Source organism: Paraburkholderia silviterrae, assembly GCF_004353915.1.
In the GTDB taxonomy this organism is placed as follows: domain Bacteria; phylum Pseudomonadota; class Gammaproteobacteria; order Burkholderiales; family Burkholderiaceae; genus Paraburkholderia; species Paraburkholderia silviterrae.
The window spans coordinates 1-113,926 of sequence record NZ_SMRP01000021.1; the positions used below are offsets into that span (position 1 = coordinate 1).

General features: G+C 65.7%; 104 protein-coding genes, 1 tRNA gene, 3 pseudogenes and 1 riboswitch (1 of these 109 cut by a window edge). Of the genes and pseudogenes, 38 read left to right on the forward strand and 70 right to left on the reverse strand.

The window, feature by feature from the left end; translation table 11 throughout:
• Positions 1-154: 154 nt before the first annotated feature.
• Positions 155-931 carry an enoyl-CoA hydratase gene (locus EYW47_RS29715; RefSeq protein WP_028218380.1) on the reverse strand — a complete coding sequence of 259 codons (777 nt, stop codon included), beginning with the start codon at positions 929-931 and terminating at the stop codon, positions 155-157.
• 137 nt (positions 932-1,068) lie between these two features.
• On the opposite strand from EYW47_RS29715, the gene paaN reads away from it, so the two are divergent.
• The 5 genes from paaN to paaK all read left to right on the forward strand — a co-directional run bounded on the left by paaN (position 1,069) and on the right by paaK (position 6,815).
• Positions 1,069-2,769 carry a phenylacetic acid degradation protein PaaN gene (gene paaN, locus EYW47_RS29720; protein WP_133198417.1) on the forward strand — a complete coding sequence of 567 codons (1,701 nt, stop codon included), beginning with the start codon at positions 1,069-1,071 and terminating at the stop codon, positions 2,767-2,769.
• 97 nt (positions 2,770-2,866) lie between these two features.
• Positions 2,867-4,069, forward strand: a complete 1,203-nt coding sequence (pcaF, locus tag EYW47_RS29725; RefSeq protein ID WP_133198418.1) for a 3-oxoadipyl-CoA thiolase — start codon at positions 2,867-2,869, stop codon at positions 4,067-4,069.
• Positions 4,070-4,189: 120 nt separating this feature from the next.
• The gene (gene paaG, locus EYW47_RS29730) at positions 4,190-4,981 is read left to right on the forward strand and encodes a 2-(1,2-epoxy-1,2-dihydrophenyl)acetyl-CoA isomerase PaaG (RefSeq protein WP_133198419.1); all 792 of its coding nucleotides are present in this window, start codon (positions 4,190-4,192) and stop codon (positions 4,979-4,981) included.
• A gap of 13 nt (positions 4,982-4,994) precedes the next feature.
• Entirely contained in the window at positions 4,995-5,456 is a 462-nt protein-coding gene (gene paaI, locus EYW47_RS29735) for a hydroxyphenylacetyl-CoA thioesterase PaaI (protein ID WP_165976714.1), read from the forward strand.
• A gap of 60 nt (positions 5,457-5,516) precedes the next feature.
• On the forward strand, positions 5,517-6,815 hold the full coding sequence (gene paaK / locus EYW47_RS29740) for a phenylacetate--CoA ligase PaaK (protein WP_133198420.1): 1,299 nt from the start codon (positions 5,517-5,519) through the stop codon (positions 6,813-6,815).
• A 139-nt stretch (positions 6,816-6,954) separates the two neighbouring features.
• On the opposite strand, the gene mltA is transcribed toward paaK, so the two are convergent.
• Positions 6,955-8,073, reverse strand: a complete 1,119-nt coding sequence (mltA, locus tag EYW47_RS29745) for a murein transglycosylase A (RefSeq protein ID WP_133198421.1) — start codon at positions 8,071-8,073, stop codon at positions 6,955-6,957.
• Positions 8,074-8,275: 202 nt separating this feature from the next.
• Here mltA and EYW47_RS41080 point away from each other — a divergent pair, with 202 nt between their 5' ends.
• On the forward strand, positions 8,276-8,413 hold the full coding sequence (locus tag EYW47_RS41080) for a hypothetical protein (protein ID WP_165976715.1): 138 nt from the start codon (positions 8,276-8,278) through the stop codon (positions 8,411-8,413).
• Between the two features lie 60 nt (positions 8,414-8,473).
• Here EYW47_RS41080 and apaG read toward each other — a convergent pair whose 3' ends face one another.
• On the reverse strand, positions 8,474-8,848 hold the full coding sequence (gene apaG / locus EYW47_RS29750; protein ID WP_028208771.1) for a Co2+/Mg2+ efflux protein ApaG: 375 nt from the start codon (positions 8,846-8,848) through the stop codon (positions 8,474-8,476).
• A gap of 428 nt (positions 8,849-9,276) precedes the next feature.
• Here apaG and rpe point away from each other — a divergent pair, with 428 nt between their 5' ends.
• The 8 genes from rpe (at position 9,277) to EYW47_RS29790 (ending at position 16,902) form a co-directional block, all read left to right on the forward strand.
• Positions 9,277-9,978 carry a ribulose-phosphate 3-epimerase gene (gene rpe / locus EYW47_RS29755; protein ID WP_133198422.1) on the forward strand — a complete coding sequence of 234 codons (702 nt, stop codon included), beginning with the start codon at positions 9,277-9,279 and terminating at the stop codon, positions 9,976-9,978.
• Positions 9,975-10,682: a phosphoglycolate phosphatase gene (locus EYW47_RS29760; RefSeq protein ID WP_133198423.1), complete on the forward strand. Its 708-nt coding sequence runs from the start codon at positions 9,975-9,977 to the stop codon at positions 10,680-10,682. The genes rpe and EYW47_RS29760 overlap by 4 nt, the downstream gene beginning before the upstream one ends.
• 520 nt (positions 10,683-11,202) lie before the next feature.
• A complete protein-coding gene (gene trpE, locus EYW47_RS29765) occupies positions 11,203-12,696 on the forward strand; it encodes an anthranilate synthase component I (protein ID WP_133198424.1) in 1,494 nt (497 codons plus the stop codon).
• Between the two features lie 14 nt (positions 12,697-12,710).
• Positions 12,711-13,292, forward strand: a complete 582-nt coding sequence (locus EYW47_RS29770; RefSeq protein WP_133198425.1) for an aminodeoxychorismate/anthranilate synthase component II — start codon at positions 12,711-12,713, stop codon at positions 13,290-13,292.
• 22 nt (positions 13,293-13,314) lie between these two features.
• The gene (gene trpD / locus EYW47_RS29775) at positions 13,315-14,346 is read left to right on the forward strand and encodes an anthranilate phosphoribosyltransferase (RefSeq protein ID WP_133198426.1); all 1,032 of its coding nucleotides are present in this window, start codon (positions 13,315-13,317) and stop codon (positions 14,344-14,346) included.
• A 59-nt stretch (positions 14,347-14,405) separates the two neighbouring features.
• Positions 14,406-15,191, forward strand: coding sequence for an indole-3-glycerol phosphate synthase TrpC (trpC, locus tag EYW47_RS29780; protein WP_133198427.1), 786 nt, complete (start codon positions 14,406-14,408; stop codon positions 15,189-15,191).
• A 23-nt stretch (positions 15,192-15,214) separates the two neighbouring features.
• Positions 15,215-15,841, forward strand: a complete 627-nt coding sequence (locus tag EYW47_RS29785) for a CYTH domain-containing protein (RefSeq protein WP_133198428.1) — start codon at positions 15,215-15,217, stop codon at positions 15,839-15,841.
• An 80-nt stretch (positions 15,842-15,921) separates the two neighbouring features.
• Positions 15,922-16,902 carry a uracil-DNA glycosylase gene (locus EYW47_RS29790; protein WP_133198429.1) on the forward strand — a complete coding sequence of 327 codons (981 nt, stop codon included), beginning with the start codon at positions 15,922-15,924 and terminating at the stop codon, positions 16,900-16,902.
• 149 nt (positions 16,903-17,051) lie between these two features.
• On the opposite strand, the gene EYW47_RS29795 is transcribed toward EYW47_RS29790, so the two are convergent.
• The 4 genes from EYW47_RS29795 to EYW47_RS29810 form a co-directional block, all read right to left on the reverse strand.
• On the reverse strand, positions 17,052-17,648 hold the full coding sequence (locus tag EYW47_RS29795; RefSeq protein ID WP_133198430.1) for an FMN-dependent NADH-azoreductase: 597 nt from the start codon (positions 17,646-17,648) through the stop codon (positions 17,052-17,054).
• Between the two features lie 264 nt (positions 17,649-17,912).
• A complete protein-coding gene (locus tag EYW47_RS29800; protein WP_133198431.1) occupies positions 17,913-19,703 on the reverse strand; it encodes a M61 family metallopeptidase in 1,791 nt (596 codons plus the stop codon).
• A 166-nt stretch (positions 19,704-19,869) separates the two neighbouring features.
• Positions 19,870-20,601, reverse strand: coding sequence for a DsbC family protein (locus EYW47_RS29805; protein ID WP_133198432.1), 732 nt, complete (start codon positions 20,599-20,601; stop codon positions 19,870-19,872).
• Between the two features lie 315 nt (positions 20,602-20,916).
• The gene (locus EYW47_RS29810; RefSeq protein ID WP_133198433.1) at positions 20,917-22,089 is read right to left on the reverse strand and encodes a UbiH/UbiF family hydroxylase; all 1,173 of its coding nucleotides are present in this window, start codon (positions 22,087-22,089) and stop codon (positions 20,917-20,919) included.
• 388 nt (positions 22,090-22,477) lie between these two features.
• Between EYW47_RS29810 and ychF the strand changes: the two genes are divergently transcribed.
• Both ychF and ettA read left to right on the forward strand, forming a co-directional pair.
• Positions 22,478-23,572 (forward strand): redox-regulated ATPase YchF, encoded by a 1,095-nt coding sequence (ychF, locus tag EYW47_RS29815; RefSeq protein ID WP_133198434.1) that lies wholly within the window; start codon positions 22,478-22,480, stop codon positions 23,570-23,572.
• A 39-nt stretch (positions 23,573-23,611) separates the two neighbouring features.
• On the forward strand, positions 23,612-25,276 hold the full coding sequence (ettA, locus tag EYW47_RS29820; protein ID WP_133198435.1) for an energy-dependent translational throttle protein EttA: 1,665 nt from the start codon (positions 23,612-23,614) through the stop codon (positions 25,274-25,276).
• 142 nt (positions 25,277-25,418) lie between these two features.
• Here the strand turns inward: ettA and EYW47_RS29825 are convergent, their stop codons facing one another.
• From EYW47_RS29825 to EYW47_RS29835, 3 genes are all read right to left on the reverse strand, one after another.
• Positions 25,419-26,042, reverse strand: coding sequence for an HAD family hydrolase (locus tag EYW47_RS29825; RefSeq protein ID WP_133198436.1), 624 nt, complete (start codon positions 26,040-26,042; stop codon positions 25,419-25,421).
• A gap of 78 nt (positions 26,043-26,120) precedes the next feature.
• A complete protein-coding gene (locus EYW47_RS29830) occupies positions 26,121-27,935 on the reverse strand; it encodes an aminopeptidase P family protein (RefSeq protein WP_133198437.1) in 1,815 nt (604 codons plus the stop codon).
• 79 nt (positions 27,936-28,014) lie between these two features.
• Entirely contained in the window at positions 28,015-28,278 is a 264-nt protein-coding gene (locus EYW47_RS29835; protein ID WP_133198438.1) for a hypothetical protein, read from the reverse strand.
• 195 nt (positions 28,279-28,473) lie between these two features.
• Between EYW47_RS29835 and EYW47_RS29840 the strand changes: the two genes are divergently transcribed.
• From EYW47_RS29840 to EYW47_RS29870, 7 genes and pseudogenes are all read left to right on the forward strand, one after another.
• Positions 28,474-29,220 carry a response regulator transcription factor gene (locus tag EYW47_RS29840; RefSeq protein ID WP_133198439.1) on the forward strand — a complete coding sequence of 249 codons (747 nt, stop codon included), beginning with the start codon at positions 28,474-28,476 and terminating at the stop codon, positions 29,218-29,220.
• Positions 29,221-29,247: 27 nt separating this feature from the next.
• Positions 29,248-30,516, forward strand: a pseudogene (gene hemA, locus EYW47_RS29845) (glutamyl-tRNA reductase); the annotation flags it as partial.
• Between the two features lie 238 nt (positions 30,517-30,754).
• Positions 30,755-31,837 carry a peptide chain release factor 1 gene (gene prfA / locus EYW47_RS29850; RefSeq protein ID WP_133198441.1) on the forward strand — a complete coding sequence of 361 codons (1,083 nt, stop codon included), beginning with the start codon at positions 30,755-30,757 and terminating at the stop codon, positions 31,835-31,837.
• A 24-nt stretch (positions 31,838-31,861) separates the two neighbouring features.
• The gene (gene prmC / locus EYW47_RS29855) at positions 31,862-32,710 is read left to right on the forward strand and encodes a peptide chain release factor N(5)-glutamine methyltransferase (RefSeq protein ID WP_165976716.1); all 849 of its coding nucleotides are present in this window, start codon (positions 31,862-31,864) and stop codon (positions 32,708-32,710) included.
• Positions 32,711-32,854: 144 nt separating this feature from the next.
• Positions 32,855-33,166: a Grx4 family monothiol glutaredoxin gene (gene grxD / locus EYW47_RS29860; protein WP_133198442.1), complete on the forward strand. Its 312-nt coding sequence runs from the start codon at positions 32,855-32,857 to the stop codon at positions 33,164-33,166.
• Positions 33,167-33,314: 148 nt separating this feature from the next.
• Entirely contained in the window at positions 33,315-33,938 is a 624-nt protein-coding gene (locus EYW47_RS29865) for a UbiX family flavin prenyltransferase (protein ID WP_133198443.1), read from the forward strand.
• Positions 33,939-34,093: 155 nt separating this feature from the next.
• Positions 34,094-34,888, forward strand: a complete 795-nt coding sequence (locus EYW47_RS29870) for a DODA-type extradiol aromatic ring-opening family dioxygenase (protein WP_133198444.1) — start codon at positions 34,094-34,096, stop codon at positions 34,886-34,888.
• 119 nt (positions 34,889-35,007) lie between these two features.
• On the opposite strand, the gene EYW47_RS29875 is transcribed toward EYW47_RS29870, so the two are convergent.
• Entirely contained in the window at positions 35,008-36,603 is a 1,596-nt protein-coding gene (locus tag EYW47_RS29875) for an APC family permease (protein ID WP_133198445.1), read from the reverse strand.
• A gap of 431 nt (positions 36,604-37,034) precedes the next feature.
• Between EYW47_RS29875 and EYW47_RS29880 the strand changes: the two genes are divergently transcribed.
• Entirely contained in the window at positions 37,035-37,238 is a 204-nt protein-coding gene (locus tag EYW47_RS29880) for a cold-shock protein (protein ID WP_027797379.1), read from the forward strand.
• A gap of 139 nt (positions 37,239-37,377) precedes the next feature.
• Here EYW47_RS29880 and EYW47_RS29885 read toward each other — a convergent pair whose 3' ends face one another.
• The 3 genes from EYW47_RS29885 to EYW47_RS29895 form a co-directional block, all read right to left on the reverse strand.
• Positions 37,378-38,640, reverse strand: coding sequence for an Hsp70 family protein (locus EYW47_RS29885; RefSeq protein ID WP_133198446.1), 1,263 nt, complete (start codon positions 38,638-38,640; stop codon positions 37,378-37,380).
• Between the two features lie 271 nt (positions 38,641-38,911).
• Positions 38,912-39,514 (reverse strand): nitroreductase family protein, encoded by a 603-nt coding sequence (locus EYW47_RS29890; protein ID WP_133198447.1) that lies wholly within the window; start codon positions 39,512-39,514, stop codon positions 38,912-38,914.
• Positions 39,515-39,690: 176 nt separating this feature from the next.
• Positions 39,691-40,974, reverse strand: a complete 1,284-nt coding sequence (locus tag EYW47_RS29895) for an MFS transporter (protein WP_133198448.1) — start codon at positions 40,972-40,974, stop codon at positions 39,691-39,693.
• A 271-nt stretch (positions 40,975-41,245) separates the two neighbouring features.
• On the opposite strand from EYW47_RS29895, the gene EYW47_RS29900 reads away from it, so the two are divergent.
• Together EYW47_RS29900 and EYW47_RS29905 are read left to right on the forward strand one after the other, a co-directional pair.
• The gene (locus tag EYW47_RS29900) at positions 41,246-41,953 is read left to right on the forward strand and encodes a TetR/AcrR family transcriptional regulator (RefSeq protein ID WP_133198449.1); all 708 of its coding nucleotides are present in this window, start codon (positions 41,246-41,248) and stop codon (positions 41,951-41,953) included.
• An 88-nt stretch (positions 41,954-42,041) separates the two neighbouring features.
• On the forward strand, positions 42,042-42,632 hold the full coding sequence (locus EYW47_RS29905) for a DUF1415 domain-containing protein (RefSeq protein ID WP_133198450.1): 591 nt from the start codon (positions 42,042-42,044) through the stop codon (positions 42,630-42,632).
• A 36-nt stretch (positions 42,633-42,668) separates the two neighbouring features.
• Here EYW47_RS29905 and EYW47_RS29910 read toward each other — a convergent pair whose 3' ends face one another.
• Positions 42,669-43,538 (reverse strand): class I SAM-dependent methyltransferase, encoded by an 870-nt coding sequence (locus tag EYW47_RS29910; protein WP_133198451.1) that lies wholly within the window; start codon positions 43,536-43,538, stop codon positions 42,669-42,671.
• 387 nt (positions 43,539-43,925) lie between these two features.
• Between EYW47_RS29910 and EYW47_RS29915 the strand changes: the two genes are divergently transcribed.
• Complete coding sequence (locus tag EYW47_RS29915) at positions 43,926-44,246, forward strand: DNA-binding protein (protein ID WP_133198518.1); 321 nt, start codon at positions 43,926-43,928, stop codon at positions 44,244-44,246.
• Between the two features lie 181 nt (positions 44,247-44,427).
• Here EYW47_RS29915 and EYW47_RS29920 read toward each other — a convergent pair whose 3' ends face one another.
• Positions 44,428-45,582, reverse strand: a complete 1,155-nt coding sequence (locus EYW47_RS29920; protein WP_133198452.1) for a methyltransferase — start codon at positions 45,580-45,582, stop codon at positions 44,428-44,430.
• A 368-nt stretch (positions 45,583-45,950) separates the two neighbouring features.
• Between EYW47_RS29920 and EYW47_RS29925 the strand changes: the two genes are divergently transcribed.
• Positions 45,951-48,530 carry a type IIG restriction enzyme/methyltransferase gene (locus tag EYW47_RS29925; protein WP_165976717.1) on the forward strand — a complete coding sequence of 860 codons (2,580 nt, stop codon included), beginning with the start codon at positions 45,951-45,953 and terminating at the stop codon, positions 48,528-48,530.
• Between the two features lie 72 nt (positions 48,531-48,602).
• Here EYW47_RS29925 and EYW47_RS29930 read toward each other — a convergent pair.
• The 7 genes from EYW47_RS29930 to EYW47_RS29960 all read right to left on the reverse strand — a co-directional run bounded on the left by EYW47_RS29930 (position 48,603) and on the right by EYW47_RS29960 (position 53,875).
• Positions 48,603-48,678 (reverse strand) — tRNA-Thr (locus tag EYW47_RS29930).
• Positions 48,679-48,696: 18 nt separating this feature from the next.
• On the reverse strand, positions 48,697-49,197 hold the full coding sequence (locus EYW47_RS29935) for a ClpXP protease specificity-enhancing factor (RefSeq protein ID WP_133198454.1): 501 nt from the start codon (positions 49,195-49,197) through the stop codon (positions 48,697-48,699).
• A gap of 72 nt (positions 49,198-49,269) precedes the next feature.
• A complete protein-coding gene (locus EYW47_RS29940; RefSeq protein WP_027797364.1) occupies positions 49,270-49,881 on the reverse strand; it encodes a glutathione S-transferase N-terminal domain-containing protein in 612 nt (203 codons plus the stop codon).
• Between the two features lie 114 nt (positions 49,882-49,995).
• Positions 49,996-50,778, reverse strand: a complete 783-nt coding sequence (locus EYW47_RS29945) for a cytochrome c1 (RefSeq protein ID WP_133198455.1) — start codon at positions 50,776-50,778, stop codon at positions 49,996-49,998.
• 24 nt (positions 50,779-50,802) lie between these two features.
• The gene (locus tag EYW47_RS29950) at positions 50,803-52,200 is read right to left on the reverse strand and encodes a cytochrome b (protein ID WP_133198456.1); all 1,398 of its coding nucleotides are present in this window, start codon (positions 52,198-52,200) and stop codon (positions 50,803-50,805) included.
• Positions 52,200-52,820, reverse strand: coding sequence for a ubiquinol-cytochrome c reductase iron-sulfur subunit (petA, locus tag EYW47_RS29955; protein ID WP_133198519.1), 621 nt, complete (start codon positions 52,818-52,820; stop codon positions 52,200-52,202). Before petA ends, EYW47_RS29950 begins: the two co-directional genes overlap by 1 nt.
• A gap of 308 nt (positions 52,821-53,128) precedes the next feature.
• A complete protein-coding gene (locus EYW47_RS29960; protein WP_133198457.1) occupies positions 53,129-53,875 on the reverse strand; it encodes a Nif3-like dinuclear metal center hexameric protein in 747 nt (248 codons plus the stop codon).
• A gap of 19 nt (positions 53,876-53,894) precedes the next feature.
• On the opposite strand from EYW47_RS29960, the gene EYW47_RS29965 reads away from it, so the two are divergent.
• Positions 53,895-55,112 carry a Do family serine endopeptidase gene (locus EYW47_RS29965; protein WP_028218440.1) on the forward strand — a complete coding sequence of 406 codons (1,218 nt, stop codon included), beginning with the start codon at positions 53,895-53,897 and terminating at the stop codon, positions 55,110-55,112.
• Positions 55,113-55,295: 183 nt separating this feature from the next.
• Here the strand turns inward: EYW47_RS29965 and tatC are convergent, their stop codons facing one another.
• From tatC to EYW47_RS30105, 28 genes are all read right to left on the reverse strand, one after another.
• Positions 55,296-56,078 (reverse strand): twin-arginine translocase subunit TatC, encoded by a 783-nt coding sequence (gene tatC / locus EYW47_RS29970; RefSeq protein WP_028218441.1) that lies wholly within the window; start codon positions 56,076-56,078, stop codon positions 55,296-55,298.
• A 57-nt stretch (positions 56,079-56,135) separates the two neighbouring features.
• Positions 56,136-56,711 carry a Sec-independent protein translocase protein TatB gene (tatB, locus tag EYW47_RS29975; RefSeq protein WP_133198458.1) on the reverse strand — a complete coding sequence of 192 codons (576 nt, stop codon included), beginning with the start codon at positions 56,709-56,711 and terminating at the stop codon, positions 56,136-56,138.
• 49 nt (positions 56,712-56,760) lie between these two features.
• Positions 56,761-57,003 (reverse strand): Sec-independent protein translocase subunit TatA, encoded by a 243-nt coding sequence (tatA, locus tag EYW47_RS29980; protein WP_133198459.1) that lies wholly within the window; start codon positions 57,001-57,003, stop codon positions 56,761-56,763.
• A gap of 246 nt (positions 57,004-57,249) precedes the next feature.
• Positions 57,250-57,618: a histidine triad nucleotide-binding protein gene (locus EYW47_RS29985; protein ID WP_133198460.1), complete on the reverse strand. Its 369-nt coding sequence runs from the start codon at positions 57,616-57,618 to the stop codon at positions 57,250-57,252.
• Positions 57,619-57,688: 70 nt separating this feature from the next.
• Entirely contained in the window at positions 57,689-58,093 is a 405-nt protein-coding gene (locus EYW47_RS29990; RefSeq protein WP_133198461.1) for a DUF4870 family protein, read from the reverse strand.
• 126 nt (positions 58,094-58,219) lie between these two features.
• Entirely contained in the window at positions 58,220-58,588 is a 369-nt protein-coding gene (locus EYW47_RS29995) for a phosphoribosyl-ATP diphosphatase (protein ID WP_133198462.1), read from the reverse strand.
• The gene (gene hisI, locus EYW47_RS30000; RefSeq protein ID WP_133198463.1) at positions 58,585-59,022 is read right to left on the reverse strand and encodes a phosphoribosyl-AMP cyclohydrolase; all 438 of its coding nucleotides are present in this window, start codon (positions 59,020-59,022) and stop codon (positions 58,585-58,587) included. The genes EYW47_RS29995 and hisI overlap by 4 nt, the downstream gene beginning before the upstream one ends.
• 4 nt (positions 59,023-59,026) lie before the next feature.
• Entirely contained in the window at positions 59,027-59,800 is a 774-nt protein-coding gene (hisF, locus tag EYW47_RS30005; protein WP_133198464.1) for an imidazole glycerol phosphate synthase subunit HisF, read from the reverse strand.
• Between the two features lie 255 nt (positions 59,801-60,055).
• Positions 60,056-60,808: a 1-(5-phosphoribosyl)-5-[(5-phosphoribosylamino)methylideneamino]imidazole-4-carboxamide isomerase gene (gene hisA, locus EYW47_RS30010; protein WP_133198465.1), complete on the reverse strand. Its 753-nt coding sequence runs from the start codon at positions 60,806-60,808 to the stop codon at positions 60,056-60,058.
• 205 nt (positions 60,809-61,013) lie between these two features.
• Complete coding sequence (gene hisH / locus EYW47_RS30015; RefSeq protein ID WP_133198466.1) at positions 61,014-61,655, reverse strand: imidazole glycerol phosphate synthase subunit HisH; 642 nt, start codon at positions 61,653-61,655, stop codon at positions 61,014-61,016.
• A gap of 129 nt (positions 61,656-61,784) precedes the next feature.
• Entirely contained in the window at positions 61,785-62,372 is a 588-nt protein-coding gene (gene hisB / locus EYW47_RS30020; protein WP_133198467.1) for an imidazoleglycerol-phosphate dehydratase HisB, read from the reverse strand.
• 85 nt (positions 62,373-62,457) lie between these two features.
• Positions 62,458-63,534 carry a histidinol-phosphate transaminase gene (gene hisC, locus EYW47_RS30025; RefSeq protein ID WP_133198468.1) on the reverse strand — a complete coding sequence of 359 codons (1,077 nt, stop codon included), beginning with the start codon at positions 63,532-63,534 and terminating at the stop codon, positions 62,458-62,460.
• Between the two features lie 226 nt (positions 63,535-63,760).
• On the reverse strand, positions 63,761-65,080 hold the full coding sequence (gene hisD / locus EYW47_RS30030; protein ID WP_133198469.1) for a histidinol dehydrogenase: 1,320 nt from the start codon (positions 65,078-65,080) through the stop codon (positions 63,761-63,763).
• A 162-nt stretch (positions 65,081-65,242) separates the two neighbouring features.
• Positions 65,243-65,941, reverse strand: coding sequence for an ATP phosphoribosyltransferase (gene hisG, locus EYW47_RS30035; RefSeq protein ID WP_133198470.1), 699 nt, complete (start codon positions 65,939-65,941; stop codon positions 65,243-65,245).
• Positions 65,938-67,200: a UDP-N-acetylglucosamine 1-carboxyvinyltransferase gene (gene murA / locus EYW47_RS30040; RefSeq protein ID WP_133198471.1), complete on the reverse strand. Its 1,263-nt coding sequence runs from the start codon at positions 67,198-67,200 to the stop codon at positions 65,938-65,940. The genes hisG and murA overlap by 4 nt, the downstream gene beginning before the upstream one ends.
• A 108-nt stretch (positions 67,201-67,308) precedes the next feature.
• Entirely contained in the window at positions 67,309-67,548 is a 240-nt protein-coding gene (locus EYW47_RS30045) for a BolA family protein (protein ID WP_028218456.1), read from the reverse strand.
• Positions 67,549-67,575: 27 nt separating this feature from the next.
• Positions 67,576-68,331 carry an ABC transporter permease gene (locus EYW47_RS30050; protein ID WP_028218457.1) on the reverse strand — a complete coding sequence of 252 codons (756 nt, stop codon included), beginning with the start codon at positions 68,329-68,331 and terminating at the stop codon, positions 67,576-67,578.
• Entirely contained in the window at positions 68,328-69,254 is a 927-nt protein-coding gene (locus tag EYW47_RS30055; protein WP_133198472.1) for an ABC transporter ATP-binding protein, read from the reverse strand. The genes EYW47_RS30050 and EYW47_RS30055 overlap by 4 nt, the downstream gene beginning before the upstream one ends.
• A 258-nt stretch (positions 69,255-69,512) precedes the next feature.
• On the reverse strand, positions 69,513-69,785 hold the full coding sequence (locus EYW47_RS30060; protein ID WP_133198473.1) for an STAS domain-containing protein: 273 nt from the start codon (positions 69,783-69,785) through the stop codon (positions 69,513-69,515).
• Positions 69,782-70,414 (reverse strand): MlaC/ttg2D family ABC transporter substrate-binding protein, encoded by a 633-nt coding sequence (locus tag EYW47_RS30065; RefSeq protein ID WP_133198474.1) that lies wholly within the window; start codon positions 70,412-70,414, stop codon positions 69,782-69,784. Before EYW47_RS30065 ends, EYW47_RS30060 begins: the two co-directional genes overlap by 4 nt.
• 178 nt (positions 70,415-70,592) lie before the next feature.
• Positions 70,593-71,597 (reverse strand): MlaA family lipoprotein, encoded by a 1,005-nt coding sequence (locus EYW47_RS30070; protein WP_133198475.1) that lies wholly within the window; start codon positions 71,595-71,597, stop codon positions 70,593-70,595.
• 11 nt (positions 71,598-71,608) lie between these two features.
• On the reverse strand, positions 71,609-72,253 hold the full coding sequence (gene mlaD / locus EYW47_RS30075) for an outer membrane lipid asymmetry maintenance protein MlaD (RefSeq protein WP_133198476.1): 645 nt from the start codon (positions 72,251-72,253) through the stop codon (positions 71,609-71,611).
• Positions 72,254-72,347: 94 nt separating this feature from the next.
• Positions 72,348-73,124 (reverse strand): lipid asymmetry maintenance ABC transporter permease subunit MlaE, encoded by a 777-nt coding sequence (gene mlaE / locus EYW47_RS30080; protein ID WP_133198477.1) that lies wholly within the window; start codon positions 73,122-73,124, stop codon positions 72,348-72,350.
• The gene (locus EYW47_RS30085; protein WP_133198478.1) at positions 73,121-73,945 is read right to left on the reverse strand and encodes an ABC transporter ATP-binding protein; all 825 of its coding nucleotides are present in this window, start codon (positions 73,943-73,945) and stop codon (positions 73,121-73,123) included. The genes mlaE and EYW47_RS30085 overlap by 4 nt, the downstream gene beginning before the upstream one ends.
• 169 nt (positions 73,946-74,114) lie before the next feature.
• Complete coding sequence (gene thiE / locus EYW47_RS30090; protein WP_133198479.1) at positions 74,115-75,224, reverse strand: thiamine phosphate synthase; 1,110 nt, start codon at positions 75,222-75,224, stop codon at positions 74,115-74,117.
• Positions 75,221-76,036: a thiazole synthase gene (locus tag EYW47_RS30095; RefSeq protein WP_133198480.1), complete on the reverse strand. Its 816-nt coding sequence runs from the start codon at positions 76,034-76,036 to the stop codon at positions 75,221-75,223. The genes thiE and EYW47_RS30095 overlap by 4 nt, the downstream gene beginning before the upstream one ends.
• A 98-nt stretch (positions 76,037-76,134) precedes the next feature.
• On the reverse strand, positions 76,135-76,332 hold the full coding sequence (thiS, locus tag EYW47_RS30100; RefSeq protein ID WP_028218467.1) for a sulfur carrier protein ThiS: 198 nt from the start codon (positions 76,330-76,332) through the stop codon (positions 76,135-76,137).
• A 151-nt stretch (positions 76,333-76,483) separates the two neighbouring features.
• Positions 76,484-77,626: an FAD-dependent oxidoreductase gene (locus EYW47_RS30105; protein ID WP_377784967.1), complete on the reverse strand. Its 1,143-nt coding sequence runs from the start codon at positions 77,624-77,626 to the stop codon at positions 76,484-76,486.
• Positions 77,627-77,863: 237 nt separating this feature from the next.
• Positions 77,864-77,977, reverse strand: a riboswitch (TPP riboswitch).
• A gap of 291 nt (positions 77,978-78,268) precedes the next feature.
• Here EYW47_RS30105 and EYW47_RS30110 point away from each other — a divergent pair.
• The 4 genes from EYW47_RS30110 to EYW47_RS30125 all read left to right on the forward strand — a co-directional run bounded on the left by EYW47_RS30110 (position 78,269) and on the right by EYW47_RS30125 (position 83,949).
• Complete coding sequence (locus EYW47_RS30110; RefSeq protein ID WP_133198482.1) at positions 78,269-80,026, forward strand: ABC transporter ATP-binding protein/permease; 1,758 nt, start codon at positions 78,269-78,271, stop codon at positions 80,024-80,026.
• Positions 80,023-80,805 (forward strand): SDR family NAD(P)-dependent oxidoreductase, encoded by a 783-nt coding sequence (locus EYW47_RS30115; RefSeq protein WP_133198483.1) that lies wholly within the window; start codon positions 80,023-80,025, stop codon positions 80,803-80,805. Before EYW47_RS30110 ends, EYW47_RS30115 begins: the two co-directional genes overlap by 4 nt.
• Before the next feature lie 395 nt (positions 80,806-81,200).
• A complete protein-coding gene (locus EYW47_RS30120; protein ID WP_133198484.1) occupies positions 81,201-82,508 on the forward strand; it encodes an MFS transporter in 1,308 nt (435 codons plus the stop codon).
• Between the two features lie 52 nt (positions 82,509-82,560).
• The gene (locus EYW47_RS30125) at positions 82,561-83,949 is read left to right on the forward strand and encodes a D-amino acid dehydrogenase (protein ID WP_133198485.1); all 1,389 of its coding nucleotides are present in this window, start codon (positions 82,561-82,563) and stop codon (positions 83,947-83,949) included.
• 49 nt (positions 83,950-83,998) lie between these two features.
• Here EYW47_RS30125 and EYW47_RS30130 read toward each other — a convergent pair whose 3' ends face one another.
• The 6 genes and pseudogenes from EYW47_RS30130 to EYW47_RS30155 form a co-directional block, all read right to left on the reverse strand.
• A complete protein-coding gene (locus EYW47_RS30130; protein WP_133198520.1) occupies positions 83,999-84,451 on the reverse strand; it encodes a type VI secretion system amidase immunity protein Tai4 in 453 nt (150 codons plus the stop codon).
• Between the two features lie 14 nt (positions 84,452-84,465).
• Entirely contained in the window at positions 84,466-84,966 is a 501-nt protein-coding gene (locus EYW47_RS30135; RefSeq protein ID WP_133198486.1) for a type VI secretion system amidase effector protein Tae4, read from the reverse strand.
• 175 nt (positions 84,967-85,141) lie between these two features.
• Positions 85,142-85,690 carry an RNA 2',3'-cyclic phosphodiesterase gene (thpR, locus tag EYW47_RS30140; protein ID WP_133198487.1) on the reverse strand — a complete coding sequence of 183 codons (549 nt, stop codon included), beginning with the start codon at positions 85,688-85,690 and terminating at the stop codon, positions 85,142-85,144.
• A gap of 234 nt (positions 85,691-85,924) precedes the next feature.
• On the reverse strand, positions 85,925-87,391 hold the full coding sequence (locus EYW47_RS30145) for a glutamate synthase subunit beta (RefSeq protein WP_133198488.1): 1,467 nt from the start codon (positions 87,389-87,391) through the stop codon (positions 85,925-85,927).
• Between the two features lie 117 nt (positions 87,392-87,508).
• Positions 87,509-92,209 carry a glutamate synthase-related protein gene (locus EYW47_RS30150; RefSeq protein ID WP_133198489.1) on the reverse strand — a complete coding sequence of 1,567 codons (4,701 nt, stop codon included), beginning with the start codon at positions 92,207-92,209 and terminating at the stop codon, positions 87,509-87,511.
• A 638-nt stretch (positions 92,210-92,847) separates the two neighbouring features.
• A pseudogene (locus EYW47_RS30155) lies at positions 92,848-93,537 on the reverse strand (transposase); the annotation flags it as partial.
• A 188-nt stretch (positions 93,538-93,725) separates the two neighbouring features.
• Between EYW47_RS30155 and EYW47_RS30160 the strand changes: the two are divergent.
• Together EYW47_RS30160 and EYW47_RS30165 are read left to right on the forward strand one after the other, a co-directional pair.
• Entirely contained in the window at positions 93,726-94,445 is a 720-nt protein-coding gene (locus EYW47_RS30160) for an OmpW/AlkL family protein (protein WP_133198490.1), read from the forward strand.
• 438 nt (positions 94,446-94,883) lie between these two features.
• Positions 94,884-95,261, forward strand: coding sequence for an ElaB/YgaM/YqjD family protein (locus EYW47_RS30165; RefSeq protein ID WP_133198491.1), 378 nt, complete (start codon positions 94,884-94,886; stop codon positions 95,259-95,261).
• A gap of 118 nt (positions 95,262-95,379) precedes the next feature.
• Here the strand turns inward: EYW47_RS30165 and ugpQ are convergent, their stop codons facing one another.
• The 8 genes and pseudogenes from ugpQ to pilM all read right to left on the reverse strand — a co-directional run bounded on the left by ugpQ (position 95,380) and on the right by pilM (position 103,929).
• Positions 95,380-96,141 (reverse strand): glycerophosphodiester phosphodiesterase, encoded by a 762-nt coding sequence (ugpQ, locus tag EYW47_RS30170; RefSeq protein ID WP_133198492.1) that lies wholly within the window; start codon positions 96,139-96,141, stop codon positions 95,380-95,382.
• Positions 96,142-96,294: 153 nt separating this feature from the next.
• Positions 96,295-97,431 (reverse strand): annotated as a pseudogene (locus EYW47_RS30175) (deoxyguanosinetriphosphate triphosphohydrolase); the annotation flags it as partial.
• A 359-nt stretch (positions 97,432-97,790) separates the two neighbouring features.
• On the reverse strand, positions 97,791-98,882 hold the full coding sequence (gene aroB, locus EYW47_RS30180; RefSeq protein ID WP_133198493.1) for a 3-dehydroquinate synthase: 1,092 nt from the start codon (positions 98,880-98,882) through the stop codon (positions 97,791-97,793).
• 33 nt (positions 98,883-98,915) lie between these two features.
• On the reverse strand, positions 98,916-99,470 hold the full coding sequence (gene aroK / locus EYW47_RS30185) for a shikimate kinase AroK (protein ID WP_133198494.1): 555 nt from the start codon (positions 99,468-99,470) through the stop codon (positions 98,916-98,918).
• 163 nt (positions 99,471-99,633) lie between these two features.
• Positions 99,634-101,241 carry a type IV pilus secretin PilQ gene (locus EYW47_RS30190; protein ID WP_240763980.1) on the reverse strand — a complete coding sequence of 536 codons (1,608 nt, stop codon included), beginning with the start codon at positions 101,239-101,241 and terminating at the stop codon, positions 99,634-99,636.
• 95 nt (positions 101,242-101,336) lie between these two features.
• Positions 101,337-102,170 carry a hypothetical protein gene (locus EYW47_RS30195; protein WP_133198496.1) on the reverse strand — a complete coding sequence of 278 codons (834 nt, stop codon included), beginning with the start codon at positions 102,168-102,170 and terminating at the stop codon, positions 101,337-101,339.
• Between the two features lie 56 nt (positions 102,171-102,226).
• Positions 102,227-102,805 (reverse strand): PilN domain-containing protein, encoded by a 579-nt coding sequence (locus tag EYW47_RS30200; RefSeq protein ID WP_133198497.1) that lies wholly within the window; start codon positions 102,803-102,805, stop codon positions 102,227-102,229.
• 110 nt (positions 102,806-102,915) lie between these two features.
• Positions 102,916-103,929, reverse strand: coding sequence for a type IV pilus biogenesis protein PilM (gene pilM, locus EYW47_RS30205; RefSeq protein ID WP_133198498.1), 1,014 nt, complete (start codon positions 103,927-103,929; stop codon positions 102,916-102,918).
• A 305-nt stretch (positions 103,930-104,234) separates the two neighbouring features.
• On the opposite strand from pilM, the gene EYW47_RS30210 reads away from it, so the two are divergent.
• Complete coding sequence (locus EYW47_RS30210; protein WP_133198499.1) at positions 104,235-106,679, forward strand: penicillin-binding protein 1A; 2,445 nt, start codon at positions 104,235-104,237, stop codon at positions 106,677-106,679.
• 110 nt (positions 106,680-106,789) lie between these two features.
• Here EYW47_RS30210 and cyaY read toward each other — a convergent pair whose 3' ends face one another.
• Positions 106,790-107,107: an iron donor protein CyaY gene (cyaY, locus tag EYW47_RS30215; RefSeq protein WP_133198500.1), complete on the reverse strand. Its 318-nt coding sequence runs from the start codon at positions 107,105-107,107 to the stop codon at positions 106,790-106,792.
• Between the two features lie 35 nt (positions 107,108-107,142).
• Here cyaY and lptM point away from each other — a divergent pair, with 35 nt between their 5' ends.
• Positions 107,143-107,502, forward strand: coding sequence for an LPS translocon maturation chaperone LptM (gene lptM / locus EYW47_RS30220; protein WP_133198501.1), 360 nt, complete (start codon positions 107,143-107,145; stop codon positions 107,500-107,502).
• 46 nt (positions 107,503-107,548) lie between these two features.
• Complete coding sequence (gene lysA, locus EYW47_RS30225; protein ID WP_133198502.1) at positions 107,549-108,820, forward strand: diaminopimelate decarboxylase; 1,272 nt, start codon at positions 107,549-107,551, stop codon at positions 108,818-108,820.
• A 139-nt stretch (positions 108,821-108,959) separates the two neighbouring features.
• Here the strand turns inward: lysA and msrQ are convergent, their stop codons facing one another.
• The 4 genes from msrQ to EYW47_RS30245 form a co-directional block, all read right to left on the reverse strand.
• Positions 108,960-109,694 (reverse strand): protein-methionine-sulfoxide reductase heme-binding subunit MsrQ, encoded by a 735-nt coding sequence (gene msrQ / locus EYW47_RS30230; protein WP_133198503.1) that lies wholly within the window; start codon positions 109,692-109,694, stop codon positions 108,960-108,962.
• 26 nt (positions 109,695-109,720) lie between these two features.
• Positions 109,721-110,722 carry a protein-methionine-sulfoxide reductase catalytic subunit MsrP gene (msrP, locus tag EYW47_RS30235; protein ID WP_133198504.1) on the reverse strand — a complete coding sequence of 334 codons (1,002 nt, stop codon included), beginning with the start codon at positions 110,720-110,722 and terminating at the stop codon, positions 109,721-109,723.
• Positions 110,723-110,924: 202 nt separating this feature from the next.
• On the reverse strand, positions 110,925-112,160 hold the full coding sequence (ccsB, locus tag EYW47_RS30240) for a c-type cytochrome biogenesis protein CcsB (RefSeq protein WP_133198505.1): 1,236 nt from the start codon (positions 112,158-112,160) through the stop codon (positions 110,925-110,927).
• A 63-nt stretch (positions 112,161-112,223) separates the two neighbouring features.
• Positions 112,224-113,926: the 3' portion of a cytochrome c biogenesis protein ResB gene (locus tag EYW47_RS30245; protein WP_133198506.1), read on the reverse strand. 499 nt of this gene lie beyond the right edge of the window; only the last 1,703 of its 2,202 coding nucleotides appear in the window; the start codon falls outside the window, past its right edge — the gene reads right to left on this strand; it ends in the stop codon at positions 112,224-112,226.

A 113,926-nucleotide genomic window follows, 5' to 3' on the forward strand; every position in this document is an offset into this window, starting at 1 on the left:
TTCTCGCGGCGGGCCTTCGCTGCCGGTACTGCAGGAAGCGAAGGGGGCGAATCTTAGCGCCCCTGCGTCTGCGCCGCAAGGGGTAGGCGAAAAAAATCCGCCTGCGCTGAAACTGGCAGCCGCTCGCAGCCGCCAGCGCACACGGTGTCGCTACTTATTTGTTCTTGAAGACGGGTTTGCGCTTCTCCACGAAGGCCGCCATCCCTTCCTTCTGATCCTCCGTCGCAAAGAGCGAGTGGAACATCCGGCGCTCGAAGTGCACCCCCTCGGCGAGCGTCGTTTCGTACGCGCGATTTACCGCCTCCTTGGCCATCATGACGGCGGGCAGCGAGTACTCGCTAATCGTCGTGGCCGCAGCGAGCGCTTCGTTCAGGAGATCCGCCGCAGGAATCACGCGCGAGACCAAGCCCGCGCGCTCGGCTTCCGCCGCATCCATCATGCGAGCGGTCAGGCACAGATCCATGGCCTTTGCCTTCGACACCGCACGCGGCAGCCGCTGCGTGCCACCCGCGCCGGGGATCACGCCCAGCTTGATTTCAGGCTGCCCAAACTTGGCAGTGTCCGCGGCAAGGATGATGTCGCACATCATCGCCAGTTCGCAGCCACCGCCCAGAGCAAAGCCCGCGACGGCCGCAATGATCGGCTTGCGGATCGTGCGGATCGTCTCCCAGTTGCGCGTGATGTAGTCGCCCTTATAGACGTCCATGAAGCTGTAGGTCGCCATCATGCCGATGTCGGCGCCCGCCGCGAACGCTTTCTCGCTGCCTGTAATGACGATCGCGCCGATGCCCTCGTCGGCGTCGAACGCCTTCAGCGCAGCGCCCAATTCGTCCATCAACGCGTCGTTCAGCGCGTTGAGCGCCTTCGGACGGTTCAACGTGATCAGGCCGACTTTGCCGCGCGTCTCGACCAGGATGTTTTCGTACCCCATACGTCCTCCTTCCATCAAAGAAAAGTCCCCAAAAAATTTTTCACGCCGAAGTTTGACTAATGCTAACATTCACCAACCAACCGGTCGGTCAATTAATTGACACGGGCCTCCTCCAACCTCTCAATCAACGTTGAGCCATGACACATCCGTTGTTCGCCAAGCACGAAGCCATGCTGCAAAAAGCGCTTGCAGCCATCGAGACGCGCGGCTACTGGAGCCCGTTCGCCGAAATGCCGAGCCCCAAAGTGTACGGGGAATCGGCCACTGCAGACGGCGAAGCCGCGTTCAAAGCTCATCTGAATCGCACCTTCGAACTGGACCAGCCGGGCACCGGCGAAACCGTAGGCAGCGAGACCTCGCCGTTCGGCTTCGCGATCGGTGCGCGCTATCCGAAGTCGACGCCCGATCAACTCATCGAAGCCGCACAAACAGCACAACGCGACTGGCGCGCCGCCGGCCCAGAGGCGTGGGTGGGCGTGAGCCTCGAAATACTCGAGCGCCTGAACCGCGCGAGCTTCGAAATCGCCTTTAGCGTGATGCACACGACGGGGCAGGCCTTCATGATGGCCTTCCAGGCCGGCGGCCCGCACGCTCAGGACCGCGCGCTCGAAGCGCTCACCTACGCCTGGGACCAGCTGCGCCGCATTCCCGCCGACGCGCATTGGGAAAAGCCGCAAGGCAAGAACCCGCCGCTCGCGATGCAAAAGCGTTTTACCGTCGTGCCGCGCGGCACTGGTCTCGTGCTCGGCTGCTGCACGTTCCCGACCTGGAACGGCTACCCCGGCCTGTTCGCCGATCTGGCGACGGGCAACACTGTGATCGTCAAGCCGCACCCGGGCGCGATCCTGCCGCTCGCGGTCACCGTGCGCATCGCGCGCGAAGTGCTGCGCGAAGCCGGCTTCGATCCGAACGTAGTCACGCTGCTTGCCACCGATCCCAACGACGGCGCGCTCGTTCAGCAACTCGCGCTGCGCCCGGAGATCAAGCTGATCGACTTCACCGGCAGCTCGCAGAACGGCGACTGGCTCGAACAGCATGCGCACCAGGCGCAGGTCTACACCGAGAAGGCCGGTGTGAATCAGATCGTGATCGATTCCGTGGCCGACCTGAAGGCCGCCGCGCGCAACATCGCCTTCTCGCTCTCGCTCTATTCGGGCCAGATGTGCACCGCGCCGCAGAATATCTATGTGCCGCGTGACGGTATTCAGACCGCCGATGGTCACGTTAGCTTCGAGGCCGTCGCACAGGCGATCGCAGGCGCCGTGCAGAAGTTCGTGTCCGATCCCGCCCGCGCCGTGGAAGTGCTCGGCGCGATCCAGAACGAAGGCGTTACGGCGCGCATCGACGAAGCACGCAAGTTGGGCACTGTGCTCGCCGACAGCCAGTCGCTCGAACACCCGCAATTCGCCGGCGCGCGCGTGCGCACGCCGCTCGTGCTCTCGCTCGACGCCGCGCGCGACGCGACCTCGTTCACGCGCGAATGGTTCGGCCCGATCTCGTTCGTGATCGCCACCGACTCGACCGCTCAGTCGCTTGAAATGGCTGGCGCAACCGCACGCGACCATGGCGCGCTCACGCTCTCGGTCTACAGCACCGACGACGTCGTGATCGAAGCCGCCCACGAAGCCGCGATCACCGGCGGCGTGGCACTTTCGATCAACCTCACGGGCGGCGTGTTCGTGAATCAGTCCGCGGCCTTTTCGGACTTCCACGGCACCGGCGCGAACCCGGCCGCGAACGCCGCGCTGGCCGATGCCGCGTTCGTCGCGAACCGCTTCCGTGTGGTTCAGAGCCGCGTTCATGTTGAACCGAAAGCGGCTCCGGTTGCAGTCGGCTGAACGGTCTATGCCGTTTGGCCGAATGGCGCCCCACTCCCCGTCCCTCTAGCATGCAAGGCATGAGCGCACTTCCGCGCTCATGCCGCAGGAATCCGAGATGACCGAAGCCTATATCTGCGACGCGATTCGCACTCCGTTTGGCCGCTACGGCGGCGCCTTGAAAGACGTGCGCGCCGACGACCTCGCCGCCGTGCCCATTCGTGCGCTCGTCGAGCGCAACCCCGGCGTGGACTGGAGCGCGCTCGACGACGTGCTCTACGGTTGCGCCAACCAGGCCGGCGAAGACAACCGCAACGTTGCGCGCATGGCCGCGCTGCTCGCGGGGCTGCCCACGGATGCGCCCGGCGGCACGCTCAACCGCCTGTGCGGCTCGGGCCTCGACGCCATCGGCAGCGCCGCGCGCGCCATCAAGGCCGGCGAAGCACGCCTGATGATCGCGGGCGGTGTGGAAAGCATGACGCGCGCGCCGTTCGTGATGGGCAAAGCCGCATCGGCCTTTTCGCGCGACGCCGCCATCTATGACACCACCATCGGCTGGCGCTTCGTGAACAAGCTGATGAAGCAGCAATACGGCGTCGATTCGATGCCCGAAACTGCGGAAAACGTCGCGGTCGAGTTCGACATCAGCCGCGCCGATCAGGACGCGTTCGCGCTGCGCAGTCAGCAGAAGGCAGCACGGGCGCAGAAAGACGGCACGCTCGCGCAGGAAATCGTCGCGGTCGAGATTGTGCAGAAGAAAGGCGATCCGGTACGCGTGACGCTCGACGAGCATCCGCGCGAGACGTCGCTCGAAGCGCTCGGCAAGCTCAAGGGCGTCGTCAAACCGGACGGCACCGTCACGGCCGGCAACGCATCGGGTGTCAACGACGGCGCCTGCGCCCTGCTGCTCGCGAATGAGGAAGCCGCGAGCCAGTATGGCCTGCGCCGCCGCGCGCGCGTGCTTGGCATGGCAACGGCCGGTGTTGCGCCGCGCATTATGGGCTTTGGCCCCGCGCCCGCCACGCAAAAGCTGCTCAAGCAACTGGGCATGACGCTCGACCAGTTCGACGTCATCGAGCTCAATGAAGCGTTTGCGTCGCAAGGTCTCGCGGTGCTGCGCGCGCTCGGCATTGCCGACGACGACCCGCGTGTGAACCCGAATGGCGGCGCCATTGCGCTGGGCCACCCGCTTGGCGCATCGGGCGCGCGGCTCGTCACGACCGCGCTGCATCAGCTCGAGCGCACCCAGAGGCGCTACGCGCTTTGCACGATGTGTATCGGTGTCGGCCAGGGTATCGCGCTGGCGATCGAGCGCGTCTGAGCTGCAAGGAAAGGAACGGCGCGGTATCCGCTGGGCGAAGCGCCTGGTGCGGCCGACCGCGAAGCATGGGACCGCACTAAGCGCTAAAGCGCCAAGTGCGGTCGACACAGGAGACAACCGATGCCCTACGATGCGATCCGCGTCGAAATCGACACATCCACGCGCGTGGCCACGATCACGCTGAACCGCCCGGACAAGCTCAACAGCTTCACGCGCGCCATGCACCGCGAACTCGCCGCGGCGCTCGACGAGGTCACCGCCGCCGGCGCGCGCGCACTCGTGCTCACCGGCGCGGGCCGCGGCTTCTGCGCTGGCCAGGATCTCGCCGACCTCGATTTCACGCCCGGCGCGATGACTGACCTCGGCGCGCTCATCGAAGAGCATTTCAACCCGCTGATCAAGCGCCTGCAAGCGCTGCCCATGCCCGTCATCGCCGCCGTCAACGGCACTGCGGCCGGCGCGGGCGCGAATCTCGCGTTCGCCTGCGACCTCGTGCTCGCCGCGCGCTCCGCCAGCTTCATTCAGGCGTTCGTGAAGATCGGCCTCGTGCCCGACTCAGGCGGCACGTGGTTCCTGCCCAAGCGCGTTGGCATGGCGCGCGCGCTCGGCCTCGCCATGACGGGCGACAAGCTCGGCGCCGAAAAGGCCGAAAGCTGGGGCCTCGTCTGGCAGGTGACGGACGACGCCGAACTCGCCACGACGGCCGCGGCGCTCGCCCTGCAGCTCGCAAAGCAGCCCACACGCGCGATCGTCGCCACGCGCGAAGCGTTGCGCGCCTCGACAACGAACACGCTCGATCAGCAACTCGATCTCGAACGCGACCTGCAGCGCGAGTTGGGCGCGTCGCATGATTACGCCGAAGGCGTGCAGGCCTTCATCGAAAAACGCGCGCCGCGCTTCGAGGGGCGTTGAGATGAACGCATCGATGTCCACACAAGCCGCGGCGCTCGCCGACATGACGCCCGACGAACTCGCACGCGCCACGGCGCAAGCCATGTACGAGGCCGACGGCTGCAGTCGCGCGCTCGGCATGGAGCTGCTCGAGGTGCGCGCGGGCTACGCGCGCCTGCGCATGGCCGTACGCCCCGAGTTCCTCAACGGCCACCAGATCTGCCACGGCGGCCTGATCTTCACGCTCGCCGACTCGACCTTCGCATTCGCCTGCAACACGTACAACGTGAACACCGTCGCAGCGGGCTGCTCGATCGAGTTCCTGCGGCCGGTTCAGCCCGATGACGTGCTCACCGCCGAAGCTGTCGAGCAGGTGCTTTCCGGGCGCAACGGCATTTACGACATCCGCGTGACGAACCGGGCAGGCGAAACCGTCGCCATGTTCAGAGGCAAGTCCGCGCAGATTCGCGGCAACGTGATTCCCGTTGCGGACTAACGCGGCGCGCCCCGATCCGCACGACCCGCATTCCATTAAGTGAAGTTTGAGGAGACATCGATGACTACCCCGCTGCCGCTCGAGCCCATCGAAACGGCCAGCCGCGACGAACTCGCGGCGCTTCAGCTCGAACGGCTGAAATGGTCGCTCAATCATGCGTACGAGAATTCGCCCGTCTATCGCCGCAAGTTCGACGAAGCCGGCGTGCATCCGTCCGAACTGAAGTCGCTCGCCGACCTCGCGCGCTTCCCGTTCACGACCAAGAAGGACCTGCGCGACAACTATCCGTTCGGGATGTTCGCAGTGCCGCAGGACCAGATCTCGCGCATTCACGCGTCGTCGGGCACGACCGGCAAGCCGACCGTCGTGGCCTACACGGCGCGCGACATCGACACCTGGGCGAATCTCGTCGCACGCTCGGTGCGCGCGGCAGGCGCGCGGCGCGGCGACAAGGTGCACATCAGCTACGGTTACGGTCTCTTCACGGGTGGTCTTGGCGCGCACTACGGCGCGGAGCGCGCAGGTCTCACGGTAATTCCGTTCGGCGGCGGCCAGACCGAAAAGCAGGTTCAGCTGATCCAGGACTTCCGCCCCGACATCATCATGGTCACGCCGAGCTACATGCTCGCGATCGCCGACGAAATGGAGCGTCAGGGCATCGATCCGGCCACGTGCTCGCTGCGCATCGGCATCTTCGGCGCGGAGCCGTGGACCAACGACATGCGCGCGGCCATCGAACAGCGCATGGGCATCACGGCGGTCGACATCTACGGTCTGTCCGAAGTGATGGGCCCGGGTGTGGCTTCCGAGTGCGCGGAAACCAAGGACGGCCCGACGATCTGGGAAGACCACTTCTATCCCGAGATCATTAACCCGGAAACGGGCGAAGTGCTGCCCGACGGCGAGTTCGGCGAGCTGGTCTTCACCTCGCTCACGAAAGAGGCGTTGCCCATCGTCCGCTATCGCACGCGCGACCTCACGCGTCTGTTGCCCGGCACGGCGCGCACCATGCGCCGCATGGAAAAGATCACGGGCCGCTCGGACGACATGCTCATCATCCGCGGCGTGAACGTGTTCCCCACGCAGATCGAGGAACTGTTGCTCAAGCAGCATGCGCTCGCGCCGCACTATCAGATCATCCTGACCAAGGAAGGTCCGATGGACGTCATGACGCTCAACTGCGAGCCGTGCCCAGAAACCGCACCCGACTATGGCGCGCTCGACGCCGCGCGCAAGGCCCTCGCGTACGACATCAAGTCGCTGATCGGCGTGACTGCGCAGGTGAATGTGCTGGAGGTGAACGGCATCGAGCGGTCCGTCGGCAAGGCCAGGCGCGTGATCGACAAGCGGCCGAAGTAAGCTGCCCCTGCGCGCGCTGCGCACAGGAAGTCGCGCACCCATCGTGCTGATTGCCCCCGCAAGAGGTCGATTGGCGCGCTAACGAAAAAGCCGGCAACAATGTGCCGGCTTTTTCACATGCGCACTTCCTGCGCGACGCTCAGGAGTTGGGGAACAGCAGCCACATGCGGCCGCCCTGCTTCATCTTGCCAGCCAGATCGCCGGCGTCGTCGCCGAGGCCCCAGAAGTAATCGGCGCGCACGCCGCCCTTGATCGCCGAACCCGTGTCCTGCGCGAACACGAGCCGGTTCAGCGGCGTGTTCGTGAGCGGACGCGTGGTCTGAAGAAAGACCGGCGTGCCAAGCGGAATCGACGACGGATCGACCGCAATCGAACGCTCCGGCGTGAGCGGCACGCCCAGCGCGCCAATCGGGCCGTCGGCGCCGCCTTGCGGTGCGCCTTCGGCCGACGGCATCTCGCGGAAGAACACGAAGCGCGGGTTGGTGTCGAGCAGCGCGTCGACGCGCGTCGGATTCGCGCGCGCCCATGCCTTGATGCCCTGCATGGTGGCCTGCGCGGGCGTGAGCTCGCCGCGATCGAGCAGCCAGCGGCCAATCGATTTGTAGGGCTGATTGTTGGTGCCGCCGAAGCCTACGCGCATCACGCTGCCGTCTTCCATGACGACGCGCCCCGACCCCTGCACTTGCAGGAAGAACGCCTCGATCGGGTCGTCGACCCAGACGAGCTCGTTGCCGTTCAGGATGCCCGCGCGCTCGAGTTGCGCGCGCGCCGGCAGCGCGGCGCCCGCGCGATATCCGGCAGGCCAGCGATACAGCGCCGTCTGATAGACGCCATGACGCGTGCGCGAGCCGCGCAGCAGCGGCTCGTAGTAGCCGGTCACGAGGCCGTCGAGCGTGCCGTCGTTGTTGGCGAATTGATAGGGCGTGAAGTACGTCTCGAAGAATGTGCGCGTGCCGGCGGCGTCGAGATCGTCGAGTTGCAAGGCCGCCGTGCAAGCGCGCTGCCAGCGCGGCTCGCGCGCGAGGCGCGAGCAGTTCTCGCGCAGCGCCGCGGTGGCGCCAATCAGCGAGTCGTCCTGCCAGCCCGGCACCTGCTGCCACGCAACCGGCGTGAGGCGCGCGGCGGCGATCTGCCCGGGCAGCGTGGGCGTGCCCTTGGGCGCTGTGGTGTGCACGTAGCTCGGGCCGCCGCACGCGGCGAGCAGCGCGGCCAGCGAAAGCGCGCCGAACCAGCCGCCAATCCGACTACTCAGCCGCATCGCTGCGCGTCTCGCGAAAAGGCGGCGCGCACGTTCACGCGCGGCAGTTAATCCCGGGATCACGCCAAAACGGCGGGCCGATTCCGGCGCACAATCTGACGCCAACGCGCTCGCCGGTGAGGGGGTCAACGCGGCTGTCACGCCAAGACCCCATTCGAGCCTCGAATGCCGCCTACAATCCTTGTTCTCGATGGATGCCACCATGTCAGATCTGCTCGACGAATACCCGATGCTCATATTTGGGCTGGAAGCGCTGCTCGCGCTGTTCCTGTTGATTTTCATCGTTGTGTGGACCGCGTCAGGCAGGAAAAAGCGCGCCCCGCACGACCAGCGTGACTAGGGCCTGTTCCCGCTAATAACAGGCCCTCGCCCCCGAATACGGGCAACGGTTCAAAGGGGTTCAGTGCAGCGTACGCGGCATGCGCAGGACGAACTCGGGCACGGGTGCCTCGAAGCGCTCAGCGTCCTCGGCCACGCAAAAGTACTCGCCGCGCATCGTGCCCACGGGCGTGGCGATCACGGCCCAGCTCGTGTACTCGAACTGCTCGCCCGGCTTCAGAAGCGGCTGGTGCCCGACAACGCCGAGCCCCTTGACTTCCTGTACGTGATTTTCGCTGTCGGTGATGACCCAGTGCCGTGCGATGAGCTGGGCGCTCACCTGTCCGGTGTTGCGAATAGTCAGCGTGTACGCGAAGGCGTATTGCCTGCGCTCGGGGTCCGATTCTTCGGGCAGGTAGCGCACCTGCGAGGTCACGCTGAATTCGTACTGGCTCATCCTTGTTCCAATTGCCGGCCTCTCGGCCGGTATTACGGTCGGCTGGCGCGCGCACTCACCGCGCGTTGCCATCATCGTCGAGACGCCCTGTGCAAAAAGCACCGGGCTCGCATGGCACCCGCCATGCGGGGCACATTGAAGTGCATTCTCCTTGATGCCGACGGCACCCGCAACCCGGCGCAGCCCGAGCGAGGGCCCGGTGCGCGCGGTCAAGCCAGGCGCGACAGCGGGCCGCACGCCTCCCGCAACCAGGAAACCCGCCAGGAAGTACGCCAAGAAGTACGCCAGCAGCCGCGCCGCCTGCGCGACGCTCGAACGCCCTGCCCCGGCCAAACGCCCAACATCACAGGAAACTGGCGCGCGGCGCCCTGCCGGGCCTCGGCCTGACGGTAAAATACGGTTTTTCCGTCAGTTTTCCGATTGCCGCCATGACGCAATTCCGCATCGCCCCCAGCATCCTTTCCGCCGACTTCGCGCGTCTTGGCGAGGAAGTCCGTAACGTCGTAGAAGCCGGCGCCGACTGGATCCACTTCGACGTGATGGACAACCATTACGTGCCGAACCTCACCATCGGCCCGCTCGTGTGCGAGGCGATCCGCCCCCACGTGAACGTACCCATCGACGTGCATCTGATGGTGCGCCCCGTCGACCGCATCGTGCCCGACTTCGCCAAAGCCGGCGCGAACCTCATCAGCTTTCACCCCGAGGGCTCGGACCATATCGACCGCACGCTTTCGCTGATCCACGACCACGGTTGCAAGGCCGGCCTCGTGTTCAACCCGGCCACGCCGCTGAACTACCTCGACCATGTGATGGACAAGCTCGACCTCATCCTCATCATGTCGGTGAATCCGGGCTTCGGCGGCCAGTCGTTCATTCCCGAGGCGCTCAACAAGCTGCGCGAAGCGCGCGCGAAGATCGACGCCTACACCGCGCGCACGGGCCGCGAGATCCATCTCGAAGTCGACGGCGGCGTGAAGGTCGATAACATCGCCGAAATCGCGGCGGCGGGTGCGGACACCTTCGTGGCCGGCTCGGCGATCTTCGGCAAGCCCGACTACAAGGCCGTGATCGACCAGATGCGCGCCCAGCTCGCGAGCGTGAGCGCCAACGCCGGCAACGCGCAATGAGCGCGGCCGTCCAGTTCAAGGCGCCGCGCATCGAAGCAGCGCTGATCGACCTCGACGGCACCATGGTCGACACCGCCGACGACTTCGCCGCGGGCCTGAACGGCATGCTCGCGCAGCTCGACGCGGAAGAAACCACGCGCGAGGAAGTGATGGGCTACGTGGGCAAGGGCTCGGAGCATCTGATCCGCAGCGTGCTCGCGCCGCGCTTTCACGCCGACCACGTCGAGGCGCGCTTCGACGAGGCGCTCGCGCTCTACCAGGACGAGTACGCGAAGATCAACGGTCGCCACACGCGTCTGTATCCGAACGTGGAAGCGGGTCTCGCCGCGCTGCGCGACGCGGGCATCAAGCTCGCGTGCGTGACCAACAAGCCGCATCGCTTCGCCGTGGAGCTGCTGCAGCAATACGGCCTCGCGCGATACTTCGAAGTCGTGCTGGGCGGCGACAGCCTGCCGAAGAAGAAGCCCGATCCGCTGCCCATGCTCACCGCGTGCGAGCGTCTGGGCGTGCCGCCGCAAGCGGCGGTCGCCATCGGCGATTCGGAGAACGATGCGCTTGCGGGCCGCGCGGCGGGCATGGCCACGCTCACGGTGCCTTACGGCTACAATCACGGCCAGCCTGTACAAAAAATTGAGTCGGATGGTATAGTTGCCTCGCTGCTCGACGCCGCCAAGGCTGTCGCAGCGCACAATCTTCTGACCTGAGTTCTCGACTTACAGTCACCTTATCCTCATGTTTCTGAATAAAAAACGGAGTCTGAGCAGCATCGACCGGGGAGCCTGGCCCTGGCGTCGCTGGTCGCGCTAACCTCTCCCGAGGTTCGCTGAAGTCGCGCGCAAGCCCTTCTTCAGCTCCGTTTTTTACTTCGCTGCGCACTCGCGCGTGTCTCGAATCTAAACTGTTGCGGTAACCCGTCGGCTGGTCCGGCCGTGGTCTTTCGCTGTCCTTGCGTGTGGTTTCGTCGTCCGTAAGTTGTCCTCGACGCGCCCCACCTGCCAGGGCACGCTAACGCCTACGCCTCGCACCCGTCGCCGCGATGCCGCAGCCGGCCTGGCAAGCGTTTTCGTGATGCCCGGCAGAATGAGCGACAACCGAGCCACGAACGTTTCGCCAGCGCAATCAAGCACTCAAAACAGACGCCATCGCGCACACGCCGCGCCCCTTTTTGAGCCGCACTGGGCCCGCACCCGACGTCGCGACCGGCAGCACGCACAGGATCGGAACATGACCGAACTCGAATTTCAGTCCCTCGCCAACGAGGGCTACAACCGCATCCCGCTGATCGCCGAAGCGCTCGCCGATCTCGAAACGCCGCTCTCGCTGTACCTGAAGCTCGCGCAGCCCGAGCGCGGCGGCGCCAACTCGTTCCTGCTGGAGTCCGTGGTGGGCGGCGAGCGCTTCGGGCGCTACTCGTTCATCGGCCTGCCCGCACGCTCCTTGATCCGCACACGCAATGGCGTCTCGGAAGTCGTGCGCGACGGCCAGGTCACGGAAACCCACGAGGGCGATCCGCTCGAATTCATCGCGCAATACCAGGCGCGCTTCAAGGTCGCGCAGCGCCCCGGCCTGCCGCGCTTCTGCGGCGGTCTCGCCGGCTACTTCGGCTACGACGCGGTGCGCTACATCGAGAAAAAGCTCGCCGATACCTGCCCGCCCGACGATCTCGGCCTGCCCGATATCCAGCTGCTGCTGACCGAGGAAGTCGCGGTCATCGACAATCTCGCGGGCAAGCTCTACCTGATCGTCTACGCCGATCCGCAAACGCCCGAGGCCTACACGAAGGCCAGGCACCGCCTGCGCGAGCTCAAGCAGCGCCTGCGCGCGACGGTGCAGCCGCCGGTGACCTCGGCGAGCGTGCGCACCGACACCTATCGCGAGTTCAAGAAGGACGATTACCTCGCCGCCGTGCGCAAGGCGAAGGAGTACATCGCCGCCGGCGAGCTGATGCAGGTGCAGGTGGGCCAGCGCATCTCCAAGCCGTATCGCGACAATCCGCTCTCGCTCTACCGCGCGCTGCGCTCGCTGAACCCGTCGCCGTACATGTACTACTACAACTTCGGCGACTTCCACGTGGTGGGCGCCTCGCCGGAGATTCTGGTGCGCCAGGAACAGCGCGGCGAAGACCGCATCGTGACGATCCGTCCGCTCGCGGGCACGCGCCCGCGCGGCAACACGCCCGAGCGCGACGCCGAGCTCGCGACCGAGCTGCTCAACGATCCGAAGGAAATCGCCGAGCACGTCATGCTGATCGACCTCGCGCGCAACGACGTGGGCCGCATCGCCGAGATCGGCTCGGTGGCCGTGACCGACAAGATGGTCATCGAAAAGTACTCGCACGTGCAGCACATCGTGAGCTCGGTGGAAGGCAAGCTCAAGCCCGGCATGACGAACTACGACGTGCTGCGCGCGACCTTCCCGGCCGGCACGCTCTCGGGCGCGCCCAAGGTGCGCGCGATGGAGTTGATCGACGAGCTCGAGCCCGTGAAGCGCGGCCTCTACGGCGGCGCGGTCGGCTATCTCTCGTTCAACGGCGAGATGGACCTCGCGATTGCGATCCGCACCGGCCTCATCCACAACGGCAATCTGTATGTGCAGGCCGCGGCGGGCATCGTCGCGGATTCGGTGCCCGAGTCCGAATGGCTGGAAACCGAGAACAAGGCGCGCGCCGTGCTGCGCGCCGCCGAGCAGGTGCAGGACGGCCTCGACAGCGACTTCTGAGCGGAGACAAGACCATGTTGCTCATGATCGACAACTACGATTCGTTTACCTACAACATCGTCCAGTACTTCGGCGAACTCGGCGAAGACGTCCACACGTACCGCAACGACGAAATCACCCTCGACGAAATCGCAAAGCTCAACCCCGAGCGCATCTGCCTCTCGCCGGGACCGAGCAACCCGCAGCACGCGGGCATCACGCTCGACGTGCTGCGCGAATTCTCCGGCCAGATTCCGATTCTCGGCGTGTGCCTCGGCCATCAGGCCATCGGCGAGGCATTCGGCGGACGCGTCGTGCGCGCGAAGACCATCATGCACGGCAAGGTCAGCCAGATCGAGACCGACTGCAAGGGCGTGTTCTCGGACCTGCCGAAGCACTTCAACGTGACGCGCTATCACTCGCTCGCCATCGAGCGCGAGTCGCTGCCTGACTGCCTCGAAGTCTCGGCATGGACCGACGACGGCGAAATCATGGGCGTGCGTCACCGCGAACTCGAGGTGGAAGGCGTGCAGTTCCATCCGGAATCGATCCTCTCCGAGCACGGCCACGCGCTCTTCGAGAATTTCCTGAAGCAGTCGAAGGCGCGCAGCGCGTAATCGGAGCAAAGGAGACACGACCATGTCCATTACCCCGCAAGAAGCGCTGCAACGCACGATCGAGCACCGCGAGATCTTCCACGACGAGATGCTGCATCTCATGCGCATGATCATGCGCGGCGAGCTCTCGCCCGTGCTCTCGGCGGCCATCATCACCGGCCTGCGCGTGAAGAAGGAAACCATCGGCGAGATCGCGGCAGCCGCGACCGTGATGCGCGAGTTCGCGAATCACGTCGAGGTGAAGGACAACTCGAATTTCATCGACATCGTCGGCACGGGCGGCGATGGTTCGCACACCTTCAATATCTCCACGGCCTCGATGTTCGTCGTGGCGGCGGCGGGCGCGAAAGTCGCCAAGCACGGCAACCGCGGCGTGTCGAGCAAGTCGGGCAGCGCGGACGTGCTCGAAGCGCTCGGCGTGAACATCGACCTGCAACCCGACCAGGTGGCCGCATCGATCGCCGAGACGGGCATGGGCTTCATGTTCGCGCCCAACCATCATCCGGCGATGAAGAACATTGCCGCCGTGCGCCGCGAACTGGGCGTGCGCACGATCTTCAACATCCTCGGTCCGCTCACGAATCCGGCCGGCGCCCCCAATCAGTTGATGGGCGTGTTTCACCCGGACCTCGTCGGCATTCAGGTGCGCGTGATGCAACGCCTGGGCGCGAAGCACGTGCTCGTGGTGTACGGCAAGGACGGCATGGACGAAGTCTCGCTCGGCGCGGCCACGCTCGTGGGCGAGCTGAAGGACGGCGAGATTCGCGAGTACGAGATCCATCCCGAAGACTTCGGCATGCAGATGGTCTCGAACCGCTCGCTCAAGGTCGAAAACGCCGACGAATCGAAGACCATGCTGCTCGGCGCGCTCTCGAACGAGCCCGGTACGGCGCGCGAGATCGTCACGCTCAATGCGGGCACGGCGCTCTATTCGGCCAACGTCGCGAGCTCGATCGCCGACGGCATCGCGCTCGCGCGCGAGACCCTCGCGAGCGGCCGCGCGCGCGCCAAAGTCGACGAACTGGTACGCTTCACGCAACAGTTCAAACGCTGAGTCATTGCTGATCCATTGCTGATCCAGCACCGTTTTTTGCCCGATTTTTGCTGAACACCATGAGCGACATCCTCGAAAAAATCATTGCAGTGAAGCGCGAAGAAGTGCGCGCCGCCGAGCAGAGCGCCCCGCTCGAAGAACTGCGCCTGGAAGCGAGCGCGCGCGACTTGCGCGACTTCGTCGGCGCGTTGCGCGCGAAGCACGTGAACGGCCAGGCTGCCGTGATCGCCGAAGTCAAGAAGGCGAGCCCATCGAAGGGCGTGCTGCGCGAGAACTTCCAGCCCGCCGAAATCGCGCGTTCGTATGCCGAAGGTGGCGCGGCGTGCCTCTCCGTGCTCACCGATGTGCAGTTCTTCCAGGGCAGCGTCGCGTACCTCGAAGCCGCACGCGCCGCCTGCAATCTGCCGGTGCTGCGCAAGGACTTCATCGTCGACCCGTATCAGATCGTCGAGGCGCGCGCGATGGGCGCCGACGCGATCCTGCTGATCGCCGCCGCGCTGGAGCCAGGAGACATGCGCGAGCTCGAAGCGCTCGCGCATTCATTGGGGCTCGCGGTGCTCGTCGAAGTGCACGATCGCGAGGAGCTCAAGCACGCGCTCACGCTGAAGACGCCGCTCATCGGCATCAACAACCGCAATCTGCGCACCTTCGAGACCACGCTGCAAACCACGATAGACATGCTCGACGACGTGCCTGAAGACCGCATCGTCGTGACCGAGTCGGGCATCCTCTCGCGTGCCGATGTGGAAAAGATGCGCGCGCTCTCGGTGCACACGTTCCTCGTGGGCGAAGCGTTCATGCGCGCGCAGCAACCCGGCGCGGAACTCGCGCGCATGTTCTTCTGATTGCAGGTAAGTGAAAAGCGACGATGGCTATCGAACGCGAAATCAAGCTCGCGCTGCCGCGCGACCAGGTGCAGGCGGCGCTGCGTCTCTTCGAGGCGCGCGCCGGCGCGCCGGGCCGCGCAGTGCGGCTCGAGAACATCTACTTCGACACGCCATCGCTCACGCTCGCGCGCGCCAAGAGCGCGCTGCGGCTGCGCCGCGCGCCCGAGGGCTGGCTGCAGACGTTCAAGACCGTGGGCGTGGCGCAAAGCGGACTGCATGAGCGTCACGAGTGGGAAATGCCCGTCGCGGGTGCATCGCTCGAGATCGAGCGGCTGGTGCAGGCGTGTGATGAAAGCGGTGTTTCGACCGCCCTCACACAAGCCGCCGCCGCGCTGATCCCGCTCTTTCGCACCGATTTCACGCGCACGCTTTGGACGCTCGAAGTCGATGGCGCACAAGTGGAAGCCGCCGTCGATCAGGGCGAGATCACTGCGGACGTGAACGGCACGCTGCGTCGCGCGCCAATCTGCGAGATCGAGCTCGAGCTGAAAGACGGTGATGAGGCCGCACTACGCACGCTCGCCGAAACACTGACGAAGGCGCTGCCGGACCTCGCGCCCGACGATATCAGCAAGGCGCAGCGCGGCTACAAGCTGCGCGAAGGCTGAGCACGACGCGACACCCGGTGCGCCCTTCGCGAACCATGCCGGATTGAATCGCCGCGCGATTCTTGCGACACTTGCCGCCCATGACCTCCACGAAACACACGCGCGCCGCGGCGCCAGCGCAAGCGTCGCTCTTCGACGACGAACCGCCAGAAGCGGCGCTGGCCACGCTCGACGAAGCGTGCGCGCCCGAAGTCGATCCTCGCCAGATCACGATCTTCTCGCTGTTCGACGACGACGAATTCCCCGCGCCCGCAGCAGCCCCTCTATCCGCCAGCCAATGCGCAGCAGCCATGCCTGATACAGCCCAGATGTCCAAAGCGGCGTCCCACGCGAGCCCCGCGATCACGCGTCTCGAAGACCAGTTCGCCGCGCTGCCGACCGCGTGGCGCGAGTTGCTCTCGCCGTTCATCGCGAGCGACGCGTACGCGCCGCTGTGCCGTTTCGTCGACGACGAGCGCGCCACCGGCAAGACCGTCTATCCCGCCGATGTGTTCCGCGCGCTGCGCCTCACCTCGCCCGACGAAGTGAAAGTGGTGATCCTCGGCCAGGACCCGTATCACGGCGAGGACCGCGGCACGCCGCAGGCGCATGGCCTCGCGTTCTCGGTGCCGCCCGCGGTGCGCACGCCGCCCTCGCTGCGCAACATCTTCAAGGAAATCGCGGCGAGCCTCGGCATCGAGGCGCCCGCCCACGGCTGTCTCGACGCGTGGGCGCGTCAGGGCGTGCTGCTGCTCAACACAGTGCTCACCGTCGAGCGCGCGAACGCCGCGAGCCACGCGAAACGCGGCTGGGAGCGCTGCACCGACACGCTGATCCACGAGCTCGCGACGCGTCACGAGCATCTCGTCTTCATGCTGTGGGGTGCCCACGCGCAGAACAAGCGCGCGCTTCTCGGCGCGGGCAAGCATTGCGTTCTGGAGGCGCCGCATCCGTCGCCACTCTCGGCGCACCGCGGCTTCCTCGGCTGCGGACATTTCGCGCAGGCCAACGAATATCTGGCAGCGCATGGCCGCACGCTCATTGACTGGCGCCTGCCGGACACTGCCGAAGTGCTCGCCTGAAGTACTCGCCTGAAGCGCTCACCTGAGGCGAGGCACACACAAGAAAAAACGCCACGAAGCTCGCTTCGTGGCGTTTTTGTTTTGCTGCCTGCGATGCAGCGCAATGAAGCACCGCATCGCCATCGCTTCGCAGCAGTCGTTGCAGTCGCTTAGGCCGCCGCGATCGCTTCACGCGCGCTCGCGAGCGCTGCGCTGGCTGCTTCCGGACCCATGTTCAGGCCTTCGGCGTAGATGAAGCTCACGTCGGTCATGCCGAGGAAGCCAAGGAACGACTTCAGATACGGCGTCTGGCTGTCGTTCGGGGTGCCATGGTACTTGCCGCCGCGCGCCGAGACCACGAACACCTTCTTGCCCTTCACGAGGCCTTCGGGGCCGTTGGCCGTGTACTGGAAGGTGATGCCGGCACGCGCGATCCAGTCGAAGTACGTCTTCAGTTGCGACGAGACGCCGAAGTTGTACATCGGCGCACCGATCACGATGACGTCCGCGGCTTGCAGTTCGGCGATCAGCGCTTCGCTGCGCGCGGCGACGGCCTGCTGCTCCGGCGTGCGCTGCTCGGCCGGCGTGAAGAACGCGCCGAGCACGGCGTCGTCGAGGTGCGGCAGCGGATCGGCTTGCAGGTTGCGCGCGACAACCTTCGCGCCCGGGTTCGATTGTTGCAGCTTGTTCGTCAATTCGTTGACGAGCAGGGTCGACTGGGCGCCTTGCGAGCGGGCGGCGGAGTTGATTTGCAGGATCGTGGTCATCGTGGTTCCTTCGGGTCTCAGTTGCGCAACGTTGCGCGAGTGAAGCCATTGTGTTGATTTGCCACGCCACGAAAAAGTAGTCCGCCGATGACGGATTGTTGCAGCGATAGAACAATCGCGATGGCCAAAAACAAAGGCGGCGGGGCCGGATCGCCCTGCCGCCTTGCTTGCCGCCTTGCTTGCCGCCTTGCTTGCCGCCTTGCTTGCCGCCTTGCTTGCCGCCTTCCCTGCCAGAAGCGGGCCGTGCGCCCGCCTCGCGTACGATCAGGCCGCCAGCCAGCGCTCGCGCAGCGCGCGCGGCGCCGGGCGCTTGTCGGTGACGCTGAGCTTGTAGCGCGCGATCTCGGGCGCATCGAGGGTCAGACGCGCGACGCGCAACTCGTCGCGGCGGAACGCGTGGATCTCCACCTTGGCGCCGGGCTGGTAGCGCGCGAGCAGCGTATCGAGATTCGCGCCGCTCACGCGCAGGCCGTCGAGTGCGACGAGCGCATCGCCGGCCGAAAGCCCCGCCTTTTGCGCCGCGCCGCCCTCGTAGACGACTGCGAGCGTCGCCTCGGCGCCGCCACGCAGGCGCGCGCCCAGCGACGGCCTCGCGCCGCGCTCGGGCTCACCTTCGAGCTGCACGCCGAACGGCTCGAACAGCGTGGCGAGCGGCAGATCGCGCGTGCCGCGCACGGCATCGGCGAACAGGCCGCCCAATTCCACGCCTGTGCCTTCAGCGATCAACGCTTCGACATCGTCCTCGCCCACACCCACCGGGTTGCCGCGATAGAAGTCGCGGCCAAAGCGCTGCCACAAGAGGCGCATCACGTCGTCGAGCGACTTGCGGCCGTTGGTTTCGGTGCGGATGGCCAGATCGAACGCGAGCGCGACGAGCGAGCCCTTCGTGTAGTAGCTGACGATCGCGTTCGAGGCATTCTCGTCCTGGCGGTAGTACTTGACCCACGCGTCGAACGAGCTTTCGGCAACGCTCTGCTTCAGGCGCCCCGTGCCGCGCAGCACGCCACCGACGGTCTTGCCGAGGAGCCCGAAGTAGTCGTCGACGGAAATGAGGCCGCTGCGCACCAGCATCAGGTCGTCGTAGTAGGAGGTGAAGCCCTCGAACAGCCACAGCAGCGAGGTGTAGTCCTCGCGCGTGAGGTCGTACGGCGCGAACGCGGCGGGCTTGATCCGCTTCACGTTCCAGGTATGGAAGTACTCGTGGCTGCACAGGCCGAGATACGTGCGATAGCCATCCGTCATCTCGGGCTTGCCCTTCACGGGCAGATCGGTGCGGTTGCAGATGAGCGCCGTGGACGCACGGTGCTCGAGCCCGCCGTAGCCATCGCTCACGGCCTGCGTCATGAACACGTAGCGCTCCATCGGCGCGCGCTTCGTGCGCGGCTCGAAGAGGGCGATCTGCGCCTCGCAGATCTTCTTCAGGTCGGCGGCGAGACGTTCGGTGTCGAGCGCCACCACGCGGCCCGCGATCACGATGTCGTGCGGCACGCCGTGTGCCTTGAAGCTCGCGAGCGTGAATTCGCCGAGCGTGACGGGGTGGTCGATCAGCTCGTCGTAGCCCGACGCCGTGTAATCGCCGAAGCCGTAGCGCTTGGTGCCGCGCGCCTCCGCGAGCGCGGTGGCGACGCGCCAGTGGCGATACGCGTGGCCGTCGGGGCGCTGGATGTCGACCACGTGCTGCGCGCCCTCATGGCCGAGCGCCGCGAGAAACACGCTCGTGCCGTTGAAGAAGCCGACCGTATCGTCCAGATGGGCTGCCCGCACGGACATGTCCCACGCGTAGACCTCATAGCGCAGCGTGAGCGTGCCCTTCGCGGGCGCGGCCTGCCACGTGTGCTTGTCGATCTTGCTGATGCGCACCTTACGGCCCGCCTCGTTGGTGGCGCGCACCGTGACGATGTTGCGCGCGAACTCGCGCACCATGTAGCTGCCCGGAATCCACACGGGCAGCATGAAGCGCTGGCCGTCCGGCGCGGGATCCTCGACGGTGAGCGTCACTTCGAACAGGTGGGCGGCGGGGTTCTTCGGGACGATGGTGTATCGGATCGGCTTCATCGGCAGGATCGGTGACGGGTTCGGTGAGTGACTCCGGCGAGCGCTGCGCCACGGGCAGACAATGCCTGCAAGGCGCTCTCATGCGCGGCAATCGCGAGCATTCGGAAAAATCGGTGGACAAAAAAGGCACCGGCCGCAAAAGCGGCCGGCAGGGTCGGTCGGGGCTTCAGCGCACGGCGCTCAAGGCGCTTTCGAGCCGGTCGGCGCTGACCGCGCCCGGCAGCCGCGTCCCGTCTGCAAGGATCACGGTGGGCGTGCCGGTCACGTTCATCTTCGCGCCGAGCTTGAGATTGCTGTCGATCGCGGCGGTGTTGCAGCTACCCGAGGCGGTGGGCGCCTTGCGCTCGACCATCCACGACTCCCAGGCCTTCGCGCGGTCGGTAGAACACCAGATCGACTTGGCCTTCGCCGTGGAGTCGTCGGACAGCACGGGGTACAGGAAGGTGTAGACCGTCACGTTGTCGATGGACTTGAGCGTGCTTTCGAGCTGATGGCAGTACGGGCAGTTCGGATCGGAGAACACGGCCATCTGGCGCTTGCCGTTGCCCTTCACGACCTTCACCGCGTTCTCGAGCGGCAGCTTCGAGAAGTCGACCTTGTTGAGCTCGGCCAAGCGCGCTTCGGTGAGATTGCGGTGCGCCTTGGTGTCGACGAGGTCGCCCGTGAGCACGTAATCGCCGTTGGCATCGCTGTAGATGATCTGCGAGCCGAGGTTCACCTCGTAGAGGCCTGGCACCGGCGCCTTGGTGATGCTCTTGATGTCGCTGCCGTCCACCCCGAGGCGCGACTGCAGTGCGGCCTTGATCTTGTCGGTGGTCTGGTCGGCCTGTGCCGAGCAGCCGAGCACCGAGGCGAGCGCCGCGAGAACGATCGCGGCAATGCGAATACGCTTTTGCATGTGATGCTTTCCTGATTCTGGGACGCTACGCGCAGACCACGCACGCTGCGTTCCGGGTGAAATTCGGGCATGGCGGCGACGGATCGAGGCTGCGGCCTCATCTTGATGCATGCGCCTGATTCATGCGCTCGATCCGTGCATGGCCCATGGCCAGATACGCCCATTCTAAGCTGCCCGGAATTGAAGCAACCGAAATACCGGCTGTGGCGCAGTTGGTGGCGCAGTTGGTGGCGCAACGGGTGGAGCGCGACGGCGCGATGCCGCGAGGGCCTGCGCCGGGACGGCTAGCACGCCGTTGCGCCGCGGCTTCGTTGCTCAGCCGAGCGCCGACGCCACCAGCCAGCGCTTGACGAGCGGCTGCGCCCCGACGAACGCCATGCCGGTGTTGCGCAGCACGCGCGCGAGCGTGCCCGGCACCGCAAAAAGACGCTGCAAACCGTCGGTGGCGACGACGAGCTTCTGGATGTCTTCGCGGCGGCCACGCTCGTAACGGCGCAGCAACACCGTATCGCCGAGGTCGCGGAACGCTTCCTTTTGCGCGATCACGTCGACGAGCGCGGCCACGTCGCGCAGTCCGAGGTTCACGCCCTGCCCCGCGAGCGGGTGAATCAGGTGCGCGGCGTCGCCAACCAGCGCGACACGCGGCGCGATCAGGCGGTCGACGGTCTGCAAGGCAAGCGGGAAGCCGCGCGCAGGCGTGACGCATTCGAGCGCGCCGTGCAGCTTCTGCGTCACGCGCTCGACTTCGGCGGCGAGTTGCTGCGGATCGAGCTTGAGCAGCTCATCGGCGTGCTCGGTCTGCGCCGACCAGACCAGCGAGACGTGCTGGTCCGGCAGCGGCAGGAGCGCGACGATCTCGCCGTCACGGAACCATTGATAAGCACACTCCCCGTGCGGACGCTCGGCGCGGAAGTTGGCGACCACGCCGGTCTGCCGATAGTCGCGCCGCTCGACCTTCGAGCCGATCTGCGCGCGCACCCACGAATGCGCGCCGTCGGCGCCGACTGCGAGATCGGCCTCGATCGTGCGGCCGTTCGCGAGACCGATCACTGCGGCGTCGGGCTTCACGTCGAGCGTCTGCGCGCGCGCATCGATCCACGTGAGATTGGGCTGGAAATGCAGCGCGGCGTCGAGCGCGCGCTCCACCAGCGACGACTCGGCAATCCAGGCGAGCTGCGCCACCGACGCCTGATACGCGGAAAAGTGCAGCTCCGCGGCGGCGTCGCCGAACACGCGCATGTCGTAGACGGGCGTGAGGCGCGCGGCGTCCACGGCCTGCCAGACCCGCAGCCGCTCGAACAGTGCGTGCGAGCTGCGCGAGAACGCGTAGACGCGCGCATCGAAAACGGCGCCTGCGGGCAGCGGCGCGCACGGCTGCGCGAGCAGCGCCACGCGCAAGCCGCCCTGAGTCAGCGCGAGCGCCGCCGCCTTGCCGACGAGCCCGCCGCCGATCACGGCAACGTCAAAGGTCTGGTTGGTCGAAGTCATCCGCGCATTATAGCTGCGGGGGTTGATCTGACAGGGCCGGATGGGCGGCCGGTTGCGGTGAGGCAAGAGCGTGGTGAGGTGTCGCAGACAGGGCGCTGGACGGGCCATGGGACGCGCCGTGCAGCAGCACAGCCAGGCCTCGATTTCGACATTCCTTGTCGACGCACGAACCACTGCTCAAGCTTCTTCCACGCCGATCAACGCCCCCGAACGGGTTACAATTGCGACTTTTCGAGCACAAAATCCGTACAAGATCGTGGGCCTCGCGGCCGGATACGTACGCTTTGTCTCGTCCCCGAATTCCCCTTGCGGCTGTCGCGTTCCGGTCATCGCCGGACAGCAAACGACCCGGCGACCAGCCGTAACCAACTGATTCAAAAGGTTTTCCATGAGCCTCCAATGCGGCATCGTCGGCTTGCCCAACGTCGGCAAGTCCACCCTGTTCAACGCGCTGACCAAGGCCGGCATCGCGGCTGAAAACTATCCGTTCTGCACGATCGAGCCGAACGTCGGCGTGGTCGAAGTGCCGGATCCGCGCCTGAAGGCGCTCGCCGAGATCGTCAAGCCCGAGCGCGTCGTGCCGGCCGTGGTCGAATTCGTCGACATCGCGGGTCTCGTCGCCGGCGCGAGCAAGGGCGAAGGCCTCGGCAACCAGTTCCTCGCGAACATCCGCGAAACCGACGCCATCACGCACGTCGTGCGCTGCTTCGAGGACGAAAACGTCATCCACGTCGCAGGCAAGGTCGATCCGCTCGCCGACATCGAAGTCATCAACACCGAACTCGCGCTCGCCGACCTCGCCACCGTCGAGAAGGCGCTCGCGCGCTACTCGAAGGCCGCCAAGTCGGGCAACGACAAGGAAGCGGCGAAGCTCGTGGCCGTGCTCGACAAGGTGCGCGCGCAGCTCGACCAGGCGTTGCCGGTTCGCGCGCTCAACCTGAACGAAGACGAACAGGCGCTCATCAAGCCGTTCTGCCTGATCACGGCGAAGAAGACCATGTACGTCGCGAACGTGAAGGACGATGGCTTCGAAAACAACCCGTACCTGGAAACCGTGCGCAAGCACGCCGAAGCCGAAGGCTCGCCGGTGGTGGCCGTGTGCGCGGCGATCGAAGCCGAAATCGCCGACCTCGAAGACGAAGACAAGGCTGCGTTCCTCGCCGACATGGGCATGGACGAGCCGGGCCTCGACCGCGTGATCCGCGCGGGCTTCAAGCTGCTCGGCCTGCAAACGTACTTCACGGCGGGCGTGAAGGAAGTGCGCGCGTGGACGATCCACGTCGGCGACACGGCGCCGCAGGCGGCCGGCGCGATCCACACCGACTTCGAGCGCGGCTTCATCCGTGCGCAGACCATCGCCTTTAACGACTTCATCCAGTACAAGGGCGAAACCGGCGCGAAGGAAGCCGGCAAGATGCGCGCCGAAGGCAAGGAATATGTCGTGCACGATGGCGACGTGATGAACTTCCTGTTCAACGTTTAAGCGCGACGCCTTTTTCCTCCCGTTTCCAAAGACACTCCCATGGCCCAATACGTCTTCACCATGAACCGGGTCGGCAAGATCGTGCCGCCCAAGCGCCAGATCCTCAAAGACATCTCGCTCTCGTTCTTCCCGGGCGCGAAGATCGGCCTGCTCGGCCTGAACGGCTCGGGCAAGTCCACGCTCATCAAGATCATGGCCGGCGTCGACAAGGACATCGAAGGCGAAGCCACGCCGATGCCGAACCTGAACATCGGCTATCTGCCGCAAGAGCCGCAGCTCGACCCCGAAAAGACTGTGCGCGAAGCGGTCGAAGAGGGTCTGGGCGACGTGTTCAACGCGCAGAAGAAGCTCGACGAGATCTACGCCGCCTACGCGGAGCCGGACGCCGACTTCGACGCCCTTGCCGCCGAGCAGGCGAAGTACGAAGCGATCCTCGCGACGACCGATGGCAGCGCGGAACAGCAGATCGAAATCGCCGCCGACGCCCTGCGCCTGCCCGCGTGGGACGCGAAGATCGGCAATCTTTCCGGCGGTGAAAAGCGCCGCGTCGCGCTGTGCAAGCTGCTGCTCGAAAAACCCGACATGCTGCTGCTCGACGAGCCGACCAACCACCTCGACGCGGAATCGGTCGAGTGGCTCGAGCAGTTCCTCACGCGCTTCCCGGGCACCGTGGTCGCCGTGACTCACGATCGCTATTTCCTCGATAACGCCGCCGAGTGGATTCTCGAACTCGACCGCGGCTACGGCATTCCCTGGAAGGGCAACTACTCGAGCTGGCTCGACCAGAAGGAAGAGCGCCTGAAGCAGGAAGAAGCGACGGAGTCGGCACGCCAGAAGGCCATCAAGAAGGAACTGGAGTGGGTGCGTCAGAACCCGAAGGGCCGCCAGGCGAAGTCGAAGGCGCGTATCGCGCGCTTCGAGGAGCTGTCGAGCTCCGACTACCAGAAGCGCAACGAAACCCAGGAAATCTTCATTCCGGCGGGCGAGCGTCTGGGCAACGAAGTCATCGAGTTCAAGAACGTCAGCAAGTCTTACGGCGACCGCCTGCTCATCGACGACCTCAGCTTCAAGATTCCGGCGGGCGCAATCGTCGGCATCATCGGGCCGAACGGCGCGGGTAAGTCGACGCTGTTCCGCATGCTCACGGGCAAGGAACAGCCGGATTCGGGCGAGATCGTGCAAGGCCCGACGGTCAAGCTTGCTTATGTGGACCAGAGCCGCGACGCGCTGGCCGCCAACAAGACCGTCTTCGAGGAAATCTCGGGCGGCGCCGACGTGCTCACGGTGGGCAAGTACGAAACGCCGTCGCGCGCCTACATCGGCCGCTTCAACTTCAAGGGCGGCGACCAGCAGAAGATCGTCGGCAACCTCTCGGGCGGCGAACGCGGCCGTCTGCATCTGGCCAAGACGCTGATCTCGGGCGGCAACGTCCTGCTGCTCGACGAGCCGTCGAACGACCTCGACGTCGAAACGTTGCGCGCGCTCGAAGACGCCCTGCTCGAATTCGCGGGCTCGGTCATGGTGATCTCGCACGACCGCTGGTTCCTCGACCGGATCGCCACGCACATCCTCGCGTTCGAAGGCGACTCGCAGGTCACGTTCTTCGACGGCAACTATCAGGAATACGAGGCCGACAAGATCAAGCGCCTCGGCGAGGAAGCGGCGCGTCCGAAGCGTCTGCGCTACAAGCCGATCAGCCGGTAAGCCGGCCTGGCGGCGCCGGCATGTCGATGCCGGCCTCTCACACAAACGGCAGCCCGCGGGCTGCCGTTTTTTCTGGCGGGTACGCCATCGCAGCGCAGCGGCAGCAACCGATCCACGGCTACGCGCTGGGCGCGCCGCGCCCTCAGACTGGCAAGCCGAGCTCGCGCAGCTTCGCGTCGGTGCTCGCGTTGCTCGTGTGATGCACGCCGTGCCAGCCGAGCGCCGTGGCGGCCTGGGCGTTGCGCGCGCTGTCGTCGATGAAGACGAGTTCGCCGGGCGTCACGCCCGGCAACTGCGCCTCGATACGGCGGAACATTTCGTGGAAGATCGCCGGATCGGGCTTCACGAGCTTCACGCGCCCCGAGACGACGACGTCACGGCAGCGCCTGAGAATGCCGAAGCGCTCCCACGCCCACGGAAACGTCTCCGCCGACCAGTTCGTGAGGCCGAAAATCGGCACGTTGGCCGCCTCCAGACGCTCGAAGGTCGCCACGCCGCCTTCGAGCAGCCCGCCGATCATTTCGTGCCAGCGCTCGTAGAACGCGCGAATCAGCGTCTCGTGCTCCGGAAACCGGGCGACCAGCTCTTCGGTGGCGGCGGCGATCGGCTGGCCGCCGTCCTGGCGGATCACCCAGTCCATGGCGCAGACATGGGTGAGAAACCAGCGGCGTTCGTCATCGTCGGGAATCAGCTTGCGATAGAGATACTCGGGGCTCCAGTCCACCAGCACCCCGCCGAAGTCGAAAACCACTGCCTTGATCGCCATGCCTTTGCGCTCCGCTTTACGTTCCGTCTGTTTGCGCTCGTTTGATGGCACCCGGTCGAGCCCGGGTGCGTGCGTCGCTCAGATCGGCTGCGTGCGCTTTTCGAGCCACGCCAGCGCGTCGCCCGAGACGTGCGGCGCGATGCGCACGCGCACCGTCTGGTGGTACGCGTTGAGCCACTCGCGTTCATCGTCGCGCAGGAGAGCCAGATCGATGCAGCGCGTGTCGATCGGGCACAGCGTGAGCGTCTCGAAGTTCAGGAAGTCGCCGAATTCCGTGGTTTCGGCGCTCTGGTTGCGCACGAGGTTCTCGATGCGCACGCCCCACTTGCCCGGCCGATAGATGCCAGGCTCCACCGAGGTGATCATGCCCTCTTCCATCGCGGTCCACGGTTCCGCCGGCGCGTAGTGCGAAATGACCTGCGGGCCTTCGTGCACGTTCAGGAAATAGCCCACGCCGTGCCCCGTGCCGTGGCCGTAGTCGGCGCCCGCTTCCCAGATCGGCGCGCGCGCGATCGCGTCGAGCATCGGCGAGCGGATGCCGCGCGGAAACTGCGCGCGCGAGAGCGCCATCATGCCCTTGAGGACGAGCGTGAAGTCGCGCTTTTGCTCGGCGCTCGGCGTGCCCACGGGCACCACGCGCGTAATGTCGGTCGTGCCGTCCAGGTACTGGCCGCCCGAGTCGATCAGGAGCAGGCCGTTGCCTTCGATCACGCTGTGCGATTCGGGCGTGGCGCGGTAGTGCGGCATCGCGCCGTTGGCGTTGAAGCCGGCGATCGTGCCGAACGAGAGCGAGACGAAGCCCGGGCGGCGCTTGCGCGCAGCGGTGAGCTTTTCGTCGATGGTGAGCTCGGTGATGGTCTCCCGGCCCAGCGCCGCCTCGAACCAGGCGAAGAATTCGGCGAGCGCCGCGCCGTCCTGCTCCATCGTCGCGCGCACGTGCTCCGCTTCCACGGCGGTCTTGCGCGACTTGAAGAACGTGCTCGGATTGATGGCCTCCACAAGCTTCACCGCCGAGGACACCGCCTGCAGCAACCCGAACGTCACGCGGCGCGGATCGACCAGCAACGACTCGCCCGCGGGCAGCGCCGCCAGCGCAGCCGCGGCCTCTGCGTACGGCGCGACGCGCACCTTGTCGCGCGCGAGCGATTGTTCGAGGTCCGCCGGCACCTTGCCGTCGGCGACGAAGAGGGTCGCCTGATCCGGCCCGATCAGCGCGTGCGCAACGAACACCGGGTTGTAGTTCACGTCGGCGCCGCGCAGGTTCAAGAGCCACGCGAGGTCGTCGAGCGTCGAAATGAAGTGCCATTGCGCGCCCTTCTCCTGCATCGCGCCGCGTACCTGAGCGAGCTTGCCCGTGCGCTGCGCGTCCGCGTGCGGCGCGACGTGCTCGTAGACTGGCTCGAGCGGCAGCGTGGGACGGCCGCTCCAGACGGCGTCGAGCAGGTCGAGATCGGTGCGCAGCTTCACGCCGCGCGCGTCGAGCGCCTCGGCCAGCGCGCGCGCCGACGCCACGCCGAGCACCGCGCCGTCCACCGCGACCGTGCCACCCGCCGGCACGTTGCGCGCGAGCCAGTCGATGTGCGGCGCGCTCTGCTGGCCGCCCATCATCTTCATCAGTTCAATGCCGGTGCCGGCGAGCTGCTGCTCGGCCTGCACCCAATAGCGGCTGTCCACCCACACGCCCGCGAAGTCCTTCGTCACGACGAGCGTGCCCACCGAGCCGGTGAAGCCCGAGAGCCATTCGCGCCCCTGCCAGCGGCCCGGCAGGTATTCGGAGAGATGGGGATCGGCGGACGGCACAAGCGTGGCGTCGATGCCCGCGCTCGTCATTGCGGCGCGCAGGGCCGCAATGCGTTCGGGGATCGTGGACGTTTCGGGGAGTCGGGCGTTCATGTTTTCACCTGCGAGAGTAAGACGCGCGCCTCGTGGGAGCGCTCCATTGCGAGAACGGTTGGTAATTCGTTAGCGATCGTTAGCGACGCGCGCGCAGCGCGACCGACACAGCGACAAAGACAAACGCGAGCGCCGTGCAAACGGGCCATTCGAGCAGCTCGCCATCGTAGAAAAGACCGGTGGCGCGGCCCGCGGCCTTCGCGAGCGCCGCGCCGGCCAGCGCGGCCGCGACGGCGAACGCGAGCGATCTGCCTGCGGGGCCGGACCCACGGCGCAGGGGATGGAAGAACCACCCCGCGCAGCCAATCGCGAGCCCGAGCACGACGATGCCTGACCAGCTCATCAGCGCTCAGTCCTAAGGATTTTCGGAAGAGTCCGATAGGACTGTGGCGACGCAGCAGATAGCATTCTTTTGTCTCATTTACAACAGTATTTTTACTGGAAAACGGTCGGCTCGGCGCTTCCCGCGTAGCGGTTGAGTGTAGGGGGCGGGATGACGCAAGGCAAGCGCACCCAGCCTCAACGGCTGGACACTCTTATGCGAATCGCTCTAGTCGAACCCGATGCGCGCCAGGCCGAAATGATCGAGCGCTTGCTCATTTCAGGCGGCCATGCGTGCAGGCATTTCTACCTTGCTGCCCCACTCGTCGAAGCGCTTGAAAACGACGCCTTCGACCTGTTGATGGCCGCCTCGTGGTGCGGCGACCTCGGCGGCGACGAACTCATCCCCCGTGCGCGCCGCCTGCTGCCGGGCCTGCCCGCCATCGTGCTGATGGCCTCGCCGCACGAAAGCGAGATCGTCGCGAGCCTGCAAGCGGGCGCCGACGACTGCATCGCCAAGCCCGTGCGCGGCCCCGAAATGCTCGCGCGCATCGACGCCCTGCTGCGCCGCGCCGGCGTGCGCCGTCCGCGCAACCGCGCGCACCACGGCTTCGGCGACTATCTGTTCGATTCGGCGCGGTACGCGGTATCGTTCAGGGGCCAGACCGTCACGCTCACGCCGAAGGAGTTCCGCTTCGCGCTGCTGTTGTTCACCAACGCATCGCGTCCCGTTTCCCGGGCACGCATCCTCGAAACCGTCTGGAATCTGAACCGCGACGTTCGGTCGCGCACGCTCGATACGCACGCCTCGCGTCTGCGCAGCAAGTTGCAGCTCGGGCCTGAGCACGGCTGGCGTCTGACAACGTTGTATGGTTACGGCTACCAGCTGGAGAGGTTACCTATAACAAACGAGGAGGAGGCTGACACTGCCGACGCGAATGTCAGAAGCGCGGAAAAGTTATAATATCCGCCTAAATCATCGTCCCACGGTATGCAGCTTCTAACGATCGGAATCAATCACCACACCGCGCCCGTCGCCTTGCGCGAACGCGTGGCGTTTCCGCTCGAACAGATCAAGCCCGCCCTCGCGCTGTTCAAGGACGCGTGGTCCGGCGGGCGGCGCAGCCTGAACGCCCCCGAAGCCGCCATTCTCTCCACCTGCAACCGCACCGAGCTTTACTGCGCGACCGACGCGCACAGCTCGCGCGATTCCGCCGTGGAATGGCTCTCGCACTACCACGGCATCCGCACCGAGGAACTCGCGCCCCACGTCTACACGCTGCCGCAGTCCGAGGCCGTGCGCCATGCGTTCCGCGTGGCGTCGGGGCTCGACTCGATGGTGCTCGGCGAGACGCAGATCGTCGGCCAGATGAAGACCGCGGTACGCACCGCGACCGAGGCCGGCGCGCTCGGCACCTATTTGAACCAGCTGTTCCAGCGCACCTTCGCGGTGGCCAAGGAAGTGCGCAGCACCACCGAGATCGGCGCGCAGTCGGTTTCCATGGCCGCCGCCGCCGTGCGCCTCGCACAGCGCATCTTCGACAAGATCGCCAATCAGCGCGTGCTGTTCATCGGCGCAGGCGAGATGATTGAGTTGTGCGCCGCGCACTTCGCGGCGCAGCAGCCGCGCGAGCTCGTGGTTGCAAACCGCACCGCCGAGCGCGGCAAATACGTTGCCGAGCGTTTCGGTGGCCATGCCATTCCGCTCGCCGATCTGCCCACGCGCATGCACGAATTCGACATCATCGTGTCGTGCACGGCGTCCACGCTGCCGATCATTGGTCTGGGCGCCGTCGAGCGCGCGGTGAAGGCGCGCCGGCACCGCCCGATCTTCATGGTCGACCTCGCGGTGCCGCGCGACATCGAAGCCGAAGTCGGCCAGCTCGAAGACGTGTTCCTCTACACCGTCGACGACCTCGGCACGATCGTGCGCGAAGGCAACGCCTCGCGCCAGGCCGCCGTGGCGCAGGCGGAAACCATCATCGAAACGCGCGTGGCGAATTTCATGCAGTGGCTCGACTCGCGCAGCATCGTGCCGGTCATCCGCCACATGCACACTCAGGCCGACGCCCTGCGCCGCGCCGAGCTCGAGCGCGCGCGCAAGTTGCTCGCGCGCGGCGACGACCCCGCGGCCGTGCTCGAAGCGCTGTCGCAATCGCTCACCAACAAGCTGATTCACGGCCCGACGCACGCGCTCAACACGTCGAGCGGCGAGAACCGCGATTCGCTCATCGAGTTGATGAGCGGCTTCTACCGCCATGGCCAGCCCGCGAGAGGCGGCGATGCGGCATCCGGTGCAGCGCCCGAAGCCGCTGAATCGGACCATTCGAACGACTCGAGCGCGCCGGACGCCTCCGCAGGCTCCGCCGACCGTTACCGTTAGCGGCTCTCGCCGCCCGCGTGAGCCGCGCCAGGCGCGGCATGCATCCTGAAGCCTGGGCTCCCAGCCCGCCCCCTCTTTCCCGCAGTCCTTTCCGGAGCCCGCTCCGCACCGCCCGATGAAAACGAGCATGCAATCGAAGCTCGACCAGCTGACTACCCGTCTGGCCGAGCTGAACGACCTGTTGAGCCGCCCCGACGTGACGTCCAACCGCGACCAGTACCGCAAGCTCACGCGCGAGCATGCGGAATTGGGGCCGGTGGTCGAGCATTACGCGCAGTGGCGCGGTGCGCTCGCCGACGAGGCGGCAGCCAAAGAGCTGTTCGCCGATGTGTCGATGCGCGACTTCGCCGAAGAAGAGGTGAAGGCGGCGCGCGAGCGCATGGCGCGACTCCAGCACGAGCTGCAGATGATGCTGCTGCCCAAGGACCCCAACGACGAGCGCAACGTGTTCCTCGAAATCCGCGCGGGCACCGGCGGCGACGAGTCGGCGCTGTTCGCGGGCGACCTGCTGCGCATGTACCTGCGCTACGCGGAGCGCAACCGCTGGCAGATCGAGATGATGTCGGCAAGCGAGTCGGATCTGGGCGGCTACAAGGAAGTGATCGTGCGCATCGCGGGCGAGGCCGCATACTCGAAGCTCAAGTTCGAATCGGGCGGCCACCGCGTGCAGCGCGTGCCGGCCACCGAAACGCAGGGCCGCATCCATACCTCGGCGTGCACGGTGGCGGTGATGCCCGAAGCCGACGAGATCGGCGAAGTCGAGATCAATCCCGCCGACCTGCGCATCGACACGTTCCGCGCCTCGGGCGCGGGCGGCCAGCACATCAACAAGACCGACTCGGCCGTGCGCGTGACGCACCTGCCGACCGGCATCGTGGTCGAGTGCCAGGACGACCGCTCGCAGCACAAGAACAAGGACCGCGCGCTCAAGGTGCTCGCCGCCCGCATCAAGGACAAGCAGTACCAGGAGCAGCACGCCAAGGAAGCGGCCACGCGCAAGAGCCTCGTGGGCTCGGGCGACCGCTCGGAGCGCATCCGCACCTACAACTTCCCGCAAGGGCGCCTCACCGATCACCGCATCAATCTGACGCTCTATCGCCTTGAAGCGATCATGGACGGCGATCTCGGCGAGCTGATCGGTGCGCTGGTTTCCGAGCATCAGGCCGAGCAGCTGGCCTCGCTCGGCGACGCCGATTGAGCGCGCGCTGAGCCCCACCGCACCGTGAGCTTGCCCGCCGTCACCGCCGATACCCTGCTGCGCTCCTCGCCGCTGCCCGCGCTCGAGGCGCGCATCCTGCTCATGCACGTGCTGGGCTGGCGCCGCACCGAGCTGATCACGCGCGGCGAACGCCCGCTCGAAGCCGCGCAGATCGACACGTATCGCGCGCTCGAAGTGCGCCGCGCGCAGGGCGAGCCCATCGCGCAACTCGTGGGCACGCGCGAGTTCTACGGGCTCGACTTCGACGTCACACCCGACGTGCTGATTCCGCGTCCGGAAACCGAGCTCCTCGTCGAAACCGCTCTGGCAGCCATGGAAGGCCGCGCTCAGCCGCGCGTGCTCGATCTCGGCACGGGCAGCGGCGCCATCGCCGTGGCCATCGCCTCCGCGCGGCCCGATGCGCGCGTGTGGGCCGTCGACCGATCACAGGCCGCGCTCGACGTGGCCGCGCGCAACGCCGCCAGGCTGCTCGATGCACGGCGCCCCGGCGGCGCGCTCACCTTGGTGGCCGCCAGCTGGTACGACGCGCTCGATCCCGCGTTGCACTTCGATGTCATCGTGAGCAATCCGCCCTATATCGCGAGCGGCGACCCGCATCTGGCGCAAGGCGACCTGCGCTTCGAACCGCGCGGCGCCCTCACCGACGAAGCCGACGGCCTCACGGCGCTGCGCGCGATCGTCGCCGGCGCCCCCGCGCGCCTCGTGCCGGGCGGCGTGCTCTGGATGGAGCACGGCTACGATCAGGCCGCGGCCGTGCGCGCGCTGCTCGAAGCACAAGGTTTCGCCGATGTCGGCTCCAGAGAGGATCTGGCCGGCATCGAGCGCATCAGCGGCGCACGCCTGGCGGGCTAGCCGCGAGCGGACCAGACGAGAACGCCGGCGATATGCGGCGAGCCGGCCGCGCCGCCAGGGTGTGGCCGGCCCGCGCAGGCGAAATCCGCTATCATTTCACTCTGCATTCATCGTTTTCAGCATCTATCAATCCCAAGGTCAGACATGGACACCCAACATCGCATCAAGCAGATCGTCGACGAAAATGCCGTCGTCCTCTTTATGAAGGGCAACGCGCAGTTTCCGATGTGCGGTTTCTCCGGCCGCGCGGTGCAAATCCTGAAAGCCTGCGGCGTCGAAGAGTTCAAGACCGTCAACGTGCTCGAAGACGACGCGGTCCGCCAGGGCATCAAGGAATTCTCGAACTGGCCGACCATTCCGCAGCTCTATGTGAAGGGCGAATTCATCGGCGGTTCGGACATCATGATGGAGATGTACCAGAACGGCGAACTGCAGCAACTGTTCGCCGCGGCGTAAAGCCATTCGAAGCGAAGCGGCGCGGCAAATGCCCGCCGCTTTCGTTTCCCCTGCTTCGCCTCGCTCATCTAGCGCGCTTTCGAGTCGTTTCTGTGCCGAAAAGCGCGTCGTCTTTCGCGATCTTCTCGCACCTCGTGCCTCGCCCCTCGTGAACGCCACGCCCCTTGCCCCGCCCTCCCATGCGCAGACCGCTTCCCGTCGGCTGATCGTCGCGATCACGGGCGCAACGGGCGCGATCTACGGCGTGCGCATTCTCGACACGCTGCGGCGCCTTGGCGGCGTGGAGACCCATCTGCTGATCTCGTCGGCCGGCTGGCTCAACATCCAGCATGAGCTGCAGCTCACGAAAGACGACCTCCACGCACGCGCCGACGTCGTGCATTCGGTGCGCGATGTGGGCGCCACGATTGCCTCGGGCTCGTTCGCGACCGACGGCATGATCGTCGCGCCCTGCTCGATGAAGACGCTCGCGAGTATTGCGCATGGCCTCTCCGACAACCTGATCTCCCGGGCCGCCGACGTCACGCTCAAGGAGCGCCGTCGCCTCGTGCTGCTGGTGCGCGAGACGCCGCTCAATCTCGCGCATCTGCGCAACATGACCGCCGTGACCGAGATGGGCGGCGTGATTTTTCCGCCGCTGCCGGCGTTCTACAACCAGCCCGCCAGCATCGACGAGATGGTCGATCACACGGTCGCGCGCGTGCTCGACCTGTTCGCGCTCGGCCCAGCGCTCTCCCCCGCGTGGCCCGGCCTGCGCGGTGTCGCGGACTGACTTTCGCGCAACGCTTTAGCATCGGCGCAGAGCCAGGCCGATTATCAACATCGGCGACACAATCAATTCCCTTATACCCTGTTTAATTCGCGCGGGTAGGGTCTTATATTGATCGCAACGCGAAACTTCCCGGCTGCCCCGCGCTGCCCACGATCATGACCACCCGTACGCCCACCCTGTTTCTCTCGCACGGCGCGCCCACGCTGCCGATCGACCCGTCGCTGCCGTCTGGCGGTTTCACGGCGCTCGCGCAGCACCTGCCGCGTCCGAAGTCCGTGCTGATCCTCTCGGCGCACTGGAACACGCTCAAGCCCACTGTGAGCACGGCGGAGCAGCCCGAGACCATTCACGACTTCTATGGCTTCCCGCGCGCGCTCTACGAGATCCAGTACCCCGCGCCCGGTGCCCCCGAGACTGCGCAGCGCGCGGCGGCGCTGCTGCGCGCGCAAGGCGTCCCGGTGGACGAAGAGGCGCACGGCCTCGACCACGGCGCCTGGGTGCCAATGCTGCTGATGTTCCCGGACGCCGATGTGCCCGTCACGCAGCTCTCGATCCAGCCACGCGCCGACGCCGCCCACCACTTCGCGCTCGGCCGTGCGCTGCGCGAGTTGCGCGAGGAAGGTGTGATGGTGATCGGTTCGGGCCAGATCACACACAACTTGCGTGCCGCGGACTTCTCGGCGGGTCCGGAAGACGCCGATTCGCGCGCGGCCGAATTCACCGACTGGTTCGAAGCGCGCCTCGCGGCCCGCGACATCGACGCGCTGCTCGATTACCGCCGTCAGGCGCCGCACGCGGTGCTCATGCATCCCACCGACGAGCATCTGTTGCCGGTCTTCGCCGCGCTCGGCGCCGCCGACGACGACTACACGCTTGGCGTCCAGTCGCTCGGCACCTACCAGCGCACGCTGGCGATGACGAACTACGTGTTCGGCTCGACGCTCCAGTAACGTCCGCCGCACCATGCAACAAGGCCCGCCTGAATCGCTTCAGGCGGGCCTTGTGTTTTGCGGCGAGCCCGCATCAGCGGGCCGCGCAACCGGACAGGGTGCGCTGCTTGGTGCGCGGCTTAGTGCGCGCCGATGCCTTCGAGCACTTCGTCGTGTTCGTCACGCTCTTTCAGATACGGCGTGCGATAACCCGAATTCACACCCCAGTAGTAGAAACCGAGCGAGATGATCGCGACCACCAGCATGTCCCAGCCGTAGGGAATGACGTCGTGGCCGCCGAACTGCTTGCTGCCGATCAGCGAAAGAACGGCCATGGTCGGCAGGTAGGCGCACAGCCACCATGCCGCCTTCAGGTCCTGGCCCCAACCGGCCCAGCCTTCCTTGCCCTGGAAGTAGAAGTACACCGGCAGCGCGACGACCATCAGCAGAATGATTTCGCCGGTCAGCGGCCACTTCGCCCAGTACAGGATCATCGACGCGCAAACGAACGCGAACGGCGCGATCACATTCATGAACGGCACGGTGAGCGGACGCTCGAGGTCCGTCGCGGCGCGCTTGAGCGCCATCAGGGCGATCGGGCCGGTGAGGTACGAGATGACCGTCGCCACCGAGATCACCGCCGCGAGCGAGCTCCAGCCGCGGAAGAAGAACATGAAGATGAACGAGACGAACAGGTTGAACCACATCGCCTGGCGCGGCACGCCGTAGAACGGGTGCACGTTGCCGAACATCTTCGGCATCGTGTTGTTGCGCTCCATCGCGTAGATCATGCGCGAGGTCGTGGCCATGTAGGTCGTGCCGGTGCCGCTCGGGCTCACGAACGCGTCCACGTAGAGCAGGATCGCGAGCCAGTTCAGGTTCAGCGCGATCGCGAGCTCAGCGAACGGCGACTTGAAGTTGAACGTGTTCCAGCCTTTCATGACGTCCGTCGGGCTGACCGCGCCGATATAGGCGACTTGCAGCAGCACGTAGATCACGAGCGCGCACAGAATCGAGCCGATCACCGCGAACGGCACGCTCTTCGACGGGTTACGCGCCTCGCCGGCGAGATTGATCGGGCTCTGGAAGCCGTTGAACGCGAACACGATGCCGCTGGTGGCAACGGCCGTGAACACCGACGACCAGCCATAGGGCGCGAAGTCGGTCGACTGGCCGAAGTTCTCGTGATGGAAACCCGTAGCCATCAGGCCCGCGATCGTGAGACCGGGGATGATGAACTTGAAGATCGTGATGGCGCTGTTGGCCCGCGCGAACAGCTTCACACCCCAATAATTGAGCATGAAGTAAATGATCACGAGCAGTGCCGAGAGGAATAGCCCTGAATGAGTCAGTGATCCGTCGACGAACAGCGCGTGCGCCCAAGGGTAGGGCCAGGTGCTCATGTACTGGATCGAGGCCTCGGCTTCGATGGGAATCACCGAAACGATGGCGATCCAGTTCGCCCAGGCGCTGATGAAGCCCACCAGTGCGCCGTGCGAGTAGCGGGCGTAGCGGACCATGCCGCCCGATTCGGGGAACATCGCGCCGAGCTCGGCGTAAGTGAGCGCAATCGCGAGAATAACCACGGCGCCGATGATCCAGGCGCAGATGGCCGCCGGACCTGCAATTTTCGCCGCCTTCCACGCGCCGAACAGCCAGCCCGAACCGATGATCGACCCGAGGCCGGTAAACATCAGCGCGAACGGGCCGATGTTCCGTTGAATAGAACTTTTCACGTCTTCTCCTGTTTCAAGAGCAGTTCGACACCGCTTGCCCCGTCTGTTGTGCGGGCGGGATTCGGACGGCGGTCGCACCTGCGCGCGGTCAGATTGCGCCCGAAGGCGCAACTCGTGCGCGGCGCGTAGTTTAACGGTTGCACCATCAAAAGGCGTCAAAAATCTACTGGCACTACAAAAAAAACAGCCACTTAGCAAGCTTTGTAAGATCCTGTTTCGACCCCGTCGTAAAAATATATGGAGATTCCCTGGGTGCTAGTTGACCTTCATGCCAATAAGCCGTATAAAGTCCGGGCAGGATTTCAAGCGGCGAGTGTGAATAGGTCTTTCGTAGTTCGCCCATCAACGGTACTCCGGCTGGTCCCATACCCCTTCCTTGATTTTCGTGCACCTCTTTGGCTTCGGCCTTCATTCATTTTTAGGAAAGTAATATGGAAACCGGTACCGTCAAGTGGTTCAATGACGCTAAGGGCTTTGGCTTCATCACGCCGGACGGCGGCGGCGAAGATCTGTTCGCGCACTTCTCGGAAATCAAGGTCGACGGCTTCAAGACGCTGCAAGAGAACCAAAAGGTTCAATTCGAAGTCCGTACGGGCCCGAAGGGCAAGCAAGCTGCAAACATCAAGCCGGTCTAAGTACCCGCTGATTATCGGCTCTGACCGTCGGGGCTCCAACCTCTGGTCCTGACTGGCAAGCTTACCGAAAAACCCCACAATTCTTCTCGAAGGTGGGGTTTTTTATCGCCTGGTGGTTTTACGCAGAGGCAGCGGCCATTCAGCCGAACAGGCGCTGCGCGTGGATGCCCAGCCCGGTCGCCACGCTGGCGAGGCGATCGCCGAACACGGGCTGCGCCTGCGGGAAGGCCTCGGCGAGCGCCTGAGTCAGGAACAGCAGGCCCGTGGAGCCGCCCGTGAAGTAGAGCGCGTTCACCGCGCCCGGCGCCACGCCGGCCGCCTGGACGGTATCGCGCGCGGCCTGCACGATGCGGCGCGTTTCCTCGCGGCCGGCATCGATCAGCTGCGCGTCGTCGAACGCGAGGCGCAGGTCGGCTTCCACCTGCTCCAGATCGATCATCGTCTGCCCGCCCGCCGACACGCCAATCTTCGCCTCCTCCGCATGCGCCGCCAGTGCGTGGCCCAGACGCCACTCGACCACGCGCATCAGACGGTCGTGGTACGCGGTGTCGCAATAGAGGTGGCGCATGAGCTTGAGCTCGGCCGCCCGCTTGGGGGTATAGACCGTGTTGATGAGGTGCCAGGTCGCGAGATCGAAATAGACGCGGTTCGGCACCTCACGGCCCTCGGGATCGAGCGACTGGTAGCCGAGCTCGCGCAGGATCGTCGCCAGCTCCACGCGGCGGTCGAAATCCGTGCCGGCCACGTGCACGCCATGGTGGGCGAGCACGTCGTCCTTGCGCTCGATACGTGTCATGCGCTGCGGCCCGACGCGCACGAGAGAGAAGTCCGAGGTACCGCCACCAATGTCCGCCACGAGCACGAGGCCCTCATCGGTCAGGCGCGACTCGTAGTCGAACGCTGCCGCAATCGGCTCGTACTGGAACTCGATCTCCTTGAAACCCACTGAGCGCGCAGCCGCTTCGAGCTGATCCTGCGCGAGCTGGTCGGCGCGCGGATCCTCGTCGACGAAGAACACCGGGCGGCCCAGCACCGCACGCGTAATCGATGCTCCCGAGCAACGCTCGGCGCTGCGCTTCAGGTGATCCAGAAAGATCGCGATGATTTCCGTGTAGCGCATCGCGCTGCCATCACCGAGATCCGTCGTGCTTTCCGCAAGCGGAGAGCCGAGGATGCTTTTCATCGAGCGCATGAGGCGCCCGTCGAAGCCATCGATATAAGAGGCTAGCGCCGCGCGGCCGAATTCGCGGGTGTGCTCGTCGGTATTGAAAAACACCGAGGTGGGCAGCGTGGTGTGTGTGCCTTCCACAGGCGCGAGGCGCATGGCCTCGCCCGGCGTGGCGCCTGGCAGCGCCACAGCCGAATTGGAAGTACCGAAGTCGATCGCGCAAAACGGGGTCATGGCAATGACGCGCACCGGGCGCGCGCAAGGAGGAAGGCTGGGAGGACCGGCTTTGTATCACGAAAGCACGGCGTGGGGCAACCTGGAGGCGGTGATGCGTCCCCGCAAGAAAAAACGCGCGGCCCGTGCCGCGCGTCTTGTCTTCTGCTGTGTTGCTGCTGCGGCGCTTGCTGTCGCCTTGATTGTCGACTTTGCGTCCGCCGTTGCATCTGCCTTTGCGTCCGCCTTTGGGTCCGCCTTTGCGTCATCAATCGGCAGCGGACCGGAGGCCTCAGCCCTTGAACGGCTGCTTCCACGCGTTTGCGTAAGCAATCTCGCCTACCGCCGAGCGCGTGCGCTCCGCCTTCTCGCGCTCGCGCAGCACGGGATCGAGCTTTTCGGCGTCGCCGTAATGACCGATCGAGATGAACGCGAGCGGCTCCACATCGTTCGGCAGCGCGAATTCCTTGCGGAACGCGTTCACGTCGAAGCCGCTCATCTGGTGCGCGGCAAGTCCCAGCGCATGAGCCTGCAGCACCAGCGACATGGCCGCCGCGCCGGCGTCGTACTGCGCCGTGCGATTCACTTCCCCCTTCGCGTTGAGCGTCTGCGCCGTCACCGCGATCAGGACCGGCGCGGGTGCGTTCCATTGCTGGTTGAACGGCACGAGCGTCGAGAAGGCGCGCTTGAACGCGACTTCGTCGGCCGTGCGGTCGAATACGATGAAGCGCCACGGCTGCAGGTTGTAGCCCGACGGCGCCCAGCGCGCAGCCTCGATCACGGCGTGCAGCGCCTCGCGCGAGACCGGCTCGCTCGAATAGGCGCGCGGGCTCCAGCGGCCGGCAATCAGTTCGTGGATGGGCACGGCTGTCGGTGCGGGTTTGTGCTTCGTCATGCCTTGTCTGTCCTTGAGGGTGCGGGCGCTCGCCCGGGTCCAACAGCATACCTGTGCCAGGTGAAACGCGCTCAAGCAAAAAAGCGCCGCATGGACTTCGGCGTTTCGGCATATCGGGGCGCGGCGCGGCGCACGATGTTGCCGATCGCCCCCGCGCCCGGCGCCTTCGCCTCGCCTCAGGCCGTCTGCACGCCGACAGTCCGCGCTCCGCGATTGATGCGCAGCACGAGGAACGAGGCGATCAGACAAAGGCCGCCCGAGATCATTGAGGCCACCGTATACGTGCCGAGGCTCGAGCGCAGCAGCCCCGCGCCGAACGCCGCGAACGCCGCGCCGAGCTGGTGACCCGCCACCACCCAGCCGAAAATGATCGGCGCGCGCTCCTTGCCATAGACGTCTGTGGCAAGACGCACGGTCGGCGGCACGGTCGCGATCCAGTCGAGCCCGTAAAACACGGCGAAGATCGGCAGTCCAAAGAAGTCGATCCCGAAGGCGTGTGGCAGATAAATGAGCGACAGGCCGCGCAGGCCGTAGTACCAGAACAGCAGCACACGTGCGTTGAAGCGGTCGGAGAGCCAGCCCGAGAGCGTCGTGCCGAAGAGGTCGAAGATGCCCATGGTCGCGAGCAGCGAAGCGCCCTGCACTTCCGTCATGCCATAGTCGCCGCACATGGCAATCAGGTGCGTGCCGACATAGCCGTTCGTGCTCGCGCCACAGATGAAAAAGCTGAAGAAAAGCAGCCAGAAGTCGCGCGTGCGGCTGGCCGATGTGAGCGCGCCGAACGCAAGCTTGATGGGATTTTGCTGCGGCGCCGGCGGCGCGATGGGCGCGTCATGCGGCTCGCCGTACGGACGCAGCTGCATGCTGGCCGGCCGCTCCGGCAACAGGAACGCCACGAGCGGCAGCACGACGGCGGCCGCCACCGCGACCACCAGCACCACCGACTGCCAGCCGTGCTTCTCGGCGATCGCTGCGAGGAACGGCAGGAACACGAGCTGCCCCGTAGCCGAGCTCGCGGTGAGAATGCCCAACGCGAGACCGCGATGCGTGGTGAACCAACGCGTGACGACGGTCGCCGAAAGCGAGAGCGCCGCGACACCCGTCGCGCCGCCCACCATTACGCCCCAGATCAGGATCATCTGCCACGGATGCGTCATCAGCGCCGAAAACGCCACGCCTGCCGCCATCGTCGCGAGCGCCACAAGCAGCGTGGGCCGCACGCCGAAGCGCTGCATCGCGGCCGCCGCGAACGGCCCCATGAGCCCGTACAGCGCGATGTTCACCGAAATCGCCAGCGAGATCGTCGCGCGGCTCCAGCCGAATTGGTGCTCGAGCGGAATCATCATGACGCTCGGCGTCGCGCGCGTGCCGGCGGCCGCCAGCAGCACGAGAAACACCACCGCCACGACGAGCCATCCGTAGTGAAAGCGCCCGCCGACCATCTTCGCTGCCCAGTTCATCCGTGCTCCTTTGTCGACCAGAGTTGACGCTTTAGCGCCTTACCCGAGTCCCATGCAAAGCTGTCGATCCGGAACGGCGCTTTAGCCAGCGCACGACTCGGCTCGCCTGCAATTGGGTGCGCGGCTCCGTCCGGAGCCCGCTTCTTTAACGTGCTTCTGCCTGCCAACTCGCAGACCGAGCAGTTTGTTACCGATCGGTCACAAGTGTGTTGCGATAGTAGTGACCGCTCGGTAACATGTCAAGCGTAACCCTGATGATGAGATGCCCAAAATGTCCAACCTGCCCAAGCGCGAGGACGCCGCCCCTCCCCCCTCTGCCAAGCCCGGTGCCGCGCGCACGAGCCGCGCGCGCACCCAGACGGCCGGGCCGCGCGCCCAGGAGCATCTGCTGCTCGCAGCGGACGAATTGTTCTATCGGGAAGGGGTGCGCGCGGTCGGCGTTGAAGCCGTGGTCGAGCGCGCGGGCGTCAACAAGATGAGCCTCTACCGGCAGTTCTCGTCGAAGGACGATTTGGTGATCGCCTATTTGAAGCGCTGCGACGAGCGCTTCTTCGAACGCTTCGAGGCGAGCGTCGCCAAGCATCCCGGCCATCCCGCAAGGCAACTGGTCCAGTACTTTGAGGACCTCGCGCAGCGCGCGTCGGCGCCTGACTACCGTGGCTGCCCGTTCGTCAACGTTTCGGCCGAGTTTCCGGACGCCACGCATCCGGCGCGGCAAAGCGTGGCCGACAACAAGTCGAAGCTGATCGCGCGGCTAAGCGAGCTCGCGCGCGCCGCCAACGCGGCCGATCCCGCCGCGCTCGCCGACGAACTCGCATTGCTGATCGAAGGCATCTACGCGGCCAGCCAGACCTACGGGCCGGGCTGCGGTCCGATCCTCGCCGCGCCGCGCATGGCGAAGCTGTTGATCGATGCCGCGTGTGAAGCGTCGGGTGCCGTCGCAGCCAGTTCTGCGCAGGCGACCGGGAACACGGCCTGAGCCCGCACGCCCTCATACGTCCTTACGCGCCGATACACCACGCGCCGCGCCGGTACGAGCCGCCCTTGCGCACCGGTAAAATGCCGCCATGACCGACACCGCCGCTCCCCGCGCCACGGGCGCCCAGCCCGAACACGCCGAAATCCTTGCCGCCACCCGCCACTGGCTCACGCGGGCCGTGATCGGCCTGAATCTCTGTCCATTCGCGAAGAGCGTGCACGTGAAGGGCCAGATCCGTTACGCGATCAGCGAAGCGACCGACCTGGAAGGCGTGCTCGCCGACCTGGAAATCGAGCTGCGCACCCTCGCGGATGCCGACCCGGAGCAGCTTGACACGACGCTGCTGATCCTCCCGCACGCACTCGCCGACTTCCTCGACTACAACGACGCGCTCCATTTCGCCGACCTGCTGCTCGGCCAACTGCGTCTCGAAGGCACGCTGCAGATTGCGAGCTTCCATCCGCACTACCAGTTCGAAGACACCGAGCCCGAGGACATCGAGAACTACACGAACCGCGCACCGTATCCGATCCTGCACCTCCTGCGCGAGGCCAGCATCGAGCGCGCCGTGGACGCGTTCCCCGACGCCGCCGATATCTACGAACGCAATCAGGAAACGCTGCGGCGTCTCGGCCTCGAGGGCTGGCGCGCATGGATGACGAAGCGCGGTGAGGACTGAGCCTCGCCGCAATCTTGAAGGCTGCCGGGTGGGCGCCTAGCCTGCGCTCGAGGTGTCGGCGGACTCGACTGCATCGTCGCCATCGACGAAAAAGCGCTCGCGCAGCTCGGCAAGCCCGAACGTATCGAGGATCTCGGTGAGCCGCTCCGTGGGCCGGCGCCGCGGCAAATTCTTGTACTGGGCGATGATGAGCTCGTTCTTCATCGAGTGCTCCCAGCCCACCAGCTCCGTCACGCTGACCTGATAACCGTGCGCCTCCAGTTGCAGGCAACGCAGCACGTTGGTGATCTGGCTGCCGAACTCGCGCGTGTGCAGCGGATGGCGCCAGATCTCCGTGAGCGCCTGGCCGAGCGACTTGCCCTTGTTCCGGCGCAGCACGCCCGCCACTTCGGCCTGACAGCATGGCACCACGACGATGTAGCGCGCATGCTTCTTGAGCGCGAAGCGCAGGGCATCATCAGTGGCGGTATCGCACGCGTGCAGCGCGGTGACGATATCGACCGTGGGCGGCAGTTGCCCGGACGTAATCGAATCGGCCACCGAAAGATTGAGAAACGACATGCCGGGAAAGCCGAGCCGCTGCGCCAGCTCGCGCGAACGCTGCACGAGCTCGTCACGCGTCTCGATGCCGAAGATCTGCGACTTGTCCTGCAGCTCCTTGAAAAAGAGGTCGTACAGGATAAAACCAAGGTACGACTTGCCCGCGCCGTGGTCGACGAGCGTCACGTCGTGGCCGTCCTGCTTGAGCTCATCGAGCAGCGGCTCGATGAACTGATACAGGTGATAGACCTGCTTCAGCTTGCGGCGGCTATCCTGGTTCATCTTGCCGTCGCGCGTCAGGATATGGAGCTCCTTCAGGAGTTCGATCGACTGGTTCGGACGGATTTCGTAAGTCTTGCTTGACATCGGGGCGGCACACAAAAAAGCGTCAACTACCACGAAACGTGCGGCAGGCGACGGAACGCGGGATGTAGATCTGACATTTTACGTAAAAAGCTGAAAGAGGCCGCAGTCCAGAGGGGACGGCCCGAATGTCGTACTGCTGAAAGACACAGGCGTCCGGATCGCTGACCCACGTCCGGACAGCAGGGAGGGGTTGATTAAAAGAGACGCGGCAGCGCTGTGCTGCCGCCGTCCAGAAAGGACCAATTTGGGGCGCGACTCACCGGCGACGGACCGGGAATGCGCGCATGGGAGGTCGCTCCGGGTTCACAGGAAGCGATGACACAGGTACGGCGCAGACCCCGCTGCGCGATGACGCACGGTGCTGCGCAACCCTGCATGGGGCATGCAATGAACACGATACCGGACGGTAATGCGGAGCAAAAATTTCAGGAACTGCTTGCCAGGCTCGTAGAAGTGCCCGAGTGGACGGAAAAGCAGCAACTGGAGCTGGAAATGGCCCGCGACATCTCAGTCGAGATGCTGCGGCTTGCTGAGGAAATGCGCGATGGCGCTGCGGATCTCGAGAACTGCCTGATCCTGCTGAAGTACGCCAAAGTGCTCGATTTCGTGATGTCCGCGCTGGCAGCGCGCAGGGACATCAAGCCGCAAACGCTCAGGGTGATCTTCAAGCTCGCCGGCCTCAGGGTCGATGAGGCTTATCCTGGCTAACCTGGCTGATCTGGCCAGGCTGGCTAACCGCCGTTGAAGCGCGCCGCTGAAGCGGCGTCCGGGCAGGCGCTGCCGCTTGCCACAGTCGGGCTCGGCATCTCGCCGGGCCATCTCCTTTTTTGGCCGCCCGAATCGGCATGCGGCGGATTTGCCTTTATTCCCCCACCCTTTGCGCCCCCCTTTACGACCCGGTACGCACTTTCAGACGCCACAGCGACGTGAGTTCCGCCGCGCGCGCCCGGTGCAGCGGGTCGGCGGGGTCGCTCGCCTTGGAATGGCGCGGCCGGATGTCTTCGCGCCCGGCCACCTCGAGACCGGCCTGGGCGATCATCTCCATCAGCGCTTCGCGCGTGCGCAAGCCAAGGTGCTCCGCTAAATCGGAAAGAATCAGCCAACCCTCGCCGCCCGGCTCCAGATGGTCCTTCAAACCGGCGAGAAAACCGCGCAGCATGCGGCTGTCTGGATCGAACACGGCGTATTCGATGGGCGACGCCGGCCGCGCCGGCACCCAGGGCGGATTGCAGACCACGAGCGGCGCGCGCCCCGCCGGGAACAAGTCCGCCTCGACCACGTCCACGCTCTCGCTACAGCCGAGTTGTGCGAGGTTCTCGCGCGCGCAGGCGAGCGCTCGCGCGTCCTGATCGGTGGCGATCACGCGCCTCACGCCGCGCGCGGCCAGCACGGCGGCAATCACGCCCGTACCGGTGCCGATATCAAAAGCCCGTTCCATCGACGGCAACGGCACACGCGCCACCAGATCGAGGTACTCGCCGCGCACCGGCGAAAAAACACCGTAGTACGGATGAATGCGTGCACCGCCCAGCGCCGGAATCTCCACGCCCTTCTTGCGCCATTCATACGCGCCAATCAAGCCGAGAATTTCGCGCAGCGACACCGCCGAAGGCTCCCCATCAGGCGCGCCCCACGCCTGCTCACACGCGAGCTTGACGTCGGGTGCGCGACGCAGCGGGATCGAGTAATCGCCTTCGAGCGGGAGCAGGACCATGCCGAGCGTGCGCGCACGCTGCGCCTGCGCCTGGCGATGCAGATGAAACGCCTCGAGCTGCGTAGCCGCCGGCTTCGGCGCGGCGGGGGCCTTGCGCGGCTTGCGCTCCGCGCGGCGCGCCATGGCCTGCAGCAGTTGCCGCGCGTTCTGGTAGTCGCCGCGCCACAACAGTGCGGTGCCTTCGCAGGCGATACGGTAGGCTGTGTCGGCCGTAGTGCGGTCGTCGGCAACGACCACGCGCTTCGGCGCCGGCACACCCGCCTCCGAACGCCAGCGGACGGTGCGCGGGCCTTCCGTGTCGGGCCAGCTCAAGGTGGGAAAGTCGGTCATAGGATTCGAATGCTTAACGGCTCGCCGTGACGGCGCGCCTCGATATGCGGCGCCATCATATAGCAGAGCACAACCATGCGTTGCGCCGGGACGTTCATCGTACCGGCATGCCGGCATCATCGCGCACCACAACCCGGACGTCGACCCGGCCAGATGGCCCAGGCCAGATGGCCGAGTCCGAATGGCCCAGTCCTAATGGCCCAGTCCTAATGGCCCGGGCCAAGCGGCACAAGCCAAACGGCAGCGCACCACCAGTAGAATGAGCGGCAATCCGCGCAGGGACGCCCAACCAGAACATGGCAGAGACGAATCAGACGAGTCGTGCAAAACGCGCGCGCAGGAACGGTACACGAAGCGGTAGCACCAGCATGAGGCGCGCCGGACTCGACGCGGACTTTTACGCAGGCCTGCTGCAGATCGCTGGCCTGGAAGAAAGCGTGGCAAGCGGTAAAACCGTCGTTGCGCGTTGCGCGCCGGATGAACGCAGACCCGGCGCGCTTGTCGAGCTGGCAATCGCCTGCATCGAGGCCCGTGAGGCGCGTGCGGTGAACGCGGCGAGCGCGCACTACCAGGCCTGTGCACTGGATCGAGAAACGCTCACCTTTCGCACGGCGCTGCGGCTTTGCATCGCCTGGATCGGCCGCGTCATGTTCCTCAAGCTTCTGGAGGCTCGTCTTCTGGTGCTGCATGACGGCGATCCAGCTTATGCCTTCGTGCGCAGCGAGCACATTCCCACCTTCGCCGCGCTCGATGCGCTCTGCCGGGAAGTACTCGGCAATAGCGCGGCTGAAGGCGGAACGCCGCGCCGCTATCCGCATTTGCCACGCTTTCACGGCCCGATGTTCGAGCCCACGGATCTCGCGGAGCATGCGATCACAGTCGGCTCGCTGGATTCCGCGCTGGCCCCTCACGCGCACAATACGGTCACTGAGCTGCTTGATTTCCTTGACGCGTTCGAATTCGGGTTCGACGCTTATGCGGACGCAAACACGCGCGCGGACAAAAAGCGCGTCGACGCCGCGACGCTCGGCCTCGTCTTCGAGAAGCTCAATGGCTACCGCGACGGCGCGTGGTACACGCCTGGCAGTGTCGCCATGTTTCTCGCGCGCGAAGCCATTGCGGGCGCGGTGCTCGGACGCTTCAATCGCGTCAAAGGCTGGCATTGCACGACCATCGATCAGCTATCCGAATCAATCAGGGATCGCGATGAAGCGCGCGCGATATTCGCTGCGCTGCGCGTGTGCGACCCGGCAGTGGGCACCGGGCATCTGCTCGCTTCCGCACTCGACGAATTGCTCGCGATAAAGTCGCGGCTCGGGTTATTCGACGATCGGGAAGATCATGCGCTCGCAGGATTGCGTATCGAAGCCCTGGAGGACCGCCTCGTCATCGAACGCGCCAAAGACGGAACGCGTGCAGAGCAACCGCGCATCGACGCCGCGCTATATCGCGAGAAGCGCGCGATCGTCGAATGCAACCTCTTCGGTGTGGATATCGATGCTCAAGCGCTCGGCCTGGCACGCCTGCGCCTCGCGTTCGAATTGCTCGCGCATGCCGCGTACGATGACGAAGGTTCTTTCGCCACGCTGCCGAATCTCGAAGCCCATTTGAAGCAAGGCAATGCTGCGCTGGGGCGTATTGTCATCGATGCAGGACGTGACGAGTCTATGTTTGCCGATGCCTCCCCGCACCTTGCCCCCGCCGCCTGCTCTGATGCCTTCGAATGGCACCGCGAATTCCCCGCGATTTTCGCCGTCGGCGATAGCGCATCCGAAGGCTTCGATGCCGTGATTGCCAACCCGCCGTACGTCGATTCCGAACGCATGATCAACGAAGGCCAGAAGCCGCTGCGTGAAGCACTCACGCAGCGCTGGCCGAGCGCACGCGGCAATTGGGACCTCTACATCGTCTTCATGGAACTGGGCCTCGCACTCACCGCACCACACGGAACGATGGCTTGCCTCACGCCCGACAAATGGCTCGCGAAACCGTTCGGCGCCACGTTCCGCGCGCGCCATCTCGACAAGATCGCGCGTGTCGTCGCACTGGGCCGCGACGTGTTCGAACGCGCAATGGTCGATTCGATCGTGACCGTTTATCGCAAGTCCGGTACGGACTGCGTCGAAACGGCTCGCCTCGAAGGCACCACGCTGACGCCGCTCGCGCGTGCGCACAAACGCGACCTGGAAGCGCCATGGGCGCTCGATGCGCTGCTCTCGCCGCACAACGCGTTCGTACAGCGGCTCATACGCGCGCACCCAACGCTGGGCTCGCTGCTGCGTTGCGAGAACGCGTGCGCGACTTCGGACGCTTACCGGCTCGCGCCGTTGATCGATGAAGCGCAAGAGGGTTTCGATGCGCGCCGTCACTATCGCGTGGTCAACACCGGCACGTTGGGCCGTTACGCCTCGCGCTGGAACAGCAAGCCGATGACCTATCTCGGACGCCGCTACGCGCAGCCCATGGTCGAGCGTTCGCGTTTCGCGGCAACCTTTGCGAATAGCTACCGCACCAGGGCGGACGCAAAAAAGGTGATCGTGAAAGGCCTTACGCATCTGCACGCGACACTCGATCTCGCGGGCGATACGATCCCCGGCAAGACAACGCTGATCCTGTGCTCCGACGATGAGAGCCTGCTGAAATTCACGGCCGCGGTGCTCAACTGTCCGCTAGCGGGATTCGTTACGCGCGCACGCTTTGGGGCGTCGAGCTATAACGGCGGAGTGGCGTTCACCAAGGCGATGATCGACGCACTGCCGGTGCCCGCGGATGCCGGAGTGCGCGCGGAGATCGTGCGCATGGTGGACGTATTGCTGCGCTTGAAGCAATCGGGCGTTGAAGCGCAATGCGAGGCGCTAACGCGGGAGATCGACTTTGCGCTTTACGCGGCGTATGGGTTGGGAGAGAAAGAGATTGCGCTGATAGAAAACGGCGACCAGCAACGATAGCGGCTCAACTGCCGCGCCCAAAACGAAAAAGGGGTTACAGCTGCATGAGCTGTAACCCCTTTTCGATGCATTTGGTGCCGGCTGCAGGACTCGAACCCGCCACCTGATGATTACAAATCAACTGCTCTACCAGATGAGCTAAGCCGGCGTAGCCCGCTATTCTACTTCATTTCACGATCTTGAGGTGACCCTTTCCGCCCTTCGCTGCACTGTCGTCGCCTTTGTCCTTCTCGGGCGCCGAGACTGCCGGCTCCGGCGCCGATGCCTCCTGCGTCACATCCGCGGCAACGGGCACCGAGTCTTCGTCCTGCCCTTCCTGCACGGAAGGCAGCACGTCATCGGCATCACCCGGAGGCGCGTCGACCGGGAACGCCATGCCCTGGCCGTTCTCGCGCGCGTAGATCGCGAGCACGTTCGACACGGGCACCTCGATCTTGTGCGACTTGCCGGAAAAACGGGCGTGGAACTCGACCATCTCGTTGCCCATCTGCAGCTGGCTCGTCGCCTCGAAGCTGATGTTCAGCACGATCTCGCCATCGCGCACGAACTGGCGCGGCACGCGCGTCCGGTTGTCGACCCGCACCGCAATATGAGGCGTGAAGCCGTTGTCGGTGCACCACTCGTACAGCGCGCGCAGCAGGTACGGCTTGGTGGAAATCTCTTGCATCAACAATCCTCTGACGAGGCGGCGCGGCCAGCAAGACCGCCAGCGCCGGCCGCCTCCTGTTACAACACCGGCTTAGCGGCGCATCACCTTTTCCGAAGGCGTCAGCGCTTCGATATAGGCCGGACGGCTGAAGATACGCTCGGCGTACTTCATGAGCGGCGCGGCGTTCTTCGACAGCTCGATGCCGTAGTGATCCAGACGCCACAAGAGCGGCGCGATCGCGACGTCGAGCATCGAGAACTCTTCGCCCAGCATGTACTTGTTCTTCAGGAAAATCGGCGCGAGCTGCGTGAGGCGGTCGCGGATCGCAAGGCGCGCCTTCTCGTGGTTCTTCTCGGCCGCCTTGCCCTTCTCGTTTTCGAGCGTGCTCACGTGCACGAACAGCTCTTTCTCGAAGTTGAGCAGGAACAGGCGCGCGCGGGCGCGCTGGACCGGGTCGGCCGGCATCAGCTGTGGGTGCGGGAAGCGCTCGTCGATGTACTCGTTGATGATGTTCGATTCGTACAGGATCAGGTCGCGCTCGACCAGAATCGGCACCTGACCGTACGGATTCATCACGGCGATGTCTTCCGGTTTGTTGAACAGGTCGACGTCGCGGATTTCGAAGTCCATGCCCTTTTCGAACAACACCAGCCGGCAGCGCTGGGAGAACGGGCAGGTAGTGCCGGAGTACAGAACCATCATGATTTACATTTCCTCAATAAACCCAAAAGGCCGGCGGGCAAAAACACCGTCTGACGGTCACTGGACTGTCAGGCGGTGTCTCGTCGCACCGGCCCCACGTCGGTCAGAACGTGATTATTTGATATCTTTCCAGTACGCAGCGTTCAGTCGCCACGCGAAAAAGCTCAGAACGCCGAGGAACAGGAGCACCCAAACGCCGAGCTGCTTGCGGGTTTTCTGCTCCGGCTCGGCCATCCAGCCAAGGTATGCAACGAGGTCGGCCACAGCAGAATCATAATCCACCGGTGTAAGCTTCCCGGGTGTGACCTGTTGGTACCCCACAAAACGGTGGACCTTTTCCCCCGTTTCCTCGTCCGTCATGTCTTCGAACTTCGCCGTGCGCACGCCCTGCAGCTGCCAGAGCACATTGGGCATGCTCACGTTCTCGAACACCATATTGTTCCAGCCGGTCGGACGCGTGTCGTCGCGGTAGAAGCTGCGCAGATACGTGTACAGCCAGTCGCGCCCTTTCGCGCGCGCCTCCACGGAGAGGTCCGGCGGCGCCACGCCGAACCATGCCTTGGCGTCGTCCGGGCGCATCGCGATGGACATCGTGTTGCCGACCTTGTCCGTCGTGAACAGCAGATTATCTTCGATCTGCTTCTGCGGGATGCCGATCGCTTCCAGCCGGCTGTAGCGCATCAGGTTCGCACTATGGCAATTCAGGCAATAGTTTACAAACAATTGCGCGCCATGTTGCAGCGAAGCAAGATTTTCCCCGTTATCGGGTGCGCGGTCGAGCGGAATGTTTTCCTGCGCAATCGCCGATCCCACCCCCAATCCCATTGCGCATGCCAGCGCCAATCCCGCGACACCCGTGCCTGTTGCCCGTGCGAGCGTCGAAAAGAGAGATTTCATCACCATGTCTTCCTCGCTCGCTGATTAATGGGGCTTGAACCGCACGCGCTCGGGCGGCTGCTTGAAGGTGCCAAGCCGCGTCCAGAACGGCATGCCGAGGAAGAACGCGAAATAGACGAGCGCGCAGATCTGGGCGATCAGCGTAGCCGCCGGCGATGGCGGCCGGGTACCGAGGAACCCGAGCGTCAGGAACGCGAACACGAAGATCGCGAGAAACACTTTGTGGAACAGCGGCCGGTAACGGATCGACTTCACCGGCGCGCGGTCGAGCCATGGCAGGAAGAAGAGCGAGATCACCGCCGTGCCCATCACCACGACGCCCCAGAACTTCGACTCCGTGAAGGCCATCGCGAGAATCACGAGAATCGCCAGCACCGGCAGGCCCCCGCGCCACTTGCCGCGCGCGCGCACGAGCGCGAGCAGGCCGAGCAGCGCGATCACGATCATCAGCACGATCTTGAACGGGTCGGTGGTGGCGCGCAGCATCGCGTAGAACGCCGTGAAGTACCAGACCGGCGCGATCTCGGGCGGCGTCTGCAGCGGGTTGGCCGGGATGAAGTTGTTGGCTTCGAGGAAGTAGCCGCCCATCTCCGGCGCGAAGAAGATGATCGCCGCGAAGATCATCAGGAAGATGCACACGCCCATGAAGTCGTGCACGGAGTAGTACGGATGGAACGGGATGCCATCGAGCGGAATGCCGTTCGCGTCCTTTTTCTCCTTGATCTCGATGCCATCGGGGTTGTTCGAGCCCACTTCATGCAGCGCCACGACGTGGGCGATCACGAGCCCGATCAGCACGAGCGGGATCGCGATCACGTGGAACGCGAAGAAGCGGTTGAGCGTGACGTCCGAGACCACGTAGTCGCCGCGGATCCACAGCGAGAGGTCCGGGCCGATGAAGGGAATCGCGGAGAACAGGTTCACGATCACCTGCGCGCCCCAGAACGACATCTGGCCCCACGGCAGCAGATAGCCGAAGAACGCTTCGGCCATCAGGCACAGGAAGATCGCGCAGCCGAAGATCCAGACGAGCTCGCGCGGCTTGCGGTACGAACCGTACAGAAGCCCGCGGAACATGTGCAGATACACGACCACGAAGAACATCGAAGCGCCCGTGGAGTGCATGTAGCGGATGAGCCAGCCCCATGGCACCTCGCGCATGATGTACTCGACCGACGCGAACGCGAGCGTCGAGTCGGGCTTGTAGTTCATGGTGAGGAAGATGCCGGTGACGATCTGGTTCACCAGCACCAGCAGCGCGAGCGAGCCGAAGAAGTACCAGAAGTTGAAGTTCTTCGGCGCGTAGTACTCGGAGACGTGCGCTTTCCATGTCGACGTCATCGGAAAGCGCTTGTCGATCCAGCCGGTAAGCCCCGAAGACGCGACCGTCGTGTCCACTTCCTTTTCGTGTCCCGTGGCCATCACGCTTCTCCTTGTTCGTCCTTGCCGATCACGATCTGCGTCGGGGACGTGAACATGTAGCGGGGGATGTCGAGGTTCTGCGGCGCGGGCTTGTTCTTGAACACGCGGCCGGACAGATCGTAGGTGGAGCCGTGGCACGGGCACAGGAAGCCGCCGGGCCAGTCGTCGGGCAGGTTGGGCTGCGGGCCCTCCTGGAAGCGCGGCGTGGGCGTGCAGCCCAGATGCGTGCACACGGCGACGGCCACGAGGATGTTCTTGTGATCCGTGCGCGAGCGGTATTCGTTCTTGCAGTAATCCGGCATCGGCATGGAGAACGGATGCTCGGAGTTCGGGTCCGCCAGCTCGGGGTCGGCCTTCGTGCAGTCGGCCAGCATGCGCTCGGTGCGGTTCAGGATCCACACGGGCTTGCCGCGCCAGGCCACCGTCATCATCGAGCCGGGTTCGAGCCCGCTAATGTCGACTTCGACCGGCGCGCCGGCGGCGCGGGCTTTTTCGGATGGTGCAAACGAAGCTACGAAGGGCACGACAGTGGCAACACCTCCTATGCCACCTGCTACGGACGTCGCAATCAGCCAGGTACGGCGGCTGCCGTCGACGCGGTCGTTCTCATTGTCTCGCATCACATCGCCCCACTTCTGAGTTGGATTTTTCCGTCACGCCAGCTTTCCCGCGGTGCTGCCGAACGCTAGTTTGCGCGAATGGAGTTGGCATTTACAAGGGGCGTTCGCCAAAAAGCGTGCGAAGTCCTTGATAGCTCGGGGTTTTCCCCCAGAAAACGGGGCCATTTTCTTTTCATCTTGTAAGTGCTCGCTGAATAAGACATGCCTTTGCGCTTCGCCGCGAGTCGATCGGGCAAAGCGTAAAGGCAGCCGGCCGCTCGATTGCGCCGTTCAAGCCAGGCCGCTCAAACGGGATCTCAAGCGCGATCTCAAACGGGATTGTGGATATCGATGAAAAGATGCTCGATGTCGAACTCCTGGGCGAGGTGCGCGCCCACCGCCTGCACGCCAAAACGCTCGGTGGCGTGATGGCCCGCGGCAAGAAACGCCACGCCGCTCTCGGCCGAAGTATGGGTGGTCGGCTCCGAGATCTCGCCGGTCAGGAAGACATCGGCGCCCGCCTCGATCGCCGCATCGAAGAGTCCTTGCGCCGCGCCGGTGCACCATGCCACGTGGCGCAATTCCCAATCGGGGTCGCCGAGCACGAGCGGTGTGCGGCCCAGCGTCTGCTCGACCTGCGCCGTGAAGTGCGCGAGCGTGATGGGCATGGGCAGCGTGGTCATCCAGCCGAGATCCTGGTCGCCGAAGCGTTTTTCGCCGATCCAGCCGAGTTTGGCACCCAACTGCGCGTTGTTGCCCAGCTCGGGATGGCAGTCGAGCGGCAGATGGTAGGCAAACAGATTGAGGTCGTTTGCAAGCAGCGCTTTCAGGCGGTGGTACTTGCGCCCCGTGATCTGCGGCGGCTCGTTGCGCCAGAAATAGCCGTGGTGAACCAGCACGGCGTCGGCGCCCCACTCAAGCGCCGCTTCGAGGAAGGCAAGCGAGGCCGTCACGCCGGTCGCGATCTTCTCCACGCGCCGCCGCCCCTCGACCTGCAGGCCATTCGGGCAGTAGTCCTTGAACCGCGCGGATTCCAGAAGATTGTTCAGATACAATTCCAGTTCGATCCGATCCATATAATCCTCTAATCTTCAGATGCTTAGACGCTTTTGGCTGTTCTTCGCCCAGGCGGTGACGGTCCTGCTGGCGTTGATGTTCATCATCGCGACGCTCAAGCCGCAATGGCTCCAGCATCAGGGGCAACTCGGCAAGCAGCTCGCAGAGCCGATCGTTGCCCTGCGGGAGGTGGCGCCGGGCATCGGCGGCGGCCCCGCGCAAGGATCCTATGCGGACGCGGCCCAGAAAGCGATGCCCGCGGTCGTCAACGTATTCTCGAGCAAGGACGGGTCGCTGCCGCCCGACCCGCGCCAGAACGACCCGCTATTCCGCTACTTTTTCGGCAATCCAAATAACAACCGCAAGCAGCAGGAGCAGCCTGCCGCGAACCTCGGTTCGGGCGTCATTGTCAGTCCGGACGGTTACATTCTAACGAACCAGCACGTGATCGACGGCGCGGATCAGATTGAAATCGCGCTCTCCGACGGCCGCACCACCAACGCGAAGGTGATCGGCATCGACCCGGAGACCGACCTCGCCGTGCTCAAGATCAACCTGCCGAACCTGCCCACCATCACGCTCGGGCGCATGGACCAGGCGCGCGTGGGCGACGTCGTGCTCGCCATCGGCAACCCGTTCGGCGTAGGCCAGACCGTGACGATGGGGATCATCAGCGCGCTCGGGCGCAATCACCTCGGCATCAACACGTTCGAGAACTTCATCCAGACCGACGCGCCGATCAACCCGGGCAACTCGGGCGGCGCGCTCGTCGACGTCAACGGCAACCTGCTCGGCATCAACACGGCCATCTATTCGCGCTCGGGCGGCTCGCTCGGCATCGGCTTCGCCATTCCCGTCTCCACGGCGCGCAGCGTGCTGGAGAGCATCATCACGACGGGCTCGGTCACGCGCGGCTGGATCGGCGTGGAGCCGCAGGACGTGACGCCCGAAATCGCCGAGTCGTTCGGGCTGAACCAGAAGTCGGGCGCGATCGTCGCGGGTGTGCTGCAGGGCGGCCCCGCCGACAAGGCCGGCATCAAGCCGGGCGACGTCCTGACCGCGGTGAACGGCGAAGCGATCACCGACACCACACGCCTGTTGAACGTCATCGCGCAGATCAAGCCGGGCACCAGCGCCAAGGTTCACCTCGTGCGCAAGAACAAGGACATGGACCTCGACGTGATGATCGGCAAGCGCCCGCCGCCGCCGAAGCAGCCCGCGAACCAGGACGAAGAAGGCGACGACGACGGAGGCTGACCGGCACGCGCGACGTGTGCTCACGGCTCACGTTGCCGCCAGCGCGCATTCACTGACTGGCGAGCTCGCCAGTGCGCACCAAAGCGCGGGCAAAGAGATGCAAGAAAGGCCGCGAACGTCACCGTTCGCGGCCTTTCTTTTGGACTTCAGGGGTTTCGGGCCCGCACGCCTGGGCGCGCCTCGTTAGCTCGTTGCCTCGCTCTCGTCGACAGCCTTCTTCTCGCCGGTCCCGACGAAGAGTCTCGCCGCGATAATCCCCGCCTCGTACAGCACGATCAGCGGCAGCGCGAGAATGAGCTGCGAAAACACGTCCGGCGGCGTCACAACCGCGGCAACGATGAACGCGCCGACGATCACATAGGGACGAATCTCCTTGAGCTTCTTCACCGTCAGCACGCCCATGCGCACGAGCAGCACGACGACAATCGGCACTTCGAAGGTCACGCCGAACGCGAGGAACATCGTGAGCACGAAGCTCAGGTAATTGTCGATATCGGTGGTCATCTCCGCACCGAGCGGCGCGTTGTAGTGCGCCATCACGCGGAAGATGGTGGGAAACACCACGAAATACGCGAACGCCATGCCGCACAGGAACAGCGTATAGCTGCTGGCCACCAGCGGCCCGACCAGCTTCTTTTCATGCTGATAGAGGCCGGGCGCCACGAATGCCCAGATCTGATAGAGCACGACCGGCAATGCGATCACGAAGGCGACGAGCATGGTCACCTTCATCGGCACGAAGAACGAGCCGGTCACGTCGGTGACGATCATCTTGCCGTCGCGCGGCAGGTTCTGCATCAACGGGCGGGCGAGCAGCCTGAAGATGTCCGGCGCCCAGTACACGAGCCCGACGAACACGACAATTACGGCAATGCCCGCGCGAATGATGCGGTCGCGCAACTCGACGAGGTGCGAAATGAAGGTCTCTTCAGTGCCCTCGTCCTGTCTTTGTTGGGGGTCGCTCACACCGGCCCTCGGGGGTTGGAGATGGACAAGTTCAGACTCGACTGCGGGTTCGGAGCATCAGAAGAAGCGCGTGGGACGGCGCAAGCTGGCCGGCGTATGCTGCGCAACGCGCGCGGCACCCGATTGCACGCGCGTGCGTCGCAGCGTCGCACGTTTGTACCACGTGGGCGTTGCCGTTTGCTTCACGCGCCAGTTCTTGCGTTTGCCGCCTGCCGCATTAGAGGCGCCGGCGTTGCCCGAGCGCCATGACGTGGCGCCCGAACCGCCGGCCACGCCGGATGTCCCGAACGCGCTGCCTTGCGTTGCGTCCGAATCGGCGCCGCCCGCAATGCTGGGCGCCCCGCCCGTGCCCACGTTCCAGGCCTCGTTCAGTTCGGTCTCCTGCTTGTGCAGGTTCTCGTGAACGGTCTTTTCGACATTTTGCGCGGCCTGTTCGAATTCGCCCTTCATGCGGCGCAACTCGTCCAGTTCGATCTCGCGCGTGACTTCCGCCTTGACGTCGTTGATATAGCGCTGCGCGCGGCCGAACAAGGCGCCTGCCGTACGCGCGACGCGCGGCAGCCGCTCCGGTCCGAGAACGACCAGCGCGACGACGCCGATCAGCGCCATCTTGGTTAGACCCAGATCAAGCATGAATAACGCTTTCCGTCAGCCTTGGGGCGGGAAATAACGGCTACCGCGCTTAGCGGTAGTCGTTCGAACGCGGGGTCTTGTCCTTGGCGTCGACATCGACCGCGCCACCGTTGTTCGGCAGCTCGCGTTTTTGCGTATCGGCGCCAGACTCCTCGCCCTCGCGCATGCCTTCCTTGAAACCCTTGACCGCACCACCCAGATCGCTGCCGATATTGCGCAGCTTCTTCGTGCCGAAGACGAGCGCCACGATCAACAACACAATCAGCCAGTGCCAAATGCTCAACGAACCCATGATCAAAACTCTCCTTAACCCCGTTGCCACGCCTCATGCGCAGCGAAAAAACAGTGTCGCGCGAACGCGCTTCATGACGCCCGTGCCCAACGACCAGGTCCGGCGCGGCGCCATGCTTGTCGCGCCTGGCGGGTTGACGGGCTACGTGCCCGGCATGCTAACTGCAAGGTATTTCGGCCGCGTGGCAATGTGCCCTTTTTCAGCCGCCCCCACGAACTCTGCCCTCGTGCCGCGCAAGCGCCCGACCTACCCCATGCGCTGCCACGGACGCGGTCCGGCCAGCAGATGCGCATGCAGGTGATAGACCTCCTGGCCGCCGCCGGGCCCCGTGTTCACCACGGTGCGATAGCCGGTCTCACCGCCCGTGTAGGACACGCCCAGATCCCTCGCCAGCCGCGCGACCAATACAAACATTCTACCAAGCAGCGGGGCCTCGTTTTCACCGCAGTCCGCGAGGGTAGGTATATGCAGGCGCGGAATGACCAGCACGTGAGTTTGTGCTGCGGGCCGAATGTCCCGGAACGCGACAAACTCGTCGTCTTCATAGACGCGCGTGCTGGGGATCAGGCCGTCGGCAATCTTGCAAAAGAGACAGGTGCTGCGGTCGTGACTCATGGTGCTCCTGGGGCGCCGTATGAGGACAAAGCGTGTCGGGTTCCGCGCACGACTCCAGTACGCCGCAGCCTCAGAACCACGCGCGCGGATCGGACAACGGCTTGTTGTCGTGCAGGTACAGCCAGCCTTTGATGATACGGTACAACGTCCAGATTCCGACAGCCCACAAAATCGGAATGCCGATCACGACGACGAAGAGCGCGCCGCCGATCAGCGTCCCGGCGAGCCCGAGCCAAAACGTGCGGATCTGCCACGTGAAGTGCTGCTCGTAGGGCGTGCCCGCCGCTTCGTCGCGCTTGATGTAATTGATGATGATCGCTACGAGCACGGTCACGCCGCCCGTGAGCAAAAAGATCGCGTAGAGCCCGTAGAGGATATGCGTGAGGGTGCGAAGGCTGCGCAGACGATCCGCGTCGAGCGGATCGCGCTCCGGGGCGCGGTAGGCTGGAGGCGGGTAATCGCCGGGTGTGGACATGTGCGGCATCTCCTTAGGGATCGGTGGTGACGTACGCCTCGCGTGCGTCACCTGGGCCAGTATCGCTGCGATGACTCGACCCAAAAATTCGACCCGAATCCGCGGCCCGAATTCAGTCCCGTTGAGTCAATCGCCACTTTCCTCACGCTCGCGGCTCTTGCGCAGGGCCTTTTCCTCGAGGCCCGAGAGCCCTTCACGGCGCTCCAGCTCGGCCAGCACATCGGCGGGGCTCAGGTCGAAGTGCGCGAGCGTGACGAGGCAATGGAACCACAGATCGGCCATTTCGCCGACCAGCGCCTTCGGCGCGCCGCCCTGACGCACGTCCTTCGCGGCCAGCACGACTTCGGTCGCCTCCTCGCCCACCTTCTTGAGCACCGCGTCGTCGCCCTTGTGAAAGAGGCGCGCGACGTAGGAAGCGTCCGGGTCGCCGCCCTTGCGGCTATCGATCACCGCCGCGAGGCGCAGCAGGGTGTCGTTGCTGTTCAGTTGCGTCATTTGTAGATGTGTTCAGGGTCTTTCAGCACGGGATCGACGGCGACCCAGCGGCCTTCGTCGACGGTGCCTTCGAATTGCTGGAAAAAGCACGAGTGACGGCCCGTGTGGCACGCGATGTTCGACACCTGCTCGACCTTGAGCAGCACGACGTCCTCGTCGCAGTCGAGGCGGATATCGTGCACGTGCTGCACGTGGCCCGACTCCTCGCCCTTGAACCACAGGCGCTGGCGCGAGCGCGAAAAGTACACCGCGCGGCGCAGCTCGACCGTCTTGGCGAGCGCTTCGCGGTTCATCCACGCGAACATCAGCACGTCGCCGGTCGTGGCTTCCTGCGCGATCACGGGCACGAGGCCGTTGGCGTCCCAGTTGACCTTGTCGAGCCAGCCGGCCTTCGCGATGTCGTTGGCGGGCTTGCCGGTTTCAGTATTGCTCATGGCGTCACATCCTCACCGAAATGCCCTGATCGGCCATGAAGCGCTTGGCCTCGCCAACCGTGTGCTCGCCGTAGTGGAAGATGCTCGCCGCCAGCACGGCGTCGGCATGGCCCTTGACGATGCCGTCCGCGAGATCTTGCAGACCGCCCACGCCACCCGAGGCGATCACGGGAATCGGCACGGCGTCGGACACCGCGCACGTGAGGGCGAGATCGAAGCCGCTCTTGGTGCCGTCGCGGTCCATGCTCGTGAGCAGGATTTCGCCCGCACCGAGCTCGGCCATCTTGCGCGCCCACTCGACGGCGTCGATGCCGGTGGCCTTGCGGCCGCCGTGCGTGAAGACTTCCCAGCGCGGCGCTTCACCCGGCGCCGAAGTGCGCTTGGCGTCGATGGCGACGACGATGCACTGCGAGCCGTATTTATCGGCGGAATCGCGCACGAGCTGCGGATTGGCCACCGCCGACGAATTCATGCTGACCTTGTCGGCGCCCGCGTTGAGCAGGCGCCGCACGTCGGTGACGGCGCGCACGCCGCCGCCCACCGTCAGCGGAATGAAGACTTGCGAGGCCACCGCTTCGATGATCGGCAGGATCAGGTCGCGCTGGTCCGAGGTGGCCGTGATGTCGAGAAAGGTGAGCTCGTCGGCGCCCTGGTCGTCGTAGCGGCGCGCGATTTCGACGGGGTCGCCCGCGTCGCGCAGCTCGACGAAGTTGACGCCCTTGACGACCCGTCCGGCAGTCACGTCGAGACAGGGAATGATGCGTTTGGGTAGAGCCATGATCTTGCCGATATTCCGGGGCGTGCCGGGACCGCAGCAGCTACGCCCATTGTCGCGCGATAGTGGTTATCGCGAAATTAGCCGGCGAACGAACGGCCGGGAGCGGCGACTCGCCGCCCACGGCGCGTTACCCGCCCTCGCCGGTCGCCCTAGCCGGTCGCCCTTGCCGGTCGCACCGAGGACCCCAGAGGACCCCAAAGGATCCAGGGCCCCGCAGGACTCGGCCTCCTCTCAGGAGGCCGTCCACGCGACGCTTTAAGCGTCGTCCGATTCGCGCAGGCTATCTGCGCGCGTTTGCGCCTCGGCAAAATCGAGATCGCCCGAGTAGATCGCGCGGCCGCAGATCACGCCTTCGACGCCTTCGTCCTCGACTTCACACAGCGCGTCGATATCGGCGAGATTCGAGAGGCCGCCGCTCGCGATGACCGGAATCCTCACCGCGCGCGCAAGACGCACCGTCGCTTCGATATTGATGCCTTGCAGCATGCCGTCGCGGCCGATGTCGGTGTAGATGATCGACTCGACGCCGTAGTCCTCGAACTTGCGCGCGAGGTCCACGACTTCGTGGCCCGTGAGCTTGCTCCAGCCGTCGGTGGCGACTTTGCCGTCCTTGGCGTCGAGCCCGACGATGATATGGCCCCCGAACGCCGTGCAAGCTTCCTGAAGGAAGCCCGGGTTCTTGACCGCCGCCGTTCCGATAATGACGTACGAGAGGCCGTCGTCCAGGTAGCGCTCGATGGTGTCGAGGTCGCGGATGCCGCCGCCCAACTGCACGGGGATCTGGTCGCCCACTTCCGCGATGATCTCGCGAATCGCGTCTTCGTTCTTCGGCTTGCCTGCGAACGCGCCGTTCAGGTCGACGAGGTGCAGACGCCGCGCGCCGCGCTCGACCCAATGTCGGGCCATGGCCGCCGGTTCCTCGGAGAAAATCGTCGCCTGGTCCATATCGCCTTGTTTCAGGCGTACGCAGTGACCGTCTTTGAGATCGATGGCCGGAATCAGCAGCATAGCAATCGGGTGATGTCTTGGAATGTGGTTGAAATCAGCCGGCAACGGCCGGGAAAAACCCGATCCGACGCCGCTTCGCTAGTTTAGTACAACTCTTTCGGCGGCCTTGCTGATGTAAGTCGGCTTCGGGCGCACACACGCGTGCGGGGCTGATGAGCTGGGCGGCCCGACCTGGGTGGCCCGAACCAGCAACGCCGCGCATGAATTACGGGTTCCAGTGGACGAAGTTGCGATAGACGCGCAAGCCCGCTGCGGCGCTCTTTTCCGGGTGGAATTGGGTGGCGAAGATGTTATCCCGTGCCACCGCCGAGGTAAAGGCCGCGCCGTAAGGCGTTTCGCCTACCGTGTGCGCCGCGTCGGCCGGCACCACATAGTAACTGTGCACGAAATAAAAGAAGCTTTCGTCGGGCACGCCGTCCCACAGCGGGTGAGCGCGCGTCTGACGCACGCGGTTCCAGCCCATCTGCGGCACCTTGAAGCGTGAGCCGTCGTCCTGCAACTGGCCTTGCAGCTCGAAGCGCACGACCTTGCCCGGCAGGAGGCCGAGACCCTTCGTGTCGCCCTCGGCGCTCCAGTCGAACAGCATCTGCTCGCCCACGCACACGCCCATCAGCGGCTTGGTGCGCGAGGCTTCGAGCACGGCGTCCTGCAGGCCCGATTCCGCGAGGCTGCGCATGCAGTCGGGCATCGCGCCCTGACCCGGCAGCACGACGCGGTCGGCTGCGCGGATCGCTTCCGGACGCTCGACGATCTGAACGTCGGCTTCCGGCGCGGCCTGCTTCAGCGCCTGGGCCACCGAACGCAGGTTGCCCATCCCATAATCCACAATCGCAATTGAAGTTTTCATCTCGATTCAGGCCTGCTTTTCAGGCTGATTTAGCCTTGCCCTCTGGCTTCATTGGCTTGCGTCGCGCGGCGTGCGCGATGCACAAAACGTGCACCCGGCGCACCGGCGTGGTGCCCCCACAAGCGCCGCTTACAGGCTGCCCTTCGTCGACGGAATCTTGCCCGCCTGACGCTCGTCCAGCTCGGAAGCCTGGCGCAGCGCGCGGCCGAAGGCCTTGAACACGGTTTCCATCTGGTGATGCGCGTTCAGACCACGCAAATTGTCGATATGGAGCGTCACGCCGGCGTGATTGACGAAGCCGCGGAAGAACTCGATCGACAGGTCGACGTCGAACGTGCCGATGCGCGCACGCGTGAACGGCACGTGGAATTCGAGCCCCGGACGGCCCGAGAAGTCGATCACCACACGCGAGAGCGCCTCGTCGAGCGGCACGTAGGCATGGCCATAGCGGCGGATGCCCTTCTTGTCGCCGATGGCCTGCGCAACCGCCTGGCCAAGCGTAATGCCGACGTCTTCAACCGTATGGTGGTCGTCGATATGGGTGTCGCCATGCGCCTCGACTTCCAGGTCGATCAGACCGTGTCGCGCGATCTGGTCGAGCATGTGGTCGAGGAACGGCACGCCGGTCGCGAGCTTCTGCTCGCCGGTGCCGTCCAGATTGAGTTTCACGCGGATTTGCGTTTCGCTGGTGTTGCGAACGACTTGCGCGACGCGCATGGCAATTTCCTTCAAACAGCCCGTAACAGGAGGGTTTAGAGAACGAAGCTCAAAGCGCTGTGCGCTTCGCAACGATGGGAACGATTCACTTGAGCACGAGCTTCAGGGCGGCGAGCAGCTGTGCGTTTTCGTCGGGGGTCCCAACGGTCAGGCGCACGCAATTCGCCAGCAATGGGTGCATTTTACTCACGTTTTTGACCAGAACCCGCGCTGTCAGCAGCGTATCGAACACGGCGGAGGCATCGGGCACACGCACCAGCAGGAAATTACCGGCGCTTTCGAACACTTCGGTGCCCGGCAATTTCGCCACTGCGGCGGCCAGTTGCGCCCGATCCGCGCGCAACTGGGCGGCCTGCGCGTCGAGCACGCCGATATGGTCGAGCAGGAAATCGGCAGCCGCCTGGGTGAGCACATTCACGTTATACGGCGGGCGCACCTTGTCGAACTCGTTGAGCCATGCAGTGCGGCCCGCGAGGTAGCCGAGACGAATGCCCGCGAGCCCGAGCTTGGACATCGTGCGCATCACGACCACGTTGTCGAACGCGCCCGCGCGCGGCATCCAGCTCGTCTGCGCGAACGGCTGATAGGCCTCGTCGATCACGACGAGGCCGCCGGCGGCGCCCGCGGCTTCGATGATGCGCTCGATGTCGGCGTCGGCGAAGAGGGTGCCTGTGGGGTTATTCGGGTACGCCAGCCAGATCACGGCCGGCTTGTGCTGCGCGACGGCGGCCAGCATGGCCTCGGTATCGAGCGTCAGATTGGCCTTGAGCGGCACGCCGACGAACTCCACCTGCGCGAATTTGGCCGACATCGCATACATCACGAAGCCCGGCACCGGCGCGAGCACCTTCGCGCCCGGCTTCGCGCACGCCATCGTGATCATGCTGATGATCTCGTCCGAGCCGTTGCCGAGCAGCACGTCGCACTCGGGCGGCACGCGCATCGCGGCCTTGAGCTTCGCCATGAGCGCCTCGGGACGCGGCGCCGGATAGCGGTTCAGCGCCACACCCGCGAGATGCTCGCCCAGTTGCGCCGCGAGATCGGCGGGCAGCGAGTACGGGTTCTCCATGGCGTCGAGCTTCACGAAGCCGGCGGCGTCGGGGACCGGATAGCTCGTCATGGCGAGCACATCGGGGCGGATGATGTCTTGTGGTGTCGTCATTGTCGATTGGCTCGCACGCAGCGCGTGGAGCCGGCACGGACGGCCAGCCGGACTACAGTGCCGGAGCGCTGCAGGGCCGTCCTGGTTGGCGCCCGGTTTCGGGCGCGCGGGTTATTTCGGTGTTCCAGGCATCTGGCTCAGGCATAAACGAGCCTTGTGCGCCGATGCTTGCAAACGTCTCCTCAGGGGGCGCGGCGCACATGAGGCTCATGCGCGCCGCCATGCCTCAACTCTGCTTCATGCGGTACTCGGCGCTGCGCGCGTGGGCCTGGAGGCCTTCTCCATACGCAAGTTCCGCGGCAATCTCGCCGAGCGTCTGCGCGCCTTCCGCGCTCACTTCGATCAGGCTCGACCGCTTGATGAAATCATAGACGCCAAGCGGCGACGAGAAACGTGCGGTACGAGACGTAGGCAGCACGTGATTTGGCCCCGCGCAGTAGTCGCCGAGGCTTTCGCTCGTGTAGCGGCCAAGGAAGATAGCGCCCGCGTGGCGGATTTCGGCGCCCCACTTCTGCGGCTCGAGCGCCGAGATTTCGAGGTGCTCGGGTGCGATGTCGTTGGCGATCGCGCAGGCCTCGGCCATGTCGCGCACCTTCACGAGCGCGCCGCGGTTCGTGAGCGACGTGGCGATGACCTCGGCGCGCGGCATGCTGGGCAGCAGTTCGTCGATCGCGTCGTGCACGCGCTTGATGAACGCCTCGTCCGGGCACAGCAGGATCGATTGCGCGAGCTCGTCGTGCTCGGCCTGCGAGAACAGGTCCATCGCGACCCAGCGCGGATCGGTCGTGCCGTCGCACAGCACGAGGATCTCGGAGGGGCCGGCGATCATGTCGATGCCGACCGTGCCGAACACGCGCCGCTTGGCCGAGGCCACATAGGCGTTGCCCGGGCCGCAGATCTTGTCGACCGGCGGGATCGTGCGGGTGCCATAGGCGAGTGCGCCCACGGCCTGCGCGCCGCCGATGGTGAACACGCGGTCGACGCCGCCGAGCAGCGCCGCCGCCAGCACGAGCGGGTTCTTCACGCCGTCGGGCGTGGGCACGACCATGACGATCTCACGCACGCCCGCGACCCGCGCGGGAATCGCGTTCATCAGCACCGACGACGGATACGCGGCCTTGCCGCCCGGCACGTAGAGGCCCACGCGGTCGAGCGGCGTGACCTTCTGGCCGAGCACGGTGCCGTCCGCTTCGGTGTACTGCCAGCTATGCGAGCCGCACTCGATGCGCTGCTTCTCGTGGTAGCCGCGCACGCGCGCGGCCGCCGCTTCGAGCGCTGCGCGCTGCTTGGGCTCGAGACTTTCCAGCGCGGCTTCGAGCTCGCTGATCGGCAGCTCCAGCGCCTCGACGCTCGTGGCGCTCAGGCGGTCGAAGCGGTTCGTATAGTCGAGCACGGCGGCATCGCCGCGCGCCTTCACGTCGGCGAGGATCTGCGCGACCGAGCGCTCGATGGCCTCGTCTTCGCTCGCCTCGAAGGCGAGCACCGCGTGCAGCGCCGCCTTGAAGCCTTCGGCGCTGGAGTCGAGTTTGCGCATCGTGATAGCCATGCTGATATCCATCCGTAACGGTTGTGGGCGCGGCGCATCGGGTGCACCGCGCGGGCGTCGCCGGGCTCGCTCGTGCGAGCTTCTTCAGGTAGCCAACTCAGGTGGCCAACTCAGGTGGCAAACCCAGGTGGCCGGATCAGGCAGCCGGAACCGGCGGCCTGATCACGCTGCCTGCGCACCGCGCGACGCGCGTTCGAACGCGTCGAGGAACGGCCGCAGCGCAGCGCGCTTCAACTTGAGCGCCGCCTGGTTCACGACGAGGCGCGAGGAGATCTCCATGATCTCCTCGACCTCGACCAGATTGTTGGCGCGCAGCGTGCCGCCCGTGCTGACGAGGTCGACGATCGCGTCGGCGAGGCCGACGAGCGGCGCTAGCTCCATCGAGCCATAGAGCTTGATGAGGTCGACGTGCACACCCTTGGCCGCGAAGTGCTGGCGCGCGGCTTCCGTGTACTTGGTCGCCACGCGCAGGCGCGCGCCCTGGCGCACGGCGTTCGCGTAGTCGAAGCCCGCCTTCACCGCCACCGAGAGGCGGCAGCGCGCGATGTCGAGATCGATCGGCTGATAGAGCCCGCCGCCGCCGTGCTCGAGCAGCACGTCCTTGCCCGCCACGCCGAAGTCGGCCGCGCCGTACTCCACGTAGGTGGGCACGTCGGTCGCGCGCACGATGATGACGCGCAGGTTAGCGTCGGTGGTCGGCAGGATGAGCTTGCGCGAGGTTTCCGGGTCTTCGGTCACCTCGACGCCCGCGGCGGTGAGCAGCGGCATCGTCTCTTCGAAGATGCGGCCCTTCGAGAGCGCCAGCGTCAGCGGCGCACCGGCCGCCGCTGCCGGCGTGGGCCTGGATTCGACCGTGCTCATGCCGCGTTCCCCTTGATGCGCTTCACGTTGGCGCCGATCTTGTTCAGCTTCTCTTCCATGCGGTCATAGCCGCGGTCGAGGTGATAGATGCGGTCGATGAGCGTCTCGCCGTCGGCGCACAGGCCGGCGATCACGAGGCTCGCCGAAGCGCGCAGATCAGTCGCCATCACCTTCGCGCCCGAAAGCTTCTCGACGCCGGCAATCAGCGCCGTCTTGCCGTCGATCGTGATGCTCGCGCCGAGGCGGTTCAGTTCCTGGACGTGCATGAAGCGGTTCTCGAAGATCGTCTCGACGACCTGCGAGGTGCCGTCCGCGATCGTGTTGAGCGCCATGAACTGCGCCTGCATGTCGGTTGGGAAGGCCGGATATTCCGCGGTGCGCAGGTTCACGGCGCGTGCGCGTTCGTGCATGCGCACGCGCATCCAGTCGTCGCCCTCTTCGATCGTCACGCCTGCTTCGCGCAGTTTGTCGGTGACAGCGTCGAGGATGCCCGGGCGCACGCGGCGCAGCGTGACGTCGCCGCCCGCGGCGGCAACCGCGCACAGGAAGGTGCCTGCCTCGATGCGGTCGGGAATGACCGTGTGCTGCGCGCCGTGGAGCTTGTCCACACCCTGGATCACGAGGCGGTCGGTGCCGATGCCCTCGATCTGCGCGCCCATCGCCACGAGCAGATGCGCGAGGTCGCCCACTTCGGGCTCGCGCGCGGCGTTCTCGATCACCGTTTCGCCGTCGGCGAGCACGGCGGCCATCAGCAGGTTTTCCGTGCCGGTGACCGTGATCATGTCGGTGACGATGCGCGCGCCCTTCAGGCGCTTCGCGCGCGCCTCGATGAAGCCGTGCTCGATGTTGATCTCGGCGCCCATCGCCTGCAGGCCCTTGATGTGCTGATCCACGGGGCGCGCGCCGATCGCGCAGCCGCCGGGCAGTGACACCTTCGCCTCGCCAAAGCGCGCGATGAGCGGCCCGAGCACGAGGATCGAGGCGCGCATGGTCTTCACGAGCTCATACGGCGCGACGACGTTGTTCACCTTCGAGGCGTCGAGCTGCACGCGATGGCCATCCTGCTCGGTGCGCACGCCCATCTGGTTGAGCAGCTTGAGCGTGGTGCGCACGTCCTGGAGGTCGGGCACGTTGTCCAGATGGACGGGTTCCGCGCTCAAGAGGCTGGCGCAGAGAATGGGGAGCGCGGCGTTCTTCGCACCTGAAACGGTCACTTCCCCTGCGAGCTTCTGCCCGCCGACGATGACGAGTTTATCCATGCCTGAAGTTTCCTGATCGGTGCGGCCGGCTTGCGGCGTTGCGTCATGTTGTGCGGCGCCGCTCGCGGCGGCGCCTTTGTCCTGGGTAATTCGCACTGAGATTCCAGATTATGCGTTCTGCCATTCGGCGGGCGTGAGCGTCTTCATGCTGAGCGCGTGGATTTCCTCGCGCATGCGCTCGCCGAGCGCCGCATAGACGAGCTGATGGCGCTGGATCAGGCGCTTGCCTTCGAATGCCGACGAAACGATCGTCGCGAAGAAGTGCTGACCGTCGCCTTCGACTTCGAGATGCTCGCACGCGAGTCCTGCCGAGATGTACTGCTTGACCTGTTCCGGAGTCGGCAACATGGTGTGGGGCTCCTGCCTGAATTGCATTTAGTGGCGCAGCTTGTAGCCGCTCGCGAGCAGACGCATCGCAAGCGCGGCCAGCACCACGAAAAAGACGAAAACGATCGCGAGACTTGCGAGCGGGTTAATGTCGGACAAGCCGAAAAACCCGTACCGGAAGCCGTCGATCATGTAGAAGAACGGGTTCAGCCGTGACACCTCGCGCCAGACCGGCGGCAGCGTATGCGTCGAATAGAACACGCCCGAAAGGAACGTGAGCGGCATGATGAGAAAGTTCTGAAACGCCGCGAGCTGGTCGAATTTTTCGGCCCAGATCCCGGCGATCAGGCCGAGCGTGCCGAGGATCGCCGAGCCGAGCACCGCGAAGGCGATGATGTAGAACGGCGCGGCGAAGCTCATCGGGATGAACCAGATCGTCACGACGAACACGCCCGCGCCGACGGCGAGGCCGCGCACGATCGAGGCGAGCACGTAGGCTCCAAACATCTCCCAGGCGGCCAGCGGCGGCAATAGTACGAATACGAGATTGCCCGTGATCTTCGACTGGATGAGCGACGAGGACGAGTTCGCGAAGGCGTTTTGCAGCACGCTCATCATCACGAGGCCGGGAATCAGGAAGCTCGTGTACTCGACACCCGGGTACACCTCCACGTGGCCGCGCAGCGCGTGGCCGAAGATCGTCAGATAGAGCAGCGCGGTGATGACCGGCGCGAGCACGGTCTGGAAGGCGACCTTCCAGAAACGCAGCACTTCCTTGTAGAACAGGGTACGGAAGCCGCTCATGCAAGCCCCTCGATCACTTCAGGTCCGTTCATCACCTGCACGAAGACATCCTCCAGATCGGCCTTGCGCACTTCCATCTCTTCGAGCTTGCAGCCGTTCGCGCGGCACAGCGCGAGGATGCGCTCGACGTCGTCGTAGCTCGCGAGGCGCAGCAGGTGCTGGTGAGCGTTGCCATTCGATGTCTCGACTTCGAGCGGGCGCAGCTCCGTCGGCAGCACGCCTTCCGAGAAGCGCAAGAACAGCTGCGTGCCCGCGAAGCGCTGCAGCAGCGTGCTGGTGCGCTCGAGCGCCACCACCTCGCCCCGCCGCAGCATGGCGATGCGGTCGCACAGCTCTTCCGCCTCTTCGAGATAGTGTGTGGTGAGCACGATGGTGTGACCTTCGCGGTTCAGGCGCGCGATGAACTTCCAGAGCGTCTGGCGCAGCTCGACGTCCACGCCGGCGGTCGGCTCGTCGAGCACGATCACGGGCGGCCGGTGCACCAGCGCCTGCGCCACCAGCACGCGGCGCTTCATGCCGCCCGAGAGCGCGCGCATGTTCACGTCGGCTTTTTCGGTGAGGTCGAGATTGGCCATGATCTCGTCGATCCACGCGTCGTTGTTGCGCAGGCCGAAATAGCCGGACTGGATGCGCAGCGTCTCGCGCACCGTGAAGAACGGGTCGAACACCAGTTCCTGGGGGACGACGCCGAGATTGCGGCGCGCGTTGCGGTAGTCGCTCACGACATCGTGGCCGCGCACGGCAATCGAGCCTTCATCGGCGCGCGCGAGGCCTGCGAGAGCGCTGATGAGCGTCGTCTTGCCCGCGCCGTTCGGGCCGAGCAGCCCGAAGAACTCGCCCTCTTCGACGGTGAAGCTGACGCCCTTGAGCGCCTGGAGCTCTTTGTAGCGCTTCTTGACGTTGCGGATTTCTATGGCTGGCATGACTCAGGCGCCGCCCGTCGTGAACGGCGCGGCTGATAAATGCATCAATGCTGCGGGGAGGACCAGAATTTGGGGACGGCTTGTGCCGCCTGCTTCGATGCCACGATAACCGCGGCAGCGCCCAAAAAACGGTTGATTATAGGCCAAGTCGGAAAGCCCGGCCTGGGCCTGGCTTGGACTCGAAAGCGGAAGCGACGGCGTGCGGCAATCGGGCCCGAGCGGCGTGCCCGGCCGACGCGGCCGCGAGGCCGCCGCGCGTCAATGTCGCTCGTGAAGGAGCGATTCGACGCCGTAAGCGCGCGCGAGGGATGCGAGCGCGGAGGGAAGATTGAGAACGCTGAGCGTAACGCCGCGCTCGTGCGCGGCACGCTGCCATGCGATCAGCACGGCAAGCGCCGAGGAGTCGAAATGCGTGAGCGGCGTGCAATCGACAGCGCTGGCGCCTGCCGCGATTTGCGCGAGACCCGTCGAGAGCGCGGCCTTCGCGCTCTCGAGGTTCAGCGTGGCGCCGGTGGCGAAGCGCTCGCTCACGAGCTGGCCTTGCCGGCGGCGAGCTGCTGGTTACGCTGCGTGAGGAAGGTGATCAGACCTTGCACGCCGCCCTGCTGGATCTTTTCCTGGAACTGCTGCTGGTACGCCTGGATCAGCCATGCGCCGAGCACGTTGATGTCATACACGCGCCAGCCTTGCGGCGTCTTGTACAGGCGGTAGTCGAGCTCGATCGGCTGGCCGTTGTTCATGACGGTCGAACGGACCACGACATCGGTGTCGTCCGGGTTCGCACGGAACGGCTTGTACTGGATCTGCTGATCGCGCACCTGGGCGAGCGCGCCCGAGTACGTGCGGATCAGCAGCGTCTTGAACTGCTCGATGACCTGCTGCTGCTGCTCAGGCGTCGCCGTGCGCCAGTTGCGGCCCATCGCGAGCTGCGTCGTGCGGCGGAAGTCCGTGTACGGCAGGATCTTCTCGTTCACGAGTTGCGTGATCTTGCTGATGTCGCCGGACTGGATCGACTTGTCGCCCTTGATCTGGTCCATGACCTGCTGCGTGATCGTCTGGACCATCGCGTCAGGATTGCTGGTGTCGACCGTTTGCGCGGAGGCTGCGCCGGCAAACGCAAAAAACATGGCAAAAATCGGGAACAGAAAGAATTTTTTCATAGCAAGTCCTGCAGGTTGGGGAACAACGCCCCGTTGGAGGTCAACGATATCACGCGAGCGCCAGGGCACCGAGTCAAACAATGCCAGGAAACTGCGACAAGCGTTTCAGCTTGTTACGTCAGAATTAAGCGCTTGCGGAGTACCGGCGTGGCGCCACGCGCCGTGCCGGATATCGTGATCAATGCAAACGCAGCAGCCCGGGAGCGTAAATGCCAATGCGCGCCGGCGGAATGTACTGATCGCCCGGCACGGCGGCCCCGGAAGCGCCGGCCGGGGCCTGCGCGCCGGACGCCGGTACGCTCGCAGCGGCGCCAGCCGGGCCTTCCAGTGTGGCCGGGGCCGCGCCGTTGGGGTATGCCGGCGTCATGCTGGCTGCCGTTGGCGCCGCAGCACGCGCAGCGCCCGATGCGGGGGCCGCTGCGCCCGCCGCGCCCTCTTCGGGCTCGCCGTAGTTCGGCGGCGGCGCACCTTCGCCGTAATCCGGCAGGTTATTCGACGCGTGACCGTCCGAGAGCTGGTATTGGCGACGCTGCAGATAGGCGTTGCGCAGGAACGAATACTTGTCGATCGCCGCGCCTTCGAGCAGATCGCTCGCACCCAGCAGGTTCGCGCGCGAGTTGACGACGTCCAGACCGTACAGGCCCCACGACAATGCCGGTGGATCCACGTACGTGAGCGGATTGATGAAGTAGTTGCCCACGAGACCCACGCCGTCACGCACCGTGCTCGGGCCGAAGAGCGGCAGCACGAGGTAGGGGCCGGGCGGCACGCCATAGTGGCCGAGCGTGAGGCCGAAGTCCTGGTTGTGCTTGGGCAGCTTGGCGAGCGTCGCCACGTCGAACAGACCGCCCAGGCCGAAGACCGTGTTGATCACGATCCGCATGATGTCCTCGACGCCATCGGTGATCTTCAACTGCAGGAAGTTGTTCGCCGCATTGTAGACGTCGCCGATATTCGAGAAGAAGTTCGTCACGCTGTTGCGCACCGGCTGCGGCGTAACTTTCACGTAGCCCTGCGCAACCGGCTTGAGCGCGTACTGGTCGATCTTGTCGTTGAAGGTGTAAACCGTGCGGTTGAAGCCTTCCCACGGATCGTCCTTCGAAGGCGTCTGCACCGTCGAGCATGCCGTCAGCGTGAGCGCCGCAACGCCAATCGTGATCGCGCGCATGCGAATGGTCATCATCTTTATTCTCCTTATTGCGCCGCCGCGCCCGAGCCGGCCGGCGCCGGTACGGGTGCTGTAGCCGGTGCGGCGCTCTCGCCGCCCGCGGCCCCGTTTGCTGCGCCGCTCGCACCGTTGCCGGCGCTGCTGCCCGTGGTGTTGCCCGTGTTATTGCCAGTGCTGTTGCCCGCGCTATTGCCCGACTTCGCGGCACCCGAATCGGCCGCCTTGCTGTAGAGGAATTGGCCGATCAGGTTCTCGAGCACGATCGCCGACTGCGTCATGGAGATAGTGTCGCCGGCCTTGAGCATTTCGGTGTCGCCGCCCGGCTCCAGCCCGATGTACTGCTCGCCGAGCAGGCCCGAGGTCAGGATCTTCGCCGACGTGTCCTTCGGGAACTGATACTGCTGGTCGAGGTTGATCGTGACGAGCGCCTGATAGGTGTTCGTGTCGAAGCCGATCGACGTCACCCGGCCCACCGTCACGCCCGCGCTCTTCACGGGCGCGCGCGGCTTGAGGCCACCGATGTTGTCGAACTTGAGCTTGACCGCGTAGGTCGGCTGGAACGAAAGCGAGCTCATGTTGCCGGCCTTCAGCGCGAGAAACAGCAGCGCAATGAAGCCCAGCACCACGAACAGGCCGACCCAGAAGTCGAGAGCAGTCTTTTTCATCGTCATCCCAATGAGAATCCGTTGCGGCGGCGCCATGCACGAGGCGCCTGCCGCGCAGCCCGGGCGCCGCGCCGTCACGGCGGGCACCCGCGCCAAATACTTAGCTGAACATCAGCGCGGTGAGCAGGAAGTCGAGGCCCAGCACCGCGAGCGACGCGTACACGACGGTCTTGGTGGTCGCGCGCGACACGCCTTCGGGCGTGGGCTTGGCCTCGTAGCCCTGATACAGCGCCGTGAACGTCACCGCGAAACCGAACACGATGCTCTTGACCACGCCATTGCCCACGTCGGCCCAGACGTCCACGCCGCCTTGCATCTGCGACCAGAACGCGCCGGCGTCCACGCCGATCAGCAGCACGCCCACCACGTAGCCACCCAGAATACCGACCGCGCTGAAGATGGCCGCCAGAATGGGCATGGCGATCACGCCCGCCCACATGCGCGGCGCCACGACGACGCGCACGGGGTCCACCGCCATCATTTCCATGGCCGTGAGCTGCTCGCCCGCCTTCATGAGACCGATTTCGGCCGTGAGCGAGGTGCCCGCGCGGCCCGCGAACAGCAGCGCTGTGACCACCGGGCCGAGCTCGCGCACGAGCGAGAGCGCGACCAGCAGCCCGAGCGCCTGCTCGGAGCCGTAGCGGTTGAGCGTGTAGTAACCCTGCAAGCCCAGCACGAAGCCGACGAACAGACCCGACACCGCGATGATGAGCAGCGAATAATTACCGACGAAGTGGATCTGCTTCGTGACAAGGCGCGGACGGCGCACCAGTGGGAAGAATTCCAGCACGAGGCGCACGAAAAAGCGCGTGGCATGGCCCGCGCGCGCGATCGAGTCGAGAACCGCGCGGCCGAGCGAGCTGATGGCGCCGGTCATGAGCGGCCTCCGCCAATGCCGAAGTCCGCGTCGAGCGAGACGTTCGTGGGGTAGTGAAAGCGGAACGGGCCGTCCGGCGCACCGTCGATGAACTGGCGCACGATCGGGTCGGTCGAGGCGCGCAGTTCGGCGGGCGTGCCCTCCACCTGAACGCGGCCGTTCGCGAGGAAGTACACATAGTCGGCAATCGCGAACGATTCCGGCACGTCGTGCGTGACGAGGATCGACGTGGCGCCGAGCGCGTCGTTCAGCGTGCGGATCAGGTTCGCGGTGATGCCAAGAGAAATGGGGTCGAGACCGGCAAACGGCTCGTCGTACATCATGAGCTCGGGGTCGAGCGCGATGGCGCGCGCGAGCGCCACGCGCCGCGCCATGCCGCCCGAAATCTCCGAAGGCGCGAGGTCTCGCGCGCCGCGCAGGCCCACGGCATTGAGCTTCATGAGCACGAGGTCGCGGATCAGCTCTTCGGGAAGATCGGTGTGTTCGCGCAGCGCGAACGCGACGTTCTCGAATACCGACATGTCGGTGAACAGCGCGCCGAACTGGAACAGCATGCCCATCTTCCGGCGCAGCGCGTAAAGGCCTTCGCGCGACTGCGCGCCGATGTCCTGCCCATGGAACAGCACCTGGCCGCGCTGGGCGCGCACGAGGCCGCCGATCAGGCGCAGCACCGTGGTCTTGCCGCCGCCCGAGCCGCCCATGACCGCGACCACCTGACCGCGCCGAAAGCGCATGTTCAGTCCGGACAGGACGAGCCGGTCGCCGCCGTAGCCGAAGTCGACGTCGCGCAGCTCCAGAAGGGTCTCAGAGTTTGAGGGCACGTAGCAGGCAGTCCATTTACACGAAGGCCGGATTATAGGGCCATCGTGTGAATGCTGCCGTGACACGCCCAAGCCCCTTGATACAAGTCGGGCAACCCCGAGGGGCTCCGCGGCTCGCTCCTCGCCGACAGCCGCGTCTGGGGGCGCGGCCAATGGCGAGGCGGGCTAATTATTGCGTAAACGCGTTGCGCAACGCAGCAACGGCGGCAGCCGGGTCGGCGGCCTCGGTGACCGCGCGCACGACCGCCGCGCTGGGCGCCCGCGTGGCGAGCACGGCAGGCAGCGCGGCGAAGTCGATGCCGCCGATCGCGACCATCGGCACCACGCCGTCGAGCAGCAACACGTAGCGCGCGAGGCGTGCGAGCCCCTGGGGCGCGGTCGGCATCGCCTTGGTCGTGGTGGCGAACACGGCGCCGCACGCGATGTAGCTCGGCCGGAAATGCAGTGCGGTGAGCATCTCGAAATAGCCGTGCGTCGAAAGACCGAGGCGGATGCCCGAGGCGGCGAGCGCGGCCAGATCCGCCTCGCGCAGATCCTCCTGCCCCAGGTGCACGCCGTACGCGCCCGCGGCCATCGCCGCCTGCCAATGGTCGTTGATGAACAACTGCGCGCCGTGCTTGCGCCCCGCCGCAACGCAGCGCTCGATCTCTTGCGTGAGCGCAGCGGACTTCGGCTGCTTGCTGCGCAGCTGCACGGTCTTCACGCCGTAGTCGAGCACGCGCTCGACCCAGTCGGCGGTGGGCAGCACGGGATAGAGGCCGAGCTTCGCGGGACACGGCGCAAACGGCTGCGCGGGCGCCGCCGGCAGACCGAGCACGCGCGGAAAGCGGGCGATGTCGACGGGCCACGCGTCGGCCTGCTGCTCGTCGCCGTCGCGCCAGGCGAGCGCCAGCACGAGCGCGTCGTGCGGATCGAAGCCGCAGTCGAGGAACGCCGCGAGCGCCGGGATCCAGTCTTCGGCAAGCGCGCCCTCGAGCGCGTAGCGCTCGCCGCCCAGATGCAGCGTTGCGCGGCCGGACGCCGGCGTCCCAGCAGCCTCGATCACGCCCGCGCCATCGGTCATCCAGCGCGCGATATTCGCGAGATGCGGCCCGGCGTCGGTCACGACGATCAGGTCACCACCGTTGGGCGCGTCGGGCGGCGTGAGGCACAGGCGCCACGGGGCGTGCGTGGGCGCCCAGTCGCCGAGGCGCGCGCGAATGCGCTCCGCCGTTTCGGTGAGCTCGTCCGCGGGCGGCCAGAACAGCTCGCGGTCCTTGAGTCGCAGCGTTTGAGTCATTGCTTGCCTCCATCCTGATGCCAGAACGGCATGCCGACCACTGGCGTGCTCGCCACGGCCGCCTCGCGCTCGGCCATCGGCCCGGCGAGAAATGCGGTGCGGCCCGCCTCGACGCCCAGCGCGAACGCGCGCGCCATCGCGTCGGGGTGCGTGGCCTGTGCCACGGCCGTGTTCAGCAGCACGCCGTCGAAGCCCCACTCCATCACTTGCGCCGCGTGCGACGGCAAGCCGAGGCCCGCGTCGACGATCAGCGGCACGTCGGGCAAGCGCTCGCGCAGCACGCGCAGGCCGTACGGATTGATCACACCCTTGCCCGTGCCGATGGGCGCGCCCCACGGCATCAGCGCCTCGCAGCCCGCGTCGAGCAGACGCCGGCCGATCACGAGGTCTTCGGTGCAGTACGGCAGCACCTTGAAGCCGTCCTTCACGAGGCGCGAGGCGGCTTCGATCAGGCCCACCGGGTCCGGCTGCAGCGTGTAGTCGTCGCCGATCAGCTCGAGCTTGATCCAGTCGGTTTCGAAGACTTCGCGCGCCATGTGCGCCGTCGTCACCGCCTCGTTGACGGTGAGACAGCCCGCCGTGTTCGGCAGGAACGGCACGCCGTGGCGCTTGAGCAAGTCGAAAAAGCCGGCAACTGCGGTGCCGTCGTTCATCTGGCGGCGCAGTGCAACGGTGATCATGCCGGGGCGAGCGGCCTCCATCGAATCGGAGAGCGCTTGCAGCGACGGATAGCGCGAGGTGCCGAGCAGCACGCGGCTCGCGAACGTTTCGCCGTAGAGCGTGAGGGCGTCGGCGGTCTGGATGGTAGTCATGGCGTGAATCCTGGGCGGGTGGCGACGCACGGGCGGCGCGCGGGGTACCTAAAGCCGCAACAAAAGCAGCGACAAAAGCGGGCTGATCGCGCGCGCGATCAGCCGCCGGCCACCGGGCTGACGACGTCGAGGCGGTCACCCGCCGAAAGCGTGCGCGCACCGTGCTGGGTGCGCGTCACGAAATCGCCGTTCACGGCGACGGCAAACGGCGGACGCGCACCGAATGCGGCGAGCGCATCGGCAACGGTCGCGCCTTCGGGCAGCGTGAGCGGCTTCTGGTTGATCTGAATATCCATGGCAATTCGTCTGACTACGTTGTTTCCGGCAAGGCGCAAACCATGCGCCTCATCTCCTGTTTGCGGTGTCGCGCTCGCGGGCCTTCGCTGTCGCCCGGCCCGCCAGCGCACTCACGTCGCTTCAAGGCCTCTCAAGGAGGCTCAAGCGGGCTCAAGCGGGCTCGCGCGCGCCCTGCATGTGGCGAGCGTGCAGCATCGACGCCCAGCGCGATTCGTGGCGCAGCGACTCGAAGGCGTCGGCATCGGCGAGCTGGCCCGCCAGCAGCGCCTGGGCGACGCGCACCGCTTCGTCGGCCACAGCGGGCGCGATCATGAAGCCGTGGCGATAGAGCCCGTTCACGCGCAGCGTCTCGCCGCCGTCCCAGATGAGCGCGGGACGATGATCGGGAAGCGTCGGTCGGCACTGCGAATTGAGCTCGAGAATACGCGCCTCGCCGAACGCCGGATGCACGGCGAACGCCGCGCTCAGCAATTCGAGCGCCGAGCGCACGCTCACGGGCGAGCGGTCCTCGCCCTCGATCTCGGTTGCGCCGATCACATAGAGATCGTCCTGTTTCGGCGCGATATACAGCGGATAGCGCGGGTGCAGCAAGCGCACGGGGCGCTTGAGGCCGATGCCCGGTGCGTGCACGCGCGCCACTTCCCCGCGAATGCCGCGCAGCGCAGGCAGCACGGGCTTGGCGCCGAGGCCCCGGCAGTCGATCGTCACGCGTGCGCGCGGCAGGCTCGCGTCGTCCACGCTCGTGTGCCAGTGCGTTTCTGCGCCGCGTTGCTCGAGGCCCGCGGCCAGCGCCGCCAGCGCCTGACGGTTGTCGAGCTGCCCTTCGCCGCCAAGCAGCCAGCCGCGCGCGAAGCGCCCGGCGAGCGCCGGCTCGGCGGCGTCGAGCTGCGCGCCCTGCAGTGTCGTGAAATTCGCGTCGGCAAGCTCGCGTGGCGCGTTTGCGCGCACGCGGCGCTCGAACAAGGGCGCCTCGGTGCGGTCGGCGTGATGCCAGACCACGAGCGTGCCGTTGCGCTGGAAAAACACGGGCTCGGGCAGCTCGGCGAGAATGCGCGGCCATGTCTCGAGCGAGGCGACGCCCAGCTCGGTGATCAACAGCTCGGCGACAGCGGCCTCGGCGAGCGGCGCGAGCATGGCCGCCGCGATCCAGGCGGCCGACTCCCCGCCCTCGGGCCCGCCGCGCTCGTAGAGCGCCACGCGATGCCCCGCGCCCGCGAGGCGCCACGCAACGAGGCGTCCGCATAGCCCGCCGCCTAGCACGGCAAAATCAGGCAATGCTGACGAGGCGCGCACGGGCGTCTGGCCGCCGGCCAAAACCGGGGAATGATCAGAATAAGGTGCAGAAGAGGCGGTCATCGTATCCCTTTCGTACGGCAACAAGCATGCGTACCCAAGGACGAAACCGGCTGGCAAGGCCGGCCGTGCAAACGACGCGAAGCGCAAAAAAATCACTATGCGCAGCGCGTGCTGCCCGGCGGGAATCTGGACGCCTGAACGAATCCAGTCGAATCGACTGATCAATGGCGCGAGCAAGACTTTCCGGAAACTTCCCGCGCCGGTATTACCCGGATCGGGTGCGAAGGGTCTCTCTCAGCCTCACTGCGGCATGCCAGGCATACCGGTGAAGCACCCCTGTTTCGTCAGCGGTCATTAGACCACAAAAGACGCGCGCGCCGCAAACGGGCCGGGCGCCAGGCGTTTGCGCTCTGGCACAATGCCCAAACCGGTGCAAACCGCCCAGCTTGCGCGGGCGGTGAGACAATGTCGAACCCCCACACGCAGCCTTGCGCGTGATCCCGCGCGAGGCGACCGGAAGCCGCGCGCGTGCCATTAAGACTCGCTTAAGCGGCTCGGGACACAATCGCAGCGCCACGGCGCCGCGTACGGCGGACATCGTCTATTCCGGCCGCGGGCCGGCACAACATCAGGACGCACATGACCAACCTCACTCCCCGCGCCACGCCGGATCAGAACGAGCATCACAAGATCACGGCCTGGAGTCTGATCAAGCCCTACTGGGTGTCCGAGGAACGCTGGATCGCCTGGGGCCTGCTCGTCACGATCATCGCGATGAACCTCGCCGTCGTGGGGATCAACGTGCGGCTCAACAGCTGGAACGCGGACTTCTACAACGCCCTGCAAAACAAGGACGTCAAACAGTTTCCGCATCTGCTGATGATCTTCACCGTGCTCGCGTTCGGATTCATCATCCTCGCGGTGTACGGAAGGTATCTGCGCCAGATGCTCGGCTTTCGCTGGCGCCAGTGGCTCACGACGCGCTTCCTGAACGATTGGCTCGGCCAGAGCGCGTTCTACCGCATCGAGCGCGACCGCCTCGCCGACAACCCCGACCAGCGGATCAGCGACGACCTACAATCGTTCGCCACCACCACGCTCTCGCTCACGCTCGACCTGCTCTCGACGGTCGTCACGCTGGTCTCGTTCATCACGATTCTCTGGTCGCTCGCCGGCGCGCTCACCTTCGCGCTCGGCAGCACGCCCATCACGATTCCGGGCTACATGGTCTGGGCCGCCGCGCTCTACGCCGTGTTCGGCTCGCTCGTGATCCAGAAGGTCGGCCACCCGCTCGTGTCGATCAATTACCAGCAGCAGAAAGTGGAGGCGGACTTCCGCTTCGGCCTCATCCGCCTGCGCGAGAACGCCGAGCCGATCGCGCTCTACGACGGCATGGAAACCGAGCGCAACAACGCGCAAGGCCTGTTCGCGCACATCAAGGACAACTGGTGGCGCGTGATGAAGTACACCAAGCGCCTCACCTTCGTGCTGAGCTTCTACGGCCAGATCGCCATCATCTTCCCGCTCGTGGTGGCCGCGCCGCGCTACTTCGCGGGCGCCTTCACCTTCGGCGTGCTGATGCAGATCTCGCAGGCGTTCGGCACCGTGAGCGACTCGTTCTCGTGGTTCATCAACAGTTACTCCACCCTCGTCGAATGGCGCGCCACGGTGAACCGTCTGCGCGAATTCGTGCGCGTGGTGCACTCGCCGCGCCTGAAAGAAAGCGTCTCGCCCGCGACCGAGCACGGCGGCATCAACCTGCACTACGTGGACGCGGGCGAGCTCACCACCGAGCATCTGAAGCTCGCGCTGCCCAACGGCACGCCGCTCTCCGAAGTGCGCAACATCGCCATCAAGCCCGGCTCGCGCTGGCTCGTGCGCGGCCCGTCGGGCGCGGGCAAGAGCACGCTGATACGCGCGCTCGCGGGCCTCTGGCCGTTCGGCGAAGGCTCGATCGACGCCCCCGTGGACGCGCGCATGATGTTCATCCCGCAGCAGAGCTATCTGCCGATCGGCACGCTCAAGGCCGCGCTCACCTACCCCTCGGCCGCCGGCGACTACAGCGACGAAGATTGCCGCGAGGCACTGCGCGCATGCCGGCTGGAAGACTACGTGGGGCGCCTGCACGAGTCGGCACACTGGACGCGCGTGCTCTCGCCGGGCGAGCAGCAGCGGCTTGCGGGCGCACGCGTGCTGCTGCACAAGCCCGATTACCTGTTCCTCGACGAAGCGACGAGCGCGCTCGACCCCGACAACGAAAGCCGTCTCTACAAGCTCTTCATGGAGCGCCTGCCGAAGGCGGCGATCGTGAGCGTGGCGCACCGCGAGTCGCTCGCCGCCTACCATCACGAGACACTCGAAATCGAGCGCATGCCTGAAGAGCGGGTCGCGGCGTGAACACAGGCCGCGGCGCCAATATCGAGCGTGTCGTCCTGATCACGGGCGCGGGCTCGGGTATTGGCGCGGCGCTCGCCCGGCGTCTCGCCGCCCCCGGGGTCGCGCTGATGCTGCATGCACGCGGCGCCGACGAGCCGGCGCGTGCACGGCTTGCCGCCGTCGCGGCCGAGTGCGAGGCACAAGGCGCCACCTGCTCGACGGCCTGCGCCGATCTGGCCGATGCTGGCGCGGCCGCGCAGCTCGTTCAAACCACGCTCGCGCGCTTTTCCACGCTCGATCAGCTGGTCGCCAACGCGGGCCACGCGCAGCGTCAGACGCTCGCGGCGCTCGAGCCCGACGCGCTTGCCGCCACCTTTGCCGCGATGCCGGCCGCGTTCGCGGCGCTCGTGCGACAGGCACGGACGGCGCTAACGCGCTCGGCGCACGCCCGCGTGGTGGCGGTGAGCTCGTTCGTCGCGCACCGCTACCGTGCCGACGCGCCGTTCGCGGCCACCGCGGCTGCCAAGGCCGCGCTCGAATCGCTCGCGAAAAGCGCCGCCGCCGAACTCGCGCCGCACGGCGTGACGGTGAACTGCGTGGCGCCCGGCTACACGCGCAAGGACAACGGCCCGACGCCCGAAAACGCGCCCGCGTGGGCGCGCGCCGCCGAGGCGACGCCGCTTGGCCGCGTGGCCGAGCCCGCAGACGTCGCCGAGCTCATCGCCTTTTTGCTGTCCGACGCCGCGCGCCACATCACCGGGCAGACGATCCACGTCGATGGCGGCCTGACGCTGGGCTGAGCGCCGGCGAAACGGGCCCAAAAGCGGGCCCCGAAGCGGGCTCCGAAACGGGCCAAGAAGCGGGCCGAGAAGCGAGCCGCAACGAGCAGGCAAGCGAGCCTCGAAGCGCACGAGGCAGCACGCCAGCAAGCGCACCAGGCGGGCATCGCTTGTCCCACAACATTCCCGGCTTTCATCTTCCCTCGCCCGCGCGCCACATCGCACCGTAAAATAGCGCGGTTCGAGCGCCTGCAGCGGCGCCCGATGCGGGCCGAGACAGGCCCCGGCGGGCCCAAGCGCGTCTTATGCGCGCTGTGCATCACCCATCCCCGCTGCCCGATATGCCGGACACCGCACGCGCGATCTGCCTGTTTCATCAGTCGTTGCGCGCACAATAAATAGGGGGAGACGACGCGATGGGATCTTTTCAGTGGTTCAGGGAGCTGAACGAGCGCGAGCGTCGCACGCTCTACGCCGGCTTCGGCGGCTATGCGGTCGACGCGTTCGACTTCATGATTTACTCGTTCCTGATCCCGACGCTCATTGCCGCCTGGGGCATGACCAGGAGCGAGGCGGGCATGATCGCGACGAGCTCACTGATCTCCTCCGCGCTCGGCGGCTGGCTTGCAGGCATCCTCGCCGACCGCTACGGCCGCGTGCGCGTGCTGCAGTGGACCATCGCCACGTTCGCGCTCTTCACCTTTCTTTCCGGCTTCACGCATTCGTTCTGGCAACTGCTCGCCACGCGCACGCTGCAGGGCATCGGCTTCGGCGGCGAATGGTCGGTTGTCACGATCATGATGGCCGAGACGATCCGCTCGCCGCAGCACCGCGCGAAAGCCGTGGGCACCGTGCAGAGCAGCTGGTCGTTCGGCTGGGGCGCCGCCGCCATTCTCTACTGGGCGTTCTTCGCCCTGCTGCCCGAACAGTACGCGTGGCGCGCGTGCTTCTGGATCGGCATCCTGCCTGCGCTGTGGATTCTCTACGTGCGCCGCAATGTGAGCGACCCCGAAGTATTCCTGCAGACGCGCCGCGAGCGCGAACGCGGCGAAACGCACGGCCATTTCCTGCAGATTTTCGCGCCCGCGCACCTCGCCACGACGCTGCTCGGCAGCGCACTGTGCACCGGCATGCTCGGCGGCTACTACGCGATCACCACGTGGCTCCCCACGTATCTGAAAACCGTGCGCCATCTGTCGGTGTTCAACACGAGCGGCTATCTGATCGTGTTGATCGTCGGCTCCTTCACGGGCTATATCGTCGGCGCGATCCTCTGCGACAAGATCGGGCGGCGCGCGTCCTTCATCCTGTTCGCCATCGGCTCGTTCGCGCTCGGCATGGCCTACACCATGCTACCCATCACCGATACCGCTATGCTGCTGCTCGGTTTTCCGCTCGGCATCGTCGTGCAGGGCATTTTCGCGGGCATCGGCGCCTATCTTTCCGAGCTCTACCCGAATGCGATCCGCGGCTCGGGCCAGGGCTTCTGCTACAACCTCGGGCGCGGCCTCGGCTCGTTCTTTCCGATCCTCGTCGGCACGCTCGCGCAAACCACGACGCTCGTGAAGGCGATCGGCGCCGTGGCCGGCGCGGGCTATCTGCTCGTGATCGTGTCAGCCCTGTGCCTGCCCGAAACAAAGGGCAAGGTGCTGGCCGGAGCCGAAGCTGCGACAGGCAACGCGACCGCGACCGCCCACCCCTCTGTGGACTCCGCTGCACCATGAGCCCGAACGTGCTGCAATACCGTCCGTCCCCGTCTCCCTCACTACGACCGGCATGAAAACGATCGTCCTCGGCGCCGGTGTGATCGGCGTTGCTACTGCGTATTACCTGAGCGAACGGGGCTGCGACGTCACAGTCATCGAGCGCGAGCCTGGCGTCGCGCTCGGCACGAGCTTCGGCAACGCCGGCGTGATCGCGCCAGGGTATGTCACGCCGTGGGCCGCGCCGGGCATGCCGGCCAAGCTCCTCAAGTACCTGCTCAAGCCCACCTCGCCGCTCATTTTCCGGCCCACGCTCGACCCCGCGCAGTGGCGCTGGATCGCGCGCTGGCTACGCGAATGCGACCTCGCGCGCTTTCGCGTGAACAAGCAGCGCATGCAGCGCATCGCCTACTACAGCCGCACGTGCCTGCACACGTTCCGTGCGCAGCACGCGTTCGAGTACGGGCGCAGCCAGGGCTACCTGCAACTCTTTCGCAGCGACTACGACCTCGAGCTCGCACAACCCGCGCTGGGCGTGCTGCGCGATGCAGGCATCGTCTACCGCGAGCTGGACGCCGCGGGGTGCGCACAGGTCGAGCTGGGCCTCGCGTGGTCGCGCGTGAAGCCCGTGGCCGGCATCTATCTGCCCGACGACGAGGCCGGCGACTGCGCACGCTTCACGCGCGAGTTGCGCGCCGTGTGCGAGCGGCGCGGCGTGAAGTTCGTCTTCGACACCGAAGTGCTCGCGCTCGAAGCCACGGGCGGCAAGGTGAGCGGCGTGCGCGTGCGGCCCGTGCCGGGGCGGCGCACGGCGAACAACCGCCGCGAGCTGCGGGAGCAGCGCCGCGAGCAACGCCGCGCACCCGCCGAAGTGCTGCGCCCCGCCGACTTGAACGAGGTGGCCGATACCGAGCCGCAGACCCTCGCCGCCGACGCCGTCGTGGTCGCACTGGGCGTGGAGAGCGCGGCGCTCCTCGCGCCGCTTGGCGTGCGGGTGCCGCTTTATCCGGTGAAGGGCTATTCGGCCACGCTGCCCGTCGTCGACGAGCAGAAGGCGCCGCGCGCCGCGCTCATGGACGAGTCGCTCAAGACGGCCATCACGCGCTTCGGACCCTACCTGCGCGTGGCCGGCACGGCAGAGCTCGGCAACCACCGCGCGACGCTGCGCGAGCAGGCGCTGCACACGCTCATGAAAGTGCTCGACGACTGGTTCCCGCACGCGGCCACGCCTTCTTCCGCACAGTTCTGGGTCGGGCGCCGGCCGATGGTGCCCGACGGCGCACCGCTGCTCGGCCACTCAGGCGTGCAAGGGCTGTGGCTGAACGTCGGCCACGGCTCGACCGGCTGGGCGATGTCGATGGGCTCGGGACGGGTGGTCGCCGATCTCATCGCCGGACGCGTGCCGGAGATCGATCTCGACGGGTTGACGCTGGAACGGTATCGGCGGCGGGGTGCGGGTTGAGTGATGTGGGGCTGGCTTGTGGATCGAACCCGTGTCAGCCGCCTGCCCATCAAGGGGCTTGCGTATTTGCCGGCTTCGGGTTGTCCTGCCGATACGTGTGATTGGGCTTGCTGACCAGTCGCCTGACTTGCGCATCCAGCTCCTTGCTGTGATACAGGTCCAGGCATTTAAGCATGTCGAATCTGACGTCCTTTATTTCCGCATCGGCCAGCGGGTTGTGGTAATCGCGCGCAAGGTAACTTTCAACCAAAGCCTTGATCGCATCTGGTGCCTTATCCAGGTCGTAATAAGTCCAGTCGCGCAACGCACTGACGCTACTCCCCGCATCGATTGCAGCGTCTTTATCGTTTTTGTAAGCTGTTGCTATGCAGGTGGCCAGAACCATATCCTTGAAGTTCTGCGCATAGGTGCGCGTCGCAGCTTGTGGCGATGTACGCACCTCGTCTTTTGCATAACCGATTGACGCCCACAGAGTGAGGGCCGCCACAGCTAACGTGCCCATCAGCAGGCTCTTCTTCACGGCAGGCTCCAGAAGTTTGCGCGGTCCGTGCGATATTTCCCTTCTGGTTCGTTGAAGTAGCAATGGTCGTAGCAGTTGCTGCCGTTGAACAGCGTCGCATGCCCAGCGGCGTCTGACCATCCGGAAACTTCAAACAGGATTACCCCTCTTTTCCCGGCAAGTGCTCCACCGCCCCGTGGCGGATATTGAATGACCTCCGGCTTCCCCCATTGCCGCTTGAGAAAGGCAATGAGGTCTTTCACACGGAAAAAATACTGGCGCTTGTCTGCGCCGGACACGGTTTTCCCCGGAATGGCCGGAATGACAAGCCCAGACTGATTCAAGATGTAGCTCATGCGAACTGCACAGGTATTGCTCCATCGCAGCCCCGGATCCGGGTTGTCAATATTCTTTTCGACGTTACCGCCAATCAGTTGAGCCACCTTGGCCGCAGAGTTCGCGGGGTCGTAAATTCGTATGGAAGCTGCCCAAGCCATTGAAAAAGACGGTCGACCCATTATTCATCCTTTTATGGTTGAGGGATATTCACCACTTAAAGCCGACGTCGGTTTCCGGCATCGACAAAGGTCCATCATAAACCTTTGCCTGCATGACTGATTTTATAGATACTGACGCGCATCTAATCACCCCCATATTCGCATCGATTAATGGGAGAAACGCTCTTAGTACAAGTTAGCTGATGGACACGCTCGCCAGCGCCTCATAACGCGCGCCCTGTCGCGCGAGCGTGCTCGAATAGAGCACGAGCGAAGTAAACCGCAGCGGCGGCAGCGCCTGCGCCACCCCATCGGGTGGCGCACCGCGCGCGTCGCGCGCGAAACGCGCCAACGTGATGTGTGGCCGGAAGGCGCGCGCATCGAGCGGCAAGCCCACTTCGCCCATCAAGGAGCGCACCCGCCAGTCGAGTGCCGTGAACGCTTCGGACATGGCCAGCACGGCCACCATCAGACGCGGCTGCGCACGGCCCGGCCAGCATTCGATCTTCGTGACTGGCGCGGGCGGCAGAGGCGCCGCGTGCTCCGCGAGACGCTGCGCGAGCGTTTCGCCCTGCACGAACGACATCGCGCCGATGAACGCCACCGTCAAGTGCAGTTGCGCATAGGGCACCCGGCGTGCGTTGGGCGGCACGTCGAGCGCGGCGAGGGCATCGCGCGAGGGCGCATCCGGCGCGAGCGCGACGAAGCAGCGCCGCCATTGATCGATCTCGCGGGCTTCGGACATGATCGGCAGGCCTCGGGGGGGCGGACAATCGTCTCATGGTAACGCGCCTGCCCGGCGTGGTGCGCCCGTGACAACCCGCAGCGTGACTCGCGAGATTAGGGGGATATCGGCGCAGATCGACGAAAAAAAACGGGCCACCCTTGCGGGGGCCCGGCTTCGAGGTGTTACAGCTTGTCGTCTCCCCACGTCCCCCACGTTCTTTGGCAAAGCGCGAGGGACTGGCTCTCTCCCGCCTTAGCGCGGCAGCTCCGAGCTGCCCATCAGATACGCATCGACGGAGCGCGCACACTGACGGCCTTCACGGATCGCCCACACCACGAGCGACTGGCCGCGGCGCATATCGCCGGCGGTGAAGACCTTGTCGACCGACGTGTAGTACGCCTTCTCGCCCTCGGTCGAGGCGCGGACGTTACCGCGCGCGTCCTTCTCGACGCCGAACGCTTCAAGCACCGGCGAGACCGGCTGCGTGAAGCCCATGGCGAGCAGCACGAGATCGGCTTTCATTTCGAACTCCGAACCCGGCACTTCGACCATCTTGCCGTCCTTCCACTCGACGCGCGCAGCGATGAGCTTCTCGACCTTGCCGTTCTTGCCTTCGAAGCGCTTCGTGGCGACCGCCCAGTCGCGCGAGCAACCTTCCTCGTGCGACGACGAGGTGCGCAGCTTGACCGGCCAGTACGGCCAGACGAGCGGCTTGTTCTCTTCCTCGGGCGGCTGCGGCAGCAGCTCGAACTGCGTGACGCTCTTCGCGCCGTGACGGTTCGACGTGCCCACGCAATCGGAGCCCGTATCGCCGCCACCGATCACGACCACGTGCTTGCCCTTGGCCACCAGCTGGTCGGCAAGCTTGTCGCCCGCGTTGACCTTGTTCTGCTGCGGCAGGAACTCCATCGCGTAGTAGATGCCTTGCATCTCGCGGCCCGGCACAGGCAGATCGCGCGGCGTTTCCGAGCCGCCTGCGATCACCACGGCGTCGAACTGTTCCTTCAGCTCATCGGGCGTGATGGTTTGCTTGGCCGTATTGCCGATGTACGCAGGCAACTCGCCCTTGCCGATGAAAACGTTGGTGCGGAACGTCACGCCTTCGGCTTCCATCTGGCGCATGCGGCGGTCGATCAGCCACTTCTCGAGCTTGAAATCGGGAATGCCGTAGCGCAGCAGACCGCCGATGCGGTCGTTCTTCTCGAACACGGTCACGTCGTGGCCGGCGCGCCCGAGTTGCTGCGCAGCGGCGAGGCCCGCGGGGCCCGAGCCGACCACGGCCACTTTCTTGCCCGTCTTGTGCTTCGTGACTTGCGGCGCGACCCAGCCTTCGGCCCAGGCCTTGTCGATGATCGCGTGCTCGATCGACTTGATGCCGACGGGATCGTTATTGATGCCGAGCGTGCACGCCGCTTCGCACGGCGCCGGGCAGATGCGGCCCGTGAACTCGGGGAAGTTGTTGGTCGAGTGCAGGACTTCGATCGCGCTCTTCCAGTCCTGGCGGAACACGAGGTCGTTGAAGTCCGGAATGATGTTGTTGACCGGGCAGCCGTTGTTGCAAAACGGGATGCCGCAGTCCATGCAGCGCGCGCCCTGGACCTTAGCGTCGGCGTCGGAGAGCGCCGCCACGAATTCCTTGTAGTGCTTCACGCGCGTGAGCGGTGCTTCGTACGCCTCATGCTGGCGCTCGAACTCGAGAAAACCGGTTGCCTTACCCATTTGGTTCTCGTCTATCTAATCTATTCGGTGAGGGGGACAGCGCCCGCCGCCGCGTATTCAGATCGCGCGGCGGGCGCTCCTTCGTCTTGATGTCGTCGTTGTGGCTCAGTTAGCGAGTCAAGCGGCCAGTTCTTCCTGGTTCGCCTTCTTCGCGCCAAGCTCGCCCAGCGCGCGCTTGTATTCCGTCGGGAACACCTTCACGAACTGGCGGCGCGCCGCATCCCAGTTTTCCAGCAGCGCCTTCGCACGCGGCGAGCCGGTGAACTGGAAGTGACGCTCGACGAGTCCCTTGAGCATTGCTTCGTCGGTCTGGCCCGTGTGCCACAGCGCGCGGTCCACGGTGCGCTCCTGCTCGGCCTGTTGCAGCACCGGATCGAGCGCGACCATCGACTTGTTGCACTTGCCGGCGAAGGTGCCGTCCGGGTCGTAGACGTAGGCCACGCCGCCCGACATGCCGGCGGCGAAGTTACGGCCCGTCTCGCCGAGCACGACCACCGTGCCGCCCGTCATGTACTCGCAGCCGTGGTCGCCCGTGCCTTCCACGATGGCCGTCGCGCCCGAGTTACGCACCGCGAAGCGCTCGCCCGCCACGCCGCGCAGGAAGGCTTCGCCTTCGAGCGCGCCGTACAGCACCGTGTTGCCGCAGATGATGTTTTCTTCGGACTTGCCACGGAAATCGTTGGTAGGACGGATGATGATGCGGCCGCCCGAGAGGCCCTTGCCCACGTAGTCGTTGCCGTCGCCGACCAGGTCCAGCGTGATGCCGCGTGCGAGGAACGCGCCGAAGCTCTGGCCCGCCGTGCCCTTCAACTGGATATGGATCGAGTCGTCGGGCAGACCGTCGTGACCGTACTTCTTCGCGACCACGCCCGAGAGCATCGCGCCCACCGTGCGGTTCACGTTGCGCACCGGCTGGATGAACGAGACGTGCTCGCCGCTCTCGATCGCGGCCTTGGCCTTCTCGATCAGCGTGTGATCGAGCGCGCGGTCCAGGCCGTGATCCTGGGTGTCGACGTGCTTGCGAGCGACTTCAACGGCAACCTGCGGCTGATAGAACACGCGCGAGAAGTCGAGGCCCTTCGCCTTCCAGTGCTCCACGCCCTTGCGGGTGTCGAGCAGATCCGAGCGGCCGACGAGATCGTCGAACTTGCGGATGCCCAGTTGCGCCATGATTTCGCGCACTTCTTCAGCGATGAAGAAGAAGAAGTTGACGACGTGCTCGGGCTGGCCCGAGAACTTCGCGCGCAACACCGGATCTTGCGTGGCGACGCCGACCGGGCAGGTGTTCAGATGGCACTTGCGCATCATGATGCAGCCCTGCACGACGAGCGGCGCCGTCGCGAAGCCGAATTCATCGGCGCCGAGCAGCGCGCCGATCACCACGTCGCGGCCCGTCTTCATCTGGCCGTCGGCCTGCACGCGAATGCGGCCGCGCAGCTGGTTGAGCACGAGCGTCTGCTGGGTTTCGGCGAGACCGAGTTCCCACGGCGTGCCGGCGTGCTTGAGCGACGAGAGCGGCGAGGCGCCCGTGCCGCCATCGTGGCCGGCGATCACGACGTGATCGGCCTTGGCCTTGGCGACGCCCGCTGCCACCGTGCCCACGCCCACTTCCGAGACCAGCTTCACCGAGATCGACGAAACCGGGTTCACGTTCTTCAAGTCGTGAATGAGCTGCGCCAGGTCTTCGATCGAGTAGATGTCGTGGTGCGGCGGCGGCGAGATGAGGCCCACGCCCGGCACCGAGTAACGCAGCTTGCCGATGTACTCCGAAACCTTGTGGCCCGGCAGCTGGCCGCCTTCGCCCGGCTTCGCGCCCTGCGCCATCTTGATCTGGATCTGGTCCGCCGACGACAGATACTCCGCCGACACACCAAAGCGGCCCGACGCGACCTGCTTGATCTTCGAGCGCAGCGAGTCGCCATCCTTCAGCGGGATGTCCTTGACGACTTCCGGCCCGATGATCGACTGCATCGTGTCGCCGTTCTTGATCGGAATGCCGCGCAATTCGTTGCGATAGCGCTTCTCGTCTTCGCCGCCTTCACCGGTGTTCGACTTGCCGCCGATGCGGTTCATCGCGACAGCGAGCGTGGCATGCGCCTCGGTCGAAATCGAGCCGAGCGACATCGCGCCCGTGGCGAAGCGCTTGACGATCTCCTTGGCCGGCTCGACGTCGTCGATCGAGATCGCGCGCGTCGGGTCGAAGTGGAACTCGAACAGGCCGCGGAACGTCATGTGACGCTTCGTCTGGTCGTTGATGAGGTGCGCGTATTCCTTGTACGTCTGGTACGAGTTGCTGCGAGCCGAGTGCTGGAGTTTGGCGATCGCGTCCGGCGTCCACATGTGGTCTTCGCCGCGCACGCGGTAGGCGTACTCGCCGCCCGCGTCGAGCATGTTCGCGAGGATCGGGTTGTCGCCGAACGCGTCGCGGTGCATACGGATCGCTTCTTCGGCCACTTCGAAGAGGCCAATGCCGCCCACCTTCGATGCCGTGCCCTTGAAGTACTTCTGCACGAGGTCGTCCGCGAGGCCGACCGCTTCGAAGATCTGCGCGCCCGTGTACGACATGTACGTGGAGATGCCCATCTTCGACATCACCTTGAGCAGGCCCTTGCCCACTGCCTTGGTGAAGTTGTAGACAGCCTTGTCCGACGACAGATCGCCCTTGAGACCCTGCGCCATCTGCGCGAGCGTTTCCATCGCGAGGTACGGGTGCACGGCTTCCGCGCCAAAACCCGCGAGCAGCGCGAAGTGGTGCGTTTCACGCGCCGAACCCGTTTCCACGACGAGACCCGTGCTCGTGCGCAGACCGTGCTGCACGAGATGCGAGTGGATGGCCGAGGTGGCGAGCAGCGCGGGAATAGCGACGTTATCGCGGTCCGCGCGGCGGTCCGAGACGATCAGGATGTTGTAGCCCGACTTGACCGCATCGACGGCTTCCGCGCACAGCGAAGCGAGACGCGCCTCGATGCCTTCCTTGCCCCAGGCCACCGGGTAGCAGATGTTCAGCTCATAGGAGCTGAACTTGCCGCCCGTGTACTGCTCGATCGCGCGGATCTTTGCGATGTCCTTGAAGTCGAGCACCGGCTGCGACACTTCGAGACGCATCGGCGGGTTGATGTTGTTGGTGTCGAGCAGGTTCGGCTTCGGGCCGATGAACGACACGAGCGACATCACCAGGTTCTCGCGGATCGGGTCGATCGGCGGGTTCGTGACCTGGGCGAACAGCTGCTTGAAGTAGTTGAAGAGCGTCTTGTTCTTGTTGGACATGACCGCCAGCGGCGAGTCGTTGCCCATCGAGCCAACAGCCTCCTCACCCGACATCGCCATCGGCGCCATCAGGAACTTGAGGTCTTCCTGGGTGTAGCCAAACGCCTGCTGACGGTCGAGCAGCGCGGCGGCTTCGGCGCGCGCCGTTGCGACGTCTTCGGCCTTCGGCTCGATCTCGTCGAGCTTGATGCGCACGGCGTCGATCCAGCTCTTGTAGGGCTTCGCGTTGGCGAGGTTGTCCTTGAGCTCCTTGTCGTCGATGATGCGGCCGTGCTCCATGTCGATCAGGAACATCTTGCCCGGCTGCAGGCGCCACTTCTTGACGATCTTCGATTCGGGGATCGGCAGCGTGCCGGCTTCCGAGGCCATGATGACCAGGTCGTCGTCGGTGACGATGTAGCGCGCCGGACGCAGGCCGTTACGGTCGAGCGTCGCGCCGATCTGGCGGCCGTCGGTGAAGGCGATCGCGGCGGGGCCGTCCCACGGCTCCATCATGGCGGCGTGGTATTCGTAGAACGCGCGGCGGTTCTCGTCCATCAGCGTGTGCTGCTCCCACGCTTCCGGGATCATCATCATGACCGCGTGCACGAGCGGGTAGCCCGCCATCACGAGCAGTTCGAGACAGTTGTCGAACGAGGCGGTGTCGGACTGGCCCGGATAGATCAGCGGCCAGAGCTTGGGCAGGTCGTCGCCGAGCACGTGCGAGGCGATCGCGCCGGTACGGGCGTTCAGCCAGTTCACGTTGCCCTTCACGGTGTTGATTTCACCGTTGTGGGCGATCATGCGGTACGGGTGAGCCAGCTCCCACGCCGGGAAGGTGTTCGTGGAGAAGCGCTGGTGCACGAGCGCGAGCGCCGAAACGACACGCTCGTCCTGGAGATCGCGGTAGTACACGCCAACCTGACCGGCGAGCAGCAGGCCCTTGTAGACGATCGTGCGAGCCGACATCGACGGCACGAAGTATTCCTTGCCGTGCTTGAGCTTGAGCGCCTGGATGCGGTGGCTCGCGGTCTTGCGGATCACGTAGAGCTTGCGCTCGAGCGCATCCGTCACCATCACGTCCTTGCCGCGGCCGATGAAGATCTGGCGGATCAGCGGCTCGCTCGCCTTCACGGTGGGCGAGATCGGCATGGCGTGGTCGACCGGCACGTCGCGCCAGCCCAGCACGACCTGGCCCTCTGCGCGCACCGTGCGCTCGAGCTCCTGCTCGCACGCGAGACGCGAAGCATGCTCCTTCGGCAGGAAGATCATGCCGACGCCATATTCGCCGTTCGGCGGCAGCGTCACGCCCTGCTTGGCCATCTCTTCGCGATAGAAGGCGTCCGGAATCTGGATCAGGATGCCCGCGCCATCGCCCATCAGCGGATCGGCGCCGACGGCGCCCCGGTGGTCGAGGTTCTCGAGAATCTTCAGGCCTTGCTGAATGATTTCGTGGCTCTTCTTGCCCTTGATATGGGCGACGAAGCCGACGCCACAGGCGTCGTGTTCGTTTTGCGGGTCATACAGACCTTGCGCGGCGGGCACCGCGGCGCGCTGCAGGTGATCGTTCATGGGGACACCGTCCAAGAATGGCCAGAGGATGGCCGTTGATTCCGTACTTTTTTAGTTTCCCGCCGCTTGCGTGACCGCTGTACGGCGTTGCGCGGGCGATGCTGGCTTCCCGCGTTGTGCGTCCAGGAGAGCCGAAAGGCGAATATACGCGACGAATCAAGCACCTGGCAAATAAATCTGCATGGTTAGACCCCAATTTTCACGATGGTGCATCGCACAGTTATTTTATTAGGGTCGCACCATATCGGGGCAAAATAAAACGGCATCCGCAGATGCCGTTTCCTCACCTAAATCCTTGATCTGGAAGCGGATTAATGCGTCCCAGTGCCGGGCTTGTGCTCCTGATGTACCGGCGACGAACTAGCGCCACCACTGGAGCCGGACGATGTCGAACCCGACGAATGCCCTCCTGCGCCACCCGGATTTGTCCCTGGCGTTGCGCCGGAACCACTTCCCGTGTGGGTGCCTGCATGGCTTCCCGACTGTGCGCCAGGCTGCGCACCCGCTGGAGATGGATAATTAGGGTTCGATTGATTGCCGGCGTGGGGCGCGCTCTGCGCAGCCGCGCTGCCGCTCGCAGCAGCGGTCGCTGCCGCGCCGAGCGCACTGGCTGCCGGTGCACCTGCAGCCGCGGGCGCTTCGCGCACCTTGCGCGGCCGCCCGCGCGGCAGCGGCGAGACGCGCCGGTTCGCCGTGCGCGAAGCCCACTCGCGATACGTGTCGCTGCCGAGCACCCAGCCCTTGAGGGTGGCCTGCATGAGCTGGTTGGTCTCGCGCTCGTCGAACGGCTGCTCGCAGAGTTCGCGATAGGCGCGCTGGCGCTCGAACGGCGTGTTGCCGAGCGCCCAGTAAAGCGGATGGTCGGTAATGAGGCTGTCGACGGTGAGACCAATATGATGCCGGTAGCTCGACCATCGGTAGTCTTCGGCCGCCGTCACGAGGTGATTGCGCACCGGCGCAAGCTCGACGACGCGGCTCGCCAGCAGGAAGAAGCGCTCGCCCTCGATGACCGTGGCGCGATAACGCCCCTCCCAGAGCGTGCCGCGCCGTGCGTAGCGGCGGTTGAAATGCGCCACGTAGCGTCTGCCGACCGCCTGCATCGCCTTGGGAAGGCTCGATTCGTCAGAGGGCGTGACGAGCAGTTGCACCGCGCCGGGCATCAGGACCCACGCATGAACCGCCAGATGATGATCGCGCGCCGCCGCCTTCAGGCAGTCGATGAACAGTTCGTAATCCTGGTCGTCGACAAAAGCGGGCTGCTGGTCCAGTCCGCGCAGAATCACATGCTGCGGCTGGTCGGGAACATAAAGACGTGCAAGCCGTGCCATGCTCGATTTTCCTGGTACGTTAGTAAATACCCGCATGCCCGCCAGGCCGCGCCAGCCCTTGTTCTCGCGGGCATCGCGGCTCGAGCGGAAAGCTCGCGGCGCTTAGGGAAAAAGCTCTAGCGGTCGTCTATGGTTTGTTGCAAACGTTGTGTTCATAATGAGCGGGCCTTTAATGGAGGAGCACATATATGAAATTAAAACAGGCGCTGGCAGCGACCGCCGCGCTCGCCTGCATGTCGGGGGCTTACGCGCAAACGGCCAACACCTTCTACGTTACAACGGGGTGGTTCCGATTCATGCCGCAGGACAGCAGCGACCCGCTCAAGATCGATAGCGCAGGCGGCACGCCCGTCAATATGGCTATCCCGAACACGGGTGCAAGCATTAGTTCGTCCGACACCGTAGGTTTCTCCCTCGGCTACTTCATTACCGACAACATCGCAACCGAAGCCGAACTGGGTATTCCGCCGAAGTTCGATCTTTCCGGCGGCGGCAGCTTCAGCCAGTTCGGCAAGGTTGGCGAAGCACGCCTGTGGAGCCCGGCGCTGTTGCTCAAGTACTACTTCAACAAGCCTGACGCAAAATTCCGTCCCTACGCCGGCATCGGTGTCACCTACGCCTGGTTCACCGATGCGCACATCACGAACCCGTCATTCGAGCAAGGCGTACTTGGGGGTCCGACCAGTGTTTCGACGGATCGTTCCTGGGCGCCCGTATTTAATGTGGGCTTCAACTACAACTTCACGAAGCACTGGTTCGCTGGCTTCTCGCTCTCGTATATCCCGATCAGCGTGGTCGCTACGTTCAACACCACGGTCAACAACCAGTTGAACACCGAGCGGCGCTCCGAAGCCAAGATTCACCTGAACCCGCTCGTCACCTACCTGAAGGTCGGCTACATGTTTTGAGCGCCAGCGCGCTTCACAGCAGCCTTCCTCCGCCCTGCTCTCCGTCCTGTCCTCGCGGCGCCCGACGGAGAGCGGCGCCTCCAGCAGCCCCACCTTCTCCTACCTCAACGGCGACTGCCTCTGACATTCCGATTGGCTTTTCTTGATTCTATGCCTCTCGGAAAATCCGTGCTGTCCCCGTAATCATTTGTCGCAAACAAGGCGCGCCGATTTGCCGCCCAAGCGCCGCCCAAGTGCCGCTCGCCGGCCGCGAAGCCCCGTCGGGCGGGCACCGCCGGGCAGGCCCGCCTGGCTGGCCCGCGCGTATTTTCGCCTGCACACCTTGGCGCGCCGGGCACCCGAAATGCGCAATACTCGAACTCCTGTCCTCGCCTGTCCCGCTTTTTTTGCGCGGACGCCGCGAGCCCTCTACCTGTGTTTTCAATAACGGAGCCATTCATGAGCGCATTTCCGAACACGCGAGACGCCATCGAAGAATCCTGGACGCGCACGGGCCGCCACGCGCGGCGCATTGCGCGCCGCGGCCGCAGCGCAGCCGCCGACATCGCCGAAGAACTGCGGGATTTGCTCGCCGAACTGGAAACCGCGCTGAGCGAAGGCACGCAAGCCGACGCCGCGGTGCTGCGCGCCGACATCCGCAAGCGCCTCGACTCCGCCCGCGAACGCCTCGAAGTCGCGCGCGCCGCCACGCGCGAGCGCGCCGACGCAGCCATGGCCCAAGCCGACGACTACGTGCACGCGAATCCGTGGCAAGCGATCGCCATCGTAGGCGGCATTGCCCTGGTCACGGGCGCGATTCTCTCGCGCCTGCGCTAAAGCCTTGTCTGGCGACGCGGCCCGCTCATTTGTCTGTCTGCATCGATGGATGGGCTAGCGCACTCGGCGACCCTGAGCCGGTCGCGCGAGCAGCCCGTGAAGCGGGCCTGAAGCGGCGCTATCCGTCGAGCGCGTGCGGCCCGATCAGGTCGATGCGGTCGGTGCAGATGGTGTCCACGCCCCAACTCGCGAGCAGGCGCGCGCGTTCGAGGTCGTTCACCGTGTAGGCGAGAATGAAAAGGCCGGCTTCCTTGATGCTGCGAACGAGCGCCTCGTCCAGATGCCGATGGCTCGCATGCAGCGAAACGCAGCCGAGCGCCGCCGTCTGCTCGCGCCAGTCGTCGGGCACGCGCTCGAACAGCAGGCCGCGCGGCAGATCCGGCGCGGCTTCGCGCGCCGCCGCGAGCGCCTCGAACGAGAACGAGGAAAGCAGCGGCGGCGCTGCCGCCTGATCCAGCCACAGCGCCCGCCACAGCCGCGCCGTCTCCCCGCCTGCGATGCGGCCCGTCTCCACCTCCCGCCCCGGGCACGGCTTGATCTCCACGTTCGCCGCCAGCCCTTCCTCGCGGCAGCACTGCATCGCCTCGGCAAGCGTCGGCATGTGCTCGCCTTCGAAGCGCGGGTCGCACCAGCTGCCCGCATCGAACGCCGCAATCTGGGCGTAGCGCAACTTCGCCGCCGCGCCACGGCCGTTTGAGGTGCGCTCGACAGTGTCGTCGTGCAGCAGGAACGCGACGTTGTCGGCCGAGAGCTTGGCGTCGAACTCCACCATCGTGTACCCGAAGCCGGCACCGACGCATAGCGCCGCCAGCGTGTTCTCCGGCGCGAGCGTGCCGCCGCCGCGGTGCGCGGCAACGCGCGGATACGGCCAGTTCTTCATTGTCTGGACTCCAGAGAGAGGCTTCGCTCAGCGCCGCGCGCGGCGGATTGGGACGCGGTCGGTTTTGACGCGATTGGTCTAGACACGGTCGGTCTAGATGCGGTCGGCTTAGACACGGTCGGCCTGGACACGGCCGGCCTGGACGCGGTCGTCTCAGACATCGTCTGAGACGACAAACAGGCGCCGGTACTCCTTGAGCGCATAACGATCGGTCATGCCGGCGATGTAATGCGCGATCTGGCGCGGCTGAGATGCTTCGTCGGGCGTCTGATAAGCCGGGGGCAACAGACGCGGATCGTCGGAAAACGCCTCGAAAAGCCCCTTCACGACGCGCTGCGCCTTGTTCGCCATGCGCATCACGCGGTAGTGCCGGTACAGATTCCGGTACAAAAACCGCTTGAGGACGGCTGCCTGCTCCGCCACCCCCTCGCTGTGCGCGACGATGGGGGGCGCGGCGCGCACGTCGTCGAGCGACTGCGGCGCGTATTGGGCGAGATTGCGGCACGTCTGCTCGATCAGGTCGACGATCAACGTGTTGATGATGCGCCGCACGGTCTCGTGCACGAGCCGCCGCCCTTCGATGCGCGGATACTCGGCGCGCGCGGCTTCGTAATGCGTTTGCCAGAGCTCGACCTCGGCGAGCTGCTCGATGGTGAGGAGCCCCGAACGCAAGCCGTCGTCCACGTCGTGGTTGTTGTAGGCGATTTCGTCGGCGATGTTGGCGATCTGCGCCTCGAGCGAGGGCTGACGCCCGAGCAGGAAACGCTCGCCCAGCTCGCCCAGACTTCGCGCGTGCTCGCGCGAGCAGTGCTTGAGGATGCCTTCGCGCGTCTCGAAGCACAGGTTCAGGCCGTCGAACGCGCCGTAATGCTCCTCGAGCTCGTCGACGACGGCAAGACTCTGCAGGTTGTGCTCGAAGCCGCCGTGCTCGCGCATGCATTCGTTGAGCGCGTCCTGACCCGCATGGCCGAACGGCGTATGGCCGAGGTCGTGCGCAAGCGAGATGGCCTCGACGAGATCCTCGTTCACGCGCAAGTTGCGGGCGACCGAGCGCGCGATCTGCGCGACTTCGAGGCTGTGCGTGAGCCGTGTGCGAAAGAGATCGCCTTCGTGGTTCACGAACACCTGAGTCTTGTATTCGAGCCGGCGGAAGGCCGTGGAATGGACGATGCGGTCGCGGTCGCGCTGAAACTCGCTGCGCGCAGCGGGCGGCGGCTCCGCAAACCGGCGGCCGCGCGATTGCGAGGCATGCGCCGCGTAAGGCGCGAGCCCCGCGTCGAACGCGGCAAGCACCGCGTCCATGCGCGGAGCCTCGCCGCCGCCTCGCGCGCCGACGCCATGGGCGGGGTTCGTCTCGCTTCGCGCGTCGGCGCGGGCGGCCTGGTCGGTTGCTTGCGCGCCTGCTTCCAGGCCTGCTTTTACGCCTGCTTGCACGCCTGATTCCGCGCGTGCTTCCGTGCCCGCGCCGCTGCCTGCGTGGCTGTCTTCGCGCTTGCCTGCGCGCTTGTCCGGGGATGCGCCTCGAATGTCGCTGCGGGTGTCGCTCAACGGTTCCTCCGCAAAGATCTCAATGGGGGCGGCCGCTGCCTCGCGGGCGCAGGCCGCGCTCGTTCAGGCCACGATTCAGCCCGCGATTCGAACCGCCAGATTCAGGCCTTCACGGTGGCGGCGAGCGTCGCCTGCACGGCCTCGTCAGGCGCACGACCGATATGCGTCTGCCCAAAGCGCTCGAGCAGGATGAACTTGATCGCGCCACCTTCGGCTTTCTTGTCGACCTGCATGAGCTCGACGTAGCGCCCGGCGCCGAGCGCGGGCGCCTCGACGGGCAGCTTCGCCGCCTTCACCACGCGCACGAGCCGCTCCCGCGACGCTTCGTCGAGCATGCCGAGCCGCACCGAGAGATCCGCCGCCATCACCATGCCGCAGCCCACGGCCTCGCCGTGCAGCCATTCACCATAGCCAAGACCCGCTTCAATCGCATGACCGAACGTGTGGCCGAAGTTGAGGATCGCGCGCAGGCCGCCTTCGCGCTCGTCCGCGGCCACCACCGACGCCTTGATCTCGCACGAGCGCTTCACCGCGTGCGCGAGCGCCTCGGGCTCGCAGCGGTTGAGCGCCTCGACGTTCGCCTCGATCCACTCGAAGAATTCGGCGTCGGCGATCGCGCCCGTCTTGATGACTTCGGCAACGCCCGCCGCCAGTTCGCGCGGCGGCAGCGTGCGCAGTGCGCCGATGTCGGCGATCACGGCCTGCGGCTGATAGAACGCGCCGATCATGTTCTTGCCGAGCGGATGGTTAATGCCCGTCTTGCCGCCCACCGACGAATCGACCTGCGAGAGCAGCGTCGTGGGCACCTGGATGAACGGCACGCCGCGCATGTAGCAGGCGGCCGCAAAGCCCGTCATGTCGCCGGTCACACCGCCGCCCAGCGCGATCAACGTGGTCTTGCGGTCGGCGCGCGCGGTGAGGAGCGCGTCGAAGATCTGATTGAGCGTTTCCCAGTTCTTGTATGCCTCGCCATCGGGCAGCACGACCGTATGCACGTCCTTGCCGAGCGGAGCCAGCGCGGCGCGCAGCTTCTCGCCGTACAGCGGCTCGACGACGGTATTGGTGACGATGGTGACCGACTTGCCGGCGATATGCGGCGCGAACAACGCCGTCTGGCCAATCAGGTCGGTACCGATGTGGATGGGGTAGGCGCGGTCGCCCAGTTCGACGTTGACGGTAATCATGCGAGGCATTCGTTCAGGATGGGTGGCGCGTGCAGGAACACCCTACTCGCGTGCCGGGGTTCGAGCGACGCCGGCCATGTCGAGCTGCATCAACACCATGTTGACGAGGCCGTTCACCGATGGCCGGCCGGTCTCGATCACGAAGTCGGCGATCTCGCGATAAAGCGGATCGCGTTGCTCATAGAGCGCTTCGAGGCGCCCCTTGGGGTCTTCGGTCTGCAAGAGCGGCCGGTTCTTGTCGCGCCGCGTGCGCAGCCACAGATCGTGCGGATGCGCGCGCAAATAGACGACGAAGCCGCGCTCCTTGAGCGCCGCGCGGTTCTCGGGCCGCAGCACGGCGCCGCCGCCCGTCGCGAGCACGATGCCTTCGCGCGCGCTGAGCTCGTCGATCATGTGAGCTTCGCGATCGCGAAAACCCGCCTCGCCTTCCAGTTCGAAGATCACCGGAATGCGCGCGCCCGTGCGCGCCTCGATCTCGTGATCGGAGTCGAAAAACGGACGCTCAAGCCGGCGCGCGACCGCCCGGCCCACGGTCGTCTTGCCGGCGCCCATGAGCCCTACGAAAAATACATTGGCGTTTGCGTCCCGCACTTGCAGCGTTTCCTACGAAAGGTTGGTGCCGCAGCTTACTGGCAAAGCGGCGGCGTTGTCGAGCCTGCGGCGCCCACGGTCCGGCCCTTTTCAAGGAGACCGTGCGGCGCTGCGCAGATTGGGGGCCAAACCATGAGTCTTATGTATGACTTATGCCCGCGCGCCCCATCTAGTCCGCGCTGACCACGCGCGGCGTGATGAACACGACCAGTTCGCTGCGTCTGTCGCGGTGCGCGCGATGCGAAAACAACGCGCCCAAAAACGGTATTTTGCCCAGGAGCGGGACGCGCGTCACATCGTCCCGGTCGTCTGTCGCGTCGATGCCGCCAATCGAGACCGTGCCGCCGTCCTCGATCTCCACGCGTGTCTGCACGTGCTTGGTGTGGATCGCCGGCCCCGCGGCGGTTTGCTCGCCCACGCTGTCCTTCGCCACGTCGAGGTCGAGGATCACGCGGCCGTCGGGCGTGATCTGCGGCTCGACCTCCAGCTTGAGCGTGGCGCGGCGAAATTGCACGCCCGAGACGCCCTGCCCGACCTTGGCCTGATACGGCAGCTCGGTGCCCTGCTCGACGATGGCCTTGGTGCGGTCGGCCGTCACGACGCGTGGACTCGACACCACCCGCCCACGCCCCTCGGCTTCCAGCGCGCTCAGCTCGACATCCAGCAGGCGTGTCGCGCGTGCTGCCAACAGCGTAAGGCCGAGCTGAGCGGCATCGAAGCCGGAGAGCGGCCCCGCCGGCAAGTCGTAGACCGTGCCAACCGCGCTGCCGTGCAGTCCGCGCGCAACGCCGTCTGGGTCGGTCGGGTAGAGTCCGAGCCGCACGCCCAGTTCGCGCGACAAGCCTTCGTCCCCTTCGACGATACGCGCCTCGATCAGCACCTGGCGCGCGGGCGCGTCGAGCCGCCAGATGAGCTCGGCAATCTGGGCGAGGCGCGCCGGCAAATCGGTGACGAACAGCAGATTCGTGCGCGCGTCCGCCACGGCGGCACCGCGCTTCGAAAGCGCTCGCTGCGTGCCGGAACCGGTCAGGATCCGGCGCAGGTCTTCGGCGCGCGCGTACTGGAGTTCGAACGCCCGGCTCGCGAGCGGCTCCAGCTCGGCGGCGCGCGCGTGCGCTTCGAACAACTGGCGCTCGCGCGCAGCAAGGTCCGCCGCGGGCGCGACCCAGAGTACGCGGCCGGTGCGTTCCATGGCGAGACCGTTCGACACTAGCAGCAGGTCGAATGCCGCGCGCCACGGCACGCGGTCAAGGCGCAGCGTGACCTGGCCACGCACGCGCTCGCTCGCCACAATGCTCAGCTTCGTGAATTGCGCGAACGCGTGCAGCACGGCCGATAGCTCAGCGCGCTGGAAATTGAGCGAGATCGGACGGTCAGGCGGCAGGCCGTCGTCGCCCGGCGCCGCGCCACTCAGGCGCGCAGGCGCGCGCAGCGGCACGGGCGGGCCTTCAAGCGGTGGAGTCGCGTCAGGCGGGGCGGCGCCGGCAACTGGCGCTGGCACAGGCGCGGGCCCCACGCGCGACGCCGCCGGATCGACGCCCTCTCCCTCGGCAGCGCCCGGCAACGAGGCGGCGTCCGCGCCATTTGCAGGCACGAACGGATTCGCGACCCAGCCAGTCGGCGCATCGGCCTCCCCACCCGTTCCGTTTGGCGGCAGCGGCGGCATCTCGTAACGAGCAAGCGGCACGGCGGCCTGGCGCCACGCCGGCAGCGGCGGCGGCACGGCGCCGCGTGCTGCGGGCGTGACCACCACGGCTTGCGCGATCAACACGAGCATGCAAATGAGCAAGTGGTTCGTGCGGCCCGCAAGAGCCGAATTTCGACGTGCACGCCACGATAAGCCCGCGCCCAAACGCACCGATTGTCCGCACTTCATTTGGCGTCCTCCGCCCAGGTCAGGGAGTGCGTCGCGCCGTCGAGCGCGAGCACGACGCGCGCCGCATCCACGCTCGACACATGCGCGCCCCCAAGCGTGGCACCGGCCTGCACGGCCACCGTGCCTTCGGCGGTTTCGACAAGGGCAATGGCTCGGCCGCGCTCCACCAGCATGCCGGCGAGGCGCATCGCAACACCACCCTGCCCCGCCGCGGCGCCCAGTGCTCCAGCGAAGCGGCTTGCGAACGGATCCGCAAGCGCGCCGCCTGCTTCGCCGCGGCGCGCAATGGCAACGGCGGGCAATCCGTCGAACACCTGCAGCATGGCCGAGACCGCCAGCCCCTCGCCGCTGCGTCTGACCGTGAGTTCCGCAGGCACGGCAAGCTCGGGCAGCGCCGCAAGTCCTTCGAGGAAAGCACGCAGCTGTCCGAAGCTGCCCCAGGCAACCAGCTTCGTCGTGCGAAACGCCTGCGCCCGGGGACCGCCCGAAGCCGCCGGCTCCAGCGCGATCAGCACAAGCCCGGCCTGCGCCGCAAGCTGCGACACGCTGCGGATGTCGCCGGCGGCGCTGCCGTCGCGCACGCGCTGCGGCCAGTCCTGCGCGTCGCGCTGCAAGGCCGACAGACGCGCCAGCGTTTGCCGCGCGCCCGCGAGCCGCGCTTTGGCGTCGGCCAGCGCGGATTGCGCCGCCAGCCCGCCACCGAGATCGAGGGCCACGCAGGCGCCGCCCATCAGTCCCGCGGCCAGTGCGCCAAACGCTGTAGCGATGGCGGCACGCCGCCGGCCGCTCCACGCGTGCAAGGGCAGCCAGCCGCGCAAGAGTTCAGGCACACGGCCCAAAGCGCGTGAGCGCCCGACCGGACGGGCGCGTGTCCCAAATACGGCATTCATTTCTCCCCCTTCGCGCTCACGCCACGCGTTGCGCCAGCTGCGTTTGCCGCCGCGCCCTTCCACGCGAGCCGCACCGCCACCCGGATCGGCGCGCCGCGCCCCGCGCGCTCACGCGCGAGCCCGCCCTCCTGCGCGCGCTTCAATTCGCGCACGTTGACCGCCGCGATCCCTGGGAGCGCGTGCAGGCGTGCAAGCCACGCGGCCGCCGCGGCTTCGTCTGCCGCGCTCGCCTGCAGCTCGGTTTCTTCGGCGCGCTGCGCAAGCTGCTCGAGGACAACGCCCTCCGTGCGCGCCCGCGACAACGCCTCGATGAGCGCAAAAACGTGCACGAGCGGCCTCGCCCGCTGCTGCGCCTCGGCGCGCGCGGCGCGCCGCTCATCGGCTTCGCGTGCGAGCTTGCGCGCCAGCGTCAGTGGCGCATCGAGACGCGCGAGCTGTTCCTCCATCGCCTCGCGGGCCGCCTCCGCACGGGTGCGCTCGAGCAGTTGCCACCCAGCCGCGGCGCTGCCGCATGCGCCGCCCACGATCAGCGCCGCCAGCCATTCGAGTGCGCGGCGCCTACGCAGGCGCCGCATTGCGCCCTGCCGCCATGGCAGCAAGTTGAATCCGCCGACGCCCGATCCGGGCACGGCCCTCCCATCAAGCGTGCTGTCCGCCGCCGCGTGCGCGCTGCCCGCCCCCGCGCTCATTCGCTCACCCCGCGCATGGCGAGGCCGAATGCGACGGCACAGGACGGGTCGTTTAGCAGATTGGCGTCGAGCGGGCGGTCGGCGTCGGCGAGCGGTGCACATTCGAAAGGCAGCACGGGACAGGCGAGCACATCGCCGATATCGGCGAGCGAAAAATGCACGCCACGCAGCATGGCAAGGTCGCCGGCCACGAGCGCGCAGCCCGTCTCCTCGGCCTGCGCCAGATCTCGCAAGGCCTCGACGAGATCCACGTGCTCGAGCGCCGGAAAACGCATGGTCCGCACCACGGACTCCTCGGCGACGAACCAGCCGTGCACGCCATCCGCGCCGATCCACAGCGCCACCCAGGCCTCGTGCGGCGGCAGCTCGAACGCCGCCGCATGGCGCATCGCACGCAGCGCGGCATGCGCCTCGTCGTCCACCGCGCACAACGCGACGCCCGCCATTGCGGCGCATTCGATGCGCGCCTCCAGATGGGCGCGCGCCGTAGCCGCGATCGTGACCTGCGCCTCGTGCAAGGACGCTATGCCGCACTCGAGCGCAAGCGGACCGACGCGCCAGTCCACGGCAAGCTCGGTGCGCTCGATGCCGGACACGCGCTCCGCCTCGGCCAGCACGAGCGGCTCGAGCTCCGTGTAGAGGCCCGAAGCGTCCACCCTCCGCACAGTTGCGGCAGCAGGCGCCGGCGCCAGCCGCGCGAGCGGCATGGACGCAAGCAGCGTCGCCCCCGAGGGCAGCGCCATCGCGCAACGCAGCGAGGCTTGGGCGCAGGTGTGCGGAAGCGCGCCGAACACCTCCTGCAACGCGCCCACCAGCGCCGGGCGATCGACGATCTCCGCGCCCGAGAGCGCCTCGCGCGCAAGCGGCACGCGCCCCAGCCATTCAATGCGCAGCGGCCCGCCGCCGAACAGCGGCTGACTCAGGACCACCAGCGTGACGCCGTGCGCGCCGACGTCGATACCCGCGCCAAAACGGCGCGCGCCCAGCAACAACGGATTGAGCAAGCTCATCGCATTCCTCCCTTGTGCGTCGCGCCGCGAACCATTCACGACGCGCTCAGGGGGAAATTGTGCGAAGCGGCGCGTGCCGCGCACACTCGTCCGGATGGCCAATCCACGCATGGCGGGCCTTCGGCGATCTTCTCGCGCATGCGAGACAGGGCTAGAGTGCGTCTATGTGTCCAGGCCCTCCCCGCCGTCCCGCCGGCACCACCGCCCCGCCCTCATCCCGCCTCGCCACGCACCATGCGTAAGCATTCCGAAAGCGCACCGGGGGCGGGCGGCTATAATCGCGGGACTGTTTTTCCGGTGTCCGTATGCAAGAAGCTCCGCCTCCCTCGTCTGTTCCTCCGCCCACGCCGCCCGCGCCGCACAAGCGCAAGCGGCCCTGGTGGCTCAAGCTGCTGATCGGCTTTTTCGGGCTGATCGTGGGCGCCGCCGCCTGTATGGCGCTCGTGCTCGGCTATGCGCTCATCGTCGCCACGCCGAACCTGCCCTCGCTCGACGCGCTCACCGACTATCGCCCGAAGGTGCCGCTGCGCATCTACACGCGCGACCACGTGCTGATCGGCGAATTCGGCGAGGAGCGGCGCGACATCGTCCATATCCAGGACGTGCCCGAGAACCTCAAGAAGGCGATCCTCGCGATCGAGGACGCGCGCTTCTACGAGCACGGCGGCGTCGATCTCACGGGCATTGCGCGCGCGGGCTTCGTCGCGCTCACCAACGGCCATGCCTCGCAGGGCGCGAGCACCATCACCATGCAGGTGGCGCGCAACTTCTTCCTTTCCAGCGAGAAGACCTACACGCGCAAGATCTACGAGATGCTGCTCGCCTACAAGATCGAGTCGAAGCTCTCCAAGGATCAGATTCTCGAGGTGTACATGAATCAGATCTATCTGGGGCAGCGCGCCTACGGCTTCGCAAGCGCGGCGCGCGTGTACTTCGGAAAGGATCTGAAAGATCTCACGCTCGCCGAATGCGCGATGCTCGCGGGTCTCCCGAAGGCACCCTCCGCGTATAACCCGGTCGTCAATCCGAAGCGCGCCAAGGTGCGTCAGGAGTACATCCTCGAGCGCATGCTGGAGCTGCACTACATCACCCAGCAGCAATACGACGAGGCCGCGAAGCAGCCGCTCGTCGTCAAGGGCGCGGGCAAGGAATTCAGCGTGCACGCCGAGTACGTGGCGGAAATGGTGCGCCAGATGATGTACGCCCAGTATCACGAAGAGGCCTACACGCGCGGCCTGAGCGTGGTCACGACCATCGATTCGGCCGATCAGGACGTCGCCTATCGCGCGCTGCGCCAAGGGTTGATGGACTACGAGCGGCGTCACGGCTACCGCGGGCCCGAGGCGTTCATCGACTTGCCCGACGACGCCGACGATCGCGAGCAGGCCATCGACGACGCCCTGCTCGAGCACCCCGACAATGGCGAGCTCGTAGCAGCCGTTGTCACGGCGGCAAGCCCGAAAGAGGTGCAAGCCACCTTCATGGACGGCAACACTGCCACCCTCAAGGGCGACGGCCTGCGCTTCGCGCAATACAACCTCTCCGCGCGCGCGCAGCCGAGTCAGCGCATCCGGCCGGGCGCGATCATCCGCGTCGTGCGCAATAATTCAGGAAACAGCGCGGGCGAATGGTCGATCACGCAATTGCCGCAGATCGAAGGGGCGTTCGTCTCCATCGTGCCGCAGGACGGTGCCATCCGCGCGCTGGTGGGCGGCTTCGACTTCAACAAGAACAAGTTCAACCATGTCACGCAGGCGTGGCGCCAGCCGGGCTCGAGCTTCAAGCCGTTCATCTACTCGGCCTCGCTCGACAAGGGGCTCGGACCGGCCACCGTCATCAACGACGCACCGCTGTTCTTCAGCGCCGCGGAAACGGGCGGCCAGGCGTGGGAGCCGAAGAACTATGGCGGCGGCTTCGACGGGCCGATGACCATGCGCACCGCGCTCATGAAGTCGAAAAACCTCGTGTCGATCCGCATCCTCAACCATATCGGCACGAAGTACGCGCAGCAATACATCACGCACTTCGGCTTCGACGCCGCGCGCCATCCGGCCTATCTGCCGATGGCGCTAGGCGCGGGCCTCGTCACGCCGCTGCAAATGGCGGGCGGCTATGCCGTATTCGCCAATGGCGGCTATCGCGTGAATCCGTATCTGATCGCCGAAGTCACCGATCAGCGCGGCGTGGTGCTCGCGCAGGCGCAGCCGCTCGTGGCCAGCCAGAACGCGCCCCGCGCGATCGACCCGCGCAACGCGTACATCATGAACAGCCTGCTGCAAAGCGTCGCGCAACGCGGCACGGGCGCGAAATCGAACGCCCTGAAGCGCACCGACCTCGGCGGCAAGACCGGCACGACCAACGACTCGCGCGACGCCTGGTTCGCGGGCTATCAGCACACGCTCGCGGCCATCGCGTGGATCGGCTACGACAATCCGCGCAGCCTCGGCGACAAGGAGACCGGCGGCGGCCTCGCACTGCCGGTGTGGATCGAATACATGCAAAAGGCGCTCAACGGCGTGCCCGAGTACAAGATGCCGATGCCCGACGGCGTCGTCTCGCTCGGCGACGAGCTTTACTATGCCGACGCCACGCCGGGCCGCGGCTTCGTATCGACGGTGGGCATCAGCCAGGCCGCACTGGAAGCCCAGTCGAGCGGGACCTCGGGCGCGGGCGGCGAGCCGGGTCCGGCGCCCGAGCACGTCAACGCGAAGGAGAAGGAAGACATCATGAACCTGTTCCGCGGACACTAGGCGCGGCAGCACGCAGGCGCCACCATAAAAAATGGGCACCCTCGGGTGCCCATTTTCACGTTGAGCGTCTTGGCGCTTCACGTCGGATTCACAGCGGCGTCACGGCGACCTCAAGGCACGAACGTGACCGGCTCGCCGGCCTGCTCGGTCGCATAGGCGGTGAGCGCCGAAAAGAACTCGGTGCCCGAGCGCGTATCGCGCCACTCGCCTTCGATGAACCGGTAATGAAACCCGCCCGCCTTCGCCGCGATCCAAATCTCGCTCATCGGCGGCTGCAGATTCACGATGATCTTCGTGCGATTCTCGAATTCGAGCGTCAGAACGTTGCCGCTGCGCTCGAGTTCGATGTCGGCATCGGCCTCGTCCACGGCGCGCTCCACCGCCGCCAGCACGGCCTCCGCGCGGCTCAGGTAGTCACTATCTGGCATGCTAAACTCCACCGGTTAATCATTCAGGGACAATTATGCGTGTCAATTTCAGGATGCGCGCACGGACGCCCCGCGTATCGACGACCGGCAAGATTCTAGCCGCTTTCGCGATCAGCGCTGTCGCCGCGCTTTCGTTGGCAGGCTGCGGCCAGAAGGGTCCGCTCTACATGCCCAAGGTGCCGCCGCTCCCGCAGAAGCCTAATTTCGAGACTCAGCCCGACGACAACGCGCAGCAGTCGCCCGAAACAGCAATGCCTGCATCGGGCGCGCAAGCCGGCGAGCTTCCCGACACGTCGGGCACGCCGCTTACGCTGTCCCCGGATGCCGAACTGAATTCCGCGCCCGCGGTCGCCAGCGGCGCGCAACCTGCTTCCGCTTCAGCCCCGGCTCAGTAAGCAGCCGCCTGAGCAGAAACCCGCACCGACTCAACCAGACGCTCGCATGACCCAGCCCGCTTTTCACCGTGACAACGGCACGCTCTTCGTCGAAGGCGTGTCCGCTGCCGATCTCGCCGCACAGTACGGCACCCCGCTCTACGTCTACTCGCGCGCGGCGCTCAGCGCCGCATGGCACGCCTACGCGGACGCCTGCGCGGGCCGCCGCGCCACGGTGCACGTTGCGGTCAAGGCGAACAGCAATCTCGCCGTGCTCAACGTATTCGCGCGCGAGGGCGCGGGCTTCGACATCGTTTCGGGCGGCGAGCTTGCGCGCGTGCTGGCAGCCGGCGGCAAGGCGGCGAACACGGTGTTCTCGGGCGTAGGCAAGCACCCCGACGAAATGCGCATGGCGCTCGAAGCGGGCGTGAAGTGCTTCAACGTCGAGTCGATTCCCGAGCTCGACCGCCTGAACGCCGTCGCGGGCGAGCTGGGCAAGAAGGCGCCGGTCTCGCTGCGCGTGAACCCGGACGTCGATGCAAAGACGCATCCGTACATTTCCACGGGCCTGAAGTCGAACAAGTTCGGCGTCGCGTTCGACGAGGCGCGCGCGACCTACCGCGCGGCGGCTGCCATGCCGCATCTGGACGTGGTCGGCATCGATTGCCATATCGGCTCGCAGATCACCGAAGTCGCGCCGTATCTCGACGCCGTCGACAAGGTGCTCGAACTCGTCGACCAGATCGAGTCGGACGGTGTGCATATCCACCATGTCGATGTGGGCGGCGGCCTCGGCATCCGCTACGACGACGAAACGCCGCCCGATATCGGCGAATTCGTGCGCACCGTGCTCGACCGCATCGAGGCGCACGGCGCGAAGACGGGCAAGACCCGCGAGGTGTTCTTCGAGCCGGGCCGCTCGCTCGTCGGCAATGCCGGCATCCTGCTCACGACCGTCGAGTTCCTGAAGCCCGGCGCGGAAAAGAATTTCGCGATCGTCGACGCCGCGATGAACGACCTCGCACGCCCGGCCATGTACGAGGCGTATCACGCCATCGAGCCCGTCACCGAGCGCGCCAGCGTCGCGCACACCTATGACATCGTCGGCCCGGTGTGCGAGAGCGGCGACTGGCTGGGCCGCGAGCGCACGCTCGCGATCGAGGCTGGCGACGTGCTTGCGATCCGCTCGGCGGGCGCGTATGGCTTCGTGATGAGCTCGAACTACAACACGCGCCCGCGCGCGGCCGAAGTCATGGTCGACGGCACGCGCGTGCACGTCGCGCGCGAGCGCGAGACGGTGCAGCAACTGTTCGCCGGCGAGTACCTGCTGCCGGATTGAGCGGCGCCGGGCGCAACGCGCTTGTGTTGAATGCAAAAAAGCGACGCAATCGTGCGTCGCTTTTTTGTTGGCTGCGCGTTGTTGGCCGAGTTCTGCCGGCCGGGTTTTGTTGCCCGCGAGACGTCCCGTGTGCGGACGGCTAGAGGCGCATCGCCGGACGCGCCTTCAGCCGCACGACCAGCCATGCGCCGATCCGCCAGCCAAGCAGCGCAACCATGATCGCGCCATAGAGCTTGGGCAGCACGAGATCGTGCTTGCCCGCCCGCATCCACCAGAAATGCAGGATCGCGAGGACGCCGATCGCATAGACCAGCCGGTGCAGCGTCTGCCAGCGGCGGCCGAGCTTGCGCGCCATCGCGCGCGTCGAGGTGACAGCGAGCGGAATCAGCAGCACGAAGGCCGCGAAACCCACCGTGATGAAGGGCCGCTTGCCGATGTCCTTCAGCATCGCGGCCACGTCGAACCATTTGTCGAACCAGATGTACGTGGTGAAGTGCAGCACGGCGTAAAAGAAAGCGTAGAGCCCGAGCATGCGCCTAAAGCGGATCAGCGTGCTCCAGCCCGTGAGCCGGCGCAGCGGCGTGACCGCGAGCGTGATGCAGAGGAACACGAGCGTCCATAGACCCGTCGAGCGCGTGATGAACTCGATCGGATTGGCCCCGAGCCTGTCCGTCACGCCGAAGAGCACGATGCGCGCGAGCGGATACCACGCCGCGACAAACACCACGCCCTTCGCCCAAGGCAGCCAGCGCGGGCCGCTGACTGCCGGCCTCGCTTGCGCCGCGCGAGGGGTCGCCTCGCTCTTCGTGCCGCCTGCCGCAGTCTGTACGCTAGCGCGTGCCGTCGCGCGTGGCGAAACGGTCGTCGATTCCATCGGTTGCTCCACTGCCGCCTCGTAGCTCAGAAGTTTTTGCGCAAATCCATGCCCTGATACATCGACGCCACGAGGTCGCCGTAGCCGTTGAACATGAGCGTCTTGCGCTTGGGCGTGAAAAAGCCGTCCTCGCCGATGCGCCGCTCGGTCGCCTGGCTCCAGCGCGGGTGATCGACGTTCGGATTGACGTTCGAATAGAAGCCGTATTCGTTGGACGCGTAGGTATTCCAGCTCGTCGGCGGCTGCTTCTCCACGAAGCGGATCTTCACGAGCGACTTCGCACTCTTGAAGCCGTACTTCCACGGCACCACCACGCGCACGGGCGCGCCGTTCTGGTTCGGCAGCACCTGGCCGTAGAGGCCAACGGTGAGCAGCGTGAGCGGGTTCATTGCCTCGTCCATGCGCAACCCTTCGGAGTACGGCCAATCGAGGATCGGGTCGGCGAGGCCGGGCATTTGCGAGCGGTCGTCGAGCGTGATGAACTGCACGTATTTCGCGTTGCCGGTAGGCTGCGCGCGGCGAATCAGCTCGGAAAGCGACACGCCAATCCACGGAACCACAATGGACCAGCCTTCCACGCAGCGGTGCCGGTAGACGCGCTCCTCGAGCGGCGCGAGCTTGAGAATCTCGTCGATGTCGTAGACCTTCGCGTTCTTCACCTCGCCTTCCACGCTCACCTTCCAGGGGCGCGGGCGCAGCGTGTGCGCATTTTCGGCAGGGTCGCCCTTGTCGGTGCCGAACTCGTAGAAGTTGTTGTAGGTCGTGATGTCCTTGTAGGGCGTGACCTTGTCGAGCGCGACGAACTTCGTGTTGGTCTTCGCGCCGAGCTTGAGCGCCTTCGGGTCCGGCGATGAATATTCCGCGAACGCATCGCGCGCGCCGAACATTCCCGTGACACCGCCGAGCGCAAGCGCGCCCGCTGCCTTCATGATCCGGCGGCGCTGTTCATACACCTTTTGCGGCGTGATCTCGCTCGCGGCGATGTCGTCGCCGTTGAGGATGATCCTGCTGCTGCGCTTGATCCACATGTTGTTGCTCCTGTCCCGGCGATCCATCAAGGATTGGACCCGCCGCGCCCGCGCGCCGTTCGGGGCCCACCACTACCGGGCAAACGCACGCCATCCACAATCCTTCCCGCCTGGCCAACAAAAAACCGCCGGAGCGCAAGGCATCCAGCGGTTAGTTCGTTGCGTGGGCGGCTGCGGTTACACCACGCGCCATTACCGGGCGTTACAGCTTGCCGTAGCTATGCAGGCCCGAGAGGAACATGTTCACGCCGAGGAAAGCGAAGGTCGTGACGAGCAGGCCCGTGAGCGCCCACCAGGCGGCCACGCCGCCGCGCAGCCCCTTCATGAGGCGCATGTGCAGCCAGGCCGCGTAGTTGAGCCACACGATCAGCGCCCAGGTTTCCTTCGGGTCCCAGCTCCAGTAGCCGCCCCAAGCCTGCGCGGCCCACAGCGCGCCGAGAATGGTGGCGATGGTGAAGAACGCGAAGCCGACAGCGATCGACTTGTACATGACGTCGTCGAGCACGTCGAGCGCGGGCAGGCGGTCCGCCAGCACGCCGCGCTCCTTCATGATGTAGGCCACGCCCACCATCGCCGAGAGCGCGAAGCTGCCGTAGCCGATGAAGTTCGCCGGCACGTGGATCTTCATCCACCAGCTTTGCAGCGCGGGCACGAGCGGCTGGATCTGCTGCGCGTCGCGCGAGATCGAATACCACATCAGGAAGCCCACGGCCGCGCTGATCACGAGCAGCACGAACGCGCCGAGCGAACGCGTGTTGTAGTGCTTTTCGTAATACAGATAGAAGAGCGCCGTGATGAGGCTGAACAGCACGAACACTTCGTAGAGGTTCGAGATGGGAATATGGCCGACGTCCGCGCCAATCAGGTAGGACTCGTACCAGCGCACCATCAGGCCGACGAAGCCCATCAGCACCGCCGCCCACGTGAGCTTCGAGCCGATCGACCCGCCCGAGGGCGAGCGCGAGAGCAAACCGACCCAATAGAAGAACGTCGCGAGCACGAAGAGCGCGCTCATCCACAGGATGGCCGACTGGCTCGAGAGGAAGTACTTGAGGAAGAACGCCTGATCGGCGCGCGCGAGGTCGCCCTGGTAGATCTGGATCGCGCCAATCGAGAGCACGGCGATGGCCGCCATCAGGAGGCGCGCCGGCTTCCAGCGCCAGCCGAGCACGACGAGCGCCGGCACCGTGCCGCAGAGCACCAGCTTGTCGTAGTAATTCATATGCGCGTGATAGCGCGAGAGCGCGAAGCCCGCGCCCGCTACCAGCGCCAGCGCGAACAGCCAGTCGAGTGCCGTGAGACGGCGCAGGAAGGGCCGTTCGTCGAAGAAGGCCTCTGCGTGGGGATCATGCGCGAGCGTTGCGTCGCGCGCCGCAGCGGCAGCCGCGCGGTCGGCGCGGCTCGTTTGCGCGGAAGAAGTAACCTGAGTCAAGTCCATGGGCTTACCGGTGTCGATCGTGAGTTTCCGTGGATCGCGTCAATCGTTTGAATGGCGCGTGGATCAAGGGGTACGGTCCGTCCCGCCGTCGCCTGCGCCGGTCTTGGGTTTCGCGCCCAAGGCACGGGAGACCGCTTCGCGGGTACGGGCAAACTCTTTCTCGAAGTCGAGGGTGCGGCGCGCGGTCGACATCGCCATGATGACGTCGACGCCCTTGCCGCTGGCCTCGCTCCGGTCCTTCAGCCAGAACCACAGACGCCGCTCGCGCACGTAGAACATCGAGAAGATCCCGAGCACGAGCAACAGGCTGCCAAGATACACGACTTTCTTGCCTGGCGCGCGCGTCAACTGAAATACCGAAGCTTGCACCTGCTTGAATGAATCAAGCTGTAGATAGACAGGCGATCCGTACAGGAAGCTGTCCGAAACCGCGTTGATCGAGTCCTGCACGAAGCGAGCCGACTGCGCATCGGGCGTGAGCATGGGCTCGCCCACCTGCGTGCGCGCGAGCTGCCAGAGATCCCACGTCGCGCCTTCGAGCATGCGCAACAGGAGCCCCGCGGCCTTTTCCTGCTGATCCTTGGGCACGGATTTGTCGATGAATGCCGCCACCGCCTGGAAGCCGCCCGTCTGCGCTTTGGGCGCGCCTTGCGTCGAAGGGTCGCCGCCCGCGAAAAGGGTCAATACACGCAGCGCGCTGTCTTCCAGATGCTGCTGCAATTCGTGGTTCGAATCGGGGACCGAGCGTACGGCGAAGCGGTGCGCGGCTTGTGCGCGCAGCGCCGGATCCTCGAATGCGGCGCGCAGCAGCATCCACTCCTTCATCGTGCCACCGCTGTCGGCGGGGATGCGCAGGTAGCGGAACGGCTCGTCGGGGTTCTCGCGCATGCCCGCGAGGAAGATGCGCGCGCCGCCCACGTCGACGGGCAGCATGTAGTTGTTGTACTCGCGCGCCTGGCCATCCTTGTCGCGCACCTTGTACTGCACCGACGGCCCGACGTTATGCAGGTCGAGCGGCTTCGAGCTCTTCGCGCCCGAGCCGAGGCGCTCGTCGAACGCTTCCTTGAGGGTCTGATGCGCGACGCCGCGCACGTCGTTCTGGCCGCTGCCGTTCGAGACGTTCTCGACGTTGATCGCGCGGAAGTCGGCGAATTCGATGGTCTGGCCGTCCACGCCCGGCACGCTCTCGCCCACGGGCAGCTTCAGCGGCGCCGAATTGCCGATCGTGCCGCCGAACGGGAAGCTCTTTGCGTTCGCGCCGGCCATGGGCCAGGCGGTCATCTGCATCTGCGAGCCGCCGTCCTGGAAACTCGACTGATAGATCGACACGCCGTCGTACTCGAACGGCTCGTTCACCTCGATACGCGCCGGAATGCGCTGGCCCGTCTTGTGATCGATCACGACGATGTCGCTCGCGAAGAGCTTGGGCATGCCGGTCGAGTAGTAATCGACAATGAACTTGTTGAGCTGGATCGAGAACGGCAGGTCCTGGATGAGCGAGCCGTTGGGCTGGTTCAGGATGGCCGTCGAAACATACTGGCCCTCGGGCACCCACGCGTAGCCGCGGAAGGTCGGGTTCGAGGTCGAGAGGCGATGCTCGGGCGCGATGTCGTTGATGACGGCGTTGCTCTGGATGGGCGTCTTGTTGAAGAGCCACATCTGGAATTTGATCGGCAGATTGCTGTCGAGCAGGCCGCCGACGCAGATCACCACGATGGCAACGTGCGCGAAGATATAGCCGATCTTCGTGAGCGCACCGCGCTTGG

Bases quoted from the DNA above. Each gene is read 5' to 3' on its own strand.
- EYW47_RS29715 (WP_028218380.1), bottom strand. From the start codon at position 931: ATGGGGTACGAAAACATCCTGGTCGAGACGCGCGGCAAAGTCGGCCTG.
- paaN (WP_133198417.1), top strand. From the start codon at position 1,069: ATGACACATCCGTTGTTCGCCAAGCACGAAGCCATGCTGCAAAAAGCG.
- pcaF (WP_133198418.1), top strand. From the start codon at position 2,867: ATGACCGAAGCCTATATCTGCGACGCGATTCGCACTCCGTTTGGCCGC.
- paaG (WP_133198419.1), top strand. From the start codon at position 4,190: ATGCCCTACGATGCGATCCGCGTCGAAATCGACACATCCACGCGCGTG.
- paaI (WP_165976714.1), top strand. From the start codon at position 4,995: ATGTCCACACAAGCCGCGGCGCTCGCCGACATGACGCCCGACGAACTC.
- paaK (WP_133198420.1), top strand. From the start codon at position 5,517: ATGACTACCCCGCTGCCGCTCGAGCCCATCGAAACGGCCAGCCGCGAC.
- mltA (WP_133198421.1), bottom strand. From the start codon at position 8,073: ATGCGGCTGAGTAGTCGGATTGGCGGCTGGTTCGGCGCGCTTTCGCTG.
- EYW47_RS41080 (WP_165976715.1), top strand. From the start codon at position 8,276: ATGTCAGATCTGCTCGACGAATACCCGATGCTCATATTTGGGCTGGAA.
- apaG (WP_028208771.1), bottom strand. From the start codon at position 8,848: ATGAGCCAGTACGAATTCAGCGTGACCTCGCAGGTGCGCTACCTGCCC.
- rpe (WP_133198422.1), top strand. From the start codon at position 9,277: ATGACGCAATTCCGCATCGCCCCCAGCATCCTTTCCGCCGACTTCGCG.
- EYW47_RS29760 (WP_133198423.1), top strand. From the start codon at position 9,975: ATGAGCGCGGCCGTCCAGTTCAAGGCGCCGCGCATCGAAGCAGCGCTG.
- trpE (WP_133198424.1), top strand. From the start codon at position 11,203: ATGACCGAACTCGAATTTCAGTCCCTCGCCAACGAGGGCTACAACCGC.
- EYW47_RS29770 (WP_133198425.1), top strand. From the start codon at position 12,711: ATGTTGCTCATGATCGACAACTACGATTCGTTTACCTACAACATCGTC.
- trpD (WP_133198426.1), top strand. From the start codon at position 13,315: ATGTCCATTACCCCGCAAGAAGCGCTGCAACGCACGATCGAGCACCGC.
- trpC (WP_133198427.1), top strand. From the start codon at position 14,406: ATGAGCGACATCCTCGAAAAAATCATTGCAGTGAAGCGCGAAGAAGTG.
- EYW47_RS29785 (WP_133198428.1), top strand. From the start codon at position 15,215: ATGGCTATCGAACGCGAAATCAAGCTCGCGCTGCCGCGCGACCAGGTG.
- EYW47_RS29790 (WP_133198429.1), top strand. From the start codon at position 15,922: ATGACCTCCACGAAACACACGCGCGCCGCGGCGCCAGCGCAAGCGTCG.
- EYW47_RS29795 (WP_133198430.1), bottom strand. From the start codon at position 17,648: ATGACCACGATCCTGCAAATCAACTCCGCCGCCCGCTCGCAAGGCGCC.
- EYW47_RS29800 (WP_133198431.1), bottom strand. From the start codon at position 19,703: ATGAAGCCGATCCGATACACCATCGTCCCGAAGAACCCCGCCGCCCAC.
- EYW47_RS29805 (WP_133198432.1), bottom strand. From the start codon at position 20,601: ATGCAAAAGCGTATTCGCATTGCCGCGATCGTTCTCGCGGCGCTCGCC.
- EYW47_RS29810 (WP_133198433.1), bottom strand. From the start codon at position 22,089: ATGACTTCGACCAACCAGACCTTTGACGTTGCCGTGATCGGCGGCGGG.
- ychF (WP_133198434.1), top strand. From the start codon at position 22,478: ATGAGCCTCCAATGCGGCATCGTCGGCTTGCCCAACGTCGGCAAGTCC.
- ettA (WP_133198435.1), top strand. From the start codon at position 23,612: ATGGCCCAATACGTCTTCACCATGAACCGGGTCGGCAAGATCGTGCCG.
- EYW47_RS29825 (WP_133198436.1), bottom strand. From the start codon at position 26,042: ATGGCGATCAAGGCAGTGGTTTTCGACTTCGGCGGGGTGCTGGTGGAC.
- EYW47_RS29830 (WP_133198437.1), bottom strand. From the start codon at position 27,935: ATGAACGCCCGACTCCCCGAAACGTCCACGATCCCCGAACGCATTGCG.
- EYW47_RS29835 (WP_133198438.1), bottom strand. From the start codon at position 28,278: ATGAGCTGGTCAGGCATCGTCGTGCTCGGGCTCGCGATTGGCTGCGCG.
- EYW47_RS29840 (WP_133198439.1), top strand. From the start codon at position 28,474: ATGCGAATCGCTCTAGTCGAACCCGATGCGCGCCAGGCCGAAATGATC.
- prfA (WP_133198441.1), top strand. From the start codon at position 30,755: ATGAAAACGAGCATGCAATCGAAGCTCGACCAGCTGACTACCCGTCTG.
- grxD (WP_133198442.1), top strand. From the start codon at position 32,855: ATGGACACCCAACATCGCATCAAGCAGATCGTCGACGAAAATGCCGTC.
- EYW47_RS29870 (WP_133198444.1), top strand. From the start codon at position 34,094: ATGACCACCCGTACGCCCACCCTGTTTCTCTCGCACGGCGCGCCCACG.
- EYW47_RS29880 (WP_027797379.1), top strand. From the start codon at position 37,035: ATGGAAACCGGTACCGTCAAGTGGTTCAATGACGCTAAGGGCTTTGGC.
- EYW47_RS29885 (WP_133198446.1), bottom strand. From the start codon at position 38,640: ATGACCCCGTTTTGCGCGATCGACTTCGGTACTTCCAATTCGGCTGTG.
- EYW47_RS29890 (WP_133198447.1), bottom strand. From the start codon at position 39,514: ATGACGAAGCACAAACCCGCACCGACAGCCGTGCCCATCCACGAACTG.
- EYW47_RS29895 (WP_133198448.1), bottom strand. From the start codon at position 40,974: ATGAACTGGGCAGCGAAGATGGTCGGCGGGCGCTTTCACTACGGATGG.
- EYW47_RS29900 (WP_133198449.1), top strand. From the start codon at position 41,246: ATGTCCAACCTGCCCAAGCGCGAGGACGCCGCCCCTCCCCCCTCTGCC.
- EYW47_RS29905 (WP_133198450.1), top strand. From the start codon at position 42,042: ATGACCGACACCGCCGCTCCCCGCGCCACGGGCGCCCAGCCCGAACAC.
- EYW47_RS29910 (WP_133198451.1), bottom strand. From the start codon at position 43,538: ATGTCAAGCAAGACTTACGAAATCCGTCCGAACCAGTCGATCGAACTC.
- EYW47_RS29915 (WP_133198518.1), top strand. From the start codon at position 43,926: ATGAACACGATACCGGACGGTAATGCGGAGCAAAAATTTCAGGAACTG.
- EYW47_RS29920 (WP_133198452.1), bottom strand. From the start codon at position 45,582: ATGACCGACTTTCCCACCTTGAGCTGGCCCGACACGGAAGGCCCGCGC.
- EYW47_RS29925 (WP_165976717.1), top strand. From the start codon at position 45,951: ATGAGGCGCGCCGGACTCGACGCGGACTTTTACGCAGGCCTGCTGCAG.
- EYW47_RS29935 (WP_133198454.1), bottom strand. From the start codon at position 49,197: ATGCAAGAGATTTCCACCAAGCCGTACCTGCTGCGCGCGCTGTACGAG.
- EYW47_RS29940 (WP_027797364.1), bottom strand. From the start codon at position 49,881: ATGATGGTTCTGTACTCCGGCACTACCTGCCCGTTCTCCCAGCGCTGC.
- EYW47_RS29945 (WP_133198455.1), bottom strand. From the start codon at position 50,778: ATGAAATCTCTCTTTTCGACGCTCGCACGGGCAACAGGCACGGGTGTC.
- EYW47_RS29950 (WP_133198456.1), bottom strand. From the start codon at position 52,200: ATGGCCACGGGACACGAAAAGGAAGTGGACACGACGGTCGCGTCTTCG.
- petA (WP_133198519.1), bottom strand. From the start codon at position 52,820: ATGCGAGACAATGAGAACGACCGCGTCGACGGCAGCCGCCGTACCTGG.
- EYW47_RS29960 (WP_133198457.1), bottom strand. From the start codon at position 53,875: ATGGATCGGATCGAACTGGAATTGTATCTGAACAATCTTCTGGAATCC.
- EYW47_RS29965 (WP_028218440.1), top strand. From the start codon at position 53,895: ATGCTTAGACGCTTTTGGCTGTTCTTCGCCCAGGCGGTGACGGTCCTG.
- tatB (WP_133198458.1), bottom strand. From the start codon at position 56,711: ATGCTTGATCTGGGTCTAACCAAGATGGCGCTGATCGGCGTCGTCGCG.
- tatA (WP_133198459.1), bottom strand. From the start codon at position 57,003: ATGGGTTCGTTGAGCATTTGGCACTGGCTGATTGTGTTGTTGATCGTG.
- EYW47_RS29985 (WP_133198460.1), bottom strand. From the start codon at position 57,618: ATGAGTCACGACCGCAGCACCTGTCTCTTTTGCAAGATTGCCGACGGC.
- EYW47_RS29990 (WP_133198461.1), bottom strand. From the start codon at position 58,093: ATGTCCACACCCGGCGATTACCCGCCTCCAGCCTACCGCGCCCCGGAG.
- EYW47_RS29995 (WP_133198462.1), bottom strand. From the start codon at position 58,588: ATGACGCAACTGAACAGCAACGACACCCTGCTGCGCCTCGCGGCGGTG.
- hisI (WP_133198463.1), bottom strand. From the start codon at position 59,022: ATGAGCAATACTGAAACCGGCAAGCCCGCCAACGACATCGCGAAGGCC.
- hisF (WP_133198464.1), bottom strand. From the start codon at position 59,800: ATGGCTCTACCCAAACGCATCATTCCCTGTCTCGACGTGACTGCCGGA.
- hisA (WP_133198465.1), bottom strand. From the start codon at position 60,808: ATGCTGCTGATTCCGGCCATCGATCTCAAAGACGGTCACTGCGTACGC.
- hisH (WP_133198466.1), bottom strand. From the start codon at position 61,655: ATGAAAACTTCAATTGCGATTGTGGATTATGGGATGGGCAACCTGCGT.
- hisB (WP_133198467.1), bottom strand. From the start codon at position 62,372: ATGCGCGTCGCGCAAGTCGTTCGCAACACCAGCGAAACGCAAATCCGC.
- hisC (WP_133198468.1), bottom strand. From the start codon at position 63,534: ATGACGACACCACAAGACATCATCCGCCCCGATGTGCTCGCCATGACG.
- hisD (WP_133198469.1), bottom strand. From the start codon at position 65,080: ATGGCTATCACGATGCGCAAACTCGACTCCAGCGCCGAAGGCTTCAAG.
- hisG (WP_133198470.1), bottom strand. From the start codon at position 65,941: ATGAGCACGGTCGAATCCAGGCCCACGCCGGCAGCGGCGGCCGGTGCG.
- murA (WP_133198471.1), bottom strand. From the start codon at position 67,200: ATGGATAAACTCGTCATCGTCGGCGGGCAGAAGCTCGCAGGGGAAGTG.
- EYW47_RS30045 (WP_028218456.1), bottom strand. From the start codon at position 67,548: ATGTTGCCGACTCCGGAACAGGTCAAGCAGTACATCTCGGCAGGACTC.
- EYW47_RS30050 (WP_028218457.1), bottom strand. From the start codon at position 68,331: ATGAGCGGCTTCCGTACCCTGTTCTACAAGGAAGTGCTGCGTTTCTGG.
- EYW47_RS30055 (WP_133198472.1), bottom strand. From the start codon at position 69,254: ATGCCAGCCATAGAAATCCGCAACGTCAAGAAGCGCTACAAAGAGCTC.
- EYW47_RS30065 (WP_133198474.1), bottom strand. From the start codon at position 70,414: ATGAAAAAATTCTTTCTGTTCCCGATTTTTGCCATGTTTTTTGCGTTT.
- EYW47_RS30070 (WP_133198475.1), bottom strand. From the start codon at position 71,597: ATGATGACCATTCGCATGCGCGCGATCACGATTGGCGTTGCGGCGCTC.
- mlaD (WP_133198476.1), bottom strand. From the start codon at position 72,253: ATGACGATGAAAAAGACTGCTCTCGACTTCTGGGTCGGCCTGTTCGTG.
- mlaE (WP_133198477.1), bottom strand. From the start codon at position 73,124: ATGACCGGCGCCATCAGCTCGCTCGGCCGCGCGGTTCTCGACTCGATC.
- thiE (WP_133198479.1), bottom strand. From the start codon at position 75,224: ATGACTCAAACGCTGCGACTCAAGGACCGCGAGCTGTTCTGGCCGCCC.
- EYW47_RS30095 (WP_133198480.1), bottom strand. From the start codon at position 76,036: ATGACTACCATCCAGACCGCCGACGCCCTCACGCTCTACGGCGAAACG.
- thiS (WP_028218467.1), bottom strand. From the start codon at position 76,332: ATGGATATTCAGATCAACCAGAAGCCGCTCACGCTGCCCGAAGGCGCG.
- EYW47_RS30110 (WP_133198482.1), top strand. From the start codon at position 78,269: ATGACCAACCTCACTCCCCGCGCCACGCCGGATCAGAACGAGCATCAC.
- EYW47_RS30120 (WP_133198484.1), top strand. From the start codon at position 81,201: ATGGGATCTTTTCAGTGGTTCAGGGAGCTGAACGAGCGCGAGCGTCGC.
- EYW47_RS30125 (WP_133198485.1), top strand. From the start codon at position 82,561: ATGAAAACGATCGTCCTCGGCGCCGGTGTGATCGGCGTTGCTACTGCG.
- EYW47_RS30130 (WP_133198520.1), bottom strand. From the start codon at position 84,451: ATGGGCACGTTAGCTGTGGCGGCCCTCACTCTGTGGGCGTCAATCGGT.
- EYW47_RS30135 (WP_133198486.1), bottom strand. From the start codon at position 84,966: ATGGGTCGACCGTCTTTTTCAATGGCTTGGGCAGCTTCCATACGAATT.
- thpR (WP_133198487.1), bottom strand. From the start codon at position 85,690: ATGTCCGAAGCCCGCGAGATCGATCAATGGCGGCGCTGCTTCGTCGCG.
- EYW47_RS30145 (WP_133198488.1), bottom strand. From the start codon at position 87,391: ATGGGTAAGGCAACCGGTTTTCTCGAGTTCGAGCGCCAGCATGAGGCG.
- EYW47_RS30150 (WP_133198489.1), bottom strand. From the start codon at position 92,209: ATGAACGATCACCTGCAGCGCGCCGCGGTGCCCGCCGCGCAAGGTCTG.
- EYW47_RS30160 (WP_133198490.1), top strand. From the start codon at position 93,726: ATGAAATTAAAACAGGCGCTGGCAGCGACCGCCGCGCTCGCCTGCATG.
- EYW47_RS30165 (WP_133198491.1), top strand. From the start codon at position 94,884: ATGAGCGCATTTCCGAACACGCGAGACGCCATCGAAGAATCCTGGACG.
- ugpQ (WP_133198492.1), bottom strand. From the start codon at position 96,141: ATGAAGAACTGGCCGTATCCGCGCGTTGCCGCGCACCGCGGCGGCGGC.
- aroB (WP_133198493.1), bottom strand. From the start codon at position 98,882: ATGCCTCGCATGATTACCGTCAACGTCGAACTGGGCGACCGCGCCTAC.
- EYW47_RS30190 (WP_240763980.1), bottom strand. From the start codon at position 101,241: ATGCTCGTGTTGATCGCGCAAGCCGTGGTGGTCACGCCCGCAGCACGC.
- EYW47_RS30200 (WP_133198497.1), bottom strand. From the start codon at position 102,805: ATGCGGCGCCTGCGTAGGCGCCGCGCACTCGAATGGCTGGCGGCGCTG.
- pilM (WP_133198498.1), bottom strand. From the start codon at position 103,929: ATGAGCTTGCTCAATCCGTTGTTGCTGGGCGCGCGCCGTTTTGGCGCG.
- EYW47_RS30210 (WP_133198499.1), top strand. From the start codon at position 104,235: ATGCAAGAAGCTCCGCCTCCCTCGTCTGTTCCTCCGCCCACGCCGCCC.
- cyaY (WP_133198500.1), bottom strand. From the start codon at position 107,107: ATGCCAGATAGTGACTACCTGAGCCGCGCGGAGGCCGTGCTGGCGGCG.
- lptM (WP_133198501.1), top strand. From the start codon at position 107,143: ATGCGTGTCAATTTCAGGATGCGCGCACGGACGCCCCGCGTATCGACG.
- lysA (WP_133198502.1), top strand. From the start codon at position 107,549: ATGACCCAGCCCGCTTTTCACCGTGACAACGGCACGCTCTTCGTCGAA.
- msrQ (WP_133198503.1), bottom strand. From the start codon at position 109,694: ATGGAATCGACGACCGTTTCGCCACGCGCGACGGCACGCGCTAGCGTA.
- msrP (WP_133198504.1), bottom strand. From the start codon at position 110,722: ATGTGGATCAAGCGCAGCAGCAGGATCATCCTCAACGGCGACGACATC.
- ccsB (WP_133198505.1), bottom strand. From the start codon at position 112,160: ATGGACTTGACTCAGGTTACTTCTTCCGCGCAAACGAGCCGCGCCGAC.